The following is a 115,343-nucleotide window of genomic DNA, read 5'->3' as shown; positions in this document are numbered from 1 at the left end:
CTGTACAGGTACGCCCCGACCAAGGACGATCAGCCGAAGCCCATTGCCCTCCCCGGGGGGAGCAGCCAGAAACCGGTTCACATCGTCGCCGGCCCCAACGGGGACGCGGTGTGGGTGGGCACGGAAAACCCGAACCAGATCTGCCGGTACGACACGGAGCTCCGCAACTGGACGCAGCGAGACATCTCCGGAGGCGGCGCGCCTCGCCAAATGATGCTGGGCACGGACGGAAATCTCTGGGTGGCGTGCAGCAACGGTATCTCGCATTTCCGGACGGATGTGGGAATCACTGAGCTGCCGGGCCCGTCCCTGCCGAGCGGCGGCGACGCCATGGGGCTGTGCCTGGACAAAAGTGGAAGTGAATGGCTCTGGTACACCAACCCAACCAACATGGCGATCGGTAAGTATCCGATCCCTGACGACCCTAAAAGCATCAGCGGCAAGACTCAGTTCGTGGCCCAACTGGTGGGGGAAACAGCACCGGGACAGCTCACCGGAATGTCGGGCGTGGTGCAGTACATCAGCAACGGCATCCCCATCCCCGGCGTGCCGCTCACCTGCCGCGTGGTCTCCGAAGGCGGCACGACGTTCAGTGACGGAACGACAGAAACTCTCCTGACCACGGACGCCCGGGGCAGGGCCGCGCTCCCCGCCCTGCGGGCAGGCCAGGAAGAGGACCAGGTGGTACTGAAGGTCGGCCACGGGGACTCGGAGCCTCCCACCACGATCTCCCTCTGCGTGCGGTCCGAGCCGGGCAAGAGCACCGAAGCGGACGAATCATGAACTCTCCGGAGAAGGCGAGCCCCGTGATGCCCTCCCCAGCCGGGAACGAACCCACCGTTCCTCGCTATCCACTGGCCGGCTCGGCCAAGCCCGCGTCCCTCATCTACAACCCGCACGACCGGCAGATCTGGTTCGTCACCAGGGACGCCCGGTTCGGCAGGTTCGCCACCGAGGAACCCCACGAGAACAAGGTCTTCGCCTCGCCGGACCCGGGCAGGAGCGCACAAGCCCTCGTCGCCTGGAACCAGGCCGTGTGGATGTACGCGCTGGCACCCGGCCAAGGCTGCGTGGTCAGGTGCACGCTCACCGACAGCGGCGACGGCCGCTACGACAACTTCGGGAGGGGAACGGCGGCATCGTGCCCCGCCATGGCCGTCGGCTCCGACTCGACAGGCGCCGAAAGGATCGTCGCGACCCTCTCGGGCATGCCTTCGCTGACGTTCGTCGATGCGGACGGCAACATCCACACGTCCGACGCATTCTCCGAGAACGGCGGGCCCACCAGTCCGGTACATGGACTCGCCATCGCGAAGAACACTTCCCGGGAATACTGGCTGAGCTCTCCCGGCGCGGGCTGTGTGGTCCTCTTCGACGCCAAGAGCGGCGAATTCTCCAAGAACCCCGTCCGCCTCGACGGCACTGCGACACCCGGACATCTCGCCATCACCGAGACCGCCCAGGAGCGAGTCCTATGGGTGGCGACCGACGACGCGTACCTCATCAAGTACGACCTCGACCGCAAGTCCCAGCAGAAGGTCAGCACCGACGCCGTTCCCGACCGCCTGTTCGCGATGCCGGACGGCTCGCTCTGGTTCACCATGCCCTCCGCCGACGCAGTCGACTGCGTTCCCCCCGGTGCCGCGCACACCACCGGCAGTATCAACACCGGCAAGGGATCGAAGCCGTCGGGCATCGCGACGGATACGAACTCCCAGCTGTGGGTCGGGCTGGAAGGAACCGGGGAGATGCTCCACATCTCGAAGTTCCGGCTCACCCCTAAGGAAGGACAAGGGCAGGAGACGGAAGTCGGCACCCGCTTCACACATCCCCTTCGGGTCAAGGCCGGAAATCTCGACGGTACCCCGGTCGGAAAGGCGACCATCAAGTTCGTTCTCAACGGTGATCAAGCACGTTTCGTCGGGGGCGGCACAACCGACATCAAACCGGTGCAGGAATCCGGTGACGAGATGGGCATCGCCGAGAGTGCGCTACTGGAGGCGAAGCAGCCCGGGCAGGTGGACGCCTCGGCCGAGTGGCTGGAAGAGGACGTCTTCACGCCGTTCGAAGGCATTGTGGTCAAGGAAACCATCGGATCGCCGGATCACCTGGGGTACCGCTCGGGCGCGGGGCAACATGCTGCAGTGGGCGAGAAGTTCCCCGCACCACTCAGCACCGTGGTGCAGGACAAGCACGGCGCGCCCGTGAGGAAAGCGAAGGTCGTCTTCAGGGTCAGGGATGATTCCGCCTCCTTCGAGGACGGCTCCGGTGTCACGGAGGCCATCAGCGGAGCGGACGGCGTGGCCACCACCTCGCAGTCCCTCATCGCGGGCCCGGTAGTCGGCAGGTTCATGGTCGAGGCACGGGCAGTGGGCGCCGAGGCCGGCGTGATCTTCAGCGAGTACATCACCGACACAGTTCGTCGCGCCGACACGGTTCGTCGCGACGGCGCAAGCCGATGAGACTCGCAGCCGCGATCAGCGGGCTGGACGGTCGTGCGCTCCGTGCGGACCCGCGCCCCGGCCCCGGCCGGTGCACCCTCATCCGGGTGGGGCCGACCCCTAGGGGGCGCCCTCTGCCGCCCCCGGTCGGTTCCCCTGGCTCCCCGGCGGTCCGGTGCCTCTCACAGACGGGGCCCGGGCGTCCGCGGTCCGGGCCTGGTCAGGGCTCGGTCCGGGGTGTCCGACCGGGGAGGTAGACGGGACCGGCACTCCAGAGGGACGGTCGGCGCGAGATCCGGCGGAACGATGGAGGAGTAGCCCACCCCGTCCCTTTTGCGAAAGTGAGCCTCCCCGTGAGCCGTTCGTCCGCCCTCGCCCTCACCATCGGCGGCGTCACCGTCCTCGGTGTCGCCGCGGCCTTCGCCGTCCCCGCCGCCAAGGACTGGTACGACACCCGTCACCAGCAGACCTCCGCGTACTCCACCGGTGCCGAGGCCAAGCGGGAGCGTACGTCGGTGCCGCGCTGGCTGCCGGACGAGGCCACCTCCGTGAAGTACTCGATGAAGACCACCGGGGGCCAGAGAGTCCTGGTCGCCTCGCTCGCCGACGGCAAGCTTCCCGCACAGTGCAAGCCCCTCACCGGCTCTTCCCCTGATGCCGAACTCGCGACGGACTGGTTCCCCAAGGGCGTCAAGGGCAAGGCAACCGCCAAGTGCGGCCTCTACTACGCCTACAACGACGGGAACACCCTGACCGCCTGGGCCACCCACCAGGAATGGATCGACGCCGACGCCCCCTGACCCACCACCCTGCAGGACATGACCGGGAACATCCCGGGCCTGCGCCACCAGCGGCGGACCACGTCACCGAGGGATGCAGGGTCGAGCACACCAGCACCCCGAACAGGCAGTGCCCCCGCCCACGTTCAGGCCTGGTGGTTCTCGTGGTCGCAGGCGGTGTGCGCGCATGACTGACTGATCGCGCATGAACCTGGCCCCTCACCAGGCCCTTTGGAGTCGATCATCTAGGCTGACGCGGTGACTGATGAGCAGGAGCGGGTGCAGCCGTCGGGAGTGTGGGCCACGGCGGTGGGGGTGGCCAGGGTACGGGCGCTGGAGACCGAGCGGGAGAACGCGCTGTTCCGCGACCCACTGGCACAGGCCTTCGCCGCCGCCGGCGGCCTGTGGCCCTCCTCGCCGCCGCCCGATGACGAGGCCGCGCGACGCCGCCGGCTGGCTGTGTCGCTCTCCATCGTCATCAGGACGAAGTTCCTCGACGACCTGTTGCAGCAGGCCTCCGCGTCCGGGGTCCGGCAGGTCGTGCTGCTCGGCGCCGGCATGGACAGCCGGGCCTTCCGGATGGACTGGCCCGAGGGCACCCGGCTGTTCGAGGTCGACACCGCCGCGCCACTGGACTTCAAGGCATCGGTGCTGCGCCAGGAGCGGGCCGTCGCACGCTGCGAGCGGATCACGGTCGCGGCGGATCTGCGGGAGGACTGGCCGGGCGCGCTGGCCGCCGCAGGGCACGACCCGGCGGTGCCGACCGCGTGGATCGCCGAAGGACTGCTGATCTACCTGTCCCAGGACGCGGTGGAGCTGCTGCTGGCCCGGATCAGCGCGCAGTCGGCGACAGGCAGTCGGATGGGGCTGACATTGGGCTCGCGCGGCGTGATCGAGCGCTTCGGCGCGGATGCCGCGCCGGGATCGGCGGCGTCCATGTGGGTCTCGGAGATGCCCGACGACCCGGTGGGCTGGCTGGCCGGGCACGGCTGGGAAGCCGGCAGCCACACCCTGCGCGAGCGCGCCGCCGCCTACGGCCGCCCGCTCGGCACCCCGCCGCAGCGCGAGGAGCAGCCCGGCGGACTGATCTCGGCGGTCCGCCTGTAGGGCGCCTCCCGGTTCCCTGGATGATCGATTCCAAGGGGCCTGATGAGGGGGGCCAGGTTCATGCGCGGCCGGCCGGACACGCGCGCACTGGGGTGCGCGTCGCCGCGCCGCGTGGTGGCCGGTTCTGAGCTGTGGGGGCGGGGTGGCGTGCAACCACTCGGGGGTGTGGAGTGTCTGGGTGGGCACGGAGACGGCCGTCCCGCGTACATCCATCAACCGGCACCATGCGACTTGCGACTTCCACGGAGGACACAGTGAAGCGTGCTGTACGTACCCGCGTTGCAGGAGCGGCGCTGCTCGCCGCCGCCACGACCGTCACCGGACTGGTGGCGGGCACCGGGACGGCCGTCGCGGCTCCGGCCCCCGCCGCCACGTACAACCAGGAGTGCGGTACCGGCTACAAGCAGGTCAACCAGATCCCGATCCCGGACCGTGGGACGGTCATCCTGACCTACAACGCCGCCACCGGCAGGAACTGCGTGGTCACCAAGCGGAACAGCTCGACCGGATCACGGCTGTGGGTGGGCTCCTGGCTCCAGCGCGACAACGACCTGAAGTCGAAGCAGGAGCAGTACGGCTTCTACACCTCGTACGCGGGGCCGGTCTACCTGGACGCCAGGGGCAAGTGCGTCGACTGGGGCGGCGAGATCGACGGCTACGTTGTGGCCCGCTACAAGACCAACTGCGCCACCCTGGCCCCCACCGGGCAGCAGGCCCGCTGACCCGGGACCGAGGCGGTGAGCGGCGGCGGGCGGAGGGCCGTACGGCCGGGCCTGTTGCTCCGCTCGCCGCCGCCTGAGCCTGGGGGAGGGGCCGTCACGCATCCGGTACCGGGCGCCTGCCCACTGTTCCGGCAACGGGAAGGGACCAGTTGGTCTGACCGCGTGTGACATGCCGCTGGCGGCGTAATGGTTTCCTTCGTCCGTTGGGACGGGCCAGTCTGTGCGTCGTTGATCACGGTTGTGTCAGGAGCCCGTGGGTGTACAGGTCGTGTGAGCGGATCCGGCGGGGCAGTCGACTGGATTCGGCGGAGTCGGGACGGGCGCCGGCTCCGCGGTACAAGGTGTCGCGGAACACGACGGCGAAGGCGTTGACCTCTGTCACGGGTGCGGCCGCGGTCCTGCTCTGCCTGGCTGCTGCTGCCGGTGCGGAGAGGACCGGGCGGGCCGGGCAGGAGGCGCAGGGGCCCGAGTGTCCGGCCGCGCTCGACTGCCGGTTCGTACCGGCTGCCGCACGCAATTACCAGAACGCCACCCGGCCGGGGAACGGCATCAGGATCGACACGATCGTGAATACCTGGCCATCCAGCTCAACCATCGTCTCGCCCTGGTGAACGCCGATGATGTCGACCTGGTCAGGGCTCAGCCGGAATGCAGCCGCAAGGGATGACGAAGGGGATGACGAAGGGATGACGGCCCTGGCAAGGGCCCAGGAAATTCCGCACAGTTGTCGTTCCCATTCCCTACTGGGCGTTTGATCATTGGTGCAGCGACCGGGCTCGTCATCGCCGCCCGCACTCAACTCCGGCTCACCCGGTCACTCGTGACGGACCTGCCCGCTGTTCACCCGAGCAGTGCTGCCGCACATTCCTCCGCCAGGTCCTCGGCGTGCGGCGGCAGCGGCTCATGGGCCTGGAAGTGACGGCGGACCAGGGAGAGCGGGAGGTCGACGAGGGCGAGCGTGACTCGTTCGGCGGCTTGGGGGCCTGTGGCGCCGAGCGCCTCGGCGAGGGCGGTGACAGCGCCGAGGGTACGGCGGTTGCCCTCGGTGGCCCGGGCGGCGTGTTCTTCGGACCAGTCGGCGCGGCCGAACTGCCCGGCGCCGTAGAGCAGCAACGTGGCCTCGTCCGGGTGCGCCCGGCACCAGGCGACGATGTGCCGGGCGGCCGCCCGGCCCGCCCGGCGGGGGTCGTTGTCGGTGGTGAGGGCGGTGCGGTACCCCTCCTGGAAGCGTTCGACCGTCCGCAGCCACACCTCGGCCAGCAGGGCCGTCCGGTTCGGAAAGCGGTGGTAGACCGAGCCGCTCGGGGCCCCGGTCTCCTTGGCCACGGCGGACATGGTCACGCCGAGGGGGCCGACGGTGGCGGCCAGGCTTACAGCGGCGTCGAGGAGGAGCGAGGTGTCGAAGCGGACTGGTCTAGGCATGTTCTAGAGGGTACCCTCTAGAACATTAGAGAGAGGTCTCTATAACGAGAGGGCAGGTATTCCCGTGAGCGTCTTCAACGTGCATGAGCGCGTCCTGGCAGCGAGCACGAGCCAAGTCGGCGCACTGATCGACACCCTGGGAAGCCGCGACGACCTGCTGTGGCCACGCCACGGCTGGCCTCCGATGACCTTCGACCAGCCCCTGTCCCCGGGCGCCAAGGGCGGACACGGCCCAGTGCGCTACACCGTCACCACATACATCCCCTCCACCTGGGCGCGCTTCACCTTCCGTGCGCCACACGGCTTCGACGGATTCCACGAGTTCACCGTGCTCCCGCTTGACAAGGAGCGGACCGTGCTGCGCCACACCCTGGCGATGGACGCCCGGGGCACGGCCCGTCTCACGTGGCCAGTCGCCTGGCGGCCATTGCACGACGCCTGCCTCGAGGACAGCCTCGACCGGGCCGAACTGGCCTGCACAGGGACGGTGAAGCGGCCGGCGCGCTGGAGTCCGTACGTACGGCTTCTGCGGACTCGCGTCCATAGCGCGCGCTGAACAGGGGGCGCCGGTTCAACGGGGGTATCGGCGCCCCCCATCCGCCCACCAACTGCGAAGTCCTGCAACCCCCTCACGGGTCGGCCGCACCACCGGGCAAGGATCAACCCCACCTGCGACAGCCGCGGCGGCAACCCCCGCCGAGGACCGCGCCGCCCGAGTCGTGGCGATCAACGTGCTCTCGGCCGCCACGGGTTCGAGACCCTCGACCACACCGCGCAGACGCGTCGGGCCGTGCAGCATGCGGGGTGCGGCCGGTGCTGGAACACCTGCGGTAGCGCCCGCCCCACCCGTGTACGGGGGGTGTCCCCATGGTGGTCGTGCGGCGTCCGCTGCTTGGCTTCTCTCCGTGGCGGGTCACCTTCCCGCTGCAGGGGAACAAGGGGGAACCAGAGCAATGCGCATGTTCGCAAAAGCATGCCGGATCGGTGCGGTGATGACTGCCGTCACAGCCGTCTCGGCCGGTGTCGTGGGTGCGGGGCCTGCGGGCACGGCCCATGGGGGCGGTCGCTATGGACATGGTGTGCTGCAGGCGGACGTCCGCAGTGTGCGGGCAGCGGGCGGGGACGTCGCCGTCCTGGCGGAAGCGAGCGCAGACCGGGAGACCGTTCGTGCACGGACGGGGACGCAGGTGCCGTGGGACGCGCAGTTCCGCACGGCCAGCACCAGCAAGACGTTCACGGCGGCGCTGGTCCTGCGGCTGGTGGCCGACGGCAGGCTGTCGCTGGACGACACCGTGGAGAAGTGGCTGCCCGATGTGGTGTCCGGCAACGGCAACGACGGCACGAAGATCACCGTGCGGGATCTGCTCCAGCAGACCAGCGGCCTGTTCGACTACGTGCAGGACCCCGAAGTCGCCCGTGCCGCCATCGAGGACTTCGAAGGGCACCGCTACGACACGACGCCCGCCACGCAGTGGGTGGCGACAGCCACGCGGCACCGGCCGCTGTTCGTACCGGACCACGCGCACCCGCGCTGGGCCTACTCCAACACCAACTACGTGCTCGCCGGAATGATCACCGAGAAGGCCGGAGGGGCAGGCTGGCGGGAGCAGGTGGAGAGCCGCATCATCGCGCCGCTCGGCCTGCGGCACACCTTCGTTCCCGGCGTCGACCCGTTCCTGCCCGGCCCGCACGCGCAGGTGTACCTGCGCACTCCGGACGGCGGGCGGCTGGACGTGACGGAGCACAGTCTGCAGCACACTGCGGACTCCGGCGTCGTGAGCACGACGGCCGACCTGAACACGTTCTTCCGCGCACTGGTCACGGGCCGGCTGCTGCCGAAGGACCAACTCGCCGAGATGCAGCGGACGGTGGCCCGCACGGGCGCCACGGACGACCTGGCCGAGTGGCCGGAAGGCGGGTACGGGCTGGGACTGCGCTGGAATCCGCTGTCGTGCGGCGGCGGGTACTGGCACCACGAGGGGGACGGCTTCGGTTCGTACACGCGCACCGGCGTCACGCCGGACGGGCGACGGGCGGTGGCCGTCTCGGTGACGAGCTCGGGCAGCCGCCCGGACCTGGTCGCGCTCAACAAGGCGACCCGGAAGCTGGTGGACCACGCGCTGTGCGGGACGGGCCACTGAGCCGTGGCCCGCGGCCCGGCGATGCCTGCGCGTGCCCTGTTCCGGGGGCGGGCAGGCGCGGCGGTTCGGGTTTCTGCCGGCCCGCGTTCGGCGAGGGCGACGAGGTCGTCGTACGCGTCGCAGAGGGCAGTTGGGATGAAGCGTTCACAAGTGGCCGTGATGTGCAGCGATATGGCGTGACGAGGATCGTTTCCCGCGGTCCCCGCTTCAGGCCGGCCGGCGGCTGGAGTCCAGCCATTCCGCGTTGTTCCACATGACGGGCATGGCGCCGACGGGTTCGAAGCGGATGCCGGGGTCGTTGCTGTGGACCAGGCAGATCACGCGGCGTCCGAGTACGGCGGCCTGGCGGGCCTGGCCGGCGATGATGTCCAGGACGGTCTGGGCGGTTTCGGAGTGCTTGGCGGCGAACTGGTCGTAGTCGTTGAAGACCAGCACCAGTCCGGCACCTTCCGGAGTGTCCGTGTACCCGCCATGACAGGCCACGTCGCGGAGGCAGTCGTTGAGCGCGTCGAGGTTGTGGCCGTAGTAGTCGGGGAAGCCCAGGGCCGCGGCGATGTCATGGTGCAGGCTGTCTTCCGCTGACCAGTTACCGGCTGCCAGGGGCACGATCCGGTAGCCGTGCTCGCGCAGCCACTCGGTGGTTTCCTCCAGCAGGCTGCGACGCCAGAAGAGCGTGACGAAGGTGTCCGACATGAGGCGGAGGGAGAGGTCTTCGTTCATGCCGGTACTGTGAGCCGACTGTTGCACGGTCTCACGCCGATATCGGTCCAGCAGCCGGAAGAACTCGTCGACGGGCGTGGACCCTTCGGGCGTCGCTCGTTCGATCCCGGCGGCCCAGCCGAGAGAGCTGGAATACCCGAGCTGCTGCCCGAGCCACTGGCTGAACGGCCCATCGCTCCAGAAATCGAAGGGCTCGTCGACCGAGTGCACGCCCAGGGCGACCCGGTAGCCGACCAGCATCGCTTGCAGGTGACGGAGGGAACCGCCAGGAAGCCACATGCCCGGCCTCAGACGTACTTGCTCCAGGAAGTCGTGCACGTCAGTGCACTCCTCCCAGTGCTTGGATTCACTCTGAGGTCCGTCGTTGTGCGGCATGAAGCCAGCCTACGGTGCACGTGGGAACGATCTGTCCGTGGCGGGCATCGGGCCTGGTACTCCAGCTGCGGTTCGCTGTTCCTGTCGGTCGGAGCTTCGGGCCCAGTTCCGACCAGAGGAAATGCCAGGTCCTTGAGACCGCAGTTGGGCGACACTGCAACCCAGCGGTAGGGCCTCAGTTGGGCTCCACCGGCCTGTTCCGGAACGTGTGAAACGAGAGAAGTATGCGACTGATCGCTGTTGAAGAGCACTTCCTGCCGTCTGAGCATGTGAAAGAGGTGATGGCCGCCCAGGGGCTGCCGCCAGCAGCGGTGGACCCGCTGGCCGATCTCGGCGCCGGGCGGATAGCGGTGATGGATGCGGCCGGCGTCGACGTCCAGGTGCTGTCGGTGGTAGCCCCGGCCGCCCAGGAGGCGCCTCCCGCGCGTTCGGCAGACCTGGCGCGAGCGCTCAACGACCGTGCGGCCGAGGCGGTCCGCCAGTACCCGGGACGATTCCGCGCACTGGCAAGTCTGCCCATGCCCGACCCCGAGGCCGCTGCGGCCGAAGCCTTCCGCGCGGTGCGCGACCTGGGGTTCTGCGGACTCATCATCAACGGCCACACCGTTGGCCGGTTCCTCGACGGCGCCGAGTTCACCCCGGTCCTCGCAGCAGCGGAGGAACTCGGGGTCCCCGTGTACCTGCACCCGACCTATCCGCCGGCTGCCGTCACCGAGGCCTACGGAGCAGGCCTCGACCCGGCGGCCGCAGCATTGCTGATGACCGCGGGGTGGGGCTGGCACGTCGAGACCGGCATGCATGTGCTGCGCATGGTGCTGGGCGGGGTGTTCGACCGACACCCGCTTCTGCAGGTCGTCGTCGGACACATGGGGGAGAACCTGCCGTTCTCCCTGCTGCGCGCCGACTCGGTCCTCAGCCGTCTGCGGCCGGAGCACGAGTCCGTCGCCGACGCGGTGCGCTCCCACGTCCACCTCACGATCAGCGGATACACCACCGTGGCCCCTCTGCAGTGCGCGCTGACGGTGTTCGGAGCCGACCGGCTGATGTTCGCCACGGACTACCCCTTCGGAGACCCCGCCCAGCACGCCACATTCCTGGAAACCGCTCCGCTCAGCCCGGAGGACCGTCGCAAAGTCGCGCACACCAATGCTGAACGGTTGTTCGGCATCTGATCCGAGGGCTCGTTCCGGGACTGGCGTGCCACGATGTGATGGGCAGGGTGTGGTGTGGACGAGGGCGTACGGGCGGGAGCAGGTCATCGGCTGGTGGGCTCGTACCGAGCGCAACCGCCAGCCGGTCCTGGGCCGGCACCGGTCTGGCCGGGATCGCCTTGCCGGGATCGCCTTGCCGGGTCAGGCTCGGCGGGACCACAAGCAGGCCGCGGCAGGTCTGGACCGGGCGCTTGTCCGACGAAAACAGCGAGCCCCGGCGTCGGGGGCCGGCTATGGTCCTGGTGTGGCCGTCGCAGTGATCGCTCGCCGATTTACCGGCCCCCTGGCCCCCGAAGGGCGCCGCAGGGGCCGGACCTCGCCACGCCTGCAGAGCTGAGCCGACTGACCCCGTCGAGCGGTCGGACCCAGGGGCTGGGGGGTTGGTGAAACCCCGTCACTGCTCTTGGCCAGGAGGCCGACATGCCCGCTCACCTCTCCGCCGACCAGCTCGCCCACGACCTGTCCATCCGGGACCTCACCGACCCTGCCGCCGGCCCGCACACTCTCCAACTCGTCATCAACCACGCCGTCGACGCTCTGGCGAGCCACTGGGGCTGTGAGGTCCGCTGGTGCCGCGGCGAGCGCGCAGTCACCGTCGAGGACAACTACGACAACCTCGGCTACCGCACCGACGACATCACCCGCGACACCCGATACACCCGCTACGTCGACGACCGGAGCATGCTGCGCAGCCACTCCAGCGCGCTCATCCCGGCCGCGCTGCGCGCACTGGCCGCGGAACCGGCCGACGATGTCCTCCTGGTCTGCCCAGGACTGGCCTACCGCCGCGACAGCATCGACCGCCTGCACACCGGTACGCCCCACCAGCTCGACCTGTGGCGCATCACCCGCCGCCCGACCCCCATGACCACGGCCGACCGGGCTTGTAGCGGTCCGGCGGGGCGTGGAGTTCGAGACGCGCGGTCAAGGCTGCCTCGATGACATGGTCGTCCAGGAACGGGGCGGTGAGTCGTACCCCGTACGGTGCCATGAGGCGGTCGGCCAGCCGGACCGCCCGCAGACCTGCGCGTAGTGCAGGCGCTCGTGCTGCACGCGCAACGGCCCGAGCGGTTCGGGCAGTAGGTCAGCAGGCGGGCCGGGCCACTGGCGGCGAGGAAGCACAGACGGCGTCGGCGGCCTCGTCCAACGGCAATTTCGCAGGCGGTGGTTGCCGGCGGCGTGCGGTCGTCGCGCCGCCGTGCGCGTCGAGCAGCAGGCAATGGTCGCCGGGGACCGCATGCACCCCCTGCCACAGCGGAAGGTCGCCGAGCGGGTGGGGCACGGACGGGGGCAACAGCCGCAACGCCAGGGAGCCTTCGTCGACCGGAGCGCCGCAGACCGCGGCCGGCACGTCGGCGCGGTCGGCCGCAACCGCCCACCCGGCAACGCGGCAGTGGAAGACCCGGCGGGTGTGCGCCAGGGTGCCCTGCGCCCGGACCCGGCCCGCCGCTGAGCAGAGCAGGTGGTGCGTGCCGGGCAGGCGGGCCGCGAGCCGGTCCAGATCGTCGATGGTGCGCAGCCCGGTGAGCGGGGCGACGAGGCTGTCGAGGGCGGTCCCGGTCGGTCCGGCAGCCGCGACCCGTACGGCACCCGCATGCACGAAGGTCATCTCGCCGGGCGCCCACCGGCCCGGGAGCCAGGGGCGCCCGGAGGCATGAGGGATCTCCTCCAGGGCCCCGCAGCCACGCAGCAGACGCGCCGCGGTCCCGCCGGCATCCGTGTCGGGCAGGACTGCGAACCACATGCCGTCGTACGGGAATTGGGCTGCGCCAGCCGTCACCAGGCCTCGCTGTCCCGCGAGTCCTCCTCGACGTGTCCACGGCCCAGCGTGGCAGCGAGGGCGGCGACGGGCAATATTCCGGCCGGCCCCTGGAAGCCGGCCACCGAGCAGGGATGCGGGGGCGCGGCGGCTCTCCTCTGCTCTCCTCAGCCGCGGGGACTCCGTTCCCGGAGTGCCCGATGGGTGCGGGCGAGGTGGTCCTGGAGGCGGGCGTGGCGGAACTGGTAGACCGCGCCGGCCTGGCGGAGCACGCCCCGCTGGTAGGCGTCTTCGAGGAAGGCGACGACGGGCCAGGGCAGCCGGCCGGTCAGCGGCAGCCAGATCCGGGAGAAGACCACCCACTGGCCGTAGGCGGTGAAGGCGAACCCATAGCTGAGGACGCCGCCGAGACCGCTGGTGACACCGACCTGGACCGAGGACGAGAGGTTCCAGTTGATCGGCCCCAGGAGCGCCGACATGGGACGCATCATCACCGAGGCCCCGGTGCCGACCAGGAGCCCGAAGGCGGGCACCCAGAGGAGGAACTGGGCGGCGATCGTCCGGCGGTTCGCGCGCAGCAGGCCCATCGGATTGACGGCCGACCGGATGTCGAGCGGGGATTCGAGGAGGGCCTGGAGGGCGAAGGCGGGGCCGGTTCCCAGGGCGAAGACGGCTCCGAAGAGGATGCCGTCCTTCAGGCTGATGTTCAGGGATTCCGGGAAGCCGGTACGCAAGAGGACGCAGTGGAGCATTCCCCAGACGAAGCCGTAGCCGAAGCCGTAGAAGACCCCGGAAACCAGCCCGATCACGAGCCGGGAGGAGACGCTTCGCCCGGCACTCCGGGCCCCGCCGAACACCCTCACGCGCGAGCCGGAGGGCGGCACGGCGATGTCCTTGGCCGCGAACATGAACCAGTACGTGGTCCCCAGGGCGAGCCCGGTGAAGAGCCCCGCGGCCGCTGCGTTCACGGACTGGATCACGACGGTGTGCCAGGAGTCGGCAACGACGCCGGTCGCACAGAGGAGGAGCCCCATGGTCAGACCGACCGCCGTCGCGGCCACCAGCGCGGTCACCAGTGCACGTATGCGGCGCTGCAGCCCCGAACCAAGGCGCCACCACTCCAGGTCGGGGGTGCCGAGCCGGGCCAGGTGAACGGCGAGGCAGCCGAGCCAGTACCGGGCGCGTTCCGGGTCGACGTCCGCACGCGGCCCGCTGCCCGGCAGGTGCTCCGGCCGTGGACGGTAGGCAGCGGTGACGAAGTTGTCGAGGAAGTGCTCCTCCAACTGCTCGGGGCCGTCGAACCGCCGGGTGTCCAGGAGCGAGGCCGGGTCGTGACCGGGAGTGTCGCTGTAGACGGCGCGGGCGAGCGTGACCATCAGCGGGGTGGTCAGCACGGTGGCGAGGCCGGCACAGGCCCGGCTCTCCGGCCGTTCGCGCAGTGCGGTCAGAACGGGATCCCAGGCGGTTCCCGCGCGGTCCGCGCCTCGGGCCTTGCGCGTGCTGCGCGGCAGGTAGTCGGCCAGGTCGTCCAGGGTGAGGTCGGTGAGCTCCACCGCGGCGGCGGAGGTGAGCACATCGGTCTCCGCCACGGCGGCCGCGTACTCCGCGGGCCGGCTCGTGAGCAGCAGGGGCAGGATGGTGGCGTTGAGCGCCTCCAGCGCGGGGCGGCGCAGCCCGCCGGCGATCTCGTCGAAACCGTCCAGCACGGGGAGCACCCACCCGGACTCCACCAGCGCGGCGGCCAGAGTGGACCCGCCGGGGCCCGGGGCGGTGAGACCCGGGTGATCGCGGGTCAGCTGCGCGGCGAGCCAGTCCCGGAAGGTGATGGCAGAAGGGTCCCACGAGCCGATGCTGAAGATCACCGGGACGGTCTCGGTACGGGCCCTCGACTTCAGGCGGTCGAGGACGAACCGCACCGTGAGGATGGTCTTCCCCGAGCCGGACCGGCCCAGCACCACCAGCCGCCCGGACGGTATCCGCCGGTACACACCCACGATCTCGTCCAGCCGGCCGCTCAAGTCGAGCGGGCCGTGCGTGCCCCCGGCGGGCAGACGGCGGATGTTGGCCCAGTGGTCGATCAACTCCTCAGGCACCGGCCGCCAGCGCACCGGCAACGGATACGGGTCGTGGACCTGCCGCTGCTCCTCCTCACGCTGCCAACGGGCAGCAACCGCCTGCGCAAGCAGCCCGGCGACCTCGGCCAGGGTCTCGTACAACGCCGAACCCGGCTGCCCAGTAGCGGGTTCGACTTCGACGCGGTCGGTCGAGCCATCGGGCTGGTTCCCGTGCCCGGTCCGGCGGACGGCAGCCGCCAGCAACTCCTCGCGTTCCGCCGGCCGCAGTCCGAGTGCATCGGCAAGCAGCCGCACCGTGGTCACCCTGGGGTCGGCACGCTCTCCCGTCTCCAGCCCCCGGACGGTACGCACGCCCACTCCCGCGCGCTCTGCCAGGGCCTCCTGCGTCATTCCCGCGTTGTGCCGCAGTTGCCGTAACAGCGTGCTGAACTCGATGGCCACGGGCCATGACCTCCCCCTCGGACATGCGTGTGACGAGGCGAGGGACTCTAGCGCGGCCGCCAAGCCGCCAAGCCGCCAAGCCGCCAAGCCGCCAAGCCGCCAAGCCGCCAAGCCGGACAGCCGGACAGCCGCCAAGCCGGACAGCTGGACAGGGGGTCGGCCGGAATGCGGTGGGACCAGGCAACCGCAGTAATCGAGAGCCCGTCGGGCTACGCCGCCGCTTGCCCGGCGCGGTACTGGATGTGCAGGTTCGCGGACACGGGCCCGCGTGCACGGGGCCGGTGCCAGGGTCCCGAGCTCAGTTCGATGCAGAAGTGGTGGTCTTCGGCGTCGCGCAAGGAGGCGGTCCCGCCGGCGACGAGGTCGTGGACCGTGGCCGCCGTCGTGCGGAAGGCCGTGGTGCTGCCGATGACGAAGAGCGTGTCGGCGGCCCGGTCGAAGAGGAGGTGGTCGCGGGAGGCGTCCGTCCCGTGAAGGGGGTGGAGCCGTGCTGCCTCGTCGCCGAAATCGGGTTCGGGGAGTTTCGCCGTGTGCAGCTGCCCGGCACCCAGTCGGGCTCGCACGGCTTTCCAGCGGGACGTCGGGAACTGCAGACGGTGGTGCACCAGGACGAGGTCCAACGCTGCTGCCGGGTGGACCGGAGCCTCCGACAGGCCCTGGGGGACCGGGTTCTGCCGCATCGGCACGTACACCAGCGACCGCGGCGAGCGGGCCGCGAGGCCCCACGCCGCGACGAGCTGCTGCGCCGCCTCGCGATCGACATACATGTCGGCCGACCAGCGATCGTGGAGGTAGCCGCCGTGCGCGGGCCGGTCCGGGCGGAGGACGCGGTACTCGTCCGCGCCGAGCCGTACACGGTGGATCCTCATACTGTGCTTCACGGGAAAGGACCGTACGTCACGATCCGTCGTAAAGCACACTGAATACGGCTTGTCCGTCAACGTCCGGGGTGCTGAGCCCCTGTTGGGTTCCGCCGCCTGTGGACATCCGGCTGGCCGTATGCCTAAAATTTTGGCCGTGCGGTCAGAAAATCAACCTGGTGGTCAAACGAAGTCGGACGCGGAGCGTTCGTTCATCGAGCAGGCACGGCGGGCGCAGATCATCGACGCCGCGGTGGAGACGCTCGCCGAACACGGCTTCGCCAAGGCGTCATTGGCGCGGATCGCGCAGCGGGCGGGAATCAGCAAAGGCGTGATCTCGTACCACTTCGCGGGGAAGGAAGAGCTGCTCGAGCGCCTGGTGGAACAGGTCTACGAACGGCTGGGGGCGTTCCTGGCGCCGCGGCTGACGGCCCAGCCGGACGTGGCGGAGCGGCTGCGCACCTATGTGGAGTCGCTGGCCGAGTACATGCGGGATCACCGGGTCCAGCTGGAGGCGCTGGGGGAGGTGTTCAACAACGTGCGTGACGCGGAAGGGGCGTTGCGCTACGGGGTGGCATCGAGCGAGCCGCTGTACCGGTTCCTGGAGGAGACGTTCCGGGAGGGGCAGGAGAGCGGGGCGTTCCGTCCGTTCGATGCGCGGGTGATGGCGGTGACCCTCCAGTCCGGGATCGACGCGATGTTCGCCTACTGGGGTGCGCATCCCGATCACGATCTGGAGGCGCACGCCGGGGAGTTGGCAGATCTGTTCCTGCATGCGATGCGGGGGCCGGGGGAGGGAATGCGTGATGACGGAGTTGTCGGCGGCACCTGAGGTGTCGGCGGGGGCGGGGCGGGACGAGCGGTTGCCGTATGTGGACAACCTGCGGGTCGCGCTGACGGTGCTGGTGGTGCTGCACCATGTGGCCGTGACCTATGGTGACTTCCCGGTCTGGTATTACACGGAGGAGGCCGAGGATCCGTCCGGGAAGGTCCTGGACGTCTTCGTCATCCTCAACCAGGCGTTCTTCATGGGGTTCTTCTTCATGATCGCCGGTTACTTCACACCGGGCTCGTACGGGCGGAAGGGCCCGCGGCCCTTCCTGCGGGACCGCTGGAAGCGGCTGGGGATCCCGCTGCTGGCCTTTCTGCTGCTGATCCGGCCGATGGTGAACTTCGACTCGTTCGGCGCCGTGCGGGAGGCGTTCGCGGAGTCGGGGCACGGGCTGCCCTACTGGGTGTTCTACCTGGTGACGTGGGACGCGGGGCCGATGTGGTTCGTGGAGGTGCTGCTGCTGTTCGCGATGGTGTACGTCCGGGTACGGCGGCGCCGGCCGTCCGTCCCCGCGGTCACGGGGGTGCTGCGGGGGCGGTCGGTGGTGGCGTTCGGGGCCGGGCTGACGGTCGCCACCTATGCGTGGCGGATCGTCGTCCCCGCCGGGACGTACGTCCCCGTGCTCGGCCTGCCGACGCCCAACTACCTGCCGCAGTACGCGAGTTTCTTCGCGGTGGGAGTGCTGGCGTGGCAGCGGGGGTGGGCGGCGTCGCTCTCCCGCCGCGCGGGGCGCCTCGGCTTCGCCGTCGCCGCCGCGGCGACGGCCGGGTACGCCCCGGTGGCGATCCTGTCCCCGCAGCGGGCGCTGGACGGCCGGGGGACGTGGCAGTCGCTCGCCGCCGCGGGGTGGGAGTCGGTGTTCGCGATCGGGATGGTGATCGGGCTGGCCGTGCTCTTCCGGGAGCGGCTCGGGCGGCAGGGACCGCGGGGTGCGTTCCTCTCGCGGCACGCGTTCGCGGTGTATCTGACGCATCCGGTGGTGCTGGTGGGGCTGGGCCATGGCTTCCGGTGGCTGGACGCGCCGGCGGTGGTGAAGTTCGCGATCACGGGGGCGCTGGCGTTGCCGCTGTGCTGGGGGTTGGCGTGGGCGGTCCGCCGGCTGCCGCGGGCGGACCGGGTGCTGTGAGCCCTTGTACAGCCCGACGCGGCCACGAACACGATCGCGGAACAACTGCCACACCTCGTCCGGCACCAGGCGCTCAACGATCCTCACTTGTCCGGCGCCGAGTTCGGCTGCAGACCAAGGTCACCTGCGGCGCCGGCTCCTGCACCGCTGCCCTGGCCCTGGTCTTCGAGCTTGTCGAACGCCCCGAGGCGGTCGCGGCGTGAGCAGCTTCGCATCCCAGGCCATCAGCACCAGGCGGCTGGACCTGCTGCCGCTGCACGTCGAGCACGCCGAGGAAATGGCCGCCGTCCTGTCCGACCCGGCCCTGCACACCTTCATCGGCGGCACTCCGGACACCCCACAAGCCCTGCGCTCGCGCTACCAGCGCATGACCGCAGGCTCTCCCGACCCGGCCGTCTCCTGGCTGAACTGGGTGATCCGGCTCCGTGACGAGTCCTGCCTGACGGGCACCGTCCAGGCGACGGTCAGCCCCTCGGGCCACGACCACGACCACGATCAGGACCACGGCCTCGTCGCGGAGATCGCCTGGATGGTGGGCACCCCGTGGCAGGGAAGAGGCATCGCCACGGAAGCAGCCCGAGGGCTCGTCGACTGGCTCGGCCGGCGGCCGGTGCACACCGTCATCGCCCACATCCACCCCGAACACCGGGCATCCGCCGCCGTCGCCACTGCCGCCGGGCTCACACCCACACGCGAACGGCACGAAGACGAGATCCGATGGCACCGGAGGAACAAGCAATAACTTTGAACGATGAACTCCGGGCGGTTTCCCGTTCGTTGTGGGCAAACACCGCCTGCAAACGTCCGGTTCCGCACTACCGTGCTTCCATCATTGCTCCGACCCGCACAAGGAGACGTAGCCACGTGGGCAAGCACGGTGACGGCAAGGGCGGCGAGGAAGGCGACAAGCAGCAGTCGCCCCGTGAGAGCGACGGGCAGTGGGGAAGGCCCGTGACCGACCCGCCGAAGAAGAAACCTGGCAGATGAGCACTCCCGAGCGACTTGTTCAGATCCTCGCGAACAAGGGATCGCTCCCGCCTGCATCGCCCTGGGCCGGCGCCGTCGCCCAGGTGCGGCGGGAGCATTTCCTTCCCGACATCTTCGAAGCCGACAACCGCACCTTCGACCGCAGTCGCGACCCGAAGCGGTGGGCCTGGGCCGTCTACGCCGACCTCCCTCTGGTCACCCAGATCAATCAGGGCCAGGACCTCGGGGAGGACGCCTACGAACTTCCGACCTCGTCCAGCTCCATGCCGACGGTCATGCTCCAGATGCTCGACCTCCTCGATGTCCACGACGGCAACACCGTCTTCGAAGCGGGCGCCGGCACCGGCTACAACGCGGCCTGGCTCTGCCACCGTCTCGGATCCGGGCACGTGACGACCATGGACGTCGACCCGGGCATCACCAAACAGGCCGAAGCCAACCTGAACCGGGCCGGGTTCACCCCACGGGTCCTGTGCGGGAACGCCGAAGACGGCTCACCGGACGGCGGTCCGTACAACCGGATGATCGCGACGTTCACCGTCGCGGACATCCCCTACGCCTGGGTCGAGCAGACCACCGAGAGCGGCCGCATCGTCGCCCCATGGGGCGGAGGGATCCACCACTACAGCCACGCCGTCCTCGACGTGCACAACGGCCGGGCCTCCGGGCGCTTCGCCGGCTACCCCGCCTTCATGCGCACCCGCACCCAGCCCGCCCAGGGAGGACGGCTGCGCGACTTCTACCACCATCAGGACGAAGCCACCCCCAGCCGCACCGATGTGTCCCCCCGCGACATCAGCGGCGACGCCGACGCCCTCTTCTGGATCGACACCGCCGTCCGCGACGCCTGGCACCACGTCGGCGAGGCCGACGACGGCTCCGAGGAAGCCACCCTCTGGCTGTTCTCCGCCGACCACGCCTCCTGGGCCACCGCCGAGTACGTCCCGGGGCAGACCTCCTACGAGGTCGAGCAGTACGGGCCCCGCCGGCTGTGGGACGAGGCCGAAGCCGCCTACCGGAAGTGGGTGGCCCACGGCCGCCCGGAACGCGACCGCGCCGGCCTGACGGTGACCCGCGACGGACAACACGTATGGCTGGACAGCGAGGACAACATCATCGGCACTGTTCCCGCGACTTGGGCGCGCCCCGAACCGCAGTGAGAGCCGTCTACCGGATTCCCTGATTGGCCCCCGGCCTCCTGGCTGCTCGCGTTCACAAGTCGACGAACTGCCCCACCACCGCGACTTCCAAGTTCCAAGTTGCCGGCAGTCGTCGCGCTGCCTACGGCACGCCTGCCAGCGCGACGACGATGCACCCCACCCGGCTCGCCCTGACACCCGGCGGCAAGGTCACCGGACAGGCAGTAGGGGCTACTCAGCCGTAGATGGCCTTCGATGATTCGGTCATGCCGATCGCCTCTCAGCTCGCAGGGTGCAAATCCGCCCGGCCCGCACAGGACAGCAGAATGGCGGGGAAGCGGCCCGTGCATCGCATCTGATGGCACGGCTGCAGGACAGCAGCACACCGGCCGAAAGGCGCACCACATGACCACCGCCCCCACCACCCCGCTCACCGGCCGCCGCGTCGTCATCGTCGGCGGCGGCTCGGGCACCGGTCTGGAAGCCGCACGCCTGGCCATCGCCAACGGCGCACACGTCACGAGAGCGGGATCCGGCGGTTCAAGACCGGCAGGCAGTGGAACAGGAGGTGCCGCGGGAGTTCGGCGCCTGGTCAACCGTCCACAACCGCCTCTGGCAGTGGCGTGACGCCGGCGTCTTCGAGGCCCTGGCACAGGGAGAGTCCTGCGCTGCGAGTTCCGCTGACGCGCAGGCCGGGGGCGTCGGCGATATGGTGGAACCGGCAGTTGTTTTCTGCCGGTATATCCGCTGGTGAACCAGCAGGACGCCGCCCTCACCCTCAGGAGGGGCCGTGGCTACAGGCAAGGTCAAGTGGTTCAACGCCGAGAAGGGATTCGGCTTCATCGAGCAGGACGACGGCGGCGCCGACGTCTTCGTCCACTTCTCGGCGATCGAGGCAGGCCCGGGCTCGTACCGCTCCCTGGAGGAGAACCAGCAGGTGGAGTACGACGTCACCCAGGGCCAGAAGGGGCTGCAGGCCGAGAACGTCAGGCCGCTCTGAGCATCCCGTTACCGAGGGGCTGGGAGGACGCGATGACCCATCGGCATACCTTGAGCGTGCTCGACTGGCACGACGACGGGTCCTCCACCTCGTCCGTCTGGGTCGTCAGCGCCGATGAGCGCGAACGCGTCAGGGATTTCCTGGGGCGCGGACCGGACATGGAGGGCGTCGTCACCCCGGAACAGGCGGATGAGGCAAGGACGATCACACAGTCCTGGCTGACCTGCGCCAACGAGGACTCCCCGGCCTGACCGCCAGGGAGTCCTCACGCGCCTTTCGCCTCGTAGCGGTGGGCGACTGTCTCATGCTGTGACCATGAAGTTCACCGGCTCGTCGGTGATTCGCGTAGCATCTGCCACGCAATGAGCACAGGCCTGCCGCCCCAGCGCCTTTATCGCTGCGGATGCGGGCGCGTTCGCGTCGTTGGGCGGCCAGGACATCGGATTGTCCCAGGACGAGCAGGCCGGGGTGAAGCACGGCTCGACCTCGTTCCTCCCCGCCCACCGAGGTCCAGACATGCGAGACCGATCCCGTTGAACCGATGGGTCACGTCGCTCACCTGGACCAGACGCGCGATAACCGGGACGGTATTCCCACAGGCCGAGGTAAGACCATCATCGCGCGCGGAACCGCACCATGCTGATAGCGCCCTGCCGCACAATCCGCTGCAGCTTCTGACCTTCCTGTTCAAGATCCTCACTGGATTTCCAGGAGGGCTCGCATGGCCGACGCATTCAACACCGCCAACGGAGACACACGCGCATGAGCACCACCACGGGCCGTCTGTTCGGGGACGAGACCTTGGCCCATCCCCACCGCATTTACGCTCAACTCCGTGAGACGGGCCCGGTCCACCGCACGACCACACCGGGCGGCGCCCCGGTCTGGTTCGTCACCCGCTACCAGGATGTGCGCGCGGCACTGGCGGACCCACGGCTGTCCCTCGACAAGGCCAACGCCACGACCGACAGCACCTATCAGTCCTCGATGCCGTCCGAGCTGGACGCCCATCTGCTGAACATGGACCCGCCCGACCACACCCGCCTGCGCCGGCTGGTGTCGAAGGCGTTCACGCCACGCCGTATCGAGGGCCTGCGCGAGCTCATCCAGGCCCGCACCGACGAACTCCTGGACGCCGCCGCCGGCCCACCGATCGATCTCATGAAAACGCTGGCCTATCCACTGCCCATGGCCGTCATCTGCGAATTGCTCGGCATCCCTGCCGATGCCCGGCACGACTTCCGGGCCTGGACCAACACCCTGGTGGCACCGGAAGCGGACGCCGCGGTGGCCTCGAGAGCGGCCCTGAAGCAGATGCACCAATTCCTCGCCGACATCATCGCGGCCAAACGGGCCGAGCCGAGCGACGACTTCCTCTCCGCAATGATCGAAGCCCGCGACGCGCACGACCGGCTCACCGAGCCGGAACTGATCGCCATGGCCTTCCTCACCCTCTACGCGGGCTACGACAACGCGGTGAACCTCATCGGTACCGCCACCCTCGCCCTGCTCACCCACCCCGAGCAGATGGCCGCAGTCCGCGACGGCCGGATCCCCATCCGCGCAGTGCTCGAAGAGGCCATGCGCTGGAACTCGCCCTTCCCGCTGGCCGTACGCCGCTTCGCCCTGGAAGAACTCACCATCGCCGGAGTCCGCATCCCCGCCGGCGCACGCGTATGGCTCTCCCTCCTCTCGGCAAACCGCGACAGCGAACAGTTCACGAACCCGGACACCTTCGACAGCACCCGCACACCCGCACACCTCGGCTACGGCCACGGCATCCACTACTGCCTCGGCGCACCCCTCGCACGCCTTGAAGCCGAAACAGCCCTTTCCGCCGTGCTGCACCGCTACCCGAAGCTCGCCCTGGCAGCAGCCGCAGACCAGTTGACATGGGTCCCGTCGTTCCAAAAACGTGGCCTGCAGGCATTGCCCGTCACCTGGTGAACGGACAGGGCGCTCACGGGGGCGGCAGGAACAGGGGGACGTGTCTGGACAGTCGTGCGCGTAACAAAGGCTGATCGTACGGCCAACCTGTGGGCAGGCCGAAGGCCGACATGGTCGCGTTCGAGCGCGGAGCGCAGCTCCGAAGGGCCTCTACGACGACCGGCCCCGAGGGGTACGCCTCGCGCTAGCTCAGCGAGTAGGTCTGCGACGGCCCGGAGCCCGCCGGGCGTTCGTCGAGGTAGACGACCGTCAGCCGCGAGAAGTGCGGCGCCTTGCCGGATCGGTGCACCGGCCGGTACACCTTCACGCTCACCCGGAACGTATGGAAGCGGCCCCGGGCGCAGTCCGGTACGCAGTCGTTGGCGACCTGCTTGCCCACGCCATGCGCGGCACGGGCGGTCCAGTCCGCCCAACGCAGCCCGCGCAGGTCGTTGTTGCCGTCCCCGCACGCCAGCATGTACTCGCGCGGCGCGACCTGGTCGTGGCCCAGGCAGTCGACCAGGACCGGAGTCTTGTGCGATCCGGGATCGTCGGCGGCGCGTGAGAGGGCGGCATCGGAAGCGGAGGCGGGTGTTGCCGCGGTGACGAGGAGAGCGGCAGCGGATACGGAGACGCTGAGCAGATGACGGCTGGAGGACATGAGCGGTGTCCCTTCGAGCTTCGAGCAGGGCAGATGCGGCTCTGTCAACTAGACCGTCCACGCGCCCGGCCAGTTGCCCGATTCCAGGCCAAATCACCTGCACCAGGGGAGTGGTAGGGCGGGATGCCTGGTATCAGGTCATCGGGGTGGAAGCCGGCAGCGCGATGGTCTCGTTGACCGCGCGAGGCAGCAGTCGTTCAAGGACCCGACACCGCGCTCGACATGGACGGCCGCCCCGTACCGGACGGCACACCCTCGACAACCTCGCCGGGTGCGCCACCCACAGCCCTCGGGGCGGAGCCCGTGCCGGATCCGGCGACCGGCCAACTGTGGTGCTCCATAGGGCCAGTTACCGCCCTCAGCTGCACTTCCCGGGCTGAGGGGCGCATCATCCGGTGTTCGGGCTGTCGGGCTGTCGTCTGGGTCCGAAGGGGTACTGGATGGGTTCTGCTGGTCTTCTGACTGTGGGTTTGGAAGGCGTTGCCGCGCCCTGGCGTCTTCGATACGAAGGAAGGAAGATGATCTTGCCTTCGATGCGAGTGGCGGCGGGTGGGCGGCTCGGTGTCGGTGTGCGGTTGAGGGGCGGTGGACCGGTGGCCGGGCCGCGAGTTGACGCCGTCGTCGCCGTCGGCCACGACGCCTTGGCCGGTCGCGCGGCCGGGCTCCACGCCGCACGACCTTGCCGACCGGCACAGCAGGCCCCAAGCCCCTGCCGTGCCGGTCGGTCACCGGCTCACCGGCCGGCTGATACGGGACCGCATCAGCGGTGAGGTGTCAGCGCTCCCAGTCCTCGTTCCAGATCAGGGTGTTGCACTGGGCCACCTCGGCCTTCGCCTGGACCACGGCCCGCTGCTTGGACTCCAGCACGCGGCCCTGGTCGGTCTGCAGCCGGTAGAAGACGTCGAACGTCCGGCTGGAGCCGAGCCCGTGGGGGACGAGCCAGCCGGGGGACTTCCCGTCGGCTACCGGGTACGTGTACTCCTTGCCCCCGCGCTCCCGGACGACGACCTGCGTCTTCGCCGGGACCTTCTCGCCGGCCGGGACCTTGTCGGCCGTCTCCCAGAGGACGTCCATGTACGTCCACCACACGCTGCACGGCAGCGACGCCCGGGGCACGGAGAGGATGGGCAGGACGCCCTTCTCCAGGCGCGGCGCCGGAGGCGGGTCGGCGGTGGCGGTGCGGAAGACGTCCACGAGCACCTCGACGAGCTGCTCGGTGAGGAGGGCGACATCGACGACCTCGCCGACGACGGGCACGACCTGGGCGGCCGCGAGGGCGGCGAGGGCCACGGCGTTGACGGCAATGGCCTCGGGGTCGCCGTGCTGGATGCCGTCGGCGATGCCCAGGGCCTGGCCGAGGCCCGGGACGACGGCGGCGGTGACGGCGGCCTTGTCGAGCGTGGTGGCGTCCTTGTCGGAGAACGTCTTCGCCAGGCCGTAGACCCAGGTGCCGACGCCGGCAGCGCTCGCGGCCACATGGGCGCCGCTCACCGAGCGGACCTTGGCATGGGTGAGCTCGGCGGTGGAGTGCGCCTCGCCCCAGGTCGGGCCCTTCGGATTGCGCTGAGGCAACCGCTCGGCATGCTCGGGGTCCTGGGCGACCTTCTTGGCCGTGGCCTTGGCCTTTTCCTCGGCCTTGTCCCAGTCCACGGGCAGGCAGCGGTCGGCTGAGCGCTTGGTGCGCCCGGTGGGGGCGAGGCAGTTGGCCGGGGCCGCCGCGTAGATGGCGGCGTCCATGACGGAGTTCTTCCCGCGGAACTCGACGACGGACTCGGCCTTGCCTCGTTCGGCCAGCTTCCAGGGGACGATGAACTCGCTCTGCCCGGAGCCGTCGTCGGCTATCTTCAGAACGGTGCTCTTCTCCCCGAGGGCGTCCATGAGCGGTTTGCCGTCGGGGATGCCGAACTCCTTTTTGACGAACGCCAGCTGGCGCTGCTGGAAGGCCTCGCCGTTCTCGTGCTCCCGGGGAGCGAGATGGACCGTGGCGATGTTCACCTCCTCCGGAAGGGTCACCTTGACGACGCCGCCGGCGTTGCCCGCCTCGTCGTCGATGCTGTATCCGGCGGCATGCCCGGTGGTCTCGGCGAGGTAGAGCCCTTTCCAGTTGGGGTCGTGGTTCCCGGCGGTGCCCACGGGACGCAGGCCCTCGAGGATGGAGGCGAGGTGGCCGGGCTTGTAGCCGTGGAAGGCCTCCAGCCCGGTCTGTCTCGCCTGGGTTATCCGGTCGCCGCCGGGCGCAGGTGTGGGGGCGGCATGGGCCAGTTCCACCGAGGCGGTCGCCATCATCCCGGCGAAGGCCGTGGTGGCGAACGCCCGGGGGAACAAGGGCCGGAGCCGCGGGGGCTTCGTCCGCTCCGGCTGGATCGGCATTGCACGCATACTGTTCCTCTGCTTTATGGGGGGACATGAGGGGTGATGCGGAAGTTGCCGATAATCCTGCTGTATGGGGTATGGCTGGGAATATGCTCCATAAGGAAGGCAATTGGCGCGCCGACCCCCGCCCGGGGGACGGGCACACCCCGCTGTTCGGAGGGGGCCTCTGCGCATGCCGCCGGAGCCTGGCGGTCCGGCCGCTGAGGTCCTTGTGTGAGGTTCGGGCACGTCGCCTCGCCCCGGCGAGGAGGCGGCCGTCGCGGGTCTTCGCCGGGGTACTGCCTGGTGGTGGCGGGCGGTGGGTCAGGGGGTGTTGGTGGTGCGGGCAGCGCGGCGGAGGCGGGCGCGGGCGGGGTCGTGTAGGGGGCGGGAGGCCGGGGGAGTGGGGTGGTCGGGGTTGGTACGTGTGAACAGGGTTACGGTGACGCCCTCGGTGAAACCGTTGCGGCGCATCATGGCCGAAGAGGCCTGGTTGCTGGTTTCCACGTCGGTGATGATGCGGGAGGCGCCGGCAGTGAAGAGCGCGGTGCAGCACCGTTCGAGGAGTGCGCTGGCGATGCCTTTGCCTCGGGCCCGCTCGTCGAGGGCGATCCATTCGAGGTAGCCCCAGTCCTCGCGTTCGTCGTAGGAGAGGGAACCGAGGACGAAGCCGAGCAGTCCCTGGTCGTCGGTGGCGACCCAGCATGCCTCGGGCTGTGCGTCGAAGTGTGCGGCGACGCTGGACAGTGACCATGAGGTGTAGGGCATGGCGTTCACGTCGTACACGTGGTGGCCGAGGTTGAGTACGGCTTCCAGGTGGGAGAGCTGCATGGGGACGATGTCGGCTTGACTCATGCGTAAATCCTGGCACAAAGTCGAAAACATCCATTAAAGGTGCATCTAAAGTGCATTCGAGGCGGTGCGGTGCGCGCGGGCCGCATCAGGTCGTGGGTCTTTCCCGCCAACCGGGAAGGCGACTTCGACCACCTCCTCGTCGCCACGGACTGCACCTGACGCCAGCGCCCGAAGAGTCTTCGATCCCGACCGTGGGCCGCCGCGAGGGGCGTTAGGGTGGGCGAGGCCATCCCCCCACGTGTCGGACGCTGAGCGCCAGGCGCGGCCGGTGTCATCCGCCCGTACCGATCGTGGAGTTCTCCTTGCCTGTGCGCACCGTGTTCCCTTCTGCCGTCCACGTCCACCGTCGTCTCGCCGCGGTGTGCGGGCTCGCTCTGGCCGCCGCTCTCACGCTCACGGGCTGTACGGGGGACGACAAAGCGCCGACAGGTTCCACCGCTTGAACCGGGAGGGTCGTGGGACGCGGGTGGAGATCCATCCCCTCAGTCAGTCCCAGGTTGCTCGGCCGCATCAGCGTGTCATCGAGTACCGGACGATGAACGATCGGGGCTCCGTGGTGCGGGGCGAGGTCTTCCCAGTCGCGGTCCATGTTGCGGTAGCGGTTGAGGGCGCCGGTCAGGCCGGTGCGCTCGAACTCCCCGGCGTAGATGTCGAGGTCGTCCTCGCTCAGCCATGCCGGGAGCGGGCCGGCTGGGAAACGGTCGCGCAGCCGGCCGCCGTGGGCGACGAAGTGCGGGTCGGGCCCGTCCCCGGCGGGCATGGTGTCGGCGGACAGGGCGGTGTAGAAGCCGGCGAGCCAGCCGCGGACGTCGGGCTCGATCTCCGTCTCGGCGCGGCCGGGCTCCTGGAAGTAGGAGACGTAGAACTCCTGCTCGGGGCCGCCGATCTGGCCGAAGATACCGGTGGGGCGGGGGCCGCCGGGCGGCGTGTAGGGGACGCTCAGCAGGGCGACGGCCCGGAAGATCTCGGGGTGGAGCAGGGCGGAGGTGGCGGCGATGTTGGAGCCCCAGTCGTGGCCGACGACCACCGCGTTCTCCTCGCGGAGGGCGTGCACGAGGGCGACGTTGTCCTCCACCAGGTCCAGCATCCGGTAGGCGCCGGTCTCCGCAGGCTTGGAGGAGCGGCCGTAGCCGCGCACGTCGATCGCCACCGCCCGGTAGCCGGCCGTGGCCAGGGCCGGGAGCTGGCGGCGCCAGGAGTACCAGGACTCGGGGAAGCCGTGCACGAGCAGGACCAACGGGCCGGTGCCCTGCTCGACCAGGTGAAGGCGCCCGGCCGGGGCCTCGACGGTGCGGTGGCGGAGTGCGGCGGACGGCTCGGATCGCATGGCGGACTTCTCCTCGGTTCGCGGGCGGCCGGCAGGAACCCGTCGATCATGCGGTGCTGCGGCCACTCGGCGCGATCAGCGTTGCCATTCTGGCAAGGTTGCAGGACAGGGCGGTGAAGCGGCACGACGGGAAGGAACGGGGGACGGTGGCAGGTGACAACGTGACCCAGACGCTGGCGGCGATGGGGCCGCGGCTGCGGGTCGTGCGCGAGCGCCGTGGCGTCACACTCGCCGATGTCAGCCGCGCGACCGGCATTTCGCCCAGCACGCTGTCGCGGATCGAGACCGGCCGGCGCAAGCCCACCCTGGAGGTGGTGCTGCAGCTGGCGAAGGAATACGCAGTCGCCCTGGACGAGCTGGCCGACACCGCACCCGACCCTGCGGCAGAGCCCCGCAGCACGGCGCCGCACGGCTTCTGTGAGTTCTCATTTCTCTTGCGGTAGAGGGATCGCTCTGACCTGCGAGGATGCAGATGGCTGAGGGATGCCTCGCTATGCTTTCTCCGTGCGGATCAGGACCTTGAGCTGCAGTACCGCAGGCCTAATGAGAATCCCGCAGGTGTATTGAGAATTCCGGTAGCGGCCAGGGGCGTCTGCATGCCTTCGGCTGACGAACCCTTGCCGGTGGGCGTCTGTCGCGGACTGGGCATCAAGTGCTCCGACGCGTATAGAGCAGTGGCTGGGGGAGCGCAGATGCCCGCTCTGCGCCCTTGATCTTTGCAAGCTGGTCAGCGTCGGGCGGGCCCGAGAACGCCGTCGTTCAGCCCGACGGGCTTCCAGCGGTTGATGGGCTGGGCGCGGGGAGGGCTCGCGGGTGATGGTCTGCTCGTTGGCTGTGGTATGGCGGCCGCTCGAGTGGGAGACCGTGTTTCGTGCCTGACTTGCCTGCCCCGAGTTCGACGGGTGTTCGTATCGCCGGTGACCGGTACCAGTGGCTGGTCGCGTGGCAGGGTTGTGTCACGGCGGTGCGTGACGCGGCGCTGCGCGTGCCGAACCCGGTGGTGGCGGTCGGTGTTGAGGTGGACGGCGTGGGAAACGTGGATGACGTCGTCTTGTACCGCGAGGAGCCGCCGCACACCTACATGCAGGTCAAGTACGCCGCAGACAGTTCCTCACCCGTCAACGAGGAGTACTTGCTCAAGCCAAGCGACCAGGGCGGCCCGTCGATCCTGCACAAGGTGGCGCAGGCCTGGCAGCAACTCGTCGGGGACGGCACTCCGGTCGATCTTGCCCTGCTGAGCAACCGGTCCCCGGATGCCGGGGATCCGCTGATCTCACTCAGGGATTCCCGCACCCAGTTGCTCGTGCCGAAGGCGGCGCAGCAGGGACCGCGATCGAAGAAGGGACAGGCGCGCAGCCGTTGGGCCGCCGGTATCGGGCTGAGCGAGGACAGGCTGCTGGATCTGTTGAAGGTGCTGCGCTTCGACCTGGCACGGGACGTGATGCACCTGCATGAGCACTTGCAGATGCTGATGTTCGCTGCCGGGCTGCGGTTCGATGCGGAGGCCATGCACGCCGGCGCGGACTGGGTGGCCCGCCGAGTCGCCGATGGGCAGCGCAGGCTGTCCCTGGCGGACGTCAGGGAGGCGATCCGGTCTCTGCGTCTGGAGGCCGGCACGTCACGGGCGGTGCTTTCCGTCGCCACTTTGAAACCGGACCCGATGGCGGAGGACGCCGACTACATGGTGGACTGGGCGGACCGCTTCGAGGGCGCCTCGCCCTACGTGAAGCGGCGTCCGCTTGCCCCGGCGACCTGGTCGCAGTTGCAGGCGGACATCGAAGCGGCACCGTTTCGGATGCCGCCGGGCACGACCTCCATCGCCGTCACCGGCAGTCTGCGTCTGGCGCCCGCGTTCGTGGTCGGCGCGGCTTTCCGCATGGTGACTGGAGTCGACTTGGCCGTGGCCCAGCGCGGACAGGTCTGGTCGTCCGCTGCCGGGTACGACGCTGTGCTGGCCCCGGAGGTCGACGAGCACGCTCTCGGTCTAGGGCCGGAGCTCGCCGTGGCCATCGCGGTCGCCATCGACCCCACCGAGGATGTGCTGGACTTCCTGCGGGAGCAGCGCGTACCCGTCTCCCGGCTGCTGGTGCTGCGCCCGCCCGGTGGTGCCAAGGACAACTCCGTCCCGGATGCGGCGACGGCCAGCGCCCTTGCCGTCGGCATCCGGGATCTGCTGCGTCGTGCCTGCCGCGCGCATCCTGCGATCCACCTCTTCCAGGCTGGCCCGATGGGCTTGGCTCTGCTGCTGGGTAACCGGTGGAACCGCCTGCGCCCCACCACCGTGTACGAGGACGTCAACTCACAGCAGGTGTATGAAAAGGCGTTCGTCGTCGACGCGTAAAACCCGCCCGCCTCTCCACCATCACGCTGCCCGGTGAAGCCGTTGCTCAGCGCGCCTCGTGCAGGTCGTGGGGGACCAGGGTGAGGCGGTCACGGGCCGTCAGCCAGCCCAACGCGACAGCGTTCGGCAGCGGGCCATGGAATAACAGCAGCTCCTCCACTGGGGTGGCGTCGCCGAGTTGCGCTGCCCACTGCCGGCGTGCCGTCTGCCAGCACTCCCATATGTGGGTGGTGACGGCGGCATGGAGCGCGGACCGGGGCAGATTCCTGACCACCCCGACGCGCTGCCCCCGGCAGCCGGATCGGCGACAGGCACGGGACAGCACCTCACCCTGAAGATCAACGCGGTGTGATCCGAAGGGCGTTGTCAGTGGGGGCCCGTACCGTGGCAACGAGCAGCCATCGAACGTCCTTTTTCGACCGCGCACCACAGAGGTGCCGCGTCCGGGGCGTGCACCGAGCTGAACGGCGAGCCCGAGGAGGCACACGGCATGAGGATCGACGAGGCATTCGACGCGCTGCAGAAGACCGTCGACGAGGACATTGAGAAAACGAGACTGGCCCGCGGACGCCGGGACCTGTTCAAGGAGGCGCTGCTGAAAGAGCCCGACGTCCTCGAGACGTTCGGATCGGGCTCCTTGAGCCGCAGCACGCAGCTCAAGCCCATCCACGACGTCGACATCGTGGTCGTCTACGACCCGGACGAGCACCCTGAGTGGGGGAGCAGCGGGCCGAGCGCCGAAGAGGCCCTCGAGCACATCCGCTCCCAGGTCAACCGGCTGCTGAGCCAGAGCAAAGGCACCCACGCCACCGTGGTCCGACACACCCTGCTGCGCAACCACGCTGTCAAGTGCTTCCTCGACGACCCCGACGACCCGGAGGCCTTCACCGTCGACGTGATGACCGCGCTACGGCAGCCCGACAACTCTCTGCTCATACCCGAGAAGCTCAGCGCCAGGTGGGTGCCGGCCAACCCCGAATACCTGATCGAATTGGTCGCCGAACACCAGCGTTCCTGGCCATACTTCCGGCCGCTGGTCAGGCTGCTCAAGCAGTGGCGGCTCGACGCACCGGTCGAGGGACGCGTCAAGTCCCTCGTCATGGAGGTCCTCGCCCTGCAGTGCCTGCCCATGTCCGGCAACCGCTCCCAGGGGTTGAAGACGTTCTTCACCGCCGCCGCGACCCGAGTCAACGAGGGCGTGTGGGACCCGGCCGGTCTGTGCGGCGAGGTCCAGCCCGACCTGGACCGCCAGGGCCTGTCGGCTGCGTTCGCCAATGCCGCGGACCTGGCGGACCAGGCCTGCGCGGCGGCGGCCGAAGGCGACACCGGCGAGGCGTTGCGACTGTGGCAGGAGATCTTCGGCGAGGACTTCCCGGCGCCCGCCCCTGCTTCCAAGACCACCTCGCTGATCGGCGCGCCCGCGCTCATCACTCCCCGCCCCATCAAGGACGCACCCCAGGGATGACGACCGCACCTGCTCGCAGCACCCGCACTTCCATCACCTGGTGGGAGTGCGAACGACACCGACTGCGACGAGACCAGGAGGAGATCCCCGCCCGCTTTCCCCACCTCGTCTTCAGCGACGAGGGAGCGGGAGGATGGGAGGGCATGCTGCCCCGCTGGCCGTTCGACCGGCCCGAGCCCGCCCACCTCACCGACTGGATCGGCGAGCACGGCCTCCGGCTGCGCCTGGAATACGGCCACGCCCACCCCATGGTGGCCCCCCGGATCTTCCCTCTGGACCCGCTGCCCGAACCATTCGAGTGGACCCAGCACCGCTGGCATGTCAACGGCGACTCCAGCCTGTGCCTCCTGCGCGACGACGTATGGACGGGCCACGAGTCCGTTGGCGACCTGCTGCTAAAGGCCGCCGGCTGGCGGATCGAGTACGCACTGATGAAGCACCAGACGATCGAGGAGATGACCGACAGCGGAATCGTCACCGACAGTCGCCTCGACCACTTCCTGGCCCAGCCCCCGACACCCGCGGACACCACCGGGCACGGTGAGCCGGACACCGCCGGGCAGGACGGTCCCGCGTGCTGATCCTCATCCCACAGGGCGCCGCGACCAGACTACGCACCGCGGGCCCATCGGGCCGGCTGTCGTTGCGCATCAGCCAGCCCGACGACCTTGCCGTCGTCAGCGGCATCTCCGACGGAGCGGACGGATCCATCATCTCGGTGGATCCCGCACCCGGAAACCGGCTGCTGGCGGGCTGCGACTCCCTTCCCACCGGCTACTGGTACCGGGCCACCGGCGAACTGCACGCGCTCTGGTACCTCCTGCGAGTACGGCGCGGCACGTCCTTGAAGCTCGATGCGTTCAAGGACGCCGTACCCAGCGGTTTCAAGACGCCGGGCGACGGCGGCTATGTGGCCATCACCCACGCCCCCGGCGTGAAGGACGCGTTTCCCGAAAGCGGTTTGCCCGACCTCCTCGCCTGGCACGTCACCCGTGCGGGCATCCAGCCGCTTGAGGTGTCGGTCGAGCCCGAAGTCACAGGGGTTCTGCAGCTCGAGGGCCACTGGCCCGTCGAAGAACTCCGGAGCACCCGCGTCATGTTGATCGGAGCGGGGAGTATCGGCTCGGCCACCGCGCACGCGCTGGCCGGCTATGGCGTCGGCCACCTCACCCTCGTCGATCCCGACCGCCTCCAATGGCACAATCTCGTCCGACACACCAGCTCCCGCAAACACATCGGCCGCACCAAGGTCACCGCGCTGTCCGAAGAACTCACCCAGCTGCGCCCCGACACGCGCGTGGAGCCCCTGGCCCTGGACGTCATCGAGCACGCCGACCGGATCCGAGCCCTCCTCACAGACACCGACCTCGTCGTGTGCGCGGCCGACGGCGTGGCCCCACGCCGCGTCACTGGCCACCTGGCCCGCCGAGCGGGCCTCACCGCCGTCCTCGCCTGCGTCCTGCAGGACGGAGCCCTCGGCGAGATCCTCCGACTGCGCCCCTGGCCCCAGCACGGCTGCCTGACCTGTCGGCGGCAAACCCTCGCCGAAGCCGGCAGCGTCGACCCCGAGCCCGCTCTGGACACCGGATACGGCACCGGCACGCGGCACCGGCCGATGACCGCTGTCGGACCTGACCTCCACCTCGTCGCCCACCTCGCGGCGAAGAGCGCCGTCGCCACTCTCCTCGAACGCGCCGGACACCCCGACCAGCGCCTGCCCGGAGAGCACGCCCTGCTCGGACTGCGCCGCCAACCCGGCTGGGCCCCGCCCTTCGACCTCCACCGCACCGCCGAACTGCGCTGGCTTCCCGCTACCCCGCCCAGACCCGGCTGCCCCACCTGCGAAGAGCCATGACACAACAGCCCGTGGCCGTCGTGCACCTCACTGCCCCGGCCGCCCGCGTGATCACCACCGAACTGCGCACGGCCGACCACACCACCGAGACCGGAGGAATCCTGCTCGGACACCACACCCGTGACACCGTCACGGTCCACCACGCCGGAACTCCCGGACCCGCCGCCGTACGCACCCCCACGTACTTCCTGCGCGATCTCGCGCACGCTCAGGCGCTCGCCGACGCGGCCTTCGCGGCCGACAGCAGCGTCTGGGTCGGCGAATGGCACACCCACCCCACCGGGCGTCCGGTCCCCAGCGCGCGCGACACGGCCACCTACCGAGATCTCTTGGACGATCCCGAGCTGGGCTTCCACAGCGTCATCGCAGTGATCTTCGCTCCCCGGCAAGGCCGTTGGACGGGGGCCGCCTGGACCTGCCACGGCCGGCGTGTCGCCCCCGTGGAACTCACCATCAGCCCCGTGGACGGGCCGAGGCGAGAAGACCCGCCTCCCCGGCCACGGCGCTTCCGGCCTCCGCGCCGGCCGGCACCCGCGTCACCGCACGACGAACCCTCCATCGCCGCCCGCAGCCCTCAACCCGGCCGTACGCACCCGCGATAACAGTGAACTCACCGCGCAGGCTTGGGCCCGTCACCAGGTTCGCCCACCCAGGCCTCGGCATGGTCTGTGCCTTTCGGCAGAAGGCTCTATTCCCAGCCGTTTTTGGGCTCGCCTGAGACGACCGCCGATCAGCAGAACGGGTACTGCGCCTGGGCCCCGGGGAGTTGATACCTCGCGGCCCTGGGGAGGGGACCAGGACCCCACGCCCGGGCGCCGTGCGTCACCATGCGCCGTTGGTGTCATCCTTGCCCGGCAGGTCGAGGTAGCGGGCGGCGTCGTGCAGGACCTCGGGTGTGATCGCTTCGGTGCCGTCGAGGATGGCGATCTGCGCGGCCATGCTGAGCAGCGGTGTGAGGTTTTCCATGAGCCCGTCGGTGATCTCGTAGAGCTCTTCGTCGAGTTCCAGGAGGCTGCCGGGCCGGTGCTGGCACAGTTGGAGCCGGCCGTCGAAGCTGGCGAGGGCTCGGGGCCATTCGTCGGGGTGTTCGGGGCTGCGGGGCGGCAGCCGGTTGACCCAGAGGGTGGGTACGGACCGCTGGCGCAGCGGTGCGGCGTCGCTTGTGCGGCGCAGGGCGGGGAAGCGGGCGGTGCGTGCTTCGCGGAGGATGTCGCTGGAGCCGATGCCGCTCCAGAAGATGGTCAGGCTCAGTTCGTCCGCGAGGTAGTCGAAGAAGTCGAAGGTGGGCTGCAGGTCCTCGGTGCGCAGCCGGTCGATCCCGTCGACCAGGCACACCTCCACGTGGTGGGTGCGCATCACGTGCACGGCGGGCCCGGTGAAGTCCTTCATGCGCTGCACGGGTCGGCTGTCGGTGCCGGAGCGGTAGAGGTCCCAGCCCAGGAAGGTGGCAAGGGCAGCGGACCAGTCGGCCGGGGTGCCCGGGGTGGGCGGGGCGTTGATGCAGACGACCGGGATGCGGGTGTTGTCGATGCCGTGCAGCTTCTCGCGGCGCCCTTGGTGGCCCATCCCGATGTGGTGCAGCAGGGTGCGTTTGCCGGTGCCGCGGGAGTCGCTGTCGATGGCGATATGCGGGCCGGGCTGGCGGGGTTCGCCGTTTCGCCGCAGCATCCGCCGTGCCAGGAGCAGTCCGCGCCGGATGTCGGTGGTCTCGACCAGTCCGAGGTCGGCGTGGTAGCGGACGCGGGGATCGTTCTCTCTTGCCTGCTCGCTGTCGGTGTCGGAGGGGTCGTGCGGCGGCAGCGGAACCAGGGGCGGGGGCTGGGAGGGCGGCTGCCGCAGGCGGGTGCGCCACCCCAGCAGGGTGGTGGGCGGGCCGGCGGTGGCGGGGGCTGGCGGGGCTGGGGGAGCGGGCGGGGACTGCGGATCACGTACCGGGGCTGTCAACGGTCCTCTCCTTGCTGGCCACGTGGGCTGGTGTCGCCGTCGGTGGGCGGGTTCAGTTCGGGCAGCGAGGCGAGGAAGGCATCGATGCTCTGTCCGCTGTCTTGTGCGGGCTCGCCAGCGGTGAAGAGTTCCGCGGCGGGGCGATCGAGGCGGCGGAAGGGCCGCACCGATTGTGGATCAAGCGGCGGCATCCCGGCGGCATAGGGCACTTTGGGCGCCACCGGCCGGCGGGGCGCGGGCAGGGGAAGGGCAGGAGCGGCGGGCACGTCCTCGGGCCCGGGCCCGTCGGCGGCTTGGGACAGCAGACGCTGCGTGGCCCGGGCGATGGCGGCCTCGTCGTGGCGGTGCCTGCCGGCGGCGAGATGGACCTGCAGCCCTTGCTCCCAGCTCTCTTCGGTCCATCGGTCGCGCAGGAGGCGCCGGTGGATGAAGGGCACCTCCACCCACGGGTCACCGTCCGGGTCGGCCCGGTGGTCGAACAACCAGGCGACCTCGGGCTGGTTGGGGGAGTAGTGCACCTCCCAGCGCCCCTGGAAGGCCGCGAGCCCGGAGGAGCCGCGGAAGGGATCCAGGGCCCCCTTGTCCAGGTTGTAGGTGCGGTTGTTGATCTGGAAGCCCTTACGGTTGATGCGCACCCACACGGTCGGCAGCAGCTTGCGGTTCTCGCCCTCAGTCAGTGCCGTGGCCCGATAGCCGCGCAGCGAGATCAGCGCCGCATACATCTGGTTCGGGGTGAGCTTCAGTCCTGGGGTGAACGGGCTGCGCAGCGCGCCGTGAGGGGTCTGCTGCCAGCGCAGCGCCACCCACTGCTCGAACAGCTCCTGCAACCGGGCGATCGTCCACAGCGGCTGCTTGCGGACGTGTTTGCCGCGCAGCTCCAGACGGTGGTGGGTGTAGGAGGCCAGATGCTGGCTGAAGCCGGTCTTGATCGCCAGCATGGCGCGCTCGACGATCGCCTTGTCGACGGGGGTACGCAGCCGCGCCTCACGTACCTCGATGCCCAGGGAGTTGCAGGAACGGGTGAAGTCCGCGGAGACGAACGGCGAGCCGTGGTCGACGACGAGCGGCTCGGGTTTGATGACCGGCCGGGCGGCCGCACCGGCGAACCGCTCATCGACGGCCAGCAGTTCCGCGAAGGGCAGATCCGAGCCGTCCATGAAGGTTTCCGGAGCCCACCCCGGCCGTACCGGCAGCGGCGCGGTGCTCTGCGCCACGACCTGCACCGTGTCGAAGCTGCGGGTGGCCCGCCCGCCCAGCCACCGGCCCGCACCGGCAGTGCGGCGGAACCGCTTGGGCACGACCAGCGCACCGACGATGCTGCGCGTGGCCACATCGATGGCAATGGTCAGCTCCACCGAGATGACCTGCCCGTCGTCACCGATGGCCAGGACATCCAGCCCGGTGGTGTCGATCTGCACCAGTTCCCCGGGCCAGCGTGCGGTGGTCGCCCGCCGGCTGCCGGGCTGGGCCACCGACAGCGGCGGGCCGGCCGCACGCCGGGCCGCGACCGCATGCGCATTGTGTGCCGTGATCCCCAGACGCTGCAGCAGCCGGTAATAGGTGGCCTGGCTGGGCAGCAGCGCAGCCGTGGTGGCGGCATCGGCGTCGGTGAGCTCACGGGCGTAGCGGGCCCGAACTGTCTGCTGCACACGGCCGATCAGCCGGGACAAGGTGCCCGGCGACAGCCCCGCTTCGCGTTCGTCGTCCAGAGTTTCCCACACCAGGTCGATCACTCTCTGGTCGACGCGTCCGTGCGCGGAGGCGGCGCGCCGGCCGCGCCGGTCGATCAGCCCCAGCAGGCCCTGCTTGCGCCAGGCGAGGCACTTGCGCTCGACGGTGGCGGGCGAGGTCGGCCAGCCGGCCGCGGTCAGCTGGTCGGCCTTGGCGCGGTAGCGCTGTTTGAGGGTGTGGAGCTCCGGGTCGAAGGCGGATGTGGGCCGGGTGGTCGCCGGCACGTTCGGGGCCTGCTGGTGCAGCACCTCCTTCACGATGCGTTCCCACCGCAGCACCTCGCGGCGCAATGCGGCGGGCAGGGCCTTCAGTTCGTGCCCGCGGTGGGCGATCACCGTGCGGGGGGCCTTCCGGCTCAGGACCGCGAAGTCCTTCGCGGACGCCAGCACCGGCTGGAGGATGATCAAAGGCTCGGCTGTGGTCTCCCCGGGCGCGGTGAGGAAGACCCGCGGCCCGTGGAAAGCGGTCACCAGCCAGCGTGTCCCGCTGAAGGTGATGGTGTCGCCGAGGGCCAGCGTGTCCGCGCCGTCCGATACCGGGCCGGGCGGGTCCGTGTCGTGTGGTGTGGTCATCCGCCCGTCCCAAGCCATGCCGTCGATGACGGTGTCAGGAGCCTGGTCATGTCGGTGTCCAGCCGCCGTTTCCAGATCAGGTGATAGGCCAGGTCCACACCCGCAAACGCGGGCAGGCCCGCCGCGCGTACCCCGGAGCGGATGGTGCGCGCCGAAGTGAAGTGACGGGCCAGCGCCTCGGCATCGCCCCAGGCCAGGTGCTGCCGGTTCCGGGCGGCGTACAGCAGCATCAGGTTGTCCAGCTCCACCCCGTCCGGCGGTCGTATGACCCGCACCCGCCAGCCGGCCACAGGGGCGGCCCGGGCCAGCAGTTCCTGCCCGGCGCGCCAACCGTCGGTGAGCTCCTCCGGCTGCACACAGATGACTTCCCGCCGCCCCGCCCGTAAGGCGACGAAGTCCGGCCGCAGGCTCTGTACGCCGCCGTCCTTGATCCAGCGCAGCTCCATCGGCCCGGCGCTGCGCGCGGCCACCGCCGGATCCCGGTCCAGCAGCATGCCGCAGCGCTGCTGGCGCAGTGAACCGCACGCCAGCGACTGGCCGGTGGCCGAGGCCCAGGCCTTGGTGACGAAGGACTGCCGGCCCGGATAGGGCACCGGCACCTGCAGGGGCGCCAGTTGTTCGAACGGCACCGGAGCGGCCTGCTCCACCGGCAGTTCGCGCCGGCGCCCGAACCGGTCGAGGTAGCAGACGGTGATCACCTGTGGGTCAAGGGGAGTGTCCGACACGTGCATTCCCCTCCGTCAGCTCGCTACGGCGGCCCGCCTCAGACAGCCCCGTTCCATGATCCGCTGAGCACGGTGCATCCATCGCCACCACAGCAGCCGATCACCCGGATGAAGGGCATGGTGAACGGCAGCCCGAAACCTGCGTAGTTGTGGTCCGTGGGCGGTGGCGGGCGCTGCCGCACCGACCTCACACGGGTACGGACGGATCGGTCCAGTCCCAGGGAAGACAGCACCACTCGGCCAGGGACTGCTGCTGTTCGTCGCCGGCGTGGATGAGCGCCGTCACCGGCCGCCCCGGTCCGCCCGTCGGCGCTGTGGGCGGCATGCACCGGTGATGCTGGTGCAGCCACTGTGCCACCGGGGTCTGCCACGTCCCCGGCAGTTCGAGCGCAGCGGCCAGCTGCGCCAGGCGCTCCAGCAGCTGCCCCTCGGCCGCTGTCCACGGCCCGCTGGGGCGCCTCGCGCGCTTGCCGCTCATAGTCCAGCAGCGCACGGGCCACCGCGACGGCCTCCGGATACATCCACAGCCAGGCCGACTCCAGATCGCTCTCCGGCCGCCCGGCGCGCTGGGCCCGCCACGCCCAGCACTCCACGACCGTCGTGCGCCACCACCAGCCAGTGATCGCGAACGCGTCCGCGGTCAGGTACGCCCCGACGGGACCGTGCCTGCGTTCGAACCGTCGGCACTGCCGGTGCGCCCGCACCACCTGTGCCAGCGGGGCCAGTTCCACGCCGGAGCCGGACTGACGTACATGGGTGAACTGGCCATGCCGGTCGCAGATCTTCCAGGACTCGGGCCAGACCAGCCAGATCGGCCCCCACCCGCCGCCCCGCAGTGCCACGCACCGGCTGCAGGCCGGGACGAGGTAGTGCTCCATCGGATACCACGGCCATTCCCAGCGGGCCTGCTGCCCGGGCAGCAGGCGGGTCTCGCGCAGGTGCGGAAGTGCCCATTGCAGCCGCGGGAGCTCCACATTCAGCATCGCGGCGAGCCGTTCGGCGGCCGGAGCGCTCAAGAAGACCTCGGCCAGATGCGGCTGCACCGCTTGCTGCCCCGACTCTCCCTCGCCCAGTTCGGCCAGCAGGAAGGCGATATCCACCCCCTGGGCCGCCGCTGCGCGCCACAGCAGTGAGCAGTTCGACTCATGGCCGGCAAGCCGTACGGATACGCGTGCCAGACTCCGGCCCCACGCCATACGGCCCCCGTCCCGCAGCTATGTCGGCCTCGCGCAGTCTTCGCCCTTGTGCTGTTCCTGCACAGGTACCTCTACATCGCGCGCGAACAACGAACAGCCTGTTTCGTACGGCAGTTCACCTGATCGTGTGGCAACACCCCCGGGTGTGCAGTGCATGGTCGCTCCGCTGCGCATTCTTCGAGCAGATCCACTGATCTGCCAGAACTGCGGAGTTGGCCTGTGCAGCTTGATTTTCCCGGCGGACGTCTGTCCAGCAAGCTGTGGACGCGGCAACGTGATGCTGCGGACTGTGTGCTCAACGCGTTCGCGATGGGACGCACACGGCAACAAGTGATCATGCCGTGCGGTACCGGTAAGACCCACCTTGCCGTCCACATCGCCCACGAGATCACCGCCAACAGCCGCAGCCTGACCCTGCTGCCCACCCTGGAGCTGCTCAACCAGACCGCCCGCGTCTGGTACACCGCCGGCCGCCCGGGCCTCTACCTGGGTGTCTGTTCCGACCCGCAGACCAGCGAGCCCGTCCTCGACGGCATTCTCACCATGACCGACGACCCGGCACAGCTAGCCCAGGCCGTGCGAAACGCCGACGGCCCGGTCAACGTCTTCGCCACCTACGCGGCACTGAAGAAGCTCCGCCTGGCTCACCGCGACCATCAACTGCCCCGCTGGGACATCGCCATTGTTGATGAAGCCCACCGCACCGCCGGAGCCCGCAGCAAGGCCTGGGGCGTCATCCACGACGACGCTGCCATCCCCGCCCGCCACCTACCTCACCGCCACACCCCGCATCTGGGACGTCAACCGGGGCGTCGTCACCAAACCCATCGCCTCCATGGACGACGTATCCCTCTACGGCACCGTCGCCTACCGCTACTCCCTGGCCGAGGCCATCCACGAAGGCAGACTCGCCGACTACCGCATCGCAGCCCCCGAGATCCACCACCCGCAGCTGCGCGCCTTCCTCACCAGCCGCTCGAAACGGGGCCGCACCCCGCAGGCCGACTCCGCGCGGGTCGCAGCAGCCCAACTGGCCCTGCTCAAAGCCCGCGAGGACCACCACATTCAGCGAACGGTCTCCTTCAGCCGCAGCATCGCGCAGTGCGAAGCCCTCGCCGAAACTCTCCCGCAGACCGCCGCCGCCATCCCCGGCGGGCACGCCGACGGCCTGTGGGTGTCCAGCCTTCACTCCCAGCACCCCCGGCCGGTGCGGTGCGCACGCATGAGCCACTTCGGGCAAGCGCCCGCAGACCGAATCGAAGGCGCTCTCGCCGAACTCCGCGTCCTGTGCAACGTCCGCCTGTGCGTCGAAGGCGTCGACTTCCCGCTGGCCGACTCCGTTCTGTTCGCCGACCCCAAGCAGTCCACCATCGACATCATCCAGGCCATCGGACGGGCCCTGCGCATCGGCCCCGGCATGAACAAGGTCTCCACCTTGATCATCCCGGTTCTGTTCGGCCCCGGCCAGCGACCCGAAGAAGCAACCTTCGGCACGCCCTACCACCTGCTCCACCACGTCATGATCGCGCTGCGGGCCTACGACGAGCACTACTTCTACCGCCTGCCGATCAGCGGCCGCCGCCTGCTCATCTCCACGCCCGACTACGCCGTCCGCCCCGCCCGCGCCCCGGAGATCGCCCCGCACCTGATGCTGCGCATCATGGAACCCGAACCGGACATCTGGGACGCCGGGATGGCCGCTGCCCGGGTCTTCCACACCGCGCACGGACACCTCGACGTCCCCAGCAATCACATCACCGACGACGGGTTCCATCTCGGCTGCTGGCTCGGCTACCAGCGCGCCCTGAAAGCCGCGGGACACCTGCCGGCGGCCCGCGTCGCCGCACTGGCCACCTTCAACATCACCTGGCGCCACGACCCGGACAGCACTGAGGCCTTCCTCGAAACCGCCCAGGCCTATGCACGCGAGCACGGCCACCTCCTTCCCCGCGACGCGCAGGAGACCTGCCAACGCCGCCCCCTCGCCCAGTGGCTCCTGGAGCAGCGCCGCCAAGACGACGCAGGCACCCTGCCCGACCCCTACCGGCGCGCCCTGCGCGACATCGACCGCTGGTGGAACCCCCACTGGCCCGACGCATGGCAGCGCACCCTGGCACGGGTCCGCGACAGCAAATCGCCTCCGGTCATCACCCCCGGCCCTCTGCCCGGCGACGCAGCCCACGTAACCCGCTGGCTCGACCGGCAGTTCGACATGTTCCCCACCCTGGCCAAGGAGCAGCGTCAGCAACTGGCGGCACTGCCGTTCAAGGACAGCCCGCTGGCCCTGGCGCTCCGTCGCACCCCCACCAACCACTTCGCAGGCGGCCTGCGCGCCGCCCGGCACTTCTACCGCCAGCACCACCACTTGCAGGTCCCGCCCGACTTCCACGCCGGCGAAGGCGACCGACGCTTCCCGCTCGGCCCATGGATCACCGACCTGCGTGCCCAGGCCCGACAAGGTGCCCTCAGCAGCGAGGAGATCGCATCCTTGGAAGCACTGGCCATGGAATGGACACCGGCTTCCCAGCGCGCGCAGACGCCGCCGGCACTGCTTCCGTCAACGCAGACCCCCGCTGCCGGCACGAGCAATTCCGCGGCTGGGGAGGAACCGGCTCTCCAGGACATTGCCACGCTGGTGGGTGCGCACGACCCGGTGTTTTGGACGGCCGAGAGCGAGCCGCCACCAGGCTTGGCCCCGATGATCTTTGGCGGGGGCGGCCGCCGGACGCTGATCAGCATGCCCGCCGGAGCAGGCAAGACCACCACCATCGCGTCCGCCGTGCTTGAACTCGCCCCCGAAACCTGCCTGATCCTCGGCCCAGATGTGCTCTACCTCCGCAAAGCCGCCGCCACCTGGCGGAAAGTGGGCGACAGGCTGCAGGCGGGCCTGGGCTTCGGCCCTCACGGTGGTACCCGTCTGACCAGCGCTGCCGATCTGGCCGACTGGATCAGACACCAGCCGCCCGGAGCGCTGGTGTTCGCCCGCTACGCAGATGCCCCACTGGTCGCCGACAGCCACCGTCGCCACGACCTTCCTGCCTGGGGACACCTCGTCGTCGAAGAAGCGCACCGCACGGCAGAGGGCATCATCACGCCGGAACACCCCTATGCCGGCATCCACTACGACGACCGCATCCTGGCCCGGCGGCGCATCTATCTGACGGCCACTCCACGCATCCCCCGCCAGATGGCACCCGGCCTCAAAGCACGCGACGTGGACTGGGCGGTCCACATGCCTGCACAAAAGATCTTCGGGAGTCACATCGTCCCGACGAGCCGGCAGGCGCTGGAGGACGAAGAACTGCTGGCGCCCTGCCAGCTGGCGGTGGTCCGCGTCCGCAGAAACCCCGCCTCGCGGCGTCCGCGGCAATGGTCCACCGAAGCCAACGCAACCGCGCAGATCATCGAACGGCTCCGGCTGCGCCGTGTCGCGGTCGTACTGGCCACAAGGGACGAGGCCCAGAAGTTCGGCATGCAGCTGGCGGTGGACATGCTCGACGCGGCGATCCTCCTGAAGGGCGACCCGCCGACAGGGCGGTACGCACACGACCAGCCGGTCATCCGCTGCGTATACAGGAGTTACAACCCGTTGCCCCGCGACCTCGACGCCATCGTGCTGCCGGACCCCAACTGCACCGCCACACAACTCGTCAACATCCTGCGCCCGCTCATGGCACAAGACGTACGGCGCGTGGCCCGCACCAGGGTCCTCGTGCCGCACGCCGTGGACAGCGATGATGACCCGCCGAGCGACCAGTCCCTCCTCGTCCAGCGCGTCACCGCCGCCTTCTGGGCACACGACCCTACAGAGCCCATCGCCCCACCGCGCTGAGCAAGGCCGTGGCACCTGCCGTCCCCATCACCCCCGCCGCCTACATAGACCCCGCCAGTGGTGAAGGTGCAGCGGCCGAGCCGCGTACGAGCGGGTGCGGGCACGCCTGGACGGCATCACCACTGTTACCGCCGGGCTGACGACACTTGCTGCACAGGGCCAAGCGGCCTGCCAGGCGGTCTTTGGTGGCTGACACCGGAACCCGCTGGGGCACCAGCGGGTTCCTGCGCTGCGGCTCGCTAGCCGGCCGGTCTGCTCACGGCGTTCAGGGGACGAGCGGGTTGTCCCGGGTCAGCTCGATGGTGTGCATCTGATCGAGTAGTCGCTTGGGCAGTTTGGGCAGGTCGTTGTCCACGATGATGATCTGGCGGGGCCGGGTACGGAGCGAACCGCCGCTGCGCACCCCGGGGATGTGATCGAGAAAGTGGGTGTAGAGCCGGCCGATGAGTTCCTGGTCGTCGTGGCCGTATCCGACGTTCTTGCGGGGCGAGTCGATGACGAGGAAGGACGGCAGATCTGTTGCCCCGGTCACCAGAGCGTAGCTGAGGAACGCCATCCGGTACACGACGCTGATCGCGCAGCGGACCCCGTGTCCGACCTTGGTGAGGGTCCCGGCGCGGACCTGCGGCAGCAGCGAGCTGTGGCTGAGCCGGGCACCCGGATCGCCGGGCAGGCCGACGGAGCCAGCCAGTTCGGCGAAGTGCTCTTCGAATTCGCCGAGTGTGGTCTGCCGTCCGGCCCGCAAGTTCTTTCGGGTGCGGATCTCCTTCTGCACTCCCTTCAGTTCATCCTCGGCGGCTTGAACGGAGCGGTGCAGCTCGGCCAGCCGGCGATGCGGTTCCAGCTCCCGTTCCAGCATCGTGGTCCAGGCCGGTGAGCAGCACGGACGGTGCCAGACACTCGTCCTGCAGTTCGCCGCCGGCACCGTCATCCACAGCTGGCACGCCGATGCCCGGTGGTGGGACGAACTGGTCGACGAACTCGACGAGATCGAGGAGGAGAACCTCCCCGAAGAAGAAGAGGAAGAGGAGGACCCGCCCTCCACCCCCGAGGAGATCGACCGGATCGCCCGCCACCTTGAGGAACTCCCCGCCTTCCGCGAGGCGACGAAGAGGTCCGAGCGTGAACGGGTGCTGCTGCGTGAGTTCCCCGAACTGTGCTCACGGTGGTGCAACGGGCTGAGCCGACTGGGGTATGACGCCGGGGAAGAGGCTGCGGCCCGGGTCGCCGAGGCGGCGAAGCGTGCGTACGAGGAATTCACCGCCAGCCTGCCGGACCTGGCTCAGGAAGCGGTCGGCCAGGGAGTCCTCGCCCAGGCGACGACCGCGGCGGCCCGTCGCGCCGCCTTGCGGGCCTTCGCCAAGGAGCGTTCCGGCGGCTACCCGCCGAGCAAGGATTTTGTCGAGCTCTTCTACAGCGAGCCGGCACTGAAGAAGCCCCGATAGCGTGGGCGCCGGCAGCCGGACCGGGATGGCAGAAGCCCTGCGGCACCACTCGGAGTGCACCGGGGTGTAACGGGACGGACCTGGTACTCCCGGAGGCTGCTTGCAGCCGGTCCGGCTGCAAGCAGCCTGTGGCCGGTTATGCCTGGTCGGCTGGGAGACCGGGGATGTAGCGGCCGGTCTTGTCCACCAGGATCTGGCGGACTGCTGGAAGAGGCTGGTCGAGTGGGTCGTTGACCGCGCAGATCACCTGCTGCACGTGCCCTTGGGTGTCGGGCCGGATCGCGCAGTCGACGAGAGCGCGCAGCATCGTCTCGCAGGCTTGTCGGTCGTGTCCTTGGGTGCCGAGGCCGCTCAGCGGGGAATCGATCATGAGGAAGCCCGGCAGCCGGATGGCAGGGACCTCGCGCATCAGGTCCCGCAGCGCGAGCATGGCGTTGATGTTGACCCTGACGAGAACCGCGCCGGCCACGGCCTGGGCTTCGAAGGGGCGGCCGTTGACCAGGGGAGAGAAGTCCTCGGCATCGATGGAGGCACTGCGCACCTGCGCATCGGTGGCCTTCATACGCTCCTCGAAGAAGAGCGACCACCGTGTCACCAGGGCCTTGACGTGTTCGCTTACGTCCTCCTCCGCGCTCTTGAACTCTTCCTGCGCGGTGTTCTTCGCCGCCTCCAGGCGGTCGCGGTCACGCTCCAGGTCACGCAGGACGTCGACTTCCCTGAGGTGCTCGGCGAGCTGCTCGAGCCGTGCCGCCAGCTCACGTGCTGCCGCCTCGAGTCCCCGTACCGTCTCCCGCTGCGGCTCGACGGCATCCCGGCCGAACTCCGCAGCACGCGTGTATGCCTCACGCACTGCCTGGTCGGCCTGCAGCGCCCTCAGCCGCGCAGCCGCGGCCGCAGCGTCCGCCCGCTCCCGGGCGGCCCGGGCCCGGTCCCGCTGCCCGCGGGCCTGCCGCACACGCTCCTCGTCCTGCCGGCTGCGCTGCGCCCGGCCGGGGTCGATCTCTTTGCACAGCCGGCACTGCTCGTCCGACAGCCCTTCGGTCACCAGCTTCTGGTGGCACACGGGGCATGCAGCAGGGTCTGCCGCACGTTCCCGCAACGCGGTGTAGAGCCCTTCGGCTTCTCCTTCGGCGCGTGCCCAGGACCGTGCCTCCTTCTCAGCCTCGTCTGCGCTGGCCCGTGCGGCCTGCTGGGCGGGCTCGGTTGCCTTCGCCTGGTCGGCAAGGCTCTGGTGCTGGCGGGCGAGCTTGCTCAGTTCCGCGGAAGCCGCGCGTGCCCGCGCTGCGGTCTCTTCGTGCTCGGTGGTCCACTGTGTCTGCCGGGCCTGCAGGTCACCGAGCTCGTCCAGTCCCCGCTCGGCCCGCACCGCGAGGACTTTCTCCAGCGTGCCCTTGGCCGCTGACCACTCCTTGCGTGCCCGCTCGGCGCGCGACCGCAGGGCCTCCACCTGCGCGTCGTGGGCGCCGAGCAGTGTCCGCCCTGCCAGGCGGCGCCGCGCGGGGGAGAGCCCGCCGAGGTAGCTGACGGCGATGGTGGTCTGCTGGATGTACATCCAGGGCAGGATGTCTTCCATGGTGAGCCGGCCCGGGCCCGTCCCGATCCGGGGGACGCCCAGAAGATCCTGGAAGAACTCGGCGGCACTGAGCTCACCGCTCCTGCCCGGCTTGACCGGACAGCGCACCGGGGGCTGACCCGGTTCGGAAAGGTTCTCGAACTCCACCGTCCCCGCGCTGCTGCGCGCCGAGCGGGTGGCGCGCCAGCGTACCGTGCCGATCTGGAACGTGAGCCGGACCCGCTCGCAGGCCCGCACAGCGGGCATCACCTTGGTGCAGTTCAGGCCCACGGCATACCACTGCGATTCCAGCCCTGTGCTCTTTCCCGCCCCCGACTCGCCTGCCACCAGCACCATCGGCCCGGTGAAGAAACGGGAGACCCACGCCCCCTCCACCTCGAACTCGTGACACTCCACTGCGAGCGCCTGCCCCATAGCCTTGCTCCCTCCCCAGGTGTCCTGCGGCCGCAGTCGTCCGGCGGCCACAGAACAAACGACCGCCTCTTACGGATGTGACGTCCGTTTCTAGCCAAATCAGCTGCTTGGAGCGGAAATTGGCCTCTCCGCGACGGGTTGCGCGGACACCGGGTGATGCTGCATGACCTTCGTCAACGGGTTGCGAGCCGTATCTGCGCTGCGTACGCGATGCGGAGCGCACGGCGGGTCAGGCGGACCAGGTAGGCGGGCGGTGGGTCCTGCCCGATGGCGGCAAGGACGTGGTCGTGGTGGAGGGAGAGCAGGACGGCGCGGCCGAGCCGGTGCAGGGGGCGGGGGAGCCAGCGGTGGTTGAACTGGTGGATGAGGGCTTCGGCGCTGCGTCGTCCGGCGGGGGTTGGGCGGTACCACTGGGGGGATTGTTCGTAGTCGCGGAGGGCCTGCTGCATGCCGGTCCAGGTGGTGGGCACGTCGCGGATGTTCATACGGGCGCCGATGGCGCGCCAGTGCTGAACCTGAGCGGCTTTCTCCCTGTCGGTGAAGGCGTTGATGCCGGCGAGGGTGAGGATCTCGTCGAACAGAAGAGTGAACAGTGCGATGCCGTGAACGTACGTTTCGTGGGAGAAAGGGTAGACGCGGGCGTAGTGGACGTGCATGCCCTGGACCCGGTCGATCGAGGCGGCGGCCTGCGGGCTTGCCGCACCGTGCCGGACCCAGTGCTGGAAGTAGGCGATCGTGTCGTCGGCGCGGGCTTGTCCGCTGCGGTGGATCTTTCCGGTGCCGCCGAGGTCGACGGCGGCTGCCCCCTCGACCTCGCCGACGATCCGCATCAGGCCCAGGATGTAGAGCAGGTGACTGGTGAAGGCTGCTCCGACCGGCGGGGTCATCCGGCGAGCGAGGCCGCGCATGATGTGCGCGTCACCTTCTGCGCTCTCGTGCCGATGGTCGGGCTCCTGTGGCAGCGGTGGTGACACGGGATCCTCCTGCTCAGGTGATCAAGGGCGGGTCGGGTGGCGGCCGCCGAGGCTGACGGACGCTCCCGCTCAACGGTGTGAAGGAGTCCGGACCGCCGCCTTGGGCGCATTCCGGCCCCGTCGGCGGACGTCCGGGGGCCTGGGCGGGTGGTGTCAGGTGGTGAAGGTCTGGTGGCCGAGGACGCGGAGGAATTCCAGGCGTTCGGCGGCGTCGGTGCCGGGCTGGGGCCGGTAGAGGAAGAGGCGGTTGCCGGTGCTGGGGCTCAGGACGACGTCGCATTGCAGGTCGAGGCGGCCGACGTGCGGGTGGAGGAGGGTCTTGCGGGCGGAGCGGACGGTGGCGACCTCGCCCAGTTCCCAGATGGCGGAGAACTCCTCGCTGCGCTCGAGCAGGTCGTTGACGAGCTGCTCGCCTGCCGGGTGAGGGCCGTGGCGGAAGACGGCCGCGCGCAGGTCGGCGACGATGACGCGGCCGAGTGATGCGTGGTCCTCCTGCGGGTACAAACCGCGGCCTGTGGGGTGGGTGAACCAGAGCCAGGCGCCGTTGCCCTCCCGGCCCGGACGGTTGGCCAGCGGTCCCAGCAGGGCGACGGCCGCGGCGTTCTGCACGATCACCGTGCCGAGCTCGTCGACAATCTGCGCGGGGGTGTCGGTGAGGGCGTCGACGATGTGCATCAGCCCGGGGTCGGCGTAGCCGTCGGCGGAGTGGTGCTGTGGGGGCTGGTAGCCGGCGACGGCGTAGAGGTGGTCGCGTTCGTCGGTGGACAGGCGCAGGGCGCGGGCGAGGGCGCCGATCAGGGCTTCGGAGGGGTTGACTCCGCGTGCCTGTTCGAGGCGTTCGTAGTAGTCGGTGGAGATGTTCGCCAGCATGGCCACTTCCTCGCGGCGCAGGCCGGGGGTGCGGCGCCGTCCGCCGGGAATGAGGCCGACGTCGGCGGGGCGCAGGGCCTCGCGGCGGGCGCGCAGGAAGCGGCCCAGCTCTCGGCGGTCGGTCATCTTCGGTGCTCCCTGGCGGTACGGCGGGCACTGCGAGCAGATCGGGGCGGGACCGGCTCGCAGTCGCTGACATGACCAGCTTGATACGTCCGCCTCCGGTTATCCACGTACTGCCGGACCGACGATAAACGCACCGTGGATACCTCTTCGTGCCTGCAGCAGGCTGGGAGACAGCCGCTGGGAGACCTCCTCCCGGACCGGTGTTTTCGCACGTAGACGGTGCTTTGCAGCCGTCGAGCACTGCTGAGGAGCTTCATCCCATGGCCAAGTGGACCAGCGCCCGCATCCCCGACCAGAAGGGCCGGACGGCTGTCGTGACCGGGGCCAACAGCGGTCTGGGTTTCCAGACGGCCCGAGAGCTGGCCCGTCACGGCGCCCACGTCGTGATGACCGCCCGGGACCGTAACCGCGGCACCGCCGCCGTGGAGCGGCTCCTGGCCGAGCAGCCGAGGGCGAGCGTCGAGCTGCGCCTGCTGGACCTGTCCGACCTGGACTCGGTGACCGCCTTCGCACAGAAGATCCTCGACGACGGCCTGCCGGTGGACGTCCTGGTGAACAACGCGGGCGTCATGTGGCCCCCGCACCGGCTCACGCCGCAGGGCTACGAGCTGCAGTTCGCCACCAACCACCTCGGCCACTTCGCGCTCACCGGCCTGTTGCTGGGCCATCTGGAGAAGTCCGCCGCCCAGGGCCGCGACGCCCGCGTGGTGACGGTCAGCTCTGTCGAGCACCGCGGCGGCACCATCTTCTTCGACGACCTGCACGGCGAACGCGGCTACGCCCCGCGCGCCTACTACTCCCAGTCCAAGCTCGCCAACACCCTGTTCGGCCTGGAACTCGACCGGCGGCTGCGCGCGACCGGATCGACGGTGACCAGCGACCTGGCCCATCCGGGCTACGCGAGCACCAACCTGCAGTCCAGCGGCCCGACCGGCTTCCTGCGGTTCTTCTTCTCCAAGATCGCCAATCCGCTGATGGCCCAGCCCGTAGAGAAGGGAGCCTGGAACCAGCTCTACGCGGCCACCGCACCCGGGGTGAAGGGCGGCCAGTTCATCGGCCCGGACGGCTTCGGCGAGTACCGCGGCCACCCCACCGTCGTCCACCCCGACAAGGCCGCCCAGGACCTGGACGTCGCCCGTCGGCTGTGGTCGGTCTCCGAGCAGCTCACCCAGGTCCACTACCCCTCCCACTGACCGTTGCCCGACACCACCACGTCAATCGACGAAGACATCCGGAAGGCGCCACAGATGACCATGCACAAGCGTGTCCTCGGCCGCCAGGGCCTGACCACTTCCGCCCTGGGGCTGGGCACGATGGGGATGACGATGTTCTACGGCCCCAGCAACCGCGAGGAGAACATCACCACCATCCACCGCGCGTTCGACCTGGGGGTGACCCTGTTCGACACCGCCGAGGTCTACGGTGGCGGCACCGGATCGAACGAGCGGCTGCTCGGTGAGGCCGTCAAGGGCTTCCGCGACGAGGTGGTGCTGGCCACCAAGTTCGGCTACGACCTCGCCAACCCCGGCGCTCTCAACAGCCGGCCCGACAACATCCGCAAGGTCGCCGACAACAGCCTGCGCTACCTCGGCACCGACCACATCGACGTCCTCTACCAGCACCGCGTCGACCCGGACGTGCCGATCGAGGAGGTCGCCGGGACGGTGAAGGAACTGATCGAGGCGGGCAAGGTCCGCTACTTCGGTCTGTCCGAGGCCGGCCCCGAGACCATCCGCCGCGCCCACGCCGTGCAGCCGGTCTCGGTCCTGCAGACCGAGTACTCCGTCTTCGAGCGGCACGTCGAGGACACCGTCCTGCCGGTCGTGCGCGAGCTCGGGATCGGGTTCGTGCCGTATGCCCCGCTGGGTCGCGGGTTCCTCACCGGAGCGATGAAGCCGGCCGACCAGTACACCGCGGACGACTGGCGCCGCCTCGACCCGCGCTGGCAGGGCGAGAACTTCGAGGCCAACGCCCAAGCCGTCGCCGCCCTCACCGAGCTCGCCGCTTCCGAGGGCATCACCACCGCCCAGCTCGCCCTTGCCTGGCTGCTCGCGCAGGGCGACGACATCGTCCCCATCCCCGGCACGCGCAGCCCCGAGCGCCTGGCGGAGAACATCGGCGCCACCGGCGTCACGCTCACCGGCCACGGCCTCGCCCGGATCAAGGAGATCCTGCCGAACGGCGCCTTCGGCGACCGCTACGCGGCCCCCTTCATGCCCAAGGGCTGACACGACCCCGACCCGCCTACGGCGCGTCCGGTGGGTCAGTCGCCGCGGCTTCAACGGCGTTGGCAGTTGGCCCGCTGGTCCCGGCGTTCGGGGATCGTGTGCCGGATCTGCCGTCGCCGTAACAGCGATTGCGGCGGGAACTGTACGCTTCGTCGCCGCGAACGTGGTCCGGGCGTGCTCTTCGGCAAGTGCGGCTCAAGCCGGGCCCACTCCCGATCCGACACATCTCCTCGCCCCACGCCAGCCGGAACGACCCCGGCACGACTCGGTCACGCGATTCGCCGGAGACGCCTTAGCCGACGAGGGGCTCTTCCGCTTCGAGTTGGCGGGCGGTGTCGTGAACGAGGGTGCGGAACCAGCGGTGGCCGGTGTCGTGGGTGTGGACAGGGTGCCACCACAGGGCCTCGTTGATCGGCCCGGCGTCGAAGGGACAGGAAAGCACGCGCAGGGACGGTGGTAGGGGGATGGCCCTGGTCAGGCGCCGCTGGATGACGGCGACGCGGTCGGTGCCGGCCACGTACAGGGGCAAGGCCAGGAAGCTGTCGGTGACCGCTTCGGGCTTCAGCTGGAGGCCGCTTTCGGCGAGGCGGTGCAGCATGAAGCGGGAGTCGCGCGGCTCGAACTGCCCCAGCACCCACCGCAATCCGCCGATGTCGTCCGCACCGGGTGCGGCGCGGGTGAGGGGGTGGTGCCGGTCGGCGATGACGACCCATTCGTCGGCGAAGAGCGCCAGGTTCGGCAGCCCGCTCACGCCGCTGTCCCGGGGCGCGATCAGCCCGTCCGCCGCGGAGGCGCCGGCTTCGTCGTGCATGGCTTCGGGAGTGCCGAACTGGCGGAACCGCAGCCGGGCATGCGGTGCCCGCTCCTGGAAGGCGGTCAGGAGCCGGGGGCCGAGGACGGTCATGGCGTAGTCGGAAACGTGGAGGGTGAACTCCCGCTCGGTGGTGGCGTGGTCGAAGTGGGATTTGGTGGCGAAGAGCCGGTCGGAGAGCTGCAGGACGCTGCCGGTCTGTTCCTGCAGTTGTTGTCCGAGGGGGGTGAGGCGGTAGCGGTTGCCCTCGCGTACGAGCAGGTCATCGCCGAAGTGCCGGCGCAGGCGTGCGAGCATCGCGCTGGCCGCCGGCTGGCTGACCCCGATCCGCTCGGCCGCGCGGCTGACGTGCCGCTCCTCGAGCAGGGCCTGCAGGGCGACGAGCAGGTTGAGATCAGGACGGGCCACACCCCAAGGCTATCAGCCAGGCTGATACATTCATATGGATCATTGATTTCCTTTATGCCTGGTGCGGCAGAAGACTCGATGGCATGAACCAGCCCGAACCGAGCCTCGCGCTCACCAACGCTCTGCTGATCGACGGCACCGGCGGACCCGTGATCGACGGCGCGACCGTCGTCGTCTCCGGCGGACGGATCGCCGCCGCCGGGACCGGAGCACCGGTCCCTCCCCACGCGAGGGTGGTCGACCTGGAGGGCAAGGCGGTCCTTCCGGGGCTGATCGACGCCCATGTGCACTTGGGAGGGCTGGGCTTTCGGAGCACGCCGCCGTTCGGCGGCCGGGCCGCCACCGACGACTACGCCGCCGCTCGGGAAGGGGCCTTGCGGTACGGGGTCACCACCCAGCGCAGCCTGGGCGACTTCCTCCACGACAGCATCGCCGTGCGGGACGGCATCGAGAACGGCACCCTGGCCGGGGCCCGGGTCGTGACCAGCGGGCCGAGCTTCCAGGTCGAGGGCGGGCACCCCAGCGCCACCGTCTGGGGCAGCGAGCCGGCAGCCGTGCGGGAAGGTGCCCGCATGCCGAAGACTGCCGGAGAAGCGGAGCGCATGGTCGATGAGCTCGCCGCCGCGGGCGTCGACCTCGTCAAGATCATTATTTCGAACAACGCGATCTTCGGGCCGGCCCGCCCTGAACTGAAGATGCCCTGGCACCTCACCGAGGCCATCGCCGATGCCGCCCACGCCCGCGGGCTGCGGGTCGCTGCCCACACCGAGACCGTCGAGGACGCCAGGACGGCGGTCGAGCGCGGTGTCGACGACATCGAGCACCTGGTGCTGCGCGCGGAGGAACCGCAGGACGAGGCCGCCGAGGCGCTGTTCGCCCTCATGGCCGACCGCGGCACCTACCTCGTACCCACCATGGTGGCCCACCAGTTCGAGGCGAGAGCCGACGGGGACGCCCGCACCCTGCGCTACGGCAACCATCTGGTCCACCGCGCCTACGAGGCGGGCGTACGGCTCGGGGTCGGCTCGGACGCGCACTCCCCGGGGCTGCACGGCTGGAAGCTGCGCGACGAGCTGGTGATGATGGTCCACGACCAAGGCATCCCGGCCCCCGCGGCCCTGTCCATGGCGACGAGGACCAATGCCGAGCTGCTCGGCATCGCCGACCGCCTGGGCACCGTCGAGCCGGGCAAGATCGCCGACCTGCTGATCGTCTCCGGCAACCCGGCCCAGGACATCACCGCCATCGGCCGTGTCCACCAGGTGATCCGAAGCGGCCGAGTCGTCTTCGACGGCGAGGGAGCGTGACCACGTGACAAAGATCGACGTCCATCACCACTTCCTGCCCGACTTCTACCGCCAGGCTCTGATCGACAACGGGCACTCCCGCCCCGACGGCATCTGGGGCATCCCCGGCTGGGACGAGACCTCCGCCCTCCGGATGCTCGACGAGGCCGGGATCGCCAAGGCGTATCTGTCGATCTCCTCCCCCGGAGTCCACTTCGGCGACGCGGCCGCGGCCCGTGTTCTGGCCCGGCGGGTCAACCAGGAGGCCGCGCGGCTCGCGCGCGCCCACCCGGGCCGGTTCGGGTTCTTCGCCTCGACGCCGCTGCCCGACATCGACGGAGCCCTGGCGGAGATCGCGTACGCCTTCGACGAGCTCGGCGCCGACGGCGTGGTCTTCGAGACCAACTTCGACGGCCTCTACCTGGGCAACGAGCAGTTGGAGCCGGTCTATACCGAACTCGGCCGCCGTAACGCCGTGTTGTTCCTGCACCCCACCAGCCCCGCCGCCCCCTGTACCGGGCATGCCCCGGCCCTGCCGTATCCGCGGCCCATGCTGGAGTTTCTCTTCGACACCACCCGGACGGTGACCGACATGGTGCTCTCCGGTGTACTGGAGCGTCACCCCGGCCTCCGCGTGATCGTCCCGCACGCCGGTGCCGTCCTGCCCGCCGTCGCCTCGCGCGTCGACGTCATCGGCGCGCGCACGGCCGGCAAGGAACACCGGCAGCCGATGCGCAACGCCCTGCGCACGCTCCACTTCGACCTGGCGGGCATGCCCCTGCCCGAGATGCTGCCGGCCCTGCTGAACGTCGCCGACCCGGCCCGTCTCCACTACGGCAGCGACTGGCCCTTCACCCCACTGCCGGAAGTCCTCGCCTGGGCCAAACGCCTCGAAGCGGCCACCACCGCCCTCGGTGAGGACGGCATGGCCAAGGCCCTGCGCACCAACACCGAGGCACTCTTCAGCTGAACATCCGAACATCGCTGCCCGCCGGCTGCCCGTACAGCCGGCGGGCAGCCCCGCACCGCGTGCTGAGCGCGCGGGCGGCCTTTCAGCGCCGGCGGTCGCCGGCCGTCTTCTCGACGTGATCGCCCATCACCTCGGCGAGACGCTCCAGTGCCTCGATCACCTCGGCGCGGGCGCCGCCCAGCGCATGGAACATCTCGGCCTCCACCGTCAGGCGCCGGGGGAAGAGCGAGTCCATCAGGCGCTTTCCCTCCTCGGTGATCGTCACCAGCGACGCACGCCGGTCGGCCGGATTGGGCGCACGCTCGATCAGCCCCCGCCGCTCCAGCTTCGCCAGCGCCTTGCTCACCGCCGCCTGGGTCAGCCCCAGGTCCTCGGCGAGCCGGCGCGCGATCACCGACTCCTCCTCATAACGCAGCGGCACCAGGAAATCCAGCTCCTGCAACGTCAGCGGGGCGCCCTCGACGAGCGGTTCCACCGCGCGGTCCAGCAACGACGCGCACCGCTTGATGAGCGTGACGATCTCCATCGAGGACGTGTCCAGCCCAGGGTTGTTCGCCGCCCACTGGCCGCGGACCCTGCCCGAGTGCGCGTGCACCGGACCTCCAATTGCTTAACCGGTTATGTATTGGTTACGGTTTCTCTCATGGTATCCCCGACCCGAACCACACACAGCACCCCCCGCACGACCGCCCCCGCAGGCCGCAGCGCCGCCCTGATCGCCGTCCTCGGCGCCCTCAGCGCCGTGGCACCGCTGGCCACCGACATGTACGTACCCGGCTTCCCCGCCATGGGAGCCGCCCTGCACGCAAACAGCACGGCGATCCAGCTGACCATGACCACCTTCCTCGCCGGCCTGGTCGCCGGCCAGCTGGTCATCGGCCCCCTCAGCGACGCCATGGGCCGGCGCAGACTCCTCATCGGCGGCACCGCCGCCTTCGCCGCCCTGTCCCTGGCCTGCGCCCTCGCACCGAACGTCCAGACGCTCCTGATCCTGCGCCTGCTCCAGGGCGTCGCGGCCGCCACCGGCATGGTCCTCGCCCGCGCCGTCCTCACCGACCGCTTCGACGGCCCCGAGGTCCCCCGCTACTTCGCCCTGCTCGCCCAGGTCCTGGGCATCGCCCCGGTGGCCGCCCCCGTCCTCGGCGGCGCCATCCTCAGCGTGACCACCTGGCGCGGCATCTTCGTCGCCCTCGCCCTGGCCGGCGCCCTGCTCACCGTGGCAGTGCTGGCCAAGGTCCCCGAGACCCTGCCCCCGCAGAACCGGCAATCACAGGGGCTGGCGAACACATTCCGCACCATGGGCGGCCTGTGCCGTCGGCGCGCGTTCATGGGGTACGTCCTCGTCCTCGGCCTCACCTCGGCCGCGCTGTTCGCCTACATCAGCGGGTCCAGCTTCGTCTTCGAGCACCTGCACGGTGTCTCGTCCACGGCCTACTCCCTGATCTTCGCCACCAACGCCGTCGGCATGCTGATCGCGGGCTTCGCCTTCAGCAGGCTCTCCCGGAAGATCAGCCTCAACACCATGCTGACCACGGGCGTCGCCATATGCGGCCTCGGGGTGACCGGCCAGCTGGCCATCCTCGGCACAGCCGGCGAAACCCTCGCCGGCACCTGGGCCAGCCTCTTCGTCACCCTCCTCGGCGTCGGACTGATCTTCCCCGCCGCCACCACCCTCGGCCAGGCCCTCGGCCGCACCGCCCCCGGAGCCGCCTCCGCCCTCCTCGGCGGACTCCAATTCCTCTTCGGCGCCCTCGCCTCCCCCCTCGTCGGCCTCTTCGGCGAAACCAGCTCCACCCCCATGGCCCTCATCATGCTCATCGCCGTCGCCCTCGCCGCCCTCGCCCTGATCACCCTCGCCCGCCCCTGGCTCCGCCACGGCGAAACGCTCACCGACAACTGACCTCCACCTCGTTCCATCACACCATCCCGGGGCCTCTTCCAGCGCGGGAGGATGGACCTTGCCTGGCTGCCCCCTGCCCTGAGTTGAGGTTGTGCGCGATGTCTTCCAGCCCTGAGCCCGGGGAGGCTGCGACGACAGCCTCCAGCATCCCCGCCCGCCGGACGCTGCGCTCCGATCAGCAGCAAGCGGTGGAGAGCGGGGTCCGGTATCTGCGAAAGCCTGGAACTCGGGGTCATATGGTGTCGGCGTGTGGGACGGGTAAGACGCTGATCGCGTTGCGGACGGCTGAGGCGCTGGATATCCGGTTTCTGCTGGTGGTAGTGCCGTCGAGGGATCTGATCGCCCAGTGGGCCCAGGCCGCGCGTGTGGATGGCCGTACCGAGGCGTTGATGGCGGTGTCGTCACTGAACGCCGGCAAGCACCCCGTCCTGGCGGGTGCGGGTGCGGTGTCTACGAGGTCGGGGGAGTACCTGGCGTATTGGCTGGCCCAGCGCGCCAGGAGGAACGAGCGGGCGATCGTGTTCGTCACTTTGGACTCTCTCCCGCGGATTGAGGAGATCCAGCACTCGGTCTTCACCGCCCCGGTCTTCGATCTCATGATCGTGGATGAGGCGCATCGCACCGCGGGCTCCTGGGACAAGGAATGGACGATGATCCATGACAACCAGCGTGTCCCGGCTGACCGGCGCCTGTATCTGACGGCGACTCCTTACGAGTGGGAAGCCCCCCGCCTGGCCGAACCCCCGGACCAGCGCCCTCAGCCCAAGCGCACCGCCTCGACCGCCCCCGCGTGGGAGTCCCCGTCCCAGATCGCCTCCATGGACGACCCAAAGGTGTTCGGCCCTCGCCTGCACACCTACACCCATGCCCAGGCGATCGAGGACGGCGTCCTTGCCGACTACCAGCTCCTGGTCCCCACCATCACCGGCACCGACCTGCGCACGGTCCTGACCGATCCCGACCGTGCGCACACCGGTTTCGCCCCGACCGCGCGCCGGACGACCGCCCTGCACCTGGCCGTCCTCAAAGCAATGACCGAGCACGACCTCCGCCACGTGATCGTCTACTTCCTGATGGTCTGCGTCTGACTGCCAGTGTCTGATCGTCATCCGGATGTCAGTGGCATGTCCGGTCTGAGCAGGCATGAAGCGCTGACACTCTCTGCCGATTCTTTAAGACACTGGTGACGGAATCCCAGGTCAATGTTGTGCAGACCGGTATAGCCGCAAGCTCGTCCGCGGTCTGGTCCGTGTATGCGTTTCGAGGCCGAAGACCTCAAATGGTGCCGGCCCCGGGGAGTGAGGTCGGGAGCCCAATCGGCGGGTGGGCCAACGGAATCGACGTGCCATGTAGGTTGCTGGTCGGGAGCAGCCGGTCCAGGACCGCGTTGTGTTCCTGGAACACCACACGCCCTCCGGCGCACAGTTCTCGGGCGAGCTGCGGGCCGATGCCCTCGGCGGGCAGCGGGCCCAGCGGCACCGCCGATGGGGTGGCCGCGGCGTCGTGGAGCGTGGCCGTGTCCATCGCGACGAGATCGGCACCGTACAGGCGCGCGACGGTGTGTGCGATGCTCAGCCCTGGCCCGTCCAGGTCTCCGGCATACCTCAGTGCGAGGCCCTGGTCGACGGCGAGTTGCAGCAGGGCTTGGTTGACGGCGCGCAGCTGTCCGCTGGTGCAGGCCAGTGCCATCTCGCTGCCGCGCGCGAGGGCGGCTTCGAGGACGGAGGGGTTCTCCACTACGGTCAGGGCCTGAGTGGGGTCCAGGCGGGGGGGAGTGCGGGTCAGGTCGATCAGGTGCAGTGAGACGGGCGTGACCGCCTCACGCAGGCGTCGGTCGACGGGTCCGTCGCCGACCACGGCGACGTGGTGGAGCAGGACGGTGGCGGTGAGCCGGTCGGCGACCACCCCGACGTCCTCGAGCAGGGCGCGGACCCGGTCCGGCCGGCTGGGTTCCTCCCGCCCCGTCAGTTCGGCGGCCAGTGCTACGAGCCGGGCGTCGGCGAGGGTGTCGAGGTCGAAGAAGTGCGGGTCGCCGGCGGTGTCGTGGGCGAGCTTGGGCAGCGGCATCGGCGGGTCGGCCGGCAGTTTTCCTGCCGCTGCTGTGAGGGCGTCGATCAGATGCCGCACCCCCGCACTGTTGTCGTTGGTTCCGGCGGCGCGCATCCGCGCCACCGGCCCTGGACGCTCCGGCAGCCGCGCCGCGGCGTACTTGCCACAAGTCCTGGCAGCAGCGCCGCGTCGTCTTCACGCTGCCGTGCGCGGTCGACGACCGGCTGGCCGACGGCCTGCTCCACCAGCGCCACCAGGTCCGTCGGCTCCAGCCGCAGGACTTGACACAGTGCCCGTACGGGCACCCGGGCATAGCCTTGTGCGTCCACCGCTATGGCGGAGGTCCCGCGACGCTGCCTGCCTGCATCGTCCAGCCACGCCCGCAAAGCGGCGATCCCAGTCGAACACGCAAGCTGACAGCCCGTCGTGAGCAAAGCGTGCCAGCTCAAGGGGCCAGGAAGCTGCCGGGCGAGGACATTGCGTCTTGGGGAAGGCGCTCGGCGTGCGCGCGTAGATGTCGTGCCTCTGCGAGCAGTAACGGGCCGAAGACGTTCTCGGGAGCTTGGGGCGTCAGCCGGTGGAAGGCGCGGGCGCCGGCCAGCTGAGGGCGTGCCCACGCTGGGATCGCGGACAGGCGGCATCTTCGGTGGCCGGGCTCGTGCGTCTTGATGGCGCAGATGTCACCGGTGATGTCGAGGTCTCGCGTCCATCGCAGGCTGCCCAGGCTGCCACCGGTGAACGCCGCCACGCTCAGCGCCCCTGCGATGAGTGGGTGAGCGAGGACTGCGAGTGCGGCAGTGACCTCCGGCGCGACCGCGTTCGCAGGGGTGGCCGGGGCCAGCTGGGCTGTTGCAGCGGCTCCGGCACACACGTGACCCGGTCGCGGCACCCTCGACACGGACTGCGCATACCCCGGTCGGACAGGAGGCAGCCCTGGCATAGTGGGCGTCGGCCCGGTTGCGCCGGTCGGTGCTGAGGGGAAGCAGGGGTGCACGGGGGTGGGGCCGGGCTCGGTGACTACCGACGCGAACTGGCTCGGGTCGCGGACACACCGTACCTGGGCCAGGGGCGGCGGCAGCCGGTGCGGGGCCTTGTGCCACAGCAGTGTCAGCTGTGCTTCCGTCAACTTGCGCCAGGCGAGAAGTTGGTCGATCCGCCGGGTGGTCAGTAGATGGGCGCGGGGGACCACAACGTGCCGGACCCCGTTCGCGACAGCCCAGGCAGCCGCGGCCAGCCACGCCGCGTTCACCGAGTCCAGCCACACGTCAGCGGAGCCGGGCCCGGGGGCCAGCCGCTTGCCCAGCGCGTACAGCACGTCGTGCGCCAGCGCGGCCGGGCTGCCGCTCGCGGGTGTCGGATGCACAGTGATACAGCCTTTCGCGGGGCGGTGTGCCTGCAGCGCCGCCCGTGTGTAGAACAGGTCGTCCTGCTCGTCCACCACGATCGTCACCTCGCCGTACGCCACTGCCACCACCCCGTCATGTCTCTGCTACGCGCCGGCGGCCCCCGGACGCGGAAGCGCCAGGCGGTCAGTCACGCATGATTGTTCGCGGCGGTCCGAGCTCTCCGAGCCGCCGCGGGCTAGGGCCGTTGCTACATGCCGCCCAGCTTGCTGTAGACCCACCTGACAAGGTCGTCGTTGATCTCGGTCAGCCCCATCTTCTTCATTCCGTAGAGCATGTGCTTGGTGATGGTGGCCCAGTTGCGGAAGTTGCCGTGGGCGGCGGCACGGTCGATGCCGCGGATCGTCTTCTGGTCGACCCCCGCCCACAGGGAGTGGAACGCTGGCAGCGTGGTGACGACCTCGTCCTCGGGCATGCGCTTGAACTTCTGCCAGATGAAGATCCGCGACGCCAGCATCGGCTCGCGCTTGAGGATCCTGTAGCAGTTGTCGCCGCCGGCGAAGATCACTGCGATGTCAGTGTTGCGGTCGTCCCACAGGTGGCGCCAGTACTCGAACGAACTGCGGCCCATCCACTGGGCCTCGTCGCACACCAGAACCCGGAACGTCTGCGACAGTGTCTCCTTCAAGAGGGTGTCGAACTCGATCGGTCGGGTCGGCGGTTCCCCGGGCAGCCCCAGAGCGCGGAAGAGGCCGTGGCGGATGTCGCGGGGCGTCGGGCCCGAGCGCAGCTCCAGGCGGTAGGTGATGTCAGGGGCGACCTTGCGCAGCGCCGAGTTCACCGACATCGTCTTGCCGTAACCGGCCGCTCCGTAGGCGACCGTCATGGCCTTGGCCTCGATCGTCGCCTGGATGTTGTCCAGCGTCGTCATGAGCGTGTCGGTGGCTACCAGGTGCGCGTCTAGGTGGTGGAAGTGGTCGTCGCCCTCCGGGGGGAGCTTGCCGTAGTCCATGTCGTCGCTCACATGTTCTCCTCAGAGATGTTGGCTTCTGACGGGTCCGCGCCTGGGGGGATCGGGCACGCCCACCCGTCCGGGATGGGCTGGTGCGGGATGTAGCCAGGATTGGCCCGCCGCAGGTCTGTGGCGGCTGATTCGGAGAGCTCTGCCTCGGCTTCCGCCTCGGTCAGCGCTCCCAGGCGCTGGGGCGGGGATGGTGTGGTGACGGCTTTGAAGCGCTCGCGGCGCAGCCGTGCGGCAGCCTTCATGTCCGCGCGAAGCCGCCGTGCCTTGGCCGTGCGGGCTTTGCGAACCTCGCGGATCTGCTCCTCGCTGGCCGCCTCGGCCAGGACCGCAGTGCCCAGGTACACGCCATCAAGATCGAAGACCTCGATGGTCGTGTCGTGGTGAGGCAGGTGGCGTACCGCGACACGAACACCGGCCTGGCCGACCATCCAGGGAGCGATGTAGTGGCGGTTGCGCCACCGCACTCCCTGCGTGGTGATGGTTCGGGTACGCCCATCGTCCTCAAGCCCGAAGGAGGCCAGCCGTTCGGTAGGGACGTCGTGCAGGGGAGTGGGGTCCGACCGCCAGGCCTCCATCGGGGTGCGGCCACCCAGGGCTTTGGGCTGGTGCTCGGTGTTCCACCAGTGCACCCACTTCATCAGCAGTTCCACGAACGCCTCGAAGGTGAGTGCGGGCTCGTCTGGATCCGCGGTGCGCCCGCCGGTGAGCCTCTGTCGGTGGACGTAGCGCGGCATGGAGACGAACAGCATCTCCTCGGCGGCGCCGTTGAGCGCCTCAATGGTGCCCTTCAGATGCGGGCTGTAGGCGGGGAGGTCGACAACGGGTACCGCGAAGGCACCCAAAGCCGAGGCCACGGCGGTGCACAAGAACTCCTTGCCGCGGTCCACACGAACCAGACCAGGCAGCCCACCGGCCGGTCCGAAAGGCTCGGCGCGGTCCAAGGCCATCCGCAGAGCCGCTAGGACCGCATCTGCGCTGGGTGCGTGGGGTGTCACGGCCACGCCCATGATGATCTTGGTGGCGCAGTCGATAAACCACGTCACCCAGGGCTGTACCAGGTCATCCTCGACCCACACCCGCACGGGTACACACTTGTGGTCGCCTTCCCAGGCGGCGTTGCGGTGCTCTGCCGGGCGCTTCCCGAACACGTCGAATGCCCGCCGGGCGGCCTCCCCATGGGCAAGACCGGCCCGGTCCCCAGGAGTCAGGTCCCGCCGCAGCGCCCGGTGGATAGTCGCCAGCGACGGAACCGCAGGCAACTGGGGATCGGCCAGGGCCCGCTGACGCAGCTCGCGGTGCACGGCGGAGGCGTTGCCTCCCCACAGCACCAGCAGGCGGCGGATCTCCGGTGTGACGGTGAACCGCACCCGGGGCGCCGCGTCGACCTCTCCGGTGGCGCGCGCTTCGGCGATCCACCGCCACACCGCTCGTTCCGACCGGCCCAGAGCCTGGGCGACCAGCCGTACGTGCGCGCTGGTCAGCTCGCCGTGCTGGTCCAGCGTCATCAATCGCGGCACTGCGGCCGACCGTCCCGAGTGGGCAGTGAAGGCCGGTTTGCCGGCGCCGTTTGTGTCGGCAGAGGGGTCGCTCATACAACCTGCTCCTTACCTGTGGACGAATTTTGGAAGTAGTCAGAAGCGCCGTGTGTCCCACAAGCCTCGGTGTCCCCGAGAGCGGGTGGCACGGGCGATCCCTCGCCTAGCGCCGTTGGGGCACTGTCGTACGAGGGGAGCCCGCGAGGCGGAGCCTGAAGCCGCTCCCGGGCTCGGTCCCCTTCTCGCCGGCCTGCGCCGGACGCGCGCACCAGGGACTGCACTTGGTGTAGGTAGCTCCACAACGGCCCGGCTATTCGGTAGCGCCTTAGACGGAAGAGGGCGGGTCTTTCCGGACCGGGCCTGGCGCCAGGTTTCGGCCCGGCCGGGCGCAGGATTCTCCGCTCAGGCGTGTTCCACCAGTTGACGGACCCCGTCGCGGATGAAGGCGACTTGCTGCTCCTCGGTAAGCCAGGCGCTGGTGGATCCCTGGACGGTCTTGGTGACCTGCAGGACCTCGTCGACCGCCTCGGCCACCGGATACAGGTGGCTGATGACGGCGACGAGTTGGTCCCGGGCGACGCTGCTGCGCAGGACTGACAAGGTGTCGTCCAGGCGCTCGGAGTCCAGCGATGCGAAGCCCTCGTCCAGGAACAGGCTCTCCAGCCGTTTGTGCCCGCTGCTGTGGAGCTCGACGAGCGCGAGGGCCAGGGCGAGGGAAGCCTGGAAGGTTTCCCCGCCGGAGAGGGTTTCCGGGCCGCGTGCGAGGTTCGTGGGAAGATCCAGGACCTGGAAGTTCTCGGCGAACGCGTAGGTCCCGCCCGAGAGTTCTTTCAGGATGCTGCTGCCGTGGACGAGGAGTGCGCGGGTGCGCCGGTTGGTGAGGTAGGTCAGGAACTTGCGGTCAGTGAGCTGGTCGCTGACTGTCTTCCAGACAGTGATCTGCTTTTCGGCCTCCGTCAGGGCACGGTCCAGCGCGTCGGCATAGGGGATCTGGGACCGGGCGGTGCGCAGGTCGGCCGCGGCCTTGTCGTGGGCGGCCTCCGCGTCGCTGGTCTTGCGGCTGAGCGGATCGAGGACGGCGGGCGCGAGTAGATCGTCGTCTGCCCGCAGGGAGAAGCCGGGATCCGGGTCGGTGTCGGTGGCGTCGGCGCCGGCTTGGCGCAGGAGCTCTTCCTTGAACGCCCGGGATACCTCGGTGGCCTGCCGTCTGGCCTGTTTCAGGTCCTCGGACAGCTGGCGGCTCAGCGACGTCAACGCGCAGGCGTAGGCGTCGGCGGCGGCCAGGTCGGTTCCGTCCGGCACAGGGGGCAGCTCGGCGGGGAGGTCCTCGCCGAGGATGTCGGCGGCGTCGGCGGCCGCGTCCGCCCACCGCTCCAGCTGACGGGTGAGCTTGCGGGCAGGTGTGTGGATTGTGTGCTGGCGGCGTTCCTCCAGGGCCCGGTGTTCCTCGCGGTTGACCGCCAGAGCATTGCGGGTCTGCTCGTGGGCGTCGGAGATCTTCTGGAGCTGGGCGAGGCGCTGCGTGGTTTTCTTCTGCGAGCGGGCGATTTCCGAGGCGCCCGGGAGTTCCTGGGGTGAGGGCTGGGCGGGGCGCACTGAGGGCGGGAGTCCGGCGATCTGCTGCACCAGGGTCTGCAGGTCGCTCTCGTGTTGCGCCATGGCCTTGTCCAGGCGTTTGCGCTCACGCTGCAAACGGCTGCGGCGGCGCTTGAGATCGGCTCGGGCCGCATCGTTTTCGGCCCGTACTGCTGCTGCCTCCTCCTTCGCCCGGGTGAAGGTCGCGAGGGCGTCGGCTTCTACGACGGTGCGCAGCGGTTTCACCAGCTCCCGGATGATGCGGGTGAGCTGGGCGCGGCTGACGGGATCCTGCTCGCTGACGGCATGTGCGCGCGCGAGGGTCTCCTGGCCCATCGCTTCCAAGGCAGCGGACGGGGCAGCCGCGGAGTTGGACCGCAGCGCTTCGATGAGTTCGTGGGCCTGCCGCAGGGATGCTTCCATGCGCTCGCTGGCGGGCTGGTGCTCGCGTCGGTGCTCCGTGAGTGCCTTCTCAGCGGCACTCAACGCAGATGCGGCCTCGGCCAGGGCGGTCACCCCCTTGCTGAGGGCGGTTGTACGCGTGCGGACCGCGAGCTTGGCCCGCTCTAGTGCCTTGGCATCCAAGGGGGGTGGGGGAGTGAAGTCCTGCGGGAGCGGCTGGCTGCACACCGGGCAGGCCTCGCCGGAAGCGAGATGGGCCCCCGCGGTGTGGGCGGCATCGTCGTGCTGCAGTGTCGCGAACTGGTCGGCCGCCGCCTCGTGGGCGCCGCGCAGTCGGTCGAGCCTCTTGTCCAAGGCGGCCCTGCGCGAGCGCAGGTCGTGCACTGTCTCCAGCAGTACAGGTTCAGCGTGCCGGTGCGCGGCCACGGCGGAGGCCTCCTGCAGCGCTTGGCGCACAGCGTCCTGGATGTGCTCGCTGTTCCCGTGCACCTCGGTGGTGGCCTGCTCGGCTCTGGCAGCCGCCTCTTCGAGGGCCGCTTGCTGCTGTTCGCGCTCGTGCAGTTCCTGACGGGCCTGCGCATCCTCCTTCTCCTGCTCGAGGTGCGCGCGCTGCTCCTGTTCCAGCCGTTCGGCCCTGGTGTTCAGATCATGGACGCGGGCGGGCAGGAGCGACAGCACCGCCAAGGCGCCGGACAGGGACAAGACCGTCTCGCCGGCCTCAGCGGCCTCATCCAGCGCTGCCTGCGCTGCCTCCAGCCGGGCCGTCAGGCCCTGGGCGCTCTCCTGCAGCCGCGCGGCCTCGGTGTCGAGCTCCTTCTGCTTGGCGGCAGTCGTGGTGATCGTCAGAGCCGCGTCGCCCACGGCGCGCTGACGCAGTGATCGTGCCGCCTTGTCCAAGTCCCCCGTGCGGTACTGGCGCGCCGCCCGGGTCTGGGCCTCGCGCAGGAGCTGAAGCCGCTCACGTCGCTGGCGGGCCATGCCACGGGTGCGCTCCACCTCCCGTTCGCACTGGGCGGCACTGGCGCGGGGATCATCCAGCAGACGCGCCCGGGCCCGGGTGGCCTGAGCAAGAACGGTGTTGATGCGCTCAACCCGCGTCAGCGTGTACTTGCGTACCCGCTCCAGTTCATCGATGCCGAAAACGCTGCGCAGGATGCCAGCGCGCTCGGTCTTGGTGGCCTTCAACAGAGCATCGAACTCTCCTTGGCGCAGCAGCACCGTGCGGACGAAGCCGTCGAAGCCCAGTCCGACGATCCCGGTGATCGCCTTGGTCACCTCGACCATATTGTCGACCCGCTTGTCCGCACTCCCGTCGGGCAGCGGCTCCAACACGGCCTTGGGGTGCTTGCGGTCCGAGGTCAGGGCGCGGGAGACACGCCACCGTTGCCCGCTCGCCGAGAACTCCAACTCCACACTCATGCACGCGCAGCCGTGGCTGATCAACTCGTAGCCGTCCGACGCCCAGGAGGACCTCCCGTACAGGGCGAACAGGATCGCCTCCAGCACGGTGGTCTTGCCGGCGCCGGTGTGCCCGAGGATCCCGATCAGGCGCTTGTCGGTGAAGTCGATCGTGTGGGTGCCGCAATAGCTGCGCACGTCGGTGAGCGTCAGACGCTCGGGCCTCATGGTGCCTCCGTCCAGGTCTTGGCCACCGCGGCGCGGAGCAGTTCCTCCGCGGGGGCCGGTGCCGGATTCTCCTCGTCGAGTTCGCCAAGCAGACGGGCGAAGGCGTTGACGGTGTCCTCCGCGCTGCTGCCGGTCAGCCCTTGTCCGGCCAGGTAGGCACGGAAGGCGTCCGGCAGGTCCGGCTCGTCGCCGGGATCGGTGTCCAGCACCGTGTCGGGGGAAGCTTCCCGGGCCGGGGTCGCGCTGATCAGGATCGCGGCGGGCGCGATCTCGGCGACCTTGCGTCCGAGCTGCGCATCGGCCGCCTCGCCGGTGATCACCGCCTTGAGGAATGTCCCTGCCAACTGGCCTGCCATGGCCTGCAGTTCGTCGAGGGTGCCGGTGAAGAGGGTCAGCGGGCGGCCACTGGTCAGCGGGCGCGGCATGACCCGGACCGGACGCCCGGGGTCGGCGTCGACGATCACGACGCTCTTGGCCTCGCCGGCTTCGCCGAAGTCGAGTTGGAGCGGGCTGCCGGCGTAGCGGGCGGCGGAAGCCGGCACACCGGCCACGGGCTGAGGGGCGTGGATGTGTCCGAGAGCGGCGTAGGCGACCGCCGGGATGTCTTCCGCGGGGATCGCGTAGTGCGCCTCAAGGCCCGCGTTGCGCTCGCTGCTGGAGGGCCGGGCGCCGGCGACGAACACGTGGGCCGCGAACACCAGCACATCCCGATCGGGATCGTGCCCCTCGTGCAGGCCGGCCACCAGCTGCGCCTGCAGTCCGCGCATCGCCGCGGCGTAGTCGGTGTATGTCGTGCCGAACACCGAGGAGCGCTCCCAGAACCGGTTGGGATGCACGAACGGCATGACGGCCAGCCGGATGCGCTGCTCACCGCCGCAGGCGTCGAAGGTGAGAACGCCGCCGTCGTGCGGCGGACGGAGCCGGTCGATGAAGAACAGACCCCGGCCGCGCGAGGGGCCGCTGAGATAGCCGAGCACCTCGAAGTAGCCGGGAGAGTCGTGGTTGCCGGCCAAGACCACGGTGGGGGCCACCGCCGCAAGCTGGTCCAGCGCACGCATGGCGCGCATCAACTCCCGCCAGGAAGGGCGGGAGGAGTCGAACAGGTCACCGCTGTGCACGATCAGGTCCGGCCTGCTCTCCCGGGCGATCGCCACGATCTCGGCCAGCACGGCGTCGAAGTCCTCGTCCCGGGAATGCCGGTACAAAGTCCGGCCCAGATGCCAGTCGGAGGTATGCAGCAGCCTGCTCATACGGCGCCTTTCTCGGTGCACAGCGTGGGGGGGAGTGGGCAGTCGGCTGCCCTCGAGGCCGGGACTGTACATCACAGAACATGCGGAAAATTGTGCGAACATGCGCAACCCTGAGTCGCTGCTAGCATGCGCCCATGCATGGGCACCTGGACGCTCTCGAAGCACGCATGCAGCAGCTGCAACGAGACATGCGGCAGGCGCACTTGAACCACGACAGCGCCCGGGTCCGTGCACTCAGCGGGGAACTGAAGCGCACTCAAAACGCTTACAACGCCCTGTTCGGCTCCGATGACGCGCCCGAGGCGACCCCGCCACAGCCACGGCCCGCGGATGAGCCGGACGGGGCTGGGCTGCCCGCCCGGGAACAGGTCCACCAGGTGCTGACACTCCTCACCGTTCCCGCCGCGCCCAAGTTGCTCAACCAGGTCCACGAAGCCTTCTTCTCCGGCCCGCTGAACACCGCGCGGCTGGCCGCCGTGCGCCGGGACGAGGAACGCTCCTTCCGCTCCTCGCCCAACGCGCGCGCCTACTACATCTGCTCGGCCCTGACAGCCGACCTGCTCGCCCCAGCCCGCGCTCTCCTCGCCCTCAGCACCTGGCCGCTGGAGCAACGCGTAGTGGGGCCGCTCACCCACCGCGTCCACTTCCTCACCTCGGCCCTGCGATTGGCAGAAGCCGCCGCGGCCCGCACCGACGACGCCCTGCAACGGGAGCCCATCCGCCGACTCCTGCTGCACTACAACCGCAACATTCCCGGCTGCCCCACCCAGGGGCCGCTCGACCTGGACGCGCTCCGCCACTCCGCCGCAGCCGAACTGGCCATCCATGCCGACGACGACGCCGACGCCCGCACCGAGGCCGCCCGTCGCGCACAGCAACTCGCCGACGTGGAGCGGCTCTTCGGCAACACCCTGCGCAACGTCACCCGCCTGCGCCGCACGTCATGACCGCACTCTGCGGCCGACCACCGCACCGTGAGCCAAGGAAGAACCGTGAACTCGCTCGCCGCGCGACTGGACGCCCTGAGAGGATCCAGCCCCGCTGCCCCGCACACCGCCCGAACCCTGGCCGCGCTGACGACCAACCCCGGATGCGACCGGCGCGCCCTGATGGACGCGGCAGGCGTCGACAAGGACGCCCTTGCCGCGCACCTGAACCTGCCGCGGCCGCTGCGCCCGTCCACCATCGCCCTTGACCACGGCGCTGCCTTCGAGCGCCGGGTCACCGCCCAAGCCGGCGCCGAACTCGTACAGTTACTCCGCAAGACCCTCAACCTCACCCTGCCCGAGGTGTCCTACGAAGACCTGAACGCCGTGGGCGGCCGTGAGCCGTCCTCGCTGCCGCTGCGCCATGCCCGCACCCGCAGCCTCATCCTCAGTGCGGCCCATGACAGAGCGCCCGCCCGCACTCTGCTCAACCATCCCGTGCTGCGACTGACCGTCGCCGGCCACCCGGCCTACCTGGAACCCGACATCGTCGCCTTCCAAAACCACGGGACCTTTCACATCGTGGAGGTCAAATCCTTCCCGGTCATCGACGGCCAAGCCGACCCCACCAAAGTCGCCGCGGCGCTGACCCAGGCCGCGGCCTACGTCCTGGCCCTGCGCGAGCTCTTGGCCGACGACGGCCTCCCGCCCGAGCGCGTCTCCAACGGCGTGGTCCTGGTCAACCCCCGCAACTTTTCCCACCGCCCCACCGCGACGCTCATCGACGCAGTCCAGCAGATCAAATCTCTCAGCCGGCATCTCGGACGACTCCGCCGCCTCCCCGACCTGCTCGACCAGCTGCCTCCCGGAACCACCTTCGACCTGGCCCCGGACTCCGAGGCGAATCCGACTCGGCCCCGCGAGGAACTCGCCACAGCGCTGTCTGCCGCACGTGCGCACTACATCCCCGGCTGCCTGCGCCACTGCGATCTGGCCTACTACTGCCGCGACGAAGCACGCAACCAGGGCCGGACCGAAGCTCTGGGCACCACGGTCCGCGACGACGTCGCAGGCATCGAAGACATTGCCATGGCACTGGCCCTCGCCGACGGCCACCAGCACCCCTCACGGGACCGGGCCGACATCACCCACGCGCTCCGCCACGCGCAACGTGTCCATGCCGACTTCCTGGCAGGTACGACATGAGCCTGCTCGCTGCCCTGTTGCGGATGCGCGCCGCCGCCACCGGCGACGCCCTGCCCACCAGCCGGCTCCGCCATCTGCACCTGAGCGACCGGCCCCTGATGCTGCTGCCCCTGAAGCAATCGGGCACAGCGGCCCGACCCCTGGCCGTCATGCTCGGCACCGACCCAGGCCGCCCCGAACTCCTCCTCGCGCCACCGACGGGAAGCACCCTCCCCATGCTCACCGCCCTCGCCTCGAGGGTCACCGCCTACATCGAAGAACACCAGCGGCGCAGCGAACACCTGCCCGCCACCTCCACCAGGCCGGCACAGCAGCGCTTCCTCGACGCCCCTCAACTCCTGGTGCCCAACCCCCATGCCGTGGCATACCTGAACACCCTCGGACGCGACCTGAGGCTGCGTCCCCTCGACGGCGGCTCCTCCGACTCCCGCTCGATCCGGCACCTGGGCCAGTGGCTGACCTTCTTTGCCGACCGCGCCGAACTCCCCGGCACATCCGCCCTCATCCCCCTGACCGGCCTCCTCACCATGCACTGGGTCACCGGCCAAAGCCCCCTGGAAGACGAGGACCTGGCCACCTTGCTGGCGTGGATCGACCCACCCCGCCACGCCGCCAGCGGCCACCAGGCCGCACGCGCAGCAGAAGACCCCGCCACCCACCGCCCCGCCGGCCCGGCCACCGATCCGGCCTTCGACACCGACTACCTGGCCCCCCTCTTCCACGCCTACCGCGCCCGTCCGCGCGAGCGGGCCCGCTGCCTGGACGACCTCCGCACCCTCCTGACCCACTACCTGCAACCGACCTGGGAGCGGATGTGGCAGGCCTACACACTCCTGCAGGCGCTGCCCGAGGCCGACGGCACCCAGCGCCGCTGGAAACGCGAACGCACCCAGTTCACCGACATGACCGCCTACCTCGCCCAGGACGGACGCCCCCAACCCGCCCGCGACAACGCCGTCGCCGCCGCCATCGGCCTGGCCCACAGGGAACACGCAGCCGCGGCCTTCGACGCCGAGCGCGCCCTCGACGACCCCTTCACCCGAGCAGAACTGCGCACCACCGGCGAGGCCTTCGGCGGCACCGTCACCACCGTCGACGCCGACCACCTCGTGTACGGAAGCAGTAAGCGAGCGCAGTGGCGTCCCCGCTTCACCGTCTCCACCACCGACCCGCTGCGCCTGGAACCCGGCCGGACCCTGGCCTGCCACGCCCACCGCGACGCCCGCTACACGATCCGGGCGATCACCCCCCGCGACAGCGATACCCTCGTCGACCTCGAGGTCACCGCCGGCATGGGCACCCCGGCCCGCCCCCGCCACGCCGTCCTCCCCGACAACGGCGCCTTCCTGGTGTGCACCCTCGCCCCCGACCACCACTACCGGATGCCACAATTCCCGCCGCCCGACCAAATCCCATGGACACACGCAGGCCCTCCGGGCCCGCCACCCGAGCGGCAACAAGCAAAAGTGGCGACCCACTTGCATCCGCCGCCGAACCGCCAGGCAGGCCAAGCGGAACGCGCCATCGTGGAGCAGTTGCCCACGCTCACCTGCCCTGGCCTGGTGGTGGACGCACCCCCTGGCGCCGGTAAGACCACGCTGGTCATCCACGCCGCGCAGGCCCTCGCGCAATGCGGCGCCCCCTGCGTCATCATCACCCAGACCAACAGCCAAGCCGACGACCTCGTACGACGCCTGGCCCACCCCCACCTGCCAACGGCCCGGCTCACCGCAGCGAACCACACAGTCCCACCCGACGTGCCCGCACTACCCGGCGTACGCGTCGGCCACCGCATCGAGGACCTGAAGACGGCCCACGTCGTCGTGGGCACCGCCATGAAATGGGCGACCGTCCGCAATCGCCGGTGGCCATGGGCCATCATCGACGAGGCCTACCAGATGCGCTCCGACACACTCTTGCGCACCGCGCACCTCTTCGACCAAGCCCTCTTCGTGGGCGACCCCGGACAACTCGACCCGTTTTCCACGATCAGGACCCACCGCTGGGCCGGGCTGCCCCACGACCCCATGAACAGTGCGGTCACCGTCCTCCTCGCCCAAAACCGCGACCTGCCCGTACACACCCTGACCACATCCTGGCGCCTGCCGCCCACAGCCGTCCCCCTGATCCGCGACGCCTTCTACCCCTTCACCCGCCTCGAAGCCGCAAGTCACCAGACGGAGCGGACCCTCACCTTCACCGCCCACGGCATGCGCACTCCCGTCGACGCGGCACTCGAGACTGCCGCCCGGACCGGATGGGCCTTGCTGGAACTGCCCGCCCGCATCACCCACCGCATCGACGCCGAAGCCTTCCACACCGCCCTGGAGACAGCCGCCGGGCTGCTCGACCGACAGACCACGGCGTCCTGCGACAACTGCCCCCAAGGCCGTGTCCTGCGCCCCCGCGACTTGGCCATCGGCGTCGCCCACCGCAGCCAGGCCCACCACATCAACGCGCTGCTGGCGCGCCACTGGCCGCGGCTGCACGGCGTCACCGTCGACACTGCCAACCGGCTCCAAGGCCGCGAATTCAGCGTCACCATCGTCGTACACCCGCTCTCCGGCCGCTGGGACGCCTCTGCCTTCCACCTGGAAGCCGGCCGCCTATGCGTGCTCGCATCCCGCCACCGTCACGCCTGCATCGTCATCACCCGCGCCGGTATCGCCCCACTCCTGGACGCCCACCCATCCAACGACCCCGTCCACCTCGGAGTCACCTCGAAGATGCCCGACGGCTGGGAGGCCCATCACGCGGTCCTTGCCCACCTCGCCCAGCACACCATCCGGACCTAGAAACACAAAGGGCCCCTACCCGCCCCCGCACGCCCGAGTCGTTCGCCTCGGGCGCGCCACCGAGGGACTGCTGCGAGAAGTCACGGATCACGTCGGTTCCTCCTCCCACATGCCCTGCAGCCCCCTTCGGGGGCGTCGGGCCGGAACTCCAGGCCGCCCGCGTGCTGGCTGAACAGGGTCAGCCGGTGCGCGAGCACGTCGTGTGCCTCACAGACGATTTCCTCGCGGGCCAGCCGCTGGGCCTTCTCGGTGTGCAGAGATGCCGTCGGTATCTGCATGGGCGGCGCGGTTGCGGAGGCTGAGCAGCAGCTGACCGCGGGAGCGCACGAACCTGCCCCACCCCCCTGCCTACCTCACCAGCAATTTGACTGCTCATCAGGCTGACTGACCACCTTCCGCAATCATAGTTCATTCTTGACCTACGGTGCTTGAGGTGATGTGCTTGTGGGTGTGAGCGCTGCTGTAACCCGCATGACCCGCCCGACGGTTGAAGTGCTGCGCCTGCTGCTGTCGGTGCCGAAGGATGATCCGCTGTGGGGGGCGAGGATCAGTGAGCTGGCTGATCTGGGGAAGAGTACGGTTTCACAGATTCTGACCCGGCTCGCTGAGCTGGGCTGGGTCACGCTTCGCGAGGAGGAGGGGCCGCATCCGGGTCGCCCGGCGCGGGTGTTCCACGCGATCTCGCCCCAGGGGCGTCGCCAGGCCGAGATGGCGCTAGCCGCGCGGGATGCACGCGGCCGGCGCCGGACCGACAACCCGGTCCCAACCGAGGCGCCAACGCCCCCTTCACGGCAGCCGACCAGGCACATGCGGGACAGGAATGGCGATCAGAGGGCGACGATCGAGCAGGCCACACTGCACGCGCCTGGCGCGCAGCACACCACTCCGGAGCCCGACACACCCCCAGCGCAGCCCGCGCCCAAGATGGCGGGGCACTGGCCGATCCGCTTCCCGTCCCCCGACACGCTGCGCCGCTCTGCGACCGCCCCTTCGCCGGAAGCTCCCATCGACGAGCGGGCGACGGCGCGTGCTGGAGCCGATCTACGGGTCCGGGGTGCCGGCAACGTCCCCGAGCACCTGGCTGCGCTCACAGAAGCGCTCACCACACTGAACGTCGTCAACCAGAGCCTCACCAGGGACGTCTTCGCCCGAGCCGCTGCCGAACCGACCCACGCACTGCAGTACGAGAAGCTCGTGCGGTCCATCATCATGCAAAGCAGCGATCTCCGGCGCAGAACACAACGCGCCCCCCACGCACGGCCAGGCAGCAAAGATGACGGCTGAGCGTGTACACGCTTTCTGCGCGTAGTCAGTTCATTCTTGGCCTACGGCTCGTGCGTTCTTGATCGCGAGCCCCCTTTCCGCGACTCTCGACATATAGAGACAGCGGTGGCAGAACGATCCGGAGGCGGGGGGACATGCGGGAGCTGCAGTACCTGTCCATGGCCAAGCTCGATGACTTCCACGAGCGGCAGCGAAGGAGGCTCACGGATCGAGCCGTCGAGGCCGAAGCCAGCGTGATGGGTTCCGGCGGTCGCATCGCTGTAGGGGAGGGCGCGTCCGGGGAGCGAACACCTGCCGAACGCCTGGAGCGCGTCCTGGAGCATCTGGAGAAGCAGTGCTGGGCGCGCTCATGGGAGCCAGCGGCGTGCGGCCACCTTGGAGTCGATGCCTGGTTGGAGTTCCGTGGTCCGTTCCGCTACGGCGCCGCAGCCAGCGACGTTGGATTCCACGAACGAGACGTCTTCGCTTACGCATCACTGGAGGAGGGCTACTGCCCGCACCGCGATGGTGAGTTCTGCCCCAACATCGAACTGCTGCTTTGCGGCTCGAAGCAGCATGTGCGGGATCACCGTGATCATCCGCCGACCAGGATGGGATCAGGCTCGGACTGGTTGCACGCCATGGCAGCCGACCTGGTCCGGCGAGAGGCCCGTGGGGACACGACGGCCCCTGAGATATTGGCCTCTACCAGGCTGAGCGATCAGGAGTTCGCGGCCAGGTCCGCCTTTTCGATGATCTCTCACTTCTACCGGACTCCTGGGTACCTGCGTGGGCATGCCCGCGTGTTGTGCAACTTCCCGCCGGAGCGGCTGCGGCACCGGATGATCGTGGCAACCCCTTTGTACGTGGAGGTTGGGGTACAGCCGGCTCCGCCGACCACTTCGATTTCTGACGCCGGGGAGACTGCGCGCCACCGGCGCTGGTGGCGATCACAACGCTGAGCTGGAGCCAGGGAGATCGCAAGCGGACGGTGATGGCCAACTCACCACGAAGCTCAGCCTGAACACTGAGTCGATCATCCAGCTCGAACTTGACCCGCCAACAGGCAGGCTGAAGGAAAGTCACTTCGAGCGGGACCGGCGTGGCACGGCACTGGCAGATCCGCAGATACAAGGGCAAGGCCGTCGCGGCGAGATGTCCGGCGAGGTGACGCCGTGCCTGATCCATCAACGGGATGCCCGACTGCGCAGGGAAGGAGTGGCAGGAGCTGCAGGTGACGGTCGGGATCCCGGCGCGGGTACTGATCGTCACGCTCCAGGCGAGTGGGGGCCGAGCGGTCATGAAGCCCCTTCGAGAAGACCAGGGGGCGGTGAAAGTTGTCATAGCCTGCCGCGGCTCGATGGGGAGGTGGGGCAGGAGCCAGCGTGTGCCGGGCCGCCCAGTTGAGCGAATGGTCGACACCCCCAGGACGACGGTCCTGCTTTGCGCCGTTGGCGTCGGCGGCCGGACCCAGGACCGGCTGGGCCCGAGTGCTCGCTGAACGGCCCTCGGGTGGAGGAGACTTGGCGCATGCAGATGGGCGGGGGAGAGGGCGAGGCTGGTGGTCGCGGCCAGGGATGCGGATTCGGCGCTCAAGCGGGCGCGGGTGGCGCGGAACATGACGCTGGAGGAGGCAGCTGAGGCCCTGAACGCGATCACAGGGGGAGCAGCGGACGCGAGTTTGATGAGTGCGTGGGAGTCCGGTCGTCGCCGCACGGGCACACGGAACCGGGCTGGACTGTGCCAGCTGTACCGCGAGCGCCCGGAGGTGCTGTTCGCCCACCAGGACGGCGCGGCCACCAGCGTGCTGGAGACCTTCGGCACAGCCGTGGTCGTGAAGGTGCTGACCCGCTGGACCGACCTGATCGAGTCGATGGTGGGAGTTGTGGCCGGGGCGCGTGAGCAACTGGTTGTCACCGGCTCCCGGTCGCGGGAGAAGGCGTATCTGGCGGCGATCGAGACGGCTGTTGCCCAGCAGCCGGACCTGGTCCACTATCGCGTGCTGTACGGCCCGCCCAGGCACCGGGCGCTGGTGGGCCACTTGGTGCGGCTGCTGGAATTGCGTGATCCGGCCGCGCGCCGCAACGGAGTCAAGACCCTGCACATCGGGATGGTCGAGTCGGCTGAGGTGCTGGAACGCTTCTTCGTCGCCTCGGAGACTGCCGCGGTGGTGCCGCTGCCGTCCTTTCACGGGGCGGACGGGTTCGACTGCGGCGTCTTGCTCAGCCGTGAGGCGGCGGCGGGGCTGGTCCACCATGGCCGGGAGGCGTGCGCGTCCGCGCGGCCGGTGGAGACGTTCGAGGCCGTCCGCGCGCTGCCGGTAGGCCACAACTGACACCTGATGGGGAGATCCGTTGAGCGAGAACCTTCAGCAGGCCGCCCGGGCCCGTACGGCGTCCGTGGTCGAGCTGGCCCAGGAGCTGATCCGGCGCCCCAGCAGGGCGGGGATCGATGACTACGGGCCCGTCCTTGCCGTGCTGGAGGACTGGCTCGCTGCCCGTGCCCTGCCACACCGGCGCCTACGCGACGACGCGGGCGCCCTGGTGGGGCTGCTGGTGGAGATCCCCGGCGGCCATCCGGGCGCGTGGTGGACGCTGGACGCGTGCGTGGACACCGCCCCGTACAGCGACGAGGCCGCCTGGTCGTTTCCGCCGGCCTGCGGGGAGGTGGTGGACGGCTGGCTGCTGGGCCGGGGCTCGGCCGACTCCAAGCTCGCCGCCGCGATGTTCTGCCACATCGCCGCCGACCTCATGCCTCGTGCCGCCGATCTGAGCGGCGGGCTCGCGGTGCTCCTGGACGTCGATGAGCACACCGGCGGCTTCGGCGGCGCCCGCGCCTACCTCGCCGATGAGGCTGCCATCCGCCCCGCCGGGGTGATGATCGGCTACCCGGGCCTTAAGGAGGTCGTGGTCGGCGGCCGGGGACTGTGGCGGGCAATGATCACTGTGCATGCCCCTTCCGGACACTCCGGGGCCACCAAGGCCGTGGTCAACGCGATCTCCCGCGCGACCCACCTCGTACGCCTCCTGGACGCCGCTGAACTGCCCGGCCTAGATGCCGCATCGGGGTTCCCGCTGCCACCGAAGCTGTCGGTGACCGCCTTCCACGGCGGTCAGGGCTTCTCCGTCACCCCCGACCGGTGCGAGCTGAACATCGACGTCCGCACCACCGCGAACTTCGACGCTCACGACGCCGAAACTCTGGTGCGCAAGGCCGTCGTCGAGCTCGACACACAGCTGCCCGCCCCGGCGCCCACCGAGGTCACCCCGGTCGCAACCTGGCCGCCGTTTCGCCTGACCGAGGATCAGCAGCCCGCCGCCGCCCTGCTGAACGCCGCCACCAAGGCGGGCCTTTCCCCCCGGGCGAAGACCGCGGGACCGTCGAACATCGGCAACCTCCTGGCGGCCGAGGGCATCCCGGCCACCGCCGGCTTCGGCGTGCCGTACGAGGGCCTGCACGGCATCGACGAGCGCGCCCGCCTCGCGGAACTCCCCACCGTGTACGCCATCTACCACCAGGCCGTACTCAGCCTCCTTCGGGCAGGCTGACGTTCCAGGCCCGTCCCAGATTTCTCCCAGATCCGCTCCCAGCAAGTCCCCATCTCCGTCTCTGGGGACGGATCTTCGCTCGCGGTGAGATAGAGGGCAGCACCACCGGCGTATCCACCGATGACACAGGGAGACCGGTCATGGCCGAGCAGACCACCGTCGCCACCAGGCCCGCCGTCGCGAACACCTCCGCCCCGGCGCCATGCAGCGGCGCCTTCGCGCCGCAGGTCAGCACTCACCTGGTGGCCACCCTCACCCTGGGCCGCCAGAACGCCAACGACGCGGACAAGTCCAACTACTTCGAGGGCTCGTGACGCATCGCCGAGCGTGACTGAGAAATCCGGGGGCCGGCCGCCGAGCGGCCGGCCCCCGGGCACGTCACAGGGTCCTGGCCCGGGGAGGCGCGATGGAACAACAGTGGATCACCGGCGGCACCGCCGCCACGGACGGAGTGACCATCAAAGGACTCGGCGACGTCCGCCGGGCCCCAGGCATGCGGGCACGCGCGGTCGGCGAAGGGCCGGCCGCCGCCGCGGTTGTGGGCGACTGCACCCTCACCGAACAGGAGCTGCGCACCGCGCTTCCCGCGGTGCGGGCGGGCCGGTGGGCCGAACTGACCCGGTGGCCCGGCTCGTACTGGGTGATCGCGGACAACGGGCGGCAACACTTCGTGTGCGGGGACCTGGCCGGCCTGCGAGCCATCTACTACACGCTGCAGGGCGAAAGGGCGGCGTGGGCGACCGCCGCCCGGCTCCTGGGGTGCCCGCTCGTGCCGGATCTGCCGTGGCTGGCAGCCCGGCTGACAGCAGGCGAACACCACTGGCCGCACCACAGCCCCTACGAACGCATCCATCTGGTGCCGGGCGGGTTCGGGCTGCTGCTCACGCCCGGGGCACTGCCGCAGCTCATCGACGTCACCGGCATCGAGCCGGTGGCCGAACTCCGCGAAGGCGCCGCGCAGTTCGGCCGCGCGCTCACCGATGCCGTCCAGCGGCGGGTCCACGACGCCGACGGGGTGGTGGGGGCGGACCTGTCCGGCGGACTGGACTCCTCGGCAGCCGTCGTGCTCGCCGCCGAGACCGCACACGTGCACGCGGTGACGTACACCGACGGCTACACCAGCGCCGAGGACACCGCGTTCGCATCCCGCGTCGCCGAACACACCCGTATCGAGCACACGACGGCCGCCGGAGGCGACGCCCAACTGCCCTTCGGCTTCCCCGCCGGACAGCCTGCCGGAACCGAGCCGGTACTGGAAGCGGCCACGTACACGATGGACGCCTGCTACCTCGCCCCGGTGCGGGACCTGCCCGTGCACCTGACCGGGCACGGCGGGGACGTGGTACTGGATGCGTCCGCCTCCTGCTGGGCCCGTCTCCTGCAGGACGGCCGCCGCCGTGAGGCGCACCGCCAGGTCGTGGCGTTCGCCCGGCTGCGCAACACCGCGCCCGGCCCGGCCTGGAAGACACTCAAGCAGGCTGCCGGTCTCGGAAGGAGCACTGCCCTGCTCCGCGCTGCCGAGGCCCTGGAGCACGGGCCCGCCGCGGGGGAGCGGGCCACGGGCGGATGGTCGTGGTGCCGCCTGGGAGCGGGCGCATCCTGGCTGACCGGCCACGGCCGCCACCAGGTCGCCGCGCTGCTGCGGCAGGCCGCCCGTGAACAGCAGCCGGAGCACGCTGATGAGTTCGACCAGTGGGCTGCCCTGCGGTCGGTGGGCGCCTCCGCCCGCGGCTGGGAACCCTACGCCCACGCCCTCGGCATCCAGCCGGTGTACCCCTACCTGGACAACCAGGTCGTACGCGCCGCGTTCGCTGTGCCTGCCCTGGCCCGGCGCGGGCTGGTGGCCTACAAGCCGCTGTTGCGGGCCGCGCTTCCGCAGCTGCCCGACTGGCTGACCTCCCGCCGCTCGAAGGGTTCGTTCACCGCCCAGCGCATCGCCGGGCTCGCCCGCCACCACGGCCGGCTGACCGAGCTGGTCGGCGCAAGCCCCCTGGCCGCGGCCGGGCTCATCGACCCTGCGGCCGTCCAGACGGTGCTCGCACAGACAGCGCGCGGGCACAACGCCACGGCCATCGCCGACCTGCACCACCTACTCGTGACATGCTGGTGGCTGACCGGCCAGAAGGCCAGGCTGGAGGCGGCGTGTTGACCCCTGCCCGCCATGTCCACCACGCCACCGGCCCCCATGGAACAGCGGTACTCGATGTCCGGCGCGGACGGTGGCTGATGCTGGACGCAGACGCCTCCCGTATCTGGCACGCCGTCACCGTCCGCGGGAACACGACGGGGCTCGCCGACGAGATCTCGGTCCGCACCGGCCAGGACCCGCAGGTCGTCGGCGAACAGATTGCCGCGTTCGTCGGCGAGTTGGTGGCCACCGGCGTGCTCGTCGACACCGACCACCCGCAGTACAGGAGGTGGCGGCTGTGACGGTGATGGCCCCCGCTGCCCGGCCCACCGCGCCGCGGCGTGACCGCTTGGTCGCGGCCGTTGCGCTCGCCCTCGCCCTGACGCTGAGCCGGTGGCCACTGCGTCGGCAGATCACCGTCGTCCGGCTGATGCGCGGGCTGCCCTACGCGCGCCTCACTCGGCTGGAGGCCCTCTACACGGCGGTGCGGGCAGTGATCCCGGCGTGGTGGCCAGGCCGGATCGCATGCATGGAGATCAGCCTCGCTGTCGTCATCGCGGCCGCTATCACCGGCCACAGGGCCCGCTGGGCGCTTGGTGCCCGCTTTCTGCCCGATGCCGCGCATGCCTGGGCCGAGGTCCCCGAGGGCACGGCCGGCCGGGACATTGGCGACGCTGTCGACCGGCCCTGGATGCAGGTCCTGTCCGTGCCGTAGACGGCGCCGTGGGCTGCTGTGGTCCGCGGCTGGCCCGAGCCTCCCCAGCCCCGGACCACCACCTCACTCGAACAAGTGGAAATCAAGTCGCAAAGCTGACAGCAGGTGGAGGTGACCTGCGGTGATACGGACGTACGGAACAATCCCGTTGCCTGGCCGCCCTGTTGGGCTTCCTCATGGGGCTCGTGAGTTCCTCCGCCTCCTCGCCGCCCGTCACCGCAGCGGGTCAGCCGCCCGTGATGCACCTCGCCTCCGACCGGCATCTCGAGGCGAGCACCAACTTGTCCACATGGGCGATAGCGCGCCGACTGCCCGGCACCCTCGCCGCGGCGACCCGGCTCGGATGGCGCACCGACCGGCACGCCATCCTGGCCCTGCTCACCTGCCAGACCGGCGCCGCAGCACTCACCGCGACCGCACTCGCGGCCACCACCCACGTACTGACCGCCGTGTTCACCGCAGACCACATCGCCCCAGGACTGCGCGAGAACCTGCCCGCCGTGGTGACCCTCGCCCTCGCCGCCTGCGGCCGCTACCTGCTCGACGCAGGCGCCCTCGCCGCTGCCGCCCGGCTCGCGCCGAAAGCCGTTCGCGAAGCCGACCTCCAGGTCATCACCGCAGCGACCGCCGCCGAGCTGGTCGCATACGAGGACCCCGACTTCGAGGACGCGCACGCCGCCGCCTCCGACGGTGCACAGAAGACCGGCGACCTCATCCTCGATGCCCAGCTGCTGACCTCCGCCACCGCGCAGATGGCCGCCGCGGCCACAGTGGTCACCGTCCTGCACCCGGTGATGCTCCCTCTGCTCACCCTCTCCGTGATCCCGTGCGCGTGGGGCGCCGTACACGGAGCGCGGATCGAGCACGCCGCTCACCACCGCAACCTCGCCGACTCCCGGCTACGGAACGTCTTCCGCTCCTACACCACCGAGCGCAACACCGCCGACGAAGTCCGCGCCGGCACCATGGCCGGCTTCCTGATCCGCCAGTACCGCATCGTCTCCGGCCGGCTGGAGACCGAGCAGCTCAAAGCCACCCGGCAGGCCCTGGTGGTGCAGGGCATCGGCGACGCACTCACCGCCGTCGGTACCACCACGACCTGGGGTGCGCTCATCCTGCTGGTGGCAACCGGCCGCATGGAGCTCGCCGCCGCGGGGACCGCAGCCCTGGCGGTGCGGACCTCAGGAGCAGCACTCACCACCACGGTCCTGGCCGGGTCCCGGCTGTTCCGCACCTCCCTGTCGCTCGACGACTGGGCCCACTTCCTCGCTGTGGCCAAACCATGGACCACCCGCCGCGGCACCGCTGCCGTCGCCGAGGACGGGCCGCACGTGATCACCACCCAAGACGTCACCTTCACCTACCCCGGCGCGGAACGACCCGCGATCGACGGCATCAACCTGGACCTCAAACGGGGCGAGGTCATCGCCCTGGTGGGCGAGAACGGCGCCGGCAAGAGCACGCTCGCCAAGCTGCTGACCGGCCTGTTCCTGCCCACCACGGGCTCGGTGAAGTGGGACGGAGTGGACTTGGCGGGCGCCGACCCGACCGGCGTGCTGTCCAAGGTGGCACTCGTGCCCCAGGACTACACCCGCTGGCCATTGGCAGCACGCGAGAACATCACCCTCGGCCAACCCCGCCCCGAAGGCGACGCCGCCGTGCACGCCGCGGCCGCCTCGGCCGGCGCCGACGCCGTCATCGCCAACCTGCCACACGGGCTTGACACCTCACTGGCCCGCTCCTGGTGGGGAGGACACGACCTGTCCGGCGGGCAGTGGCAGCGCATCGCGGTCGCCCGCGCCTTCCACCGCGACGCCCCCGTGCTCGTGATGGACGAGCCGACCGCCGCACTCGACGCCCGGGCCGAACACCGCATTTACACCCGGCTGAAGGCCCTTGCCGCAGGGCGTGCGACGGTATTCATCACCCACCGCCTGGCCAACACCCGTCTCGCAGACCGGATCGTCGTGCTCGACCAGGGCCGCGTCGCCGAGACGGGTACGTACGCCGAGCTGGTCGAACAGGCTGGGAGCTTCTTCGAGATGCTGAAGCTGCAGGAGGACCGGGACTGATCCGAATCCCTCGCTCATGAACACAAGTAATCGGAGCATCCCCCTCAAGTGCACTGGGCCAGTTCACCGGGCACTGCAGTGGTCTCGACAAGCCGCCCGCCGGCACCGCTTCAAGCCGTCGGACATGCGCAGAATCTCCTCGAACCGGGATCACACGTCACCTTGCCGGGTCACTGAACGAGGCCATGGTCCAGCAGGAGGAGCCAACGGTCACGCATGCCTTTGCGGTCACCAGACCGGCATCGTCACCTGGGCCGAGTCGTCGGACCACCATGCGTACTCCTCGGCACTTTCCCTCTCGCAGGCATCGGCGCTGCAGGGCCGGGCCAACTCCGCGGAAGATGCCACGCTCACGTCCGCAGGCCAATAAGCGGGTGAGCCGCCCGGCCCGCTGCCGCCCGGCGCCCAGACACCGGCACCAGGCGGCTCGGGCACCTCAGCAGCGTGCTCGGTGACAGTGGCGCAGGCGCGGCAGGTGTCGGCCAGGCGCCAGAGGCGGCCGCCGCGGTCCCGGGTGAGCAGCAGCCGGATCGGTCCTTCGCAGCCGCGGTGCCGGTAGTGCCACTGGCAGCCGTGTTCCCCGCACTGGCAGGTCCGCCAGTGCGGGGCAAGTGCCTCGCTGCGCACGTGCCGGGCCAGGTGGGCAACGACTGCTGTACGTACAGCCGCTCCTGTCGTGAGAGGTTCCTGGCCGCATTGCGGGCAGGTCACGGCCGCTCCGCCCGGGCGTGGGCGGACCTCGATGGTCCAGGTGCGCCGTGCCGGGGGTGGTCTCGTGCCGGACCTCATCGGTCGTCATCCTCCGTGCCGTGCCTGCGTGTCTGCCGGCCACAGGGTCCGCGCGTCTGGTGGTGCAGGGCGGGGGAGTGGCGGGCGGCGGCACACCGTAGTGCAGACCTCTGCCCTGCTCGATGCGGCGTGTCGCGGTCAAATAGGGCAGAGGTCTGCACTGACAGGGCAGGGGTCTGCACCGTGCGATGGACGGGTGACGATCTTTCCGCCCGACCCCAACCTCGGCGCGCTCCGCCTGGAGCTGTCACGGCTGCGGGCGGCGCGCGGATGGACCTACGACGAACTCGCCGCACGCAGCGGCCTGTCCCGCCGCACCCTCATCGAAATCGAGCAGGGCCGCACCATCGGCACCCTCGCCACCTGGCACGCCCTCGCCCACACCCTCGGCGCCCCCATCGACCACCTCCTGGGCACCCTGTGCGAGGGGCATGAACCGCCCGCCCCGCCCGCCCGCTGACAGCCCAGCAGGCCGCCCGGAACTACCACCCGAACCGGTGACGCCATGCAAACTCATGATCGACTGCGGGAATGTCTGTGCGGCAAATGAGGCCGTGCGGTGGACACTGGCGGCCCTGACACGCCTCATGCGGTGCGTCGCCTGTCAGCTTCCCGCGCATGCGCACCACCAGCACCCCACCCGAGAAAGCCGGCGCCCGCGCCTGGGACGGCAGCTTCAAGAACTACCGCACCCCCCGCTCCCTGCGCGTGGCCCCGGACAGTCCTACCCGTCTTCTCCGTGCCGCCCAGCCGGGCCGGTGCAGCGCTTGCGGCAACCGCATCGAGTGGTACTGCCGCCCCGGGGAACGCACCGTCCCTCTCCACCCGCGCGAACTGCCTGCCAAAGCCGTCCCCGTCGGCCAGCGCTGGCACGTCAGCTCCGGCCTCGCGCACCCCTCCGGGGACGGATCACCCTGGTGCCGGGTACGTCACCACGCCATCTGCCCCGTCACCACCGACGCCACCACCTCCGGCCTGCTGGGAACCCTGCGTCGGGCCCTGGCCGTCAACTCCCGCCGCCTGACCGACACCGGCACCTTCACCCCACCCCCCGACCCCACCCACCCCGACACCCCCAGCCCGGCCGCACCCGTCCGTCCGGTCGTCCACCTCCTCTACACCCGCTACCTCGCCCCAGGCCCCCTCGAACAGATCACTTGCGTCGCCCTCACCCGCGCCCGCCACCGCTGCCCCCACCCCGTCCTCGACCCCGACGCCCTGCCCGGCACCTGGACCCTCATCCCCCTCACCTCCCATCACCACGACGGCAGTCAACTCCCGCCCACCACCGAGGAGTCCATGGCCGTCTACGACCTGACCCACCTGCCCTACGCCGAGCAATTCCGCTGGCGCGCCCAGCGCTGTACCACCCACGCCGACACCCCCGCTGCAGCCGACATCGCCCTCACCGCCTGGGAACCCTTCAACCCCCAAACCCACCGCCAGCACATCCAGCACCAACTCCCCGACACCCCAAGCAGCCACCGGCCCCGGCAGGCCACCCCGTGACCGCGGCCGCCGCGTCACGTGTGCTGGTATGCGGCAGCCGCCAATGGCCCTGGCCCGACACCGTCACCACGCTCCTGGACCGCGCCGCGGCCCGCTACGGCGACGACCTCGTCATCATCGAAGGCGCCAGCACCGGCGCCACACACGCGGCACACCGCTGGTGCCTCGAGCACGACCTGCCCGCCTGGCGCCACCGCTGCCACCCCCTCACCCCCGCCGGCAAACGCCGCGCCCGCCGCTACTGGAACAGCGTCGAACGCAATCAGCGCATATTCCGCGACGAAGGCCCCCGCCTGGCCCTCGCCTTCCACCACCACCTCACCCCCGACAGCAGCGGCACCACAGCCGACCTGTGCCGCCGCGCCTTGGCCGCCGGTATCCCCGTCTGGCTGGTGCCCACCGTCAACCCCGACCACGGCATGTGGCTGCCCCACCCCGCATCCAGCCCTCAGCGCAACACCCCACCCGAGGCCAACACACCGGCACTCCCACCGACACCGGCCACCCTCGGAATCGGATGCGACCCTGACCTGGCCCCACCACCGACACCACCGTGGCCTCGCACAACCCACCCGCCCCACAAACCCTGAGGCCCCCAACACCCCACCACCCACTGTGAAGAGGTTGCTGTGCCCCCACCAGCCCCTGCCGACGACAGCGTCGAAGGAGTCGTTGACCACCTCGTCCTGGTCACCTACGACCAGCACACCGTCCTGCGCCTGACCCCCGCCGACGACACCCAGCAGGAGGCCGTCACCGCCGTCGGCAAAGCACTCTTCGGTACCCAGCCGGGGGAGAGCCTGCGCCTGACCGGTACCTGGACCCACCATCCCCGCTACGGCCGGCAGTTCAAGACCCACCGGTGTGAGCGCACCTGGCCGGCCACCGTCCGTGCGATTCGCCTCTACTAGTGCTTGGTCAGGTTCGCTGGTTGGTGGCGTGTCCTCTTGATCACCTGCGTCGTTGACTCGGCGTGCTGGGTGGGGAGTTGGCTGCGGTCCGGTGTGATCTGGAGGACTTCGCGGCGGAGGTATTCGGGGCGTTCGCGCGGGCGGACCAGCGCCGGTGGGGCGGGGTCTATCTGCGAGGACTGCTGATGTCTGGCGGCCGCAAGTCGGTGGAGCCGATGGCCGCTCGGCTCGGTGAGGAGGCCAACCGGCAGGCCCTGGCCCACTTCATCACCAACAGTCCCTGGGACCCGGCGCATGTCCGGGCCCGGCTGGCCTGGAGGATGCAGCCCGTGGTCAAGCCGGCCGCGTTCCTCGTCGATGACACCGGCTTCCTCAAGGACGGCCACGCCTCGGCCTGCGTGGCACGGCAGTACACCGGCACCGTGGGCAAGGTCACCAACTGCCAGGCCGGAGTGTCCTTGCACCTGGCCTCGGACCGTGCCTCGACGGCGGTCAACTGGCGGCTGTTCCTGCCCGAGAGCTGGGATCCGGCATCGCCGAAGGCCGATCCAGCCAAGGTGGCCCGCCGCGAGCGGTGCGGCATCCCCACCAGAACGGGCCATGTCGAGAAGTGGCAGCTGGCCCTGGACATGATCGACGAGACACGGTCCTGGGGCATCGAGGTGCCCCTGACCATCGCCGACGGCGGCTACGGAGACACCGCAGCCTTCCGCCTCGGTCTCGAGGACCGCGGGCTGCACTACGTGGTGGGCATCTCCACCACCGTGACCGCCCATCCCGAGGACGCCCGGCCGCACACCCCGCCCTACAACGGACGTGGCCGCCCGCCCGTCCCGGCCTATCCCGAGTCTGCCAGGCGCGTGAAGGAGCTGGTCATCGCGGCGGGCAGGCAGGCCGCCCGGCCCGTGCAGTGGCGGGAAGGGTCACGGCCAGGCACCGGCCGCAGTGGCTTCAAGCGCATGTACTCGCGCTTCGTGGCCCTGCAGATCCGGCCCGCCGGACGTGAGATCCGCAAAGCCGTTGCCGGCCCGGAACTGCCCACGTGCTGGCTGCTGGCCGAATGGCCCGCCGACCAGGACGAGCCGGTCCAGTTCTGGCTCTCCAACCTGCCAGCCGACACCCCGCTGACCACCCTGGTGCGGCTCGCGAAACTCCGCTGGCGCATCGAGCACGACTACCGCGAGATGAAACAGGCCCTGGGACTTGCCCACTTCGAAGGCCGGACCTGGAACGGATGGCACCACCACGTCACCCTCGTCTCCGCCGCCCACGCCTTCTGCACCCTCCAGCGCATGGCCCGTTCCCCAAAAGAGACGGCGCCGGCCTGAGCCTCTACCAGGTCACCCGCGAACTGCAGTTACTCCTCGCACTCTGGACCGGCGCCTGCCCCACCTGTCACCGCGACATGCCCACACTCACACCAACCTGACCAAGCACTACTACCTCGCCTCCGGAATAATCCACGGCATCGGCGAGGTGCTGGCCACCGCCATCGTCGACGCCTTCGGCCAGCAGACCCTGGACGTCATCGACACTGCCCCCGAGCGCCTGCTCGAGGTCCACGGCATCGGCCCCACCCGCCTGGAACGCATCACCGCAGCCTGGAAGACCCAGAAGGCCATCGCCGACATCATGGTCTTCCTCCAAGGCCTGGGCCTGTCCGCCCACCTCGCCGTGAAGATCTACCAGACCTACAAAGACGCAGGCCAAGACCCCCTGCAGACCATCCGCGACAACCCCTACCAGCTCTGCCGCGACATCCACGGCATCGGCTTCGACACCGCCGACCGCATCGCCCTGGCCGCCGGCATCCCCAAACACAGCAACCAACGCCTGCAAGCAGCCCTCCTGCACACCCTCAACCAAGCTCGCGGCACGGGCGACTGCCACCTGCCCGAACGGGTTCTGCTCGCCCGCACCCGCCACCTGCTCACCGACGACGACCCCACCACCGCCGACATCCTCGACGACACCGTCCTGCGCCAGTCCATCGACGCCCTACGCGCCACCGGAGAGACCATCGTCGAAGAACTCCCCGTCCCCGCCTCCGAAGACCACGACAGCTTCCACGCCGTCACCGCGGTCAGCCTCACCTGGATGCACAAAGCCGAAGCCGGCCTCGCCGAAGACATCAACCGCCTCAACAACGCCCCGCCCCGCCTGGCCGACCACGCCCACTGGCCGGGTTGCCTCCCCCAGAACGCTGTCGGCGCGCTGACCGATCAACAGCAGCAGGCCGTCCTCACCGCCCTCACCCGCCCGCTCTCGGTCCTGACCGGGGGACCGGGCTGCGGCAAGACCCACACCCTGCGCACCCTCGTCGACCTCGCCGCCCAAACCGGTTTGACTGTGGCGCTCGCTGCCCCCACCGGCAAAGGGTGCGGCTCGTTCTGAGTGAGATCGTCGTCAAGCGGTGAGTTGGTATTGGGCCTGGTCAGTCGGGTAGAGGCGGCGGTGTTCTGCGGTGATGTGGTGTCGCCAGTAGGCGTCGAGGTCGCCGTTGGCGGTGACGGCACGGAGATTGAGGACGGCTTCGGCGCCGGCGAGGCCCCAGCGGGCACCGCCAATGTCGAGACGGTCGGCGATCAGGTGCCTGGCTGCGCCCTCGATGATCCCGGTGGCGATGGGCCAGCCGGCCGCGAGGGCCTGGTCGTAGTGCAGGAAGTCGTTGTTGCCGCGCAGGTAGCGGACGCACGTATCGACACCGAGACGCTGATCGCTGGTCAACTCGGCCTGGTCCGCCTGGGCTTGAAGGGTGTCAGCGACCTCGGCGGCATCGCCGTTCAGGATGGCGAGGGCGTGGGTGGCGACCCAGTCCTCGGCGCTCTGGTCGCCGGGGCGGTGGAAGCACCAGGCCGCGGACCACAACTTTTCCAGAACATGGATGATGTCGATGACGATGTGCACGTCGATATGATGAAGGCGGGCTTCAGCCTGGATGAGGTCGAGTTGGTGGCGGGCGCCGTCGACCAGGACGACCCAAGGGCGGCGGTGGCCGGGGTCGCGGGCGTGCGCATGGTCGAAGACCTGTGCCACGACGTGCTCGGCGTCGTGTTCGACCGAGCCCGACAGCCATTTGTTCCGGGCGACGGGGCCAGGTCGGCGGATGTGCCCGTCCGCGAAGCCGCCGGGCGGGGTGATCACGTCGTGCGGGCGGCGGGGTGCGGGCTCGGCGTCATAGACCGCGCCGAGCGTGGCCATGCGTTTTCGGGCGCTCTTCTCCCCGGCGGCCAGGCGCGTGCGGAAAGTGTGCTGCCGCTTCGCGGCGGCCTGGCGGGTGACTTCGCGCAGGGCCTCGGGCCTCATCACGATGCCCTTGCCGTCCGCGGACAGCACCAACACAGTGGAGTCGGTGCACGGTTCGAAGACCTTCGCTCCGTAGAAGCTGTCGATGTCACAGGCGGCCTCGACGAGCAGACCGGCCAGCCGGCGCTTGCCGAGCACGCGGCCGCACCGGCGCACGATCGCCTCGTGGGCCGCGTCATAGGACATGCGGGTGGCCGCCTGGACGGCGAGGCGGGCCAGGCCGTGGGAGTGTCGGCCCCGCGGCAGCGACAGCACGGCGTCCGCCGGGTGCACGTTCGACGCGTCGAGGCGCCGCCAGGCGCAGCGGGAGACCGTCACCGTGCCGAACACCGTGGCCAGCAGCCGTCCGTGCCCGGTCTCCAGCCGCGGCCTGGGCAGCCCGTCGGGGCCAAGAACGTGTGGGCGACGCGTCGCCGCGGCCTCTCGTTCGCGGCGTTCGCGCAGGTCCAGGTGATCCTGGAGCAGCTGCCGCAGCAGGTCACGGCCCCGCTCTTCGAGGAGTTCCTCCAGCTCGTGATGGGCCAGCTCGCCCGTCTGCGGCGCGGCCAGATCCGTCACGAGCACCTCAAACAATTTTGTCGCCGCCTCAAAGTCGTCAGCACTCGGCGGCGCGTCGTACCGTTCCACGAAGTTCTTCTTCCTGCGGGCGTTTCGGTTGGCACCTTCGACCGTAGGAAGAAGAACCCTCACCCGGAAGAACCCCGGCTCAACGGCCCCTGCCCTCAGGGTGTTCCACCACCGCGAACAGGCCTGGACTGCCCTCGGTGAGCCAGCCCCGCCGTGCAAGACGCTTGAGTTTCACCCGCACCGACTCCACCTTCGAGGGGCTCTCGCCCCGGCCGATCGCCACCGAGACCGCCTTCGACCGCATCGGCCGCCCCGTCGCCGTGAGCACCTCCATGATGTCCCGGTACCCGGCCGGCAACATCGCCGTGTCCATCCCCGCCACCCGATCCGGCACCGTCACCACCCCGATCGGCGAGCCATCTTCCGCCGGCCCAGGCCCGGCCGCAGGCCGCGGCACCGGCTCCTCGGCCGCCGCGTCGTCGAGGACCTCCCGCACCACCAGCCGCGCGATCTCCACCTGCGCGAGCATCTCCTCGAACGCCTCAAGTTGCTCGCTCAACTCCGCGACCTGCACCCGCAGTTCGCCCACCCGCTCCCGGATCGCCGACTCACGCCGTTCCAGTTCCTCCAGCAGGGACGCCATGACCCCACCCCCTCACTCCGAAGGTAGGAGCGACCAGCACTCACGACCAGCCCACCTGTACAAAGCCCCAGCTCAGCCAGTCACTCGAAACGAACCGGACCCAAACTTTACAGACCCGGCGAATGAGGCAGGTGCCGCGCATCGGGCGGTATTGCAGCGTTGCTGGCCGTTTACGGGCTGGCCGGTGAGCGGGTTCCGTGGCTGTTGTCGTCGTCCGTGCCCGTGACTCTGCGTATGGAGGCGGATGTTCACGTTGATGACGTGGTAGTTGAACTCGCGGACGGTGCCTGTGCGTGTGACGCAGCGCGAAGTACGCCGACTCGGGCTCCCATCGCTGGTGGTAGAGGGCGACGAGAGCCGGGGCGGGGTAGCGACGGGCAACGGTTAGCGTCGTGGCCGGGCGGTAGGCGCTGGTGAACGAGCTGTCGCCGCAGGTCACGGTGCTCTACGCTTCCACGATGCGCACCGCAACGGTGCCGATGGCGGAGAAGTAGGAGCCGTCACCGGGGCGGGCTCAAGACCGGGGTGCGACGGTTGACGCGCAGCCAGCCCAGGAACTTGGCTCCGGTGCCGTTCACGGCGGCGAGGAATGCGCTGTCGTCGAAGGCCGTGTCCCACGGGGCCAGTTCGGCCGGGCCCAGATGATGCAGAAGCCGGCGAGCATAGGAGGTCCTGCCGCTCGGTATCGGGGTACTTGGTCGAGCTGCAGCCGTCGAAGGAGACCATCCGGAACGGCCCGAACCGCACTCCAGGAGTCATCGGCCGGGCGCGCGGACCAGCAAGCGTGTCGAACAAACACCGCATCGGCTCTGCACCGAGCCGTCGACGAGGTGGCGAAGGGCTTTCACACCGGGCTCCGCGACTTCGAGTCCGGCACCCGTCAGGGACGCAGTGAGCTTGCCCCAGACCAGCCGGTAGCCGACCTACGGGAACAGGCACATCGCGACAGGAAGTAGACCCCGACCCGCGAAGGCAGGTCCCGCGACCTGCGCTGCACGCACCGGGTTCGGCGAGGACGGTAACAACGGGGTCGAACGGTATGACCTACGTCAATCCGTCCAGACGACCGGGTGCGAACCGGCCCGCGGACACAGTGAACTCACGGACGATCCTCGTCACGCCAGGTGGCAGGGCGCAATGACCGTGCGGGCAACGGGACTCCTCGATGATCGGAAGTCTTGGCGGACTACCTGACCACCGCGGACCCGTTGCCCGCCGGACACTGAAAGAAAAGCTGAAGCACAAATCTCCTGGCACGGCCACCCAACCGGCTTCTACACGAGCCCAGCAGCCGTGACCCAAGATCGTGTTACGGGCTCGTAAGGAACTCACAGACCTGCCCTTCCCAAGTAATAGCGAGCTCGCGATTCCCAGCTGCCCTGCCGATACGATGGCTCCCGAAGGAGGCGATCACGAGTCTGCACGTAAGTGTTTGTCTTGTGCCCCATAGTGTCCCAGAATTGCCGCCCCCACCAATCCTTCGGTTTTGTCGAATCCAGCATCTCTTTGGCGTAGGCGACGTACTTGTCCCTGAATTGCTGCCCCGGAGCCCCTGGCCATGCCCGTGCCAGATACTTGGCAAATTCAGAAGATATGCCAGCGCGCAGCCCCCCCACGACGCGCGGGATTTCCTGCATATACTTGGATTCGACCTCCTTGGCGCCATTCGGTTTGGCGTTCACTTTATCCCAAGCTACATTGTACGCGCGAGGCCGACTACTCTTCTGCGGCACTTCTTGCGCCACAGCCATCGCCGCAAACGCCTTTGCGGTTGCTGCCTGGATCGCCTGCCCTTTAAGGAAGGCGAAAAGCGCTTCGGCGTACGACGAATCCACCTCCCTGGCACTTTCTGTGAGGAAATCATTCCACTTCTGGTCACGTTGCTCCACGAGCTTGTCGTACGCGTCTCGCAGCGCTTCCTCCTCTTGGTATTCCGTGGCGACCCTGTTTATTATGAGGGGAGCGGCAGCCAATACCGCACTCGGCCCTGCGCCGAAAATTTTTGAGACCTGAACTACTGCAATCAGCAGCTTAGACACTGAGCTTGCTTGTTGAACGGAGTCATTGGCCTGAATCCCGGCGGCGAGCCCCAGAACGTTGCCGACCATAGGGATCATTGGCGAGAACCGGGCTGCAGTCTGCAAATCCGACTCATCTGCACGGTAGGCAGCATTGACTTCGTTCACCCAGGCCTCAGCAGACTCCCGCGAAGTGAGTGCTGCCAGCACCCTTCCCTCCCGGCCTACCGCCCCGGACATTCCCTTCTTAACCGCTGTCTCAGTTCGCCCAGAAGCGACAAAGAATTTGTCCGTACTCAGCGACTCGGGCAGGCTGGAGGTCACCTGCACGGGGGCTCCCGAGTAGAGTACACGCTGCGCCTTGCGCATAAGCGCCGAGTCGGCCGACTGCTGCAGTATCTTATACACCCGTTGCCAATCGGCATTCAGATTCGCCTTCTTACCTCTGAACACCTCAAGCCGTGCAGCCTCTTCGATATTTTCAGGGGAATAGGCGCCGCTCGCCGCATAAGCTGGAGAAGTCAGCGCTGTAACGGAGACCAGCCCGCCGAGCGACCCAGCCGCCATCGCGAGCGCCGTACACGGGGCGACGACCCGAGAAGTGAGTCGACTCTTTTTCATCATGTCCCTCGCAGTCCTTACCGTCCTGCCTACGACCATCAATCCGATGGGTAGGTATTCAATTCTCCAACGGAAGCAGGAAGGCGCCGGAGTCAACAGCCGACCCGTTCCGCTCTGACACAGCATTTTCCCCCCTTCTCTGTAGTTTGCAAAAGACCAAAAAGTGCACGGCTTTGCAACTTGCGTACAAGTTCGCCAGACGTTTTGAGAGCGAGGGCTGCCTGGGTGATGGCGCCGATCCGGTTCGGGTTGATGGTGACGTATAGCAGGGTGCCTGCGTAGTTTCACCTCGGCCATGGCCCAATACCTGTATGTGCGTCTGGCCGAGTGGATGGCGTCTTTTCGCATGGTGTCAGGACCTCCTCCAGGGCCACCCGGACGCTCTCACCGGCCAGCTCCAGGCGGCTGAGCCGCCGCACCACGGCCAGCACGTGAGTGGCGTCGGTGTGCTGCCCGCCACCGGCTTTGAGCAGCCCGGCCTCCGTCAGGCGCGTGAGCATCAGCTGCAGCAGCCGGTCGGTGGCACCGTCCTCGGCCAGTCGGGCTCGGAACTCGGACAGCACCGAGTAGTCGAAGCCCGGGGCCTCCAGCTCCAGTCCCAGCGCGTACTTGATGTCGATCCGGCTGCGGACCGCGTCCGCGGCAGCGCGGTCCGAGAGGGTCTCGGCGAACTGCAGCACGCTGACCATCGCCAACTGCCCCGGCGAGAGCCCCGGTCGGCCATCGACCGAGAACAGGTCCGCGAAATCCTCGTCCCCGAACAGCACATCCAGCCGGTCCCGGATCAGCATCGCGGGTGTGCCCGCGGACACGCCGCCCAGGCCGTCCGCACCGTCCTCGCCGGAATCTGATGACTCTCCCGCCGCAGCGACATCGTTCCCGCCCCTACCTCTGACGCGCCCCCGCTCCGACCAGCCAACCACCACCATTGCCAACCGTCAGCCCCCATCCAACACCACCAACGGAGTCGGACCGTTGGGGAAGTCCCCGGGAGCAGCGGCCGCCGCGCCGCACAAGAAGCCATCCTCGAAGGCACCGAAAAAATCCCCCGCGAACTACTCGACGACATCCACATCGACGGCGCCAACGACGACCCCGCCACCGACGCTTGAGAGGCCCCCCTTCCTGCAACGGTCAGGCCAGGCGCACCGCTGCCAGCACAAGAACGGCCCGGTCACCGGCTATCACCACCCGACGCGGGCGCTTTCTCCAGCACAGCTGGCAGCATCAGGAGCATGCTGCGCTTCACACTGGACACCAACTGCCTGATCGACCTTGAAGAAGACCGGCCGGGTGCCCCTGCAATCCGCGGGCTCCTGGCACGCCATGACGAGGGGTCCGCACGCGTTCAGATCACGGCCACCACAGCCGCCGAGCGACAGCGTGACGGAACCATCCTCCCCGACTTCACCTGCTTCCAGGCGCGGTTGAAAGCGGCAGGCCTCGGCCACCTCGACATCCTCAAACCGGTCGCAGTCCTCGACCTGACCTACCTCGACTGGGCCGAAATCCCGGACGACGGCGCAGAGGAACAGGCCCGACGCATCCACGAGGCGCTCTTCGCCTCACCCTTCGACTACGAGAATGCCGTTCCCCGGCACCTCGAAGGGCTTGAGCAAGCACGAGCCGAGCACAAGTGGCGCAACCGCCGCCTGGACGGGGGAGTAACTTAACGGCCCTGTCTCGCTTTCGGTGGTGACGGAGAGTGCTGTTATCCGAGGAGGATGCGGTGGCGTAGGAGGGTGAAGCCTGCTCGTCCGTGCATCTGGCGTGCGATCCGCTTGGTCTTGGTGTTGACGCCCTCGGTCGGGCCGTTGCTGTATGGGAGCGTGAGCGCGGCGATCACGGCGTCATGGTCTCGCTCCAGGCCCCGGGTGAAGGCATGCAGATGGGGCAGATCGGCTTCGCGGACCTGGATGATCCAGCGCGCGAGCGCGTCAGCGTTTGCGGCGCGAGGCGTCAGGAGCTGGGCGAAGGCCCCGACGCGGGTGGCCAGTTGGGTCATCTCGGGGCAGGCGGCTGTGAGCCGGGCCAGGAGGTCGTGATGTTCGGACTTGAGATTATCCGGCCTGGTCAGCAGCATCCGGGCGAGTCTGCGCGCCGAGATGTGGCTGCGGTCGGCGTCCGCACGGCCCTGGTTGATGTACTTGTGCAGGAGGTTCAGGCAACCCGTGAAGCCGAGGGCCTTGATCTCTTCGAAGAGGTGTTTGACGGGCACGGCGGGGTCCTCGGCCCGGCGTTTGCGCAGGTGCTCGCGGTAGGGATCGACAAGGCTGGCGCGGTACTTGGGGACGCGGAGCATCCGCTCGGGCCGGTCGGCTCGCGCGTAGCGTTTGACGGTGTTCAGGGACAGTTGCAGACGGCGGGCGCACTCAAGCAGGCTCACCCCCTGGTCGAGCAGGCCGTGGACCTGGTGCCAGCGTTCCAGGGTGGTTTGTGCCCGGGGAGGGGCGCGTCCAGCACGGTGGCCCAGCAGCGGCTGTGTGCCTTGACCTCGCTCAGGGCGGCTTCGCACAGGTTGTGCCACAAATGCCACCTGTCAGCGACCTGGATCGCGTCGGGCAGGGCGCGGCGGATGGCCTCGGCGTAGGTCGCGGAGCCGTCGCGGCACACGACCTCGACGCCCGGATGCTCGCGCAGCCACGCCTCCAGGGTGTCGGCCGTGCGGTCGGGCAGCACGTCGATCCGCTCGTGGGTCTCGGCGTCGATCACCACGGTGGCATAGCGGTGCCGCCGACTTATCTTGAGCCGCCCGAAGGGCGTCCTTGATGTTGTGCACGGTGTCGTGAGCCTCGGTGTTCTCCGTGGTGGACGTGGTTATCTGCGGCCGTCCAGCACACGGAACTCCGGGAGGGAACATGCTGGTTCAGCGTGTCGTGTCGCCGATGACGCGGCAGGAATCGTGGACGGTCTTGGGTGACGACGACGTACCGGTAGCGCCGATCGAGCGGTACCTGTCGTACCTGACGGACATCGAGCGGTCGCCGAACACGGTGAAGGCGTACGCGCACGATCTCAAGGACTACTTCGGCTTCCTGGCCCAACATGATCTGGATTGGCGCGAGGTACGGCTGGAGGACCTCGGCGAGTTCGTGGCCTGGCTGCGCCGCCCACCCCGCGCCCGTGGCGGCAACGTGACGGTGTTGCCGTCGGTCGAGGCACACTGCGCGGAGTCGACGGTGAACCGGAAGCTCTCGGCGCTCTCCGCGTTCTACCAGCACGCCGCCCGACGCGGTGACGACCTGGGCGAACTGCTGATCACCTGGCAGCCGGCCCGACGGCATCGCGGCTCATGGAAACCGTTCTTGCACCATGTCAGCAAGGGCGGTCCGGTTGCTCGCCGCACGATCAGCCTGAAGGCCCCCAAGAAGCTGCCCCGGGTGCTGACGGCAGCGGAGGCCCAGGCCGTGCTGGATGCGTGCACCCGGCTGCGCGACCGGTTTCTGTTCGCGGTGCTGCACGAAAGCGGGGTGCGGATCGGCGAGGCGCTCGGCCTGCGCCATGAGGACATCGGTGCCGCGGAACGCGAACTGTCCGTCGTCCCACGCCTCAACGACAACGGCGCCCGCACCAAGTCCCGTCAGCCTCGCCAGATCCCCGTCAGCGCCGAGCTGGTCCGGTTGTATGCCGACTACCTGCACGGCGAGTACGGGGACCTCGACTCCGACTACGTCTTCGTCAACCTCTTCGCCCATCCGCAGGGCCGCCCCTTGTCCTACGCCGCCGTCTACGACCTGGTCCGGCGAGTACGCCGCACCACCGGGATCGACTTCGACCCACACTGGTTCCGGCACGGGGCAGCGACCCGGATGCTGCGCGACGGGGTGCCCATCGAGGTGGTCTCCAAGATCCTCGGGCACGCCGACATCACCACCACGCTCGACGTCTACGGACACCTGACCGTCGAGGACGCCCGCCGCACGCTGGAGGAAGCCGGCTGGTTCACCGGACGGGAGGTCGTCCTGTGACTGGAAGTCGGAGCGATGCCTCGGGCGCCGAGCCCGTGTCCTGGAACTATCCGGGCGGACTTCGGGAGAAGCTGATGGCGGTGGTCCGTCCCGAATCGCGGGCCGACGTCTGGTTCATCGAACCGTCCGACCCGGTCTTCGGCGGTGTCGCCTGCCAGGTCGGCGCCTGTCGGCGGGCGGCCCGGCTGCACGATCTGTGTGAGGGGCACTACCAGCGCTGGAACAACCAAGGCCGCCCGGACAAGGGCGAGTTCGCCGCGGCGACGTCCGCCTCTCTGCGCGGGCACGGTGCTCTGCCGGCCTGCCGGTTCGAGGGCTGCGGATACGGCAGGAACAGCACCGGCCTCTGCGTCGCACACGTACGCCAGTGGCACCGGGCGGGCCGCCCCGAGGTCACAGCCTGGCTCTCCTCCCGGCGACCGGTGACCACGCCGGCGCCGCACGGCCAGTGCCGGATTGCAGGCTGCGAGCTGTGGTCCACCGCCTACGCTCCACTGTGTGTGTCGCACTCGGAACGGTGGCGGGTGGCAGGCCGCCCGGACATCGAGGAGTTCACGACGGCCCTCGAGTCCGCCCCGCACCACTGCGAAATGATCGCGTTCCTCTGTCTGCCGCCGCGGATGCGGCTGGAGATGCAGTACGTCCTGCAACAGCGGCGCGACGAACAGCAAGCACGTCTCACCCCCAAACTGGCCCGGCACTCGATCAACGTCCTCGCCGCCACCGGCATGAACTCCCTGCTGGAGTGGCCCGAACAGCTCTGGCGCGAGCGGCTGCGGACGGCCCCCGGCGCCCGCAAGGCATCCAGCGCCTTCCTCTCCTACGCCCGACGAGAGGTGGAGAACCTGTACTACGGCGCCGGCTGGGACGTTGAATACCCCCGAGACGTCTGGCGCCTGCGCAACCTCGGCATCACCGGCACCCTGGCCCACCTGCACTTCACCGCGATCGAACAGCCCTGGATCAAAGACCTCGCCAAACGCTGGACGCGATGGCGCCTGACCTGCGGACTCAGCCTCGCCACCATCGGGGCCGGACTCGCGGCCGTCACCCGCTTCGCTTCCTTCCTCGCCCGCCCCGAACTGGGCATCCCCGGCCTGGCGAAGGTCAACCGCGCGGTGCTGGAACGCTACCTTGCCGAACTGCACGGCCTGGGCGGCAGCACACACCACCACCAGCGGATCATCGGCCAGCTCGGCATCTTCCTCACCGACATCCGCCGTCACCACTGGGACACAACCCTGCCCACGGACGCCGTGCTGTTCACAGAGGACGTCCCGCGCGAGACCAAGCGCCTGCCGAGAGCCCTGGCCGAGCACGTCATGGCCCAGGTCGAGGACCCCGCGAACCTCGACCGCTGGCAGGACCCTGCCTACCGGCTGATCACCCTCATCCTGATGCGCTGCGGACTCCGCCTCAAGGACGCCACCCGGCTGCCCTTCGACTGCCTCGCGCACGACGCCGACGGCGCCCCCTACCTGCGCTACCTCAACCACAAGATGAACCGCGAGGCGCTCGTCCCGATCGACGAGGAACTCCAGCAGGACATCCGCGACCAGCAGCAACGGCTCCTCGAACGCTGGCCGTCCGGCATCCCGGTGCTCTTCCCCAGGAAGCTGAAGAACGTCCACGGCACCGAGCCGATGAACGGCGGCACCTACCGTCAAGTTCTCACGCCCTGGCTGGAACGCTGCGACGTCCGCGACGAGCACGGCCGCCCCGTCCACCTCACCCCGCACCAGTGGCGCCACACCCTGGGCACCAGACTCATCAACCGTGACGTCCCACAGGAAGTCGTGCGCAAGATTCTCGATCACGACTCGCACGAGATGACCGCTCACTATGCCCGGCTGCACGACACCACCGTCCGCCGTCACTGGGAGAAGGCACGCAAGGTCAACATCAACGGCGAGAGAGTCACGCTCGACCCTGATGGCCCGCTCGCCGAGGCCGCCTGGGCCAAACAGCGCGTCGGTCGCGCCACCCAGGCCCTGCCCAACGGTTACTGCGGACTGCCGGTGATCAAGACCTGTCCACATGCGAACGCCTGCCTGACCTGCCCGATGTTCATCACGACCCCAGAGTTCCTGCCCCAGCACCGGCGGCAACGCGAGGAGGTTCTCCAGATCGTCACCGCCGCCGAGGCACGCGGCCAGCAGCGGCTCGTCGAGATGAACGAGAAGGTCCTCGGCAACCTCGACCGCATCATCACCGCACTCGATCAGGACAACGACCCCACGGGGGAGGTGGTCTCCGATGCGGGCTGATAACAGCTCCCACCTCGCGGTCTCGGCTCGTCGGCGCCACGAGCTGACCCGCGCCAAGACCATCAGAACCCTGCGGGAACTCGACATCGCCGGCGCCCCGGTGACCTTCGAAGCGGTCGCACGAGCCGCGGACGTCTCCCGCTCCTGGCTCTACACCCAGCCCGACCTCCGAGCCGAGATCGAACGCCTGCGAGCCCTTGACCGTCGCCCACTGCCGACGCAGGCGCCCGCACGGCAACGCGGCAGCGAAGCCTCGCTGGCCCAACGACTGGAGATCGCCCTGACCCGCAACCACGACCTCACCAAGGACAACCAGCGGCTCCGCCGCCAACTCGCCTACGCACTCGGGCAACTGAGAGCCGCCGGCCTCCCCGTCCTCGAAGAACCGACCACACCACGACACATTTCCGTCACGATCGGACCCTGCTGACGCCACCCACGAACTCCAGCTCTGTCTCGTGAACGACACCGTCCTCGACGAGACAGAGCAGGTCACAGCCCTGCACGAGTGATCGGCTCAAGATAAAGCGTCGCAGAGCGAAGTCGTCGACGCCGATCACGCGGGGCACCCGCCCAGCGGGCAGCGGGATGCGCAACAGGGCGCGCAGGGCCGTGTGACGCGATAGGCCCATCGCGAGTACCGCCAGCAAGCGTGCCCCCGCCCGGCCCGCTAACTCCTTGACCACGGCCTTGACTTGACTGGCCAGACGGGTTGTGCGGCGCTGGTATCGCTCCAGGACTCCGGGCACCTACTCGCGGAAGGTGTGCCGGCAGCCGCGCGTGGGACACACCAGGCGCCGCACCCGTACACGGACCACCACCCGGCGGCCGTCCACCGGTACATCGGCCACCGTCCGCCAGTGATAGCCGTGCACACGCCCTGACGACGCCCTGCACACCGGGCAGACCGCGGTGTCCTGCGGAGTCCGTGCCCGCACCACGATCCGCTCACCCTCGTCGACCGCATCCTCGATGACCAGCGGGGGCAGCCCTGAGAACACCATCTGCACAAGCTCGTTGACATCCTTCACGCGGATATCAACGGCCCCTCACGACTCTCCGTCACCACCGAAAGCGAGACAGGGCCGTTCTATTTACAGTCCCCATTCGCCGCCCGGGTCTGCTGCAGGTTTGGGTGACAGGTTCGATCACGCGGCCTGGAGGGCCGGTGTGGTCATGACGGTCTCGTATTCGATGGGGGTCATCCGGCCCAGCGAGGTCTGTCTGCGGCGTCGGTGGTAGGTCCTCTTGATCCAGGTCACGATCGCGATCCGCAATTCCTCTCGGGTGGTCCAGCTCCGGCGGTCGAGGACGTTCTTCTGCAGCAGGCTGAAGAAGGACTCCATGGCCGCGTTGTCGCCGCAGAGGTACAACTTACCTTCGGCGGTGGCGTGTTCGGTGATGTCGGCGAGCCACAGCCGGTTCGGGCCGGTGGCGGTGAAGTTGCGGCTCACGAGATCACCGTGCACCGGCGGGCCGGCCTTCCTGCCCCGGCCACGCTTCTTCCCGAAGACACTCCACCAGCGGTTGTCCCGGCAGATCCGCCACGCGGTGCGCTCGGCCATGCCGGCCCCGGCACCACGTGCCTCATCGGCCAGGAACCGGTAGCCGAACTCCGGGTCGTCGCGGTGGGCGTCGAACAGCGCGTTCGCGCGATATGCCTCCTCCAGGACAGCGTCGGCAACCGGCTTGCCGAGCCAGCGGTAGTACGGCTGTCTCGCGAGCTTCAGCACCCGGCACGTCACCGTGACGGGCACCCCGTCCACGGCCAGCTCCTTCACGAGCGGGTAGATCTTTTCCCGGCAAATGCGCCTGCGACAGATAGGCCGCAGCCCGGCGCAGGACCTCGTTCTCCTGCTCCAGCAGCTTGATCCGCCGACGTGCTTCCTGCAGTTGTGCGCTCTCCTGGCTGGTCGTTCCGGGCTTTGCCCCGCCGTCGATGTCCGCCCGGCGCATCCATTTCCACAACGTCATCGGGTGGACCCCGAAGTCGGTGGCCACCTGCTCGACCGTCACACCCGGGTCACGGTTCCTCGCGACCCGCACGACGTCTTGGCGGAACTCTTCCGGATAGGGCTTGGGCACAGCGACATCCTTCCCACCTGCCCCACAGGGCAAGCCAGTTCAGATGTCACCCGATCGTGCAGCAGACCCGCTGTACACATGAGCTGGTCATGGGTGAGGACTGTTCCTTGTCCGGATAGGGAGAGGCCAGGTCACGACGGGGAAGGCATCAACTGGCCGCCGGAAAGCCAGAGTCGAGCGAGTGCTCCTTCAATCGATGCCGTTCCTCGGGGAGAACAGGGAGCATTGCGTTGCCTTTGTCATCCCCTGGGGTGACGATGAAGCCAACCATGCCAAGCGGAGACGGCCATGTCTCGGATCCCGTGACGAGCCTTCCAGTCAAGCTTGGCGGAAATCAGATCTGCCGAGGCAACAAGACGAGCAGGGTCGCCGGGCCGGCGCTGGACCACGACGGGGGGCAACTCGTGGTGGCGGCTGACTTCGGTGACGAGTTCGACCATGTCGAGTACCGAAGTGCCTTCACCGCGCCCTACATTGAGGGTGATGTTCTGGGGCGTTGGCAGTGCGGCAAGGTAGTGAGCAGCTTCCACGTGGGCCTCGGACAAGTCCTCGACGTGGATGTAGTCCCGGATGCAGGTTCCGTCGGGAGTGGGGTAGTCGTTCCCAAAGATGTGAGGTCGCTCGCCCGCGGTGAATCTCTCGAACACCATGGGGATGAGGTTGAAGACACCGCTATCCGAGAGCTCGGGCATCGCTGCTCCCGCGACGTTGAAGTAACGCAGACACGCAGTTGCCATGCCGTACTTTGCTCCGACGGCCCGCACCATCCACTCGCCGACCAGCTTGGTCTCGCCGTACGGGCTGATAGGGGCACAAGGCATGTCCTCGGTGACGACGTCGACGTCGGGCATCCCGTAGACGGCGGCAGACGACGAGAAGACGAAGTTCTTTACTCCCGCCTCGACCGTGGCTTCGAGTAGGGTCTGGAGCCCCGTCACGTTCTCGCGGTAGTAATAGAGCGGCCGTGCCACCGACTCCCCGACCTGCTTCTTCCCTGCCACATGGATCACTCCCGTGACCCTGTGCTCCGAGAACACACGGTCAAGGAAAGCCCGGTCAAGTACGGAACCGATGGCGAGCGGCGTGTCCTCGGGGACGGTCGACGCGTCACCTGTGGAAAGGTCGTCCAGTACGACGGCCTGCTCGCCGGCCCGTCGCAAGGCGCGCACTACGTGCGCGCCGATGTAGCCGGCTCCTCCGGTGATCAAGTACGTCATGCCTGGTTTCCCGTCCACATCTCGCGCTTCTCGCCGGCCGCGAGGATCTCGCGGCTGTTCGGCCCCTCGTGGAGGAGAAGGTCGAGTGCGCTCACGTCGGAGGGCACATCACCTGGGATCCGGCCATAGGGCGGGTTCGAGTAGGTTGCGAGCTCTACCTCCACTCCTGTGGCGCGGAACTTCTCGGGGGCGAGGTAGCTCGCGGCGCCGATGCCGATCCGAACACTCGACGCCTGGACGGCCTGACAGACTTCAAGGACCATGTCGCCTTTGTCCGTCTGGGGGTTCAGCGTGCTGGACCGCACGACGGGGATGTCGATGCCAAAACCTGTGAGGAGGAGATGGATCAAGGCTTCATTGAGGTCCACCAGCAGCTCCCACGGCCGGTCATAGATCTCCTTGAGCCTGTCCTTCCACTCCGGCCAGTACGGGGCGCGCGCATAACTCTGGCAGAGGGTGCGCCAGTGACGCGCACGCCAGCGGTCATCGGCTATCTGTGTCTCGGCGATAGTCGTGCTGAGGCTGCTGCGCACGGGGACGGTGAGGAGGATCTTCTCGCCTCTGGCATCCCGAACATGGTTGCGGTTCTGCCAGTAGTTCTTCCGGTACTGGACATGGTCGAGCATGACGTACTGCGAGGCGCCGAGCAGACGGGAGAAGAACCCGGACCAGGGCAGGTAGGCGGGCTGGTGCGGGATGACGATGTTGGGGCACATTTTAATCACGTTCCTCCGCCGACCAGGGCGAAGCTGGGTTCCTAAAAAATGGGGGCGACGGCACGCGCAGGGCTCACGCCTATGTCGACCACGAATCGCCGGGGGTAGAACGCCTCGGCAAATTGAGTCTTGGCGGCGAACCCCCTGACGCGCATGAGCGCACGGATGCTCTCCAGGTCGACTTGACGACTGCCTGTGGTCTGTGAACCGTGGGCCTCCAGGGCGTTCAGTTTCGCTTCGGCGTATGGTGTGACGCCGACGTACAGACGAGGCTCGAAGTCCAGCGACGTCGGTGACTCATAGTGGAGTACCTGAGGAACGTGTCTGGCAGCAGACACCGATACCTCGGCGGTGGCACGGTGGTCTTGGTGCGAATCATGGGGATAGTGGGTGTACACGATGTCAGCACCGACCTCCTCGATCGCGTCTTCGACGATCGTGATGGCCTCATGGCCGCTGGCCAGCATGCCGTCCGGGTAGCCGATCCACCGTATTTCCGCGCCGAGTCGACGCGCCGCCTCGATCTGCTCCGCGCGCCGTACCTCAGCCTTGAGCCCGGGCCCCTTCGCACCGTCCGTCATGACCAGCATGACGACTCGGTCACCCGCGATGACATGAGCACGTAGCGTTCCGCCACAGCCCAATTCAATGTCGTCAGGATGGGCGCCCACGGCAACGACGGATTTCCTGCGGGGAGTTTGTGATGCTACCCCTCCAGGAGGGGCAGGGGGCATGAGATCAACCACTACTGGTCGTTCCTTTCACGAGCGTTACTTCTCTGACGGACCAGGGGTCACTTCGACATGTCGACCGCGTTCAGTGACAACTCGCTGTCGACACTGAAGAACGGCCTGACCCGGGAGCGGCCACGAGGAGTCGACTCGAGCACCGTGAACGGGTAGTCGTGCACCGACTTCTTATGTATGTAGTCGCCTGTGAACCGGCCAATGCGTATAGGAGTGGCCCCTTCGGCAGGCGTGACGTACACGTCCCAGATGTCATGTTCGGTAACCCGACGCTGCGCCACGGTGGAGCAGGGGATGCTGAATCGGAACCGTGTGTCCGAGAGCGCGCTCAGTGGTACCCGAAAGCTGAGCTCCTCGTGCGCTCGGCCGGCGGCCAGCACTTCGGCAGAATCCGACAGCGTCGCCCCCCAGAGTTCGGCTTCTACGCTGATCTCTCCCCGGGCATTGCCTACACTCACCGCTTCAGCGTGGACCTCCCGCCTCCAACTGCGGATCGAGAGTGCTCTGTCCTCATCGACGAGAGGGATGTGCACTTGGAGAGCGGGGCCGTCAAGGCTGGGACCAGTGGCGTCCATGAGGTAACGGTTGTCACCGGTCCCGGTCCGCAATCGTCTGCACAAAAGGCCGTCCGCAGACGCCATGAAGAGGTCCCATTCCCCCTCGGGCAGCGCGGACCTTGGTATCACCGCTGTGAGCGAGCCATCGGGATCGTCATCCAGGTTGGTCTGCTGAAAGGCGAAGGACAGCTCGGACTGAGAATCCTCCCTGGAGGCACAGAGTAGCCGCAACCCACTGAATGAAGTAGCGGAATTCAGCCGAAAGACAAGGTCACCGTGAGGCATCGCCCACCAATCCACCGTGGTCGGGAGGTTCCGCGCCTCTTGGAGCTCTCTGAAGAAGGACTCGTACTGATCCGCCACCACCTGCGGTGAGAACCGAGCGGAGTTGCGCTCGGCCGCACGGCCCATGGCCTGACGGCGTTCCGCGTCGTTGACGAGGGTGAGGATCCCGTCAGCGAGCCCGTCCGCGTCACCCACCGGAACCAGTAGGCCGTCGACGCCATGGGTAATGGTCTCTCGCGGCCCGTAGTCGCAATCGGTGCTCACGACGGGCAACCCGGCACGCATGGCCTCGATGATGGCCATCGGCAGAGCCTCTCTGACGGAAGAGAAGGCCATGATAGACGCCTTGGCCCACTCCATCTCCAAGCGCCGTGTAGCCCCCATGAGCAGGACATTGTCACAAAGCCCGAGTTCACCGACGAGCGTTTTGAGTTCGCCTCTCAGAGGGCCGCGTCCGAAGATGCGGAGCTGCCAGTCGGGCCGCTGCCCCACGACCGTGGCGAAGGACCTGATCAAACTGGCGAACTGCTTGTCCTTGACAAGGCGACCAGCCGCAATGACCGTCTTATGGCTGCAGTCCGACGGGGCGACCAAAGGATCCGGAACGCAGTTCGGGATCGCCGTGACGCGAAGACCGGGGGTAACCCATTCGCGACGCACGTTTTCAGCTTCCTCCGCGTTCACGTGGATCACTCCATCGAGGCGCTCATAAGCCTCGATCAGTTTTCTACGGTACGACGCATTAAAAGAATTTCGGGACTGGTGCATTACGGCAACTTTAAGGAAATCTCCTTGGATTTTCGACAGGGCTATCGCAGTTCCAGGATGTGCTGTGACCACCACATCGGGGTTCGCGTCAGCCAGGTAGTCCATCATGCGGATTTCCAGGAGCCGGTTGAAATCATCGCTAAAGGGCCCATCCTCGGGAAAGATGAGCGGGGGTGCGTGGAACAGAGGGTCATGGGCGGCGAAGTGACGGGACGTCTCACGCAGGTCCACAAAATCGACGGTTCCCACCTCGGGGATAACAGGAAGGTCCGCAGTATCCCGATCACGCACCAGGGAGGCGATTTCCACCATGTTTCTGTCAGCCAGGGCGGCCGCAATATTTACGGTACTCCTGATGGCGCCGCCTATGCCGTATCGATTGTGAACCAGGAAAGAGATATTCATGGGTTTGGGCTTTTCCTATGGCGAAGTTGCCGGACCTATTTATGCCGATGGCGTCAAATGCTACGGGGTGGAATCGGGAATTTTGCGTAGCCGCTGCGGCTGCAGAAGCCCATGCCGAACTGTGCTGGCTTCGGTGTCGCGCGCTCCAGTGCCTAGGCGGCGTAGTGGCTTTCCGCCCCGTCGATCTGCGCCTGTTTGGTCGTGCGCACCTCGATGGGTTCCTTGCAGGCAAGGGGTTTTTCTTTGCGATGCATCATCGGCATGCCGTAATTCCTGGCCCTCTGACGCCCCGATCGCCAGCCTCCTGTCGATCCCCTCGCACTCCGCAGCGAAATCGCCTCATTCGCCCAGAAGCTGCTACCGAAGCTACGTCACAGTCGTTCTGCTTCCCCGCGGCAAAAGGGTGTCGCTCTGCGTCTTAGGGGGGCTGCTCGTGAACGGATTTGGGGGTACGGATCCCTATTTGATGAGTTCTTGGGTGTCCATAGTAGATTTTTGCACCCAACCCGCCTTGCAGGTCGACGAAAGTTGCCCACCTCATCTACTAAACTGATTTAATGAGATGCCATATGATGCAGACTCCGCCAAGCGGGTGCTCTATGCTGGACTCCGCCCTTCCGGATAGGCGTGCTCGCGTGAGTGAGACGCATATATCGGAGACGGCTGCGGTCGACGGGCAGTTCCCGGCTGAGCAGGGCAACGCTCCGGTCAAGCAGCTGATGGATTCCGCGGACGCGGCCGGTGCCCCGCTGGCCGGTGAGGGCGGGCTGCTCCAGCAGTTGTCCAAGGCTCGGCTCGAGCGGGCCCTGCAGACCGAGATGGCCGAGCATCTGGTCCATGAGAAGGGCGAGCCAGCCGGCCGCGGCAGGGCAACTTGCGTAAGAAGCTGTTGTCTTTCCGGATGTGATCGCTGAGTTTCTGCTGGTCAGGCATGGTCTCCGCGTTGTTGCGGGAGGGTTCGGACGATCAGTTCGTTCTCGGCGATGCGGAGGTGAGCGGTGGCGTCGGTGATGGGGCTGCTGGAGGAGCGGGAGACGGCTGCCCGGGTGCGGGCGGAGGAGCTTCGAGCGGAGGCCGAGCGTGTTCTTGCTGAACTCGCCGAGGCGGAGGCAGTGCTGGAACGCCGGGTGATCGCACGAGTGGAGGTCGCCGAGGCCCTGGCGCCTGTGCCCGGGGCGGCGGACGCGCCGGGCGAGGGTCCGCGGCAGGCCGTGGCCGGGGTGTCCCCGCAAGCGAAGACAACCCCGGTCACGGGATCGGTCGTGCCCAGGTGGCACCCGGGGATGCCCGTGGAGGCGCTTGCGGCGGACTACCGCCGGATCATCGAGCTGGTGGAGGACGAAGGGGGCGGCGGCGAGGGGGTGTTGGCGAGGGAACTGGCGGCCCGGCTGGGGCTCGAGGCGGTGCCGGCGAAGGTCGAGGGCGTGCGCTCGAAGGCGAAGCGCCTGGCCGAGCGGGGCTGGCTGGAGGCGTTGCCGACCGGACGGTTCACGCCGCGGCAGCCCACCGGGACCGATCGGGCTGCGGATGCGGAGCCCTCCGGGCGAGGCGGCGGCTCATGAGCATGGCCAGCGAGAAGCAGATGAACGCCTCGCTGGACGCGGGCAGCGTCTCGAAGTCCCGCACCAGACGACGCGTTCGCATCAACCACCCTAGTGTGCGCTCCACCACCCACCGTCTCGGCAGCACCACGAACCCGGTCATGTCGTCACTGCGCTTGACGATCTCAAGCGTGAGCTGGAGTTTCTCCCGCGTCCAGGTGACGAGCCGTCCGCGGTAGCCGCCGTCCGCCCACACCAGGGTGATCTTCCTGAACCGCTCCCGCAGCCGGGGCAGCAGCACCCGGGCGGCCTGGCGGTCGGTGACGTTGCCCGCGGTCACCAGCACCACCAGCAGCAGGCCGAGACAGTCCGTGATGACGTGCCGGCGCCTGCCGTTGATCTTCTTCCCGCCGTCATAGCCGCGCGTGGCGGCGGGCACCGAGGCCGCGGCCTTGACCGACTGTGAGTCGATGATGGCCGCAGTCGGCTCCGCCCCGCGGCCCTCGGCCAGCCGCAGACGTCCGCGCAGCCGGTCGTGCAACTCCTTGACCAGCCCTCTCTCACGCCACCTGCGGAAGAAGGCATACACACGGTCCCACGCAGGGAAGTCGACAGGCATCGCACGCCACTTGATCCCGTTGTCGGTCACATAGCGGACGGCATCGAGCATCTGCCGGTGGCAGTAGCCCTCCGGCCGGCCGCCCCGGCCCTCCAGCCAGGCCGGGACCGGCATCGCCTCCCGCACCACCTGCCACTCCGCGTCCGTCATGTCGGAGGGATACCGCCGCACCCGGCCGGGGCAGTCGGCCGCATTCCCGAACCGGTGCGCGAGACAATCGCACACCGGGACAGGCAAGTTGGACGGGACCGGGACCGGCACGCAAGACTGGGACAACAGGGCCTCCCTGCACTCGAGCTGGCTTCGCAACCCTCGTGCTGCACCGGAGGTCCTGCTTTCATGCCCCCACCCCGCCAAGACCACCCGGCCAGAGATCCCGTTCGATCAGAACCGTCCCCGTGATCGATAGGACAACGGCTTCTAAGATGGAGTGATCCACGTGAACGCGGAGGAAGCTGAAAACGTGCGTCGCGAATGGGTTACCCCCGGTCTTCGCGTCACGGCGATCCCGAACTGCGTTCCGGATCCTTTGGTCGCCCCGTCGGACTGCAGCCATAAGACGGTCATTGCGGCTGGTCGCCTTGTCAAGGACAAGCAGTTCGCCAGTTTGATCAGGTCCTTCGCCACGGTCGTGGGGCAGCGGCCCGACTGGCAGCTCCGCATCTTCGGACGCGGCCCTCTGAGAGGCGAACTCAAAACGCTCGTCGGTGAACTCGGGCTTTGTGACAATGTCCTGCTCATGGGGGCTACACGGCGCTTGGAGATGGAGTGGGCCAAGGCGTCTATCATGGCCTTCTCTTCCGTCAGAGAGGCTCTGCCGATGGCCATCATCGAGGCCATGCGTGCCGGGTTGCCCGTCGTGAGCACCGATTGCGACTACGGGCCGCGAGAGACCATTACCCATGGCGTCGACGGCCTACTGGTTCCGGTGGGTGACGCGGACGGGCTCGCTGACGGGATCCTCACCCTCGTCAACGACGCGGAACGCCGTCAGGCCATGGGCCGTGCGGCCGAGCGCAACTCCGCTCGGTTCTCACCGCAGGTGGTGGCGGATCAGTACGAGTCCTTCTTCAGAGAGCTCCAAGAGGCGCGGAACCTCCCGACCACGGTGGATTGGTGGGCGATGCCTCACGGTGACCTTGTCTTTCGGCTGAATTCCGCTACTTCATTCAGTGGGTTGCGGCTACTCTGTGCCTCCAGGGAGGATTCTCAGTCCGAGCTGTCCTTCGCCTTTCAGCAGACCAACCTGGATGACGATCCCGATGGCTCGCTCACAGCGGTGATACCAAGGTCCGCGCTGCCCGAGGGGGAATGGGACCTCTTCATGGCGTCTGCGGACGGCCTTTTGTGCAGACGATTGCGGACCGGGACCGGTGACAACCGTTACCTCATGGACGCCACTGGTCCCAGCCTTGACGGCCCCGCTCTCCAAGTGCACATCCCTCTCGTCGATGAGGACAGAGCACTCTCGATCCGCAGTTGGAGGCGGGAGGTCCACGCTGAAGCGGTGAGTGTAGGCAATGCCCGGGGAGAGATCAGCGTAGAAGCCGAACTCTGGGGGGCGACGCTGTCGGATTCTGCCGAAGTGCTGGCCGCCGGCCGAGCGCACGAGGAGCTCAGCTTTCGGGTACCACTGAGCGCGCTCTCGGACACACGGTTCCGATTCAGCATCCCCTGCTCCACCGTGGCGCAGCGTCGGGTTACCGAACATGACATCTGGGACGTGTACGTCACGCCTGCCGAAGGGGCCACTCCTATACGCATTGGCCGGTTCACAGGCGACTACATACATAAGAAGTCGGTGCACGACTACCCGTTCACGGTGCTCGAGTCGACTCCTCGTGGCCGCTCCCGGGTCAGGCCGTTCTTCAGTGTCGACAGCGAGTTGTCACTGAACGCGGTCGACATGTCGAAGTGACCCCTGGTCCGTCAGAGAAGTAACGCTCGTGAAAGGAACGACCAGTAGTGGTTGATCTCATGCCCCCTGCCCCTCCTGGAGGGGTAGCATCACAAACTCCCCGCAGGAAATCCGTCGTTGCCGTGGGCGCCCATCCTGACGACATTGAATTGGGCTGTGGCGGAACGCTACGTGCTCATGTCATCGCGGGTGACCGAGTCGTCATGCTGGTCATGACGGACGGTGCGAAGGGGCCCGGGCTCAAGGCTGAGGTACGGCGCGCGGAGCAGATCGAGGCGGCGCGTCGACTCGGCGCGGAAATACGGTGGATCGGCTACCCGGACGGCATGCTGGCCAGCGGCCATGAGGCCATCACGATCGTCGAAGACGCGATCGAGGAGGTCGGTGCTGACATCGTGTACACCCACTATCCCCATGATTCGCACCAAGACCACCGTGCCACCGCCGAGGTATCGGTGTCTGCTGCCAGACACGTTCCTCAGGTACTCCACTATGAGTCACCGACGTCGCTGGACTTCGAGCCTCGTCTGTACGTCGGCGTCACACCATACGCCGAAGCGAAACTGAACGCCCTGGAGGCCCACGGTTCACAGACCACAGGCAGTCGTCAAGTCGACCTGGAGAGCATCCGTGCGCTCATGCGCGTCAGGGGGTTCGCCGCCAAGACTCAATTTGCCGAGGCGTTCTACCCCCGGCGATTCGTGGTCGACATAGGCGTGAGCCCTGCGCGTGCCGTCGCCCCCATTTTTTAGGAACCCAGCTTCGCCCTGGTCGGCGGAGGAACGTGATTAAAATGTGCCCCAACATCGTCATCCCGCACCAGCCCGCCTACCTGCCCTGGTCCGGGTTCTTCTCCCGTCTGCTCGGCGCCTCGCAGTACGTCATGCTCGACCATGTCCAGTACCGGAAGAACTACTGGCAGAACCGCAACCATGTTCGGGATGCCAGAGGCGAGAAGATCCTCCTCACCGTCCCGTGCGCAGCAGCCTCAGCACGACTATCGCCGAGACACAGATAGCCGATGACCGCTGGCGTGCGCGTCACTGGCGCACCCTCTGCCAGAGTTATGCGCGCGCCCCGTACTGGCCGGAGTGGAAGGACAGGCTCAAGGAGATCTATGACCGGCCGTGGGAGCTGCTGGTGGACCTCAATGAAGCCTTGATCCATCTCCTCCTCACAGGTTTTGGCATCGACATCCCCGTCGTGCGGTCCAGCACGCTGAACCCCCAGACGGACAAAGGCGACATGGTCCTTGAAGTCTGTCAGGCCGTCCAGGCGTCGAGTGTTCGGATCGGCATCGGCGCCGCGAGCTACCTCGCCCCCGAGAAGTTCCGCGCCACAGGAGTGGAGGTAGAGCTCGCAACCTACTCGAACCCGCCCTATGGCCGGATCCCAGGTGATGTGCCCTCCGACGTGAGCGCACTCGACCTTCTCCTCCACGAGGGGCCGAACAGCCGCGAGATCCTCGCGGCCGGCGAGAAGCGCGAGATGTGGACGGGAAACCAGGCATGACGTACTTGATCACCGGAGGAGCCGGCTACATCGGCGCGCACGTAGTGCGCGCCTTGCGACGGGCCGGCGAGCAGGCCGTCGTACTGGACGACCTTTCCACAGGTGACGCGTCGACCGTCCCCGAGGACACGCCGCTCGCCATCGGTTCCGTACTTGACCGGGCTTTCCTTGACCGTGTGTTCTCGGAGCACAGGGTCACGGGAGTGATCCATGTGGCAGGGAAGAAGCAGGTCGGGGAGTCGGTGGCACGGCCGCTCTATTACTACCGCGAGAACGTGACGGGGCTCCAGACCCTACTCGAAGCCACGGTCGAGGCGGGAGTAAAGAACTTCGTCTTCTCGTCGTCTGCCGCCGTCTACGGGATGCCCGACGTCGACGTCGTCACCGAGGACATGCCTTGTGCCCCTATCAGCCCGTACGGCGAGACCAAGCTGGTCGGCGAGTGGATGGTGCGGGCCGTCGGAGCAAAGTACGGCATGGCAACTGCGTGTCTGCGTTACTTCAACGTCGCGGGAGCAGCGATGCCCGAGCTCTCGGATAGCGGTGTCTTCAACCTCATCCCCATGGTGTTCGAGAGATTCACCGCGGGCGAGCGACCTCACATCTTTGGGAACGACTACCCCACTCCCGACGGAACCTGCATCCGGGACTACATCCACGTCGAGGACTTGTCCGAGGCCCACGTGGAAGCTGCTCACTACCTTGCCGCACTGCCAACGCCCCAGAACATCACCCTCAATGTAGGGCGCGGTGAAGGCACTTCGGTACTCGACATGGTCGAACTCGTCACCGAAGTCAGCCGCCACCACGAGTTGCCCCCCGTCGTGGTCCAGCGCCGGCCCGGCGACCCTGCTCGTCTTGTTGCCTCGGCAGATCTGATTTCCGCCAAGCTTGACTGGAAGGCTCGTCACGGGATCCGAGACATGGCCGTCTCCGCTTGGCATGGTTGGCTTCATCGTCACCCCAGGGGATGACAAAGGCAACGCAATGCTCCCTGTTCTCCCCGAGGAACGGCATCGATTGAAGGAGCACTCGCTCGACTCTGGCTTTCCGGCGGCCAGTTGATGCCTTCCCCGTCGTGACCTGGCCTCTCCCTATCCGGACAAGGAACAGTCCTCACCCATGACCAGCTCATGTGTACAGCGGGTCTGCTGCACGATCGGGTGACATCTGAACTGGCTTGCCCTGTGGGGCAGGTGGGAAGGATGTCGCTGTGCCCAAGCCCTATCCGGAAGAGTTCCGCCAAGACGTCGTGCGGGTCGCGAGGAACCGTGACCCGGGTGTGACGGTCGAGCAGGTGGCCACCGACTTCGGGGTCCACCCGATGACGTTGTGGAAATGGATGCGCCGGGCGGACATCGACGGCGGGGCAAAGCCGGAACGACCAGCCAGGAGAGCGCACAACTGCAGGAAGCACGTCGGCGGATCAAGCTGCTGGAGCAGGAGAACGAGGTCCTGCGCCGGGCTGCGGCCTATCTGTCGCAGGCGCATTTGCCGGGAAAAGGATCTACCCGCTCGTGAAGGAGCTGGCCGTGGACGGGGTGCCCGTCACGGTGACGTGCCGGGTGCTGAAGCTCGCGAGACAGCCGTACTACCGCTGGCTCGGCAAGCCGGTTGCCGACGCTGTCCTGGAGGAGGCATATCGCGCGAACGCGCTGTTCGACGCCCACCGCGACGACCCGGAGTTCGGCTACCGGTTCCTGGCCGATGAGGCACGTGGTGCCGGGGCCGGCATGGCCGAGCGCACCGCGTGGCGGATCTGCCGGGACAACCGCTGGTGGAGTGTCTTCGGGAAGAAGCGTGGCCGGGGCAGGAAGGCCGGCCCGCCGGTGCACGGTGATCTCGTGAGCCGCAACTTCACCGCCACCGGCCCGAACCGGCTGTGGCTCGCCGACATCACCGAACACGCCACCGCCGAAGGTAAGTTGTACCTCTGCGGCGACAACGCGGCCATGGAGTCCTTCTTCAGCCTGCTGCAGAAGAACGTCCTCGACCGCCGGAGCTGGACCACCCGAGAGGAATTGCGGATCGCGATCGTGACCTGGATCAAGAGGACCTACCACCGACGCCGCAGACAGACCTCGCTGGGCCGGATGACCCCCATCGAATACGAGACCGTCATGACCACACCGGCCCTCCAGGCCGCGTGATCGAACCTGTCACCCAAACCTGCAGCAGACCCGGGCGGCGAATGGGGACTGTAAATAGAACGGCCCTGTCTCGCTTTCGGTGGTGACGGAGAGTCGTGAGGGGCCGTTGATATCCGCGTGAAGGATGTCAACGAGCTTGTGCAGATGGTGTTCTCAGGGCTGCCCCCGCTGGTCATCGAGGATGCGGTCGACGAGGGTGAGCGGATCGTGGTGCGGGCACGGACTCCGCAGGACACCGCGGTCTGCCCGGTGTGCAGGGCGTCGTCAGGGCGTGTGCACGGCTATCACTGGCGGACGGTGGCCGATGTACCGGTGGACGGCCGCCGGGTGGTGGTCCGTGTACGGGTGCGGCGCCTGGTGTGTCCCACGCGCGGCTGCCGGCACACCTTCCGCGAGTAGGTGCCCGGAGTCCTGGAGCGATACCAGCGCCGCACAACCCGTCTGGCCAGTCAAGTCAAGGCCGTGGTCAAGGAGTTAGCGGGCCGGGCGGGGGCACGCTTGCTGGCGGTACTCGCGATGGGCCTATCGCGTCACACGGCCCTGCGCGCCCTGTTGCGCATCCCGCTGCCCGCTGGGCGGGTGCCCCGCGTGATCGGCGTCGACGACTTCGCTCTGCGACGCTTTATCTTGAGCCGATCACTCGTGCAGGGCTGTGACCTGCTCTGTCTCGTCGAGGACGGTGTCGTTCACGAGACAGAGCTGGAGTTCGTGGGTGGCGTCAGCAGGGTCCGATCGTGACGGAAATGTGTCGTGGTGTGGTCGGTTCTTCGAGGACGGGGAGGCCGGCGGCTCTCAGTTGCCCGAGTGCGTAGGCGAGTTGGCGGCGGAGCCGCTGGTTGTCCTTGGTGAGGTCGTGGTTGCGGGTCAGGGCGATCTCCAGTCGTTGGGCCAGCGAGGCTTCGCTGCCGCGTTGCCGTGCGGGCGCCTGCGTCGGCAGTGGGCGACGGTCAAGGGCTCGCAGGCGTTCGATCTCGGCTCGGAGGTCGGGCTGGGTGTAGAGCCAGGAGCGGGAGACGTCCGCGGCTCGTGCGACCGCTTCGAAGTCACCGGGGCGCCGGCGATGTCGAGTTCCCGCAGGGTTCTGATGGTCTTGGCGCGGGTCAGCTCGTGGCGCCGACGAGCCGAGACCGCGAGGTGGGAGCTGTTATCAGCCCGCATCGGAGACCACCTCCCCCGTGGGGTCGTTGTCCTGATCGAGTGCGGTGATGATGCGGTCGAGGTTGCCGAGGACCTTCTCGTTCATCTCGACGAGCCGCTGCTGGCCGCGTGCCTCGGCGGCGGTGACGATCTGGAGAACCTCCTCGCGTTGCCGCCGGTGCTGGGGCAGGAACTCTGGGGTCGTGATGAACATCGGGCAGGTCAGGCAGGCGTTCGCATGTGGACAGGTCTTGATCACCGGCAGTCCGCAGTAACCGTTGGGCAGGGCCTGGGTGGCGCGACCGACGCGCTGTTTGGCCCAGGCGGCCTCGGCGAGCGGGCCATCAGGGTCGAGCGTGACTCTCTCGCCGTTGATGTTGACCTTGCGTGCCTTCTCCCAGTGACGGCGGACGGTGGTGTCGTGCAGCCGGGCATAGTGAGCGGTCATCTCGTGCGAGTCGTGATCGAGAATCTTGCGCACGACTTCCTGTGGGACGTCACGGTTGATGAGTCTGGTGCCCAGGGTGTGGCGCCACTGGTGCGGGGTGAGGTGGACGGGGCGGCCGTGCTCGTCGCGGACGTCGCAGCGTTCCAGCCAGGGCGTGAGAACTTGACGGTAGGTGCCGCCGTTCATCGGCTCGGTGCCGTGGACGTTCTTCAGCTTCCTGGGGAAGAGCACCGGGATGCCGGACGGCCAGCGTTCGAGG

At 68.8% G+C, this 115,343-nt stretch carries 95 protein-coding genes and 10 pseudogenes (1 of these 105 running past the window's edge); 63 read left to right on the top strand and 42 right to left on the bottom strand.

Features of this window, described 5'->3' with window-relative positions:
- The 6 genes from ACMATS_RS00525 to ACMATS_RS00500 all read left to right on the top strand — a co-directional run.
- Positions 1 to 783, top strand: the 3' portion of a protein-coding gene (locus tag ACMATS_RS00525; protein ID WP_414166419.1) for a hypothetical protein. Its footprint begins 657 nt before the window's first position; only the last 783 of its 1,440 coding nucleotides appear in the window; its start codon lies beyond the left edge, outside the window; the stop codon is at positions 781 to 783.
- A gap of 368 nt (positions 784 to 1,151) precedes the next feature.
- Positions 1,152 to 2,462: a hypothetical protein gene (locus tag ACMATS_RS00520; RefSeq protein WP_414166418.1), complete on the top strand. Its 1,311-nt coding sequence runs from the start codon at positions 1,152 to 1,154 to the stop codon at positions 2,460 to 2,462.
- A gap of 332 nt (positions 2,463 to 2,794) precedes the next feature.
- On the top strand, positions 2,795 to 3,241 hold the full coding sequence (locus ACMATS_RS00515) for a hypothetical protein (protein ID WP_390780974.1): 447 nt from the start codon (positions 2,795 to 2,797) through the stop codon (positions 3,239 to 3,241).
- 273 nt (positions 3,242 to 3,514) lie between these two features.
- Positions 3,515 to 4,327, top strand: coding sequence for a class I SAM-dependent methyltransferase (locus ACMATS_RS00510; RefSeq protein WP_414170623.1), 813 nt, complete (start codon positions 3,515 to 3,517; stop codon positions 4,325 to 4,327).
- Positions 4,328 to 4,581: 254 nt separating this feature from the next.
- On the top strand, positions 4,582 to 5,049 hold the full coding sequence (locus ACMATS_RS00505; protein ID WP_390780975.1) for a spore-associated protein A: 468 nt from the start codon (positions 4,582 to 4,584) through the stop codon (positions 5,047 to 5,049).
- A gap of 368 nt (positions 5,050 to 5,417) precedes the next feature.
- On the top strand, positions 5,418 to 5,660 hold the full coding sequence (locus tag ACMATS_RS00500) for a hypothetical protein (RefSeq protein WP_414166417.1): 243 nt from the start codon (positions 5,418 to 5,420) through the stop codon (positions 5,658 to 5,660).
- Between the two features lie 229 nt (positions 5,661 to 5,889).
- Here the strand turns inward: ACMATS_RS00500 and ACMATS_RS00495 are convergent, their stop codons facing one another.
- Positions 5,890 to 6,471 (bottom strand): TetR/AcrR family transcriptional regulator, encoded by a 582-nt coding sequence (locus tag ACMATS_RS00495; protein WP_414166416.1) that lies wholly within the window; start codon positions 6,469 to 6,471, stop codon positions 5,890 to 5,892.
- 64 nt (positions 6,472 to 6,535) lie between these two features.
- Here ACMATS_RS00495 and ACMATS_RS00490 point away from each other — a divergent pair, with 64 nt between their 5' ends.
- Together ACMATS_RS00490 and ACMATS_RS00485 are read left to right on the top strand one after the other, a co-directional pair.
- Positions 6,536 to 7,027, top strand: a complete 492-nt coding sequence (locus ACMATS_RS00490; protein WP_390780978.1) for an SRPBCC family protein — start codon at positions 6,536 to 6,538, stop codon at positions 7,025 to 7,027.
- Between the two features lie 523 nt (positions 7,028 to 7,550).
- Positions 7,551 to 8,612, top strand: a complete 1,062-nt coding sequence (locus ACMATS_RS00485) for a serine hydrolase domain-containing protein (protein ID WP_414166415.1) — start codon at positions 7,551 to 7,553, stop codon at positions 8,610 to 8,612.
- 207 nt (positions 8,613 to 8,819) lie between these two features.
- Here ACMATS_RS00485 and ACMATS_RS00480 read toward each other — a convergent pair whose 3' ends face one another.
- Positions 8,820 to 9,650 (bottom strand): barstar family protein, encoded by an 831-nt coding sequence (locus ACMATS_RS00480; protein WP_414166414.1) that lies wholly within the window; start codon positions 9,648 to 9,650, stop codon positions 8,820 to 8,822.
- Between the two features lie 281 nt (positions 9,651 to 9,931).
- Here ACMATS_RS00480 and ACMATS_RS00475 point away from each other — a divergent pair, with 281 nt between their 5' ends.
- The gene (locus ACMATS_RS00475) at positions 9,932 to 10,879 is read left to right on the top strand and encodes an amidohydrolase family protein (protein WP_414166413.1); all 948 of its coding nucleotides are present in this window, start codon (positions 9,932 to 9,934) and stop codon (positions 10,877 to 10,879) included.
- A gap of 459 nt (positions 10,880 to 11,338) precedes the next feature.
- Positions 11,339 to 11,860 carry a hypothetical protein gene (locus ACMATS_RS00470; protein ID WP_414166412.1) on the top strand — a complete coding sequence of 174 codons (522 nt, stop codon included), beginning with the start codon at positions 11,339 to 11,341 and terminating at the stop codon, positions 11,858 to 11,860.
- A 142-nt stretch (positions 11,861 to 12,002) separates the two neighbouring features.
- Here ACMATS_RS00470 and ACMATS_RS00465 read toward each other — a convergent pair whose 3' ends face one another.
- The 3 genes from ACMATS_RS00465 to ACMATS_RS00455 all read right to left on the bottom strand — a co-directional run bounded on the left by ACMATS_RS00465 (position 12,003) and on the right by ACMATS_RS00455 (position 16,074).
- Positions 12,003 to 12,698, bottom strand: a complete 696-nt coding sequence (locus ACMATS_RS00465; RefSeq protein WP_414166411.1) for a hypothetical protein — start codon at positions 12,696 to 12,698, stop codon at positions 12,003 to 12,005.
- A gap of 146 nt (positions 12,699 to 12,844) precedes the next feature.
- Positions 12,845 to 15,193: a helix-turn-helix domain-containing protein gene (locus tag ACMATS_RS00460; RefSeq protein ID WP_414166410.1), complete on the bottom strand. Its 2,349-nt coding sequence runs from the start codon at positions 15,191 to 15,193 to the stop codon at positions 12,845 to 12,847.
- 209 nt (positions 15,194 to 15,402) lie between these two features.
- Positions 15,403 to 16,074 carry a hypothetical protein gene (locus ACMATS_RS00455; protein WP_414166409.1) on the bottom strand — a complete coding sequence of 224 codons (672 nt, stop codon included), beginning with the start codon at positions 16,072 to 16,074 and terminating at the stop codon, positions 15,403 to 15,405.
- A 49-nt stretch (positions 16,075 to 16,123) separates the two neighbouring features.
- Between ACMATS_RS00455 and ACMATS_RS00450 the strand changes: the two genes are divergently transcribed.
- The 8 genes from ACMATS_RS00450 (at position 16,124) to ACMATS_RS00415 (ending at position 23,084) form a co-directional block, all read left to right on the top strand.
- Positions 16,124 to 16,885 (top strand): TetR/AcrR family transcriptional regulator, encoded by a 762-nt coding sequence (locus tag ACMATS_RS00450; protein WP_414166408.1) that lies wholly within the window; start codon positions 16,124 to 16,126, stop codon positions 16,883 to 16,885.
- Positions 16,860 to 18,011, top strand: coding sequence for an acyltransferase family protein (locus tag ACMATS_RS00445; RefSeq protein ID WP_391155095.1), 1,152 nt, complete (start codon positions 16,860 to 16,862; stop codon positions 18,009 to 18,011). The genes ACMATS_RS00450 and ACMATS_RS00445 overlap by 26 nt, the downstream gene beginning before the upstream one ends.
- A gap of 199 nt (positions 18,012 to 18,210) precedes the next feature.
- Positions 18,211 to 18,753, top strand: a complete 543-nt coding sequence (locus ACMATS_RS00440; protein WP_414166407.1) for a GNAT family N-acetyltransferase — start codon at positions 18,211 to 18,213, stop codon at positions 18,751 to 18,753.
- Between the two features lie 122 nt (positions 18,754 to 18,875).
- Positions 18,876 to 18,998, top strand: coding sequence for a hypothetical protein (locus ACMATS_RS00435; RefSeq protein ID WP_414166406.1), 123 nt, complete (start codon positions 18,876 to 18,878; stop codon positions 18,996 to 18,998).
- Complete coding sequence (locus ACMATS_RS00430; protein ID WP_414166405.1) at positions 18,995 to 20,158, top strand: methyltransferase domain-containing protein; 1,164 nt, start codon at positions 18,995 to 18,997, stop codon at positions 20,156 to 20,158. The genes ACMATS_RS00435 and ACMATS_RS00430 overlap by 4 nt, the downstream gene beginning before the upstream one ends.
- Before the next feature lie 769 nt (positions 20,159 to 20,927).
- Complete coding sequence (locus ACMATS_RS00425; protein WP_018537546.1) at positions 20,928 to 21,137, top strand: cold-shock protein; 210 nt, start codon at positions 20,928 to 20,930, stop codon at positions 21,135 to 21,137.
- A gap of 32 nt (positions 21,138 to 21,169) precedes the next feature.
- Positions 21,170 to 21,388 carry a hypothetical protein gene (locus ACMATS_RS00420; RefSeq protein WP_390780991.1) on the top strand — a complete coding sequence of 73 codons (219 nt, stop codon included), beginning with the start codon at positions 21,170 to 21,172 and terminating at the stop codon, positions 21,386 to 21,388.
- A gap of 511 nt (positions 21,389 to 21,899) precedes the next feature.
- On the top strand, positions 21,900 to 23,084 hold the full coding sequence (locus ACMATS_RS00415) for a cytochrome P450 family protein (protein WP_390780992.1): 1,185 nt from the start codon (positions 21,900 to 21,902) through the stop codon (positions 23,082 to 23,084).
- 184 nt (positions 23,085 to 23,268) lie between these two features.
- On the opposite strand, the gene ACMATS_RS00410 is transcribed toward ACMATS_RS00415, so the two are convergent.
- The 4 genes from ACMATS_RS00410 to ACMATS_RS00395 form a co-directional block, all read right to left on the bottom strand.
- Positions 23,269 to 23,724: a hypothetical protein gene (locus ACMATS_RS00410; protein WP_390780993.1), complete on the bottom strand. Its 456-nt coding sequence runs from the start codon at positions 23,722 to 23,724 to the stop codon at positions 23,269 to 23,271.
- Positions 23,725 to 24,498: 774 nt separating this feature from the next.
- Entirely contained in the window at positions 24,499 to 26,094 is a 1,596-nt protein-coding gene (locus ACMATS_RS00405) for an ADP-ribosylating toxin (protein WP_414166404.1), read from the bottom strand.
- A 306-nt stretch (positions 26,095 to 26,400) separates the two neighbouring features.
- Entirely contained in the window at positions 26,401 to 26,931 is a 531-nt protein-coding gene (locus ACMATS_RS00400) for a GNAT family N-acetyltransferase (RefSeq protein WP_390780995.1), read from the bottom strand.
- A gap of 271 nt (positions 26,932 to 27,202) precedes the next feature.
- Positions 27,203 to 28,258 (bottom strand): alpha/beta fold hydrolase, encoded by a 1,056-nt coding sequence (locus ACMATS_RS00395; protein ID WP_414166403.1) that lies wholly within the window; start codon positions 28,256 to 28,258, stop codon positions 27,203 to 27,205.
- 146 nt (positions 28,259 to 28,404) lie between these two features.
- On the opposite strand from ACMATS_RS00395, the pseudogene ACMATS_RS00390 reads away from it, so the two are divergent.
- Positions 28,405 to 28,674: pseudogene (locus tag ACMATS_RS00390) on the top strand (helix-turn-helix domain-containing protein); the annotation flags it as partial.
- A 455-nt stretch (positions 28,675 to 29,129) separates the two neighbouring features.
- Positions 29,130 to 30,599, top strand: a complete 1,470-nt coding sequence (locus ACMATS_RS00385; protein WP_414166402.1) for an SAVED domain-containing protein — start codon at positions 29,130 to 29,132, stop codon at positions 30,597 to 30,599.
- Positions 30,600 to 30,645: 46 nt separating this feature from the next.
- Here the strand turns inward: ACMATS_RS00385 and ACMATS_RS00380 are convergent, their stop codons facing one another.
- Positions 30,646 to 30,873 carry a hypothetical protein gene (locus ACMATS_RS00380; protein ID WP_229327450.1) on the bottom strand — a complete coding sequence of 76 codons (228 nt, stop codon included), beginning with the start codon at positions 30,871 to 30,873 and terminating at the stop codon, positions 30,646 to 30,648.
- 216 nt (positions 30,874 to 31,089) lie between these two features.
- Here ACMATS_RS00380 and ACMATS_RS00375 point away from each other — a divergent pair, with 216 nt between their 5' ends.
- From ACMATS_RS00375 to ACMATS_RS00360, 4 genes are read left to right on the top strand one after another with little or no spacing between them, the layout of a single operon-like run.
- The gene (locus ACMATS_RS00375; protein ID WP_414166401.1) at positions 31,090 to 32,064 is read left to right on the top strand and encodes a hypothetical protein; all 975 of its coding nucleotides are present in this window, start codon (positions 31,090 to 31,092) and stop codon (positions 32,062 to 32,064) included.
- Positions 32,061 to 32,645 (top strand): hypothetical protein, encoded by a 585-nt coding sequence (locus tag ACMATS_RS00370; RefSeq protein WP_414166400.1) that lies wholly within the window; start codon positions 32,061 to 32,063, stop codon positions 32,643 to 32,645. Before ACMATS_RS00375 ends, ACMATS_RS00370 begins: the two co-directional genes overlap by 4 nt.
- The gene (locus ACMATS_RS00365) at positions 32,639 to 33,919 is read left to right on the top strand and encodes a HesA/MoeB/ThiF family protein (protein ID WP_414166399.1); all 1,281 of its coding nucleotides are present in this window, start codon (positions 32,639 to 32,641) and stop codon (positions 33,917 to 33,919) included. The genes ACMATS_RS00370 and ACMATS_RS00365 overlap by 7 nt, the downstream gene beginning before the upstream one ends.
- A complete protein-coding gene (locus tag ACMATS_RS00360; protein WP_414166398.1) occupies positions 33,916 to 34,521 on the top strand; it encodes a Mov34/MPN/PAD-1 family protein in 606 nt (201 codons plus the stop codon). The genes ACMATS_RS00365 and ACMATS_RS00360 overlap by 4 nt, the downstream gene beginning before the upstream one ends.
- Positions 34,522 to 34,741: 220 nt before the next feature.
- Here ACMATS_RS00360 and ACMATS_RS00355 read toward each other — a convergent pair whose 3' ends face one another.
- Genes ACMATS_RS00355 through ACMATS_RS00340 form a run of 4 tightly spaced genes read right to left on the bottom strand, consistent with a single transcriptional unit; the run spans position 34,742 to position 39,991 of the window.
- The gene (locus ACMATS_RS00355; protein ID WP_414166397.1) at positions 34,742 to 35,863 is read right to left on the bottom strand and encodes a hypothetical protein; all 1,122 of its coding nucleotides are present in this window, start codon (positions 35,861 to 35,863) and stop codon (positions 34,742 to 34,744) included.
- The gene (locus ACMATS_RS00350) at positions 35,860 to 38,166 is read right to left on the bottom strand and encodes an integrase (protein WP_414166396.1); all 2,307 of its coding nucleotides are present in this window, start codon (positions 38,164 to 38,166) and stop codon (positions 35,860 to 35,862) included. The genes ACMATS_RS00355 and ACMATS_RS00350 overlap by 4 nt, the downstream gene beginning before the upstream one ends.
- On the bottom strand, positions 38,163 to 38,891 hold the full coding sequence (locus tag ACMATS_RS00345) for a hypothetical protein (protein WP_414166395.1): 729 nt from the start codon (positions 38,889 to 38,891) through the stop codon (positions 38,163 to 38,165). The genes ACMATS_RS00350 and ACMATS_RS00345 overlap by 4 nt, the downstream gene beginning before the upstream one ends.
- A gap of 38 nt (positions 38,892 to 38,929) precedes the next feature.
- On the bottom strand, positions 38,930 to 39,991 hold the full coding sequence (locus ACMATS_RS00340; protein WP_414166394.1) for a hypothetical protein: 1,062 nt from the start codon (positions 39,989 to 39,991) through the stop codon (positions 38,930 to 38,932).
- Between the two features lie 405 nt (positions 39,992 to 40,396).
- Between ACMATS_RS00340 and ACMATS_RS00335 the strand changes: the two are divergent.
- Together ACMATS_RS00335 and ACMATS_RS00330 are read left to right on the top strand one after the other, a co-directional pair.
- Positions 40,397 to 40,741: pseudogene (locus ACMATS_RS00335) on the top strand (DEAD/DEAH box helicase family protein); the annotation flags it as partial.
- A gap of 34 nt (positions 40,742 to 40,775) precedes the next feature.
- Positions 40,776 to 43,919 (top strand): Helicase associated domain protein, encoded by a 3,144-nt coding sequence (locus tag ACMATS_RS00330; protein WP_414166393.1) that lies wholly within the window; start codon positions 40,776 to 40,778, stop codon positions 43,917 to 43,919.
- 265 nt (positions 43,920 to 44,184) lie between these two features.
- On the opposite strand, the gene ACMATS_RS00325 is transcribed toward ACMATS_RS00330, so the two are convergent.
- Entirely contained in the window at positions 44,185 to 44,778 is a 594-nt protein-coding gene (locus tag ACMATS_RS00325; RefSeq protein WP_414166392.1) for a hypothetical protein, read from the bottom strand.
- A gap of 1 nt (position 44,779) precedes the next feature.
- Here ACMATS_RS00325 and ACMATS_RS00320 point away from each other — a divergent pair, with 1 nt between their 5' ends.
- The gene (locus ACMATS_RS00320; protein WP_414166391.1) at positions 44,780 to 45,364 is read left to right on the top strand and encodes a hypothetical protein; all 585 of its coding nucleotides are present in this window, start codon (positions 44,780 to 44,782) and stop codon (positions 45,362 to 45,364) included.
- Between the two features lie 136 nt (positions 45,365 to 45,500).
- Here ACMATS_RS00320 and ACMATS_RS00315 read toward each other — a convergent pair whose 3' ends face one another.
- The 3 genes from ACMATS_RS00315 to ACMATS_RS00305 all read right to left on the bottom strand — a co-directional run bounded on the left by ACMATS_RS00315 (position 45,501) and on the right by ACMATS_RS00305 (position 49,321).
- Positions 45,501 to 47,351, bottom strand: coding sequence for a hypothetical protein (locus tag ACMATS_RS00315; RefSeq protein ID WP_414166390.1), 1,851 nt, complete (start codon positions 47,349 to 47,351; stop codon positions 45,501 to 45,503).
- A 173-nt stretch (positions 47,352 to 47,524) separates the two neighbouring features.
- Positions 47,525 to 48,259: a hypothetical protein gene (locus ACMATS_RS00310; RefSeq protein ID WP_414166389.1), complete on the bottom strand. Its 735-nt coding sequence runs from the start codon at positions 48,257 to 48,259 to the stop codon at positions 47,525 to 47,527.
- Between the two features lie 219 nt (positions 48,260 to 48,478).
- Positions 48,479 to 49,321 carry a helix-turn-helix transcriptional regulator gene (locus tag ACMATS_RS00305; RefSeq protein WP_414166388.1) on the bottom strand — a complete coding sequence of 281 codons (843 nt, stop codon included), beginning with the start codon at positions 49,319 to 49,321 and terminating at the stop codon, positions 48,479 to 48,481.
- A 260-nt stretch (positions 49,322 to 49,581) separates the two neighbouring features.
- Between ACMATS_RS00305 and ACMATS_RS00300 the strand changes: the two genes are divergently transcribed.
- Entirely contained in the window at positions 49,582 to 50,514 is a 933-nt protein-coding gene (locus ACMATS_RS00300) for an oxidoreductase (RefSeq protein ID WP_414166387.1), read from the top strand.
- Positions 50,515 to 50,574: 60 nt separating this feature from the next.
- Complete coding sequence (locus ACMATS_RS00295; protein WP_414170622.1) at positions 50,575 to 51,549, top strand: aldo/keto reductase; 975 nt, start codon at positions 50,575 to 50,577, stop codon at positions 51,547 to 51,549.
- A gap of 53 nt (positions 51,550 to 51,602) precedes the next feature.
- Here ACMATS_RS00295 and ACMATS_RS00290 read toward each other — a convergent pair.
- Positions 51,603 to 51,730: pseudogene (locus ACMATS_RS00290) on the bottom strand (IS5/IS1182 family transposase); the annotation flags it as partial.
- 111 nt (positions 51,731 to 51,841) lie between these two features.
- Positions 51,842 to 52,768 carry a LysR family transcriptional regulator gene (locus ACMATS_RS00285; RefSeq protein ID WP_414166386.1) on the bottom strand — a complete coding sequence of 309 codons (927 nt, stop codon included), beginning with the start codon at positions 52,766 to 52,768 and terminating at the stop codon, positions 51,842 to 51,844.
- 83 nt (positions 52,769 to 52,851) lie between these two features.
- Here ACMATS_RS00285 and ACMATS_RS00280 point away from each other — a divergent pair, with 83 nt between their 5' ends.
- Both ACMATS_RS00280 and ACMATS_RS00275 read left to right on the top strand, forming a co-directional pair.
- Positions 52,852 to 54,075 (top strand): amidohydrolase family protein, encoded by a 1,224-nt coding sequence (locus ACMATS_RS00280; RefSeq protein ID WP_414166385.1) that lies wholly within the window; start codon positions 52,852 to 52,854, stop codon positions 54,073 to 54,075.
- 4 nt (positions 54,076 to 54,079) lie between these two features.
- A complete protein-coding gene (locus ACMATS_RS00275) occupies positions 54,080 to 55,024 on the top strand; it encodes an amidohydrolase family protein (protein ID WP_414166384.1) in 945 nt (314 codons plus the stop codon).
- Between the two features lie 82 nt (positions 55,025 to 55,106).
- Here ACMATS_RS00275 and ACMATS_RS00270 read toward each other — a convergent pair whose 3' ends face one another.
- Positions 55,107 to 55,550: a MarR family winged helix-turn-helix transcriptional regulator gene (locus tag ACMATS_RS00270; RefSeq protein ID WP_414166383.1), complete on the bottom strand. Its 444-nt coding sequence runs from the start codon at positions 55,548 to 55,550 to the stop codon at positions 55,107 to 55,109.
- Positions 55,551 to 55,667: 117 nt separating this feature from the next.
- Here ACMATS_RS00270 and ACMATS_RS00265 point away from each other — a divergent pair, with 117 nt between their 5' ends.
- Both ACMATS_RS00265 and ACMATS_RS00260 read left to right on the top strand, forming a co-directional pair.
- On the top strand, positions 55,668 to 56,924 hold the full coding sequence (locus ACMATS_RS00265; RefSeq protein WP_414166382.1) for a multidrug effflux MFS transporter: 1,257 nt from the start codon (positions 55,668 to 55,670) through the stop codon (positions 56,922 to 56,924).
- Between the two features lie 98 nt (positions 56,925 to 57,022).
- Positions 57,023 to 58,012: a DEAD/DEAH box helicase family protein gene (locus tag ACMATS_RS00260; protein ID WP_414166381.1), complete on the top strand. Its 990-nt coding sequence runs from the start codon at positions 57,023 to 57,025 to the stop codon at positions 58,010 to 58,012.
- 187 nt (positions 58,013 to 58,199) lie between these two features.
- On the opposite strand, the gene ACMATS_RS00255 is transcribed toward ACMATS_RS00260, so the two are convergent.
- From ACMATS_RS00255 to ACMATS_RS00230, 6 genes are all read right to left on the bottom strand, one after another.
- Positions 58,200 to 59,087, bottom strand: a complete 888-nt coding sequence (locus tag ACMATS_RS00255) for a DUF2399 domain-containing protein (protein WP_414166380.1) — start codon at positions 59,085 to 59,087, stop codon at positions 58,200 to 58,202.
- A 331-nt stretch (positions 59,088 to 59,418) separates the two neighbouring features.
- A complete protein-coding gene (locus tag ACMATS_RS00250; protein WP_414166379.1) occupies positions 59,419 to 60,444 on the bottom strand; it encodes a hypothetical protein in 1,026 nt (341 codons plus the stop codon).
- A 122-nt stretch (positions 60,445 to 60,566) separates the two neighbouring features.
- Entirely contained in the window at positions 60,567 to 61,340 is a 774-nt protein-coding gene (locus ACMATS_RS00245) for an AAA family ATPase (RefSeq protein WP_414166378.1), read from the bottom strand.
- Positions 61,337 to 62,845 (bottom strand): Mu transposase C-terminal domain-containing protein, encoded by a 1,509-nt coding sequence (locus ACMATS_RS00240; protein WP_414170621.1) that lies wholly within the window; start codon positions 62,843 to 62,845, stop codon positions 61,337 to 61,339. Before ACMATS_RS00240 ends, ACMATS_RS00245 begins: the two co-directional genes overlap by 4 nt.
- A gap of 432 nt (positions 62,846 to 63,277) precedes the next feature.
- Positions 63,278 to 66,478 carry an AAA family ATPase gene (locus tag ACMATS_RS00235; protein WP_414166377.1) on the bottom strand — a complete coding sequence of 1,067 codons (3,201 nt, stop codon included), beginning with the start codon at positions 66,476 to 66,478 and terminating at the stop codon, positions 63,278 to 63,280.
- Positions 66,475 to 67,728 (bottom strand): metallophosphoesterase family protein, encoded by a 1,254-nt coding sequence (locus ACMATS_RS00230; protein WP_414166376.1) that lies wholly within the window; start codon positions 67,726 to 67,728, stop codon positions 66,475 to 66,477. The genes ACMATS_RS00235 and ACMATS_RS00230 overlap by 4 nt, the downstream gene beginning before the upstream one ends.
- A 134-nt stretch (positions 67,729 to 67,862) precedes the next feature.
- Here ACMATS_RS00230 and ACMATS_RS00225 point away from each other — a divergent pair, with 134 nt between their 5' ends.
- Genes ACMATS_RS00225 through ACMATS_RS00215 form a run of 3 tightly spaced genes read left to right on the top strand, consistent with a single transcriptional unit; the run spans position 67,863 to position 72,655 of the window.
- Positions 67,863 to 68,675: a hypothetical protein gene (locus ACMATS_RS00225; RefSeq protein WP_414166375.1), complete on the top strand. Its 813-nt coding sequence runs from the start codon at positions 67,863 to 67,865 to the stop codon at positions 68,673 to 68,675.
- Between the two features lie 45 nt (positions 68,676 to 68,720).
- On the top strand, positions 68,721 to 69,860 hold the full coding sequence (locus ACMATS_RS00220) for a hypothetical protein (protein WP_414166374.1): 1,140 nt from the start codon (positions 68,721 to 68,723) through the stop codon (positions 69,858 to 69,860).
- On the top strand, positions 69,857 to 72,655 hold the full coding sequence (locus ACMATS_RS00215; RefSeq protein ID WP_414166373.1) for an AAA family ATPase: 2,799 nt from the start codon (positions 69,857 to 69,859) through the stop codon (positions 72,653 to 72,655). The genes ACMATS_RS00220 and ACMATS_RS00215 overlap by 4 nt, the downstream gene beginning before the upstream one ends.
- A gap of 104 nt (positions 72,656 to 72,759) precedes the next feature.
- Here the strand turns inward: ACMATS_RS00215 and ACMATS_RS00210 are convergent.
- Positions 72,760 to 72,997: pseudogene (locus tag ACMATS_RS00210) on the bottom strand (sensor histidine kinase); the annotation flags it as partial.
- Positions 72,998 to 73,126: 129 nt separating this feature from the next.
- On the opposite strand from ACMATS_RS00210, the gene ACMATS_RS00205 reads away from it, so the two are divergent.
- The 9 genes from ACMATS_RS00205 (at position 73,127) to ACMATS_RS00165 (ending at position 82,381) form a co-directional block, all read left to right on the top strand.
- Entirely contained in the window at positions 73,127 to 73,939 is an 813-nt protein-coding gene (locus ACMATS_RS00205) for a winged helix DNA-binding protein (protein WP_414166372.1), read from the top strand.
- 134 nt (positions 73,940 to 74,073) lie between these two features.
- The gene (locus tag ACMATS_RS00200) at positions 74,074 to 74,880 is read left to right on the top strand and encodes an SAVMC3_10250 family protein (protein ID WP_414166371.1); all 807 of its coding nucleotides are present in this window, start codon (positions 74,074 to 74,076) and stop codon (positions 74,878 to 74,880) included.
- Between the two features lie 599 nt (positions 74,881 to 75,479).
- On the top strand, positions 75,480 to 76,253 hold the full coding sequence (locus ACMATS_RS00195) for an XRE family transcriptional regulator (RefSeq protein WP_414166370.1): 774 nt from the start codon (positions 75,480 to 75,482) through the stop codon (positions 76,251 to 76,253).
- Positions 76,254 to 76,272: 19 nt separating this feature from the next.
- Entirely contained in the window at positions 76,273 to 77,466 is a 1,194-nt protein-coding gene (locus ACMATS_RS00190; protein WP_414166369.1) for a M20 family metallopeptidase, read from the top strand.
- A gap of 140 nt (positions 77,467 to 77,606) precedes the next feature.
- Positions 77,607 to 77,780 carry a hypothetical protein gene (locus tag ACMATS_RS00185; protein ID WP_414166368.1) on the top strand — a complete coding sequence of 58 codons (174 nt, stop codon included), beginning with the start codon at positions 77,607 to 77,609 and terminating at the stop codon, positions 77,778 to 77,780.
- A gap of 92 nt (positions 77,781 to 77,872) precedes the next feature.
- Positions 77,873 to 79,615 carry an asparagine synthase-related protein gene (locus tag ACMATS_RS00180; protein WP_414166367.1) on the top strand — a complete coding sequence of 581 codons (1,743 nt, stop codon included), beginning with the start codon at positions 77,873 to 77,875 and terminating at the stop codon, positions 79,613 to 79,615.
- A complete protein-coding gene (locus ACMATS_RS00175; RefSeq protein ID WP_414166366.1) occupies positions 79,567 to 79,896 on the top strand; it encodes a PqqD family protein in 330 nt (109 codons plus the stop codon). The genes ACMATS_RS00180 and ACMATS_RS00175 overlap by 49 nt, the downstream gene beginning before the upstream one ends.
- Positions 79,884 to 80,309, top strand: a complete 426-nt coding sequence (locus tag ACMATS_RS00170; protein WP_414166365.1) for a lasso peptide biosynthesis B2 protein — start codon at positions 79,884 to 79,886, stop codon at positions 80,307 to 80,309. Before ACMATS_RS00175 ends, ACMATS_RS00170 begins: the two co-directional genes overlap by 13 nt.
- 176 nt (positions 80,310 to 80,485) lie before the next feature.
- Positions 80,486 to 82,381, top strand: a complete 1,896-nt coding sequence (locus ACMATS_RS00165) for an ATP-binding cassette domain-containing protein (protein WP_414166364.1) — start codon at positions 80,486 to 80,488, stop codon at positions 82,379 to 82,381.
- Positions 82,382 to 82,609: 228 nt separating this feature from the next.
- Here the strand turns inward: ACMATS_RS00165 and ACMATS_RS00160 are convergent, their stop codons facing one another.
- Complete coding sequence (locus ACMATS_RS00160) at positions 82,610 to 83,008, bottom strand: hypothetical protein (RefSeq protein WP_414166363.1); 399 nt, start codon at positions 83,006 to 83,008, stop codon at positions 82,610 to 82,612.
- Between the two features lie 358 nt (positions 83,009 to 83,366).
- Between ACMATS_RS00160 and ACMATS_RS00155 the strand changes: the two genes are divergently transcribed.
- The 6 genes from ACMATS_RS00155 (at position 83,367) to ACMATS_RS00130 (ending at position 87,984) form a co-directional block, all read left to right on the top strand.
- On the top strand, positions 83,367 to 83,630 hold the full coding sequence (locus ACMATS_RS00155; RefSeq protein ID WP_414166362.1) for a helix-turn-helix transcriptional regulator: 264 nt from the start codon (positions 83,367 to 83,369) through the stop codon (positions 83,628 to 83,630).
- A gap of 158 nt (positions 83,631 to 83,788) precedes the next feature.
- On the top strand, positions 83,789 to 84,679 hold the full coding sequence (locus ACMATS_RS00150) for a DUF6083 domain-containing protein (RefSeq protein ID WP_414166361.1): 891 nt from the start codon (positions 83,789 to 83,791) through the stop codon (positions 84,677 to 84,679).
- Positions 84,676 to 85,269: an SLOG family protein gene (locus ACMATS_RS00145; protein ID WP_414166360.1), complete on the top strand. Its 594-nt coding sequence runs from the start codon at positions 84,676 to 84,678 to the stop codon at positions 85,267 to 85,269. The genes ACMATS_RS00150 and ACMATS_RS00145 overlap by 4 nt, the downstream gene beginning before the upstream one ends.
- Positions 85,270 to 85,308: 39 nt before the next feature.
- On the top strand, positions 85,309 to 85,590 hold the full coding sequence (locus tag ACMATS_RS00140; protein ID WP_414166359.1) for a hypothetical protein: 282 nt from the start codon (positions 85,309 to 85,311) through the stop codon (positions 85,588 to 85,590).
- Between the two features lie 77 nt (positions 85,591 to 85,667).
- Positions 85,668 to 86,918: an IS701 family transposase gene (locus tag ACMATS_RS00135; protein WP_414166358.1), complete on the top strand. Its 1,251-nt coding sequence runs from the start codon at positions 85,668 to 85,670 to the stop codon at positions 86,916 to 86,918.
- Between the two features lie 43 nt (positions 86,919 to 86,961).
- Positions 86,962 to 87,984 (top strand): helix-hairpin-helix domain-containing protein, encoded by a 1,023-nt coding sequence (locus ACMATS_RS00130; protein WP_414170620.1) that lies wholly within the window; start codon positions 86,962 to 86,964, stop codon positions 87,982 to 87,984.
- 12 nt (positions 87,985 to 87,996) lie between these two features.
- On the opposite strand, the gene ACMATS_RS00125 is transcribed toward ACMATS_RS00130, so the two are convergent.
- From ACMATS_RS00125 to ACMATS_RS00110, 4 genes are all read right to left on the bottom strand, one after another.
- Positions 87,997 to 89,523, bottom strand: coding sequence for an ISKra4 family transposase (locus tag ACMATS_RS00125; protein WP_414166357.1), 1,527 nt, complete (start codon positions 89,521 to 89,523; stop codon positions 87,997 to 87,999).
- Between the two features lie 79 nt (positions 89,524 to 89,602).
- Positions 89,603 to 90,106, bottom strand: coding sequence for a hypothetical protein (locus ACMATS_RS00120; RefSeq protein ID WP_414166356.1), 504 nt, complete (start codon positions 90,104 to 90,106; stop codon positions 89,603 to 89,605).
- A 1,328-nt stretch (positions 90,107 to 91,434) separates the two neighbouring features.
- The gene (locus ACMATS_RS00115; protein ID WP_414166355.1) at positions 91,435 to 92,748 is read right to left on the bottom strand and encodes a hypothetical protein; all 1,314 of its coding nucleotides are present in this window, start codon (positions 92,746 to 92,748) and stop codon (positions 91,435 to 91,437) included.
- A gap of 281 nt (positions 92,749 to 93,029) precedes the next feature.
- A complete protein-coding gene (locus ACMATS_RS00110) occupies positions 93,030 to 93,557 on the bottom strand; it encodes a transposase (protein WP_414166354.1) in 528 nt (175 codons plus the stop codon).
- A 423-nt stretch (positions 93,558 to 93,980) separates the two neighbouring features.
- Between ACMATS_RS00110 and ACMATS_RS00105 the strand changes: the two genes are divergently transcribed.
- Positions 93,981 to 94,418 (top strand): hypothetical protein, encoded by a 438-nt coding sequence (locus tag ACMATS_RS00105; protein WP_414166353.1) that lies wholly within the window; start codon positions 93,981 to 93,983, stop codon positions 94,416 to 94,418.
- A 38-nt stretch (positions 94,419 to 94,456) separates the two neighbouring features.
- Here ACMATS_RS00105 and ACMATS_RS00100 read toward each other — a convergent pair.
- Positions 94,457 to 95,487, bottom strand: a pseudogene (locus ACMATS_RS00100) (ISL3 family transposase); the annotation flags it as partial.
- A 116-nt stretch (positions 95,488 to 95,603) separates the two neighbouring features.
- Here ACMATS_RS00100 and ACMATS_RS00095 point away from each other — a divergent pair.
- From ACMATS_RS00095 to ACMATS_RS00085, 3 genes are read left to right on the top strand one after another with little or no spacing between them, the layout of a single operon-like run.
- Positions 95,604 to 96,713, top strand: coding sequence for a site-specific integrase (locus ACMATS_RS00095; RefSeq protein WP_414166352.1), 1,110 nt, complete (start codon positions 95,604 to 95,606; stop codon positions 96,711 to 96,713).
- Positions 96,710 to 98,980 (top strand): tyrosine-type recombinase/integrase, encoded by a 2,271-nt coding sequence (locus ACMATS_RS00090; protein WP_414166351.1) that lies wholly within the window; start codon positions 96,710 to 96,712, stop codon positions 98,978 to 98,980. Before ACMATS_RS00095 ends, ACMATS_RS00090 begins: the two co-directional genes overlap by 4 nt.
- A complete protein-coding gene (locus ACMATS_RS00085; RefSeq protein WP_414166350.1) occupies positions 98,970 to 99,410 on the top strand; it encodes a DUF6262 family protein in 441 nt (146 codons plus the stop codon). Before ACMATS_RS00090 ends, ACMATS_RS00085 begins: the two co-directional genes overlap by 11 nt.
- A 97-nt stretch (positions 99,411 to 99,507) precedes the next feature.
- Here ACMATS_RS00085 and ACMATS_RS00080 read toward each other — a convergent pair.
- The 6 genes and pseudogenes from ACMATS_RS00080 to ACMATS_RS00055 all read right to left on the bottom strand — a co-directional run.
- Positions 99,508 to 99,984, bottom strand: a pseudogene (locus tag ACMATS_RS00080) (transposase family protein); the annotation flags it as partial.
- Between the two features lie 144 nt (positions 99,985 to 100,128).
- Positions 100,129 to 101,065: pseudogene (locus tag ACMATS_RS00075) on the bottom strand (transposase).
- 239 nt (positions 101,066 to 101,304) lie between these two features.
- On the bottom strand, positions 101,305 to 102,282 hold the full coding sequence (gene galE, locus ACMATS_RS00070) for a UDP-glucose 4-epimerase GalE (protein ID WP_414166343.1): 978 nt from the start codon (positions 102,280 to 102,282) through the stop codon (positions 101,305 to 101,307).
- A complete protein-coding gene (locus ACMATS_RS00065; RefSeq protein WP_414166349.1) occupies positions 102,279 to 102,998 on the bottom strand; it encodes a WbqC family protein in 720 nt (239 codons plus the stop codon). Before ACMATS_RS00065 ends, galE (ACMATS_RS00070) begins: the two co-directional genes overlap by 4 nt.
- A 41-nt stretch (positions 102,999 to 103,039) precedes the next feature.
- Positions 103,040 to 103,732, bottom strand: a complete 693-nt coding sequence (locus ACMATS_RS00060; RefSeq protein ID WP_414170619.1) for a PIG-L deacetylase family protein — start codon at positions 103,730 to 103,732, stop codon at positions 103,040 to 103,042.
- A 59-nt stretch (positions 103,733 to 103,791) separates the two neighbouring features.
- Positions 103,792 to 105,759, bottom strand: coding sequence for a glycosyltransferase family 4 protein (locus ACMATS_RS00055; RefSeq protein WP_414166348.1), 1,968 nt, complete (start codon positions 105,757 to 105,759; stop codon positions 103,792 to 103,794).
- 635 nt (positions 105,760 to 106,394) lie between these two features.
- Between ACMATS_RS00055 and ACMATS_RS00050 the strand changes: the two genes are divergently transcribed.
- Together ACMATS_RS00050 and ACMATS_RS00045 are read left to right on the top strand one after the other, a co-directional pair.
- Positions 106,395 to 106,673: a hypothetical protein gene (locus ACMATS_RS00050; RefSeq protein WP_414166347.1), complete on the top strand. Its 279-nt coding sequence runs from the start codon at positions 106,395 to 106,397 to the stop codon at positions 106,671 to 106,673.
- 84 nt (positions 106,674 to 106,757) lie between these two features.
- On the top strand, positions 106,758 to 107,321 hold the full coding sequence (locus ACMATS_RS00045) for a hypothetical protein (RefSeq protein ID WP_414166346.1): 564 nt from the start codon (positions 106,758 to 106,760) through the stop codon (positions 107,319 to 107,321).
- Here the strand turns inward: ACMATS_RS00045 and ACMATS_RS00040 are convergent.
- A complete protein-coding gene (locus ACMATS_RS00040; RefSeq protein ID WP_414166345.1) occupies positions 107,248 to 108,069 on the bottom strand; it encodes an IS5 family transposase in 822 nt (273 codons plus the stop codon). The two genes, ACMATS_RS00045 and ACMATS_RS00040, sit on opposite strands and share 74 nt — an antisense overlap.
- Before the next feature lie 289 nt (positions 108,070 to 108,358).
- On the opposite strand from ACMATS_RS00040, the gene ACMATS_RS00035 reads away from it, so the two are divergent.
- From ACMATS_RS00035 to ACMATS_RS00010, 6 genes and pseudogenes are all read left to right on the top strand, one after another.
- The gene (locus ACMATS_RS00035) at positions 108,359 to 109,837 is read left to right on the top strand and encodes a glycosyltransferase (protein WP_414166344.1); all 1,479 of its coding nucleotides are present in this window, start codon (positions 108,359 to 108,361) and stop codon (positions 109,835 to 109,837) included.
- 59 nt (positions 109,838 to 109,896) lie between these two features.
- Positions 109,897 to 110,589 carry a PIG-L deacetylase family protein gene (locus tag ACMATS_RS00030; protein WP_414170619.1) on the top strand — a complete coding sequence of 231 codons (693 nt, stop codon included), beginning with the start codon at positions 109,897 to 109,899 and terminating at the stop codon, positions 110,587 to 110,589.
- A gap of 41 nt (positions 110,590 to 110,630) precedes the next feature.
- Positions 110,631 to 111,349, top strand: a pseudogene (locus ACMATS_RS00025) (WbqC family protein).
- The gene (gene galE / locus ACMATS_RS00020) at positions 111,346 to 112,323 is read left to right on the top strand and encodes a UDP-glucose 4-epimerase GalE (RefSeq protein WP_414166343.1); all 978 of its coding nucleotides are present in this window, start codon (positions 111,346 to 111,348) and stop codon (positions 112,321 to 112,323) included. Before ACMATS_RS00025 ends, galE (ACMATS_RS00020) begins: the two are co-directional and overlap by 4 nt.
- Positions 112,324 to 112,562: 239 nt before the next feature.
- Positions 112,563 to 113,499 (top strand): annotated as a pseudogene (locus ACMATS_RS00015) (transposase).
- A 144-nt stretch (positions 113,500 to 113,643) separates the two neighbouring features.
- Positions 113,644 to 114,120, top strand: a pseudogene (locus ACMATS_RS00010) (transposase family protein); the annotation flags it as partial.
- 526 nt (positions 114,121 to 114,646) lie between these two features.
- Here ACMATS_RS00010 and ACMATS_RS00005 read toward each other — a convergent pair.
- Positions 114,647 to 115,343: tyrosine-type recombinase/integrase (locus ACMATS_RS00005; protein ID WP_414166342.1), on the bottom strand; the 697-nt coding region annotated here is incomplete at its 5' end.

It is taken from the genome of Streptoverticillium reticulum, assembly GCF_047456005.1.
Classification (GTDB): Bacteria; Actinomycetota; Actinomycetes; order Streptomycetales; family Streptomycetaceae; genus Streptomyces; species Streptomyces reticulum.
The sequence above is the reverse complement of the archived record's forward strand: the minus strand, read 5'-3'. Positions and strand labels throughout refer to the sequence as shown.

Excerpts from the sequence above, each read along its gene's own strand:
- ACMATS_RS00520 (WP_414166418.1), top strand. The coding sequence starts at position 1,152 with ATGGCCGTCGGCTCCGACTCGACAGGCGCCGAAAGGATCGTCGCGACC.
- ACMATS_RS00495 (WP_414166416.1), bottom strand. The coding sequence starts at position 6,471 with ATGCCTAGACCAGTCCGCTTCGACACCTCGCTCCTCCTCGACGCCGCT.
- ACMATS_RS00475 (WP_414166413.1), top strand. The coding sequence starts at position 9,932 with ATGCGACTGATCGCTGTTGAAGAGCACTTCCTGCCGTCTGAGCATGTG.
- ACMATS_RS00470 (WP_414166412.1), top strand. The coding sequence starts at position 11,339 with ATGCCCGCTCACCTCTCCGCCGACCAGCTCGCCCACGACCTGTCCATC.
- ACMATS_RS00445 (WP_391155095.1), top strand. The coding sequence starts at position 16,860 with ATGACGGAGTTGTCGGCGGCACCTGAGGTGTCGGCGGGGGCGGGGCGG.
- ACMATS_RS00430 (WP_414166405.1), top strand. The coding sequence starts at position 18,995 with ATGAGCACTCCCGAGCGACTTGTTCAGATCCTCGCGAACAAGGGATCG.
- ACMATS_RS00420 (WP_390780991.1), top strand. The coding sequence starts at position 21,170 with ATGACCCATCGGCATACCTTGAGCGTGCTCGACTGGCACGACGACGGG.
- ACMATS_RS00415 (WP_390780992.1), top strand. The coding sequence starts at position 21,900 with ATGAGCACCACCACGGGCCGTCTGTTCGGGGACGAGACCTTGGCCCAT.
- ACMATS_RS00410 (WP_390780993.1), bottom strand. The coding sequence starts at position 23,724 with ATGTCCTCCAGCCGTCATCTGCTCAGCGTCTCCGTATCCGCTGCCGCT.
- ACMATS_RS00405 (WP_414166404.1), bottom strand. The coding sequence starts at position 26,094 with ATGCCGATCCAGCCGGAGCGGACGAAGCCCCCGCGGCTCCGGCCCTTG.
- ACMATS_RS00400 (WP_390780995.1), bottom strand. The coding sequence starts at position 26,931 with ATGAGTCAAGCCGACATCGTCCCCATGCAGCTCTCCCACCTGGAAGCC.
- ACMATS_RS00395 (WP_414166403.1), bottom strand. The coding sequence starts at position 28,258 with ATGCGATCCGAGCCGTCCGCCGCACTCCGCCACCGCACCGTCGAGGCC.
- ACMATS_RS00375 (WP_414166401.1), top strand. The coding sequence starts at position 31,090 with ATGAGGATCGACGAGGCATTCGACGCGCTGCAGAAGACCGTCGACGAG.
- ACMATS_RS00370 (WP_414166400.1), top strand. The coding sequence starts at position 32,061 with ATGACGACCGCACCTGCTCGCAGCACCCGCACTTCCATCACCTGGTGG.
- ACMATS_RS00360 (WP_414166398.1), top strand. The coding sequence starts at position 33,916 with ATGACACAACAGCCCGTGGCCGTCGTGCACCTCACTGCCCCGGCCGCC.
- ACMATS_RS00350 (WP_414166396.1), bottom strand. The coding sequence starts at position 38,166 with ATGACCACACCACACGACACGGACCCGCCCGGCCCGGTATCGGACGGC.
- ACMATS_RS00330 (WP_414166393.1), top strand. The coding sequence starts at position 40,776 with ATGAAGCCCACCGCACCGCCGGAGCCCGCAGCAAGGCCTGGGGCGTCA.
- ACMATS_RS00325 (WP_414166392.1), bottom strand. The coding sequence starts at position 44,778 with ATGCTGGAACGGGAGCTGGAACCGCATCGCCGGCTGGCCGAGCTGCAC.
- ACMATS_RS00315 (WP_414166390.1), bottom strand. The coding sequence starts at position 47,351 with ATGGGGCAGGCGCTCGCAGTGGAGTGTCACGAGTTCGAGGTGGAGGGG.
- ACMATS_RS00310 (WP_414166389.1), bottom strand. The coding sequence starts at position 48,259 with ATGCGCGGCCTCGCTCGCCGGATGACCCCGCCGGTCGGAGCAGCCTTC.
- ACMATS_RS00305 (WP_414166388.1), bottom strand. The coding sequence starts at position 49,321 with ATGACCGACCGCCGAGAGCTGGGCCGCTTCCTGCGCGCCCGCCGCGAG.
- ACMATS_RS00300 (WP_414166387.1), top strand. The coding sequence starts at position 49,582 with ATGGCCAAGTGGACCAGCGCCCGCATCCCCGACCAGAAGGGCCGGACG.
- ACMATS_RS00295 (WP_414170622.1), top strand. The coding sequence starts at position 50,575 with ATGCACAAGCGTGTCCTCGGCCGCCAGGGCCTGACCACTTCCGCCCTG.
- ACMATS_RS00280 (WP_414166385.1), top strand. The coding sequence starts at position 52,852 with ATGAACCAGCCCGAACCGAGCCTCGCGCTCACCAACGCTCTGCTGATC.
- ACMATS_RS00270 (WP_414166383.1), bottom strand. The coding sequence starts at position 55,550 with ATGGAGATCGTCACGCTCATCAAGCGGTGCGCGTCGTTGCTGGACCGC.
- ACMATS_RS00265 (WP_414166382.1), top strand. The coding sequence starts at position 55,668 with ATGGTATCCCCGACCCGAACCACACACAGCACCCCCCGCACGACCGCC.
- ACMATS_RS00260 (WP_414166381.1), top strand. The coding sequence starts at position 57,023 with ATGTCTTCCAGCCCTGAGCCCGGGGAGGCTGCGACGACAGCCTCCAGC.
- ACMATS_RS00255 (WP_414166380.1), bottom strand. The coding sequence starts at position 59,087 with ATGCGCGCCGCCGGAACCAACGACAACAGTGCGGGGGTGCGGCATCTG.
- ACMATS_RS00240 (WP_414170621.1), bottom strand. The coding sequence starts at position 62,845 with ATGACGCTGGACCAGCACGGCGAGCTGACCAGCGCGCACGTACGGCTG.
- ACMATS_RS00235 (WP_414166377.1), bottom strand. The coding sequence starts at position 66,478 with ATGAGGCCCGAGCGTCTGACGCTCACCGACGTGCGCAGCTATTGCGGC.
- ACMATS_RS00230 (WP_414166376.1), bottom strand. The coding sequence starts at position 67,728 with ATGAGCAGGCTGCTGCATACCTCCGACTGGCATCTGGGCCGGACTTTG.
- ACMATS_RS00225 (WP_414166375.1), top strand. The coding sequence starts at position 67,863 with ATGCATGGGCACCTGGACGCTCTCGAAGCACGCATGCAGCAGCTGCAA.
- ACMATS_RS00215 (WP_414166373.1), top strand. The coding sequence starts at position 69,857 with ATGAGCCTGCTCGCTGCCCTGTTGCGGATGCGCGCCGCCGCCACCGGC.
- ACMATS_RS00205 (WP_414166372.1), top strand. The coding sequence starts at position 73,127 with ATGACCCGCCCGACGGTTGAAGTGCTGCGCCTGCTGCTGTCGGTGCCG.
- ACMATS_RS00200 (WP_414166371.1), top strand. The coding sequence starts at position 74,074 with ATGCGGGAGCTGCAGTACCTGTCCATGGCCAAGCTCGATGACTTCCAC.
- ACMATS_RS00185 (WP_414166368.1), top strand. The coding sequence starts at position 77,607 with ATGGCCGAGCAGACCACCGTCGCCACCAGGCCCGCCGTCGCGAACACC.
- ACMATS_RS00180 (WP_414166367.1), top strand. The coding sequence starts at position 77,873 with ATGGAACAACAGTGGATCACCGGCGGCACCGCCGCCACGGACGGAGTG.
- ACMATS_RS00175 (WP_414166366.1), top strand. The coding sequence starts at position 79,567 with ATGCTGGTGGCTGACCGGCCAGAAGGCCAGGCTGGAGGCGGCGTGTTG.
- ACMATS_RS00165 (WP_414166364.1), top strand. The coding sequence starts at position 80,486 with ATGGGGCTCGTGAGTTCCTCCGCCTCCTCGCCGCCCGTCACCGCAGCG.
- ACMATS_RS00150 (WP_414166361.1), top strand. The coding sequence starts at position 83,789 with ATGCGCACCACCAGCACCCCACCCGAGAAAGCCGGCGCCCGCGCCTGG.
- ACMATS_RS00120 (WP_414166356.1), bottom strand. The coding sequence starts at position 90,106 with ATGGCGTCCCTGCTGGAGGAACTGGAACGGCGTGAGTCGGCGATCCGG.
- ACMATS_RS00115 (WP_414166355.1), bottom strand. The coding sequence starts at position 92,748 with ATGATGAAAAAGAGTCGACTCACTTCTCGGGTCGTCGCCCCGTGTACG.
- ACMATS_RS00105 (WP_414166353.1), top strand. The coding sequence starts at position 93,981 with ATGCTGCGCTTCACACTGGACACCAACTGCCTGATCGACCTTGAAGAA.
- ACMATS_RS00095 (WP_414166352.1), top strand. The coding sequence starts at position 95,604 with ATGCTGGTTCAGCGTGTCGTGTCGCCGATGACGCGGCAGGAATCGTGG.
- ACMATS_RS00085 (WP_414166350.1), top strand. The coding sequence starts at position 98,970 with ATGCGGGCTGATAACAGCTCCCACCTCGCGGTCTCGGCTCGTCGGCGC.
- galE (WP_414166343.1), bottom strand. The coding sequence starts at position 102,282 with ATGACGTACTTGATCACCGGAGGAGCCGGCTACATCGGCGCGCACGTA.
- ACMATS_RS00065 (WP_414166349.1), bottom strand. The coding sequence starts at position 102,998 with ATGTGCCCCAACATCGTCATCCCGCACCAGCCCGCCTACCTGCCCTGG.
- ACMATS_RS00060 (WP_414170619.1), bottom strand. The coding sequence starts at position 103,732 with ATGCCCCCTGCCCCTCCTGGAGGGGTAGCATCACAAACTCCCCGCAGG.
- ACMATS_RS00055 (WP_414166348.1), bottom strand. The coding sequence starts at position 105,759 with ATGAATATCTCTTTCCTGGTTCACAATCGATACGGCATAGGCGGCGCC.
- ACMATS_RS00040 (WP_414166345.1), bottom strand. The coding sequence starts at position 108,069 with ATGACGGACGCGGAGTGGCAGGTGGTGCGGGAGGCGATGCCGGTCCCG.
- ACMATS_RS00030 (WP_414170619.1), top strand. The coding sequence starts at position 109,897 with ATGCCCCCTGCCCCTCCTGGAGGGGTAGCATCACAAACTCCCCGCAGG.
- galE (WP_414166343.1), top strand. The coding sequence starts at position 111,346 with ATGACGTACTTGATCACCGGAGGAGCCGGCTACATCGGCGCGCACGTA.